Source organism: Methanococcus mangrovi (genome assembly GCF_054506835.1).
Genome location: NZ_CP197114.1, coordinates 690,632 through 805,446 on the forward strand (window position 1 = coordinate 690,632; position 114,815 = coordinate 805,446).

The 114,815-nt window shown below is 32.7% G+C and carries 127 protein-coding genes and 1 pseudogene (1 of these 128 cut by a window edge); 71 read left to right on the plus strand and 57 right to left on the minus strand.

All coding sequences use genetic code 11. The annotated features are described in order from the left end of the window. The first annotated feature begins 117 nt into the window (after nt 1–117). Together ACS5L2_RS03735 and ACS5L2_RS03740 are read left to right on the plus strand one after the other, a co-directional pair. A complete protein-coding gene (locus ACS5L2_RS03735) occupies nt 118–372 on the plus strand; it encodes a PRC-barrel domain-containing protein (RefSeq protein WP_011868608.1) in 255 nt (84 codons plus the stop codon). A 24-nt stretch (nt 373–396) separates the two neighbouring features. Next, nucleotides 397–1,200 carry an aspartate dehydrogenase gene (locus ACS5L2_RS03740; RefSeq protein WP_459202426.1) on the plus strand — a complete coding sequence of 268 codons (804 nt, stop codon included), beginning with the start codon at nt 397–399 and terminating at the stop codon, nt 1,198–1,200. Nucleotides 1,201–1,259: 59 nt separating this feature from the next. On the opposite strand, the gene ACS5L2_RS03745 is transcribed toward ACS5L2_RS03740, so the two are convergent. Further along, complete coding sequence (locus ACS5L2_RS03745; protein WP_459202427.1) at nt 1,260–2,189, minus strand: EF-Tu/IF-2/RF-3 family GTPase; 930 nt, start codon at nt 2,187–2,189, stop codon at nt 1,260–1,262. A 213-nt stretch (nt 2,190–2,402) separates the two neighbouring features. Beyond that, the gene (locus ACS5L2_RS03750; protein ID WP_459202428.1) at nt 2,403–3,020 is read right to left on the minus strand and encodes a DUF4013 domain-containing protein; all 618 of its coding nucleotides are present in this window, start codon (nt 3,018–3,020) and stop codon (nt 2,403–2,405) included. A 4-nt stretch (nt 3,021–3,024) separates the two neighbouring features. Here ACS5L2_RS03750 and ACS5L2_RS03755 point away from each other — a divergent pair, with 4 nt between their 5' ends. After that, nucleotides 3,025–3,282: a hypothetical protein gene (locus ACS5L2_RS03755; protein ID WP_459202429.1), complete on the plus strand. Its 258-nt coding sequence runs from the start codon at nt 3,025–3,027 to the stop codon at nt 3,280–3,282. Between the two features lie 123 nt (nt 3,283–3,405). On the opposite strand, the gene ACS5L2_RS03760 is transcribed toward ACS5L2_RS03755, so the two are convergent. The 7 genes from ACS5L2_RS03760 to ACS5L2_RS03790 all read right to left on the minus strand — a co-directional run bounded on the left by ACS5L2_RS03760 (nt 3,406) and on the right by ACS5L2_RS03790 (nt 9,962). Then, a complete protein-coding gene (locus tag ACS5L2_RS03760; protein ID WP_459202430.1) occupies nt 3,406–4,629 on the minus strand; it encodes an ABC transporter permease in 1,224 nt (407 codons plus the stop codon). Between the two features lie 13 nt (nt 4,630–4,642). After that, nucleotides 4,643–5,902: a COG1361 S-layer family protein gene (locus ACS5L2_RS03765; RefSeq protein WP_459202431.1), complete on the minus strand. Its 1,260-nt coding sequence runs from the start codon at nt 5,900–5,902 to the stop codon at nt 4,643–4,645. A gap of 10 nt (nt 5,903–5,912) precedes the next feature. Continuing rightward, the gene (locus tag ACS5L2_RS03770; RefSeq protein ID WP_459202432.1) at nt 5,913–6,395 is read right to left on the minus strand and encodes a hypothetical protein; all 483 of its coding nucleotides are present in this window, start codon (nt 6,393–6,395) and stop codon (nt 5,913–5,915) included. Between the two features lie 7 nt (nt 6,396–6,402). Further along, nucleotides 6,403–7,107 carry an ABC transporter ATP-binding protein gene (locus ACS5L2_RS03775; RefSeq protein ID WP_459202433.1) on the minus strand — a complete coding sequence of 235 codons (705 nt, stop codon included), beginning with the start codon at nt 7,105–7,107 and terminating at the stop codon, nt 6,403–6,405. A gap of 157 nt (nt 7,108–7,264) precedes the next feature. Then, nucleotides 7,265–7,849, minus strand: a complete 585-nt coding sequence (locus ACS5L2_RS03780) for an HAAS signaling domain-containing protein (protein WP_459202434.1) — start codon at nt 7,847–7,849, stop codon at nt 7,265–7,267. Beyond that, nucleotides 7,842–8,165, minus strand: coding sequence for a PadR family transcriptional regulator (locus tag ACS5L2_RS03785; protein ID WP_459202435.1), 324 nt, complete (start codon nt 8,163–8,165; stop codon nt 7,842–7,844). Before ACS5L2_RS03785 ends, ACS5L2_RS03780 begins: the two co-directional genes overlap by 8 nt. Nucleotides 8,166–8,615: 450 nt before the next feature. After that, nucleotides 8,616–9,962 carry an MAC/perforin domain-containing protein gene (locus tag ACS5L2_RS03790; protein ID WP_459202436.1) on the minus strand — a complete coding sequence of 449 codons (1,347 nt, stop codon included), beginning with the start codon at nt 9,960–9,962 and terminating at the stop codon, nt 8,616–8,618. A gap of 245 nt (nt 9,963–10,207) precedes the next feature. Here ACS5L2_RS03790 and ACS5L2_RS03795 point away from each other — a divergent pair, with 245 nt between their 5' ends. The 4 genes from ACS5L2_RS03795 to ACS5L2_RS03810 all read left to right on the plus strand — a co-directional run bounded on the left by ACS5L2_RS03795 (nt 10,208) and on the right by ACS5L2_RS03810 (nt 15,236). After that, complete coding sequence (locus ACS5L2_RS03795) at nt 10,208–10,471, plus strand: hypothetical protein (RefSeq protein ID WP_459202437.1); 264 nt, start codon at nt 10,208–10,210, stop codon at nt 10,469–10,471. A gap of 336 nt (nt 10,472–10,807) precedes the next feature. After that, complete coding sequence (locus ACS5L2_RS03800) at nt 10,808–11,560, plus strand: ABC transporter substrate-binding protein (RefSeq protein WP_459202438.1); 753 nt, start codon at nt 10,808–10,810, stop codon at nt 11,558–11,560. A gap of 157 nt (nt 11,561–11,717) precedes the next feature. Next, nucleotides 11,718–13,979, plus strand: a complete 2,262-nt coding sequence (locus ACS5L2_RS03805; RefSeq protein ID WP_459202439.1) for an AAA family ATPase — start codon at nt 11,718–11,720, stop codon at nt 13,977–13,979. Between the two features lie 6 nt (nt 13,980–13,985). After that, nucleotides 13,986–15,236 (plus strand): McrC family protein, encoded by a 1,251-nt coding sequence (locus ACS5L2_RS03810; protein ID WP_459202440.1) that lies wholly within the window; start codon nt 13,986–13,988, stop codon nt 15,234–15,236. Between the two features lie 324 nt (nt 15,237–15,560). Here ACS5L2_RS03810 and ACS5L2_RS03815 read toward each other — a convergent pair whose 3' ends face one another. Then, nucleotides 15,561–16,163, minus strand: a complete 603-nt coding sequence (locus ACS5L2_RS03815; RefSeq protein WP_459202441.1) for a hypothetical protein — start codon at nt 16,161–16,163, stop codon at nt 15,561–15,563. Between the two features lie 393 nt (nt 16,164–16,556). On the opposite strand from ACS5L2_RS03815, the gene tes reads away from it, so the two are divergent. From tes to ACS5L2_RS03865, 10 genes and pseudogenes are all read left to right on the plus strand, one after another. Continuing rightward, complete coding sequence (gene tes / locus ACS5L2_RS03820; RefSeq protein WP_459202442.1) at nt 16,557–18,044, plus strand: tetraether lipid synthase Tes; 1,488 nt, start codon at nt 16,557–16,559, stop codon at nt 18,042–18,044. Between the two features lie 105 nt (nt 18,045–18,149). Then, nucleotides 18,150–19,646 (plus strand): PIN domain-containing protein, encoded by a 1,497-nt coding sequence (locus ACS5L2_RS03825; RefSeq protein WP_459202443.1) that lies wholly within the window; start codon nt 18,150–18,152, stop codon nt 19,644–19,646. 161 nt (nt 19,647–19,807) lie between these two features. Next, on the plus strand, nt 19,808–20,173 hold the full coding sequence (locus ACS5L2_RS03830) for a hypothetical protein (protein WP_459202444.1): 366 nt from the start codon (nt 19,808–19,810) through the stop codon (nt 20,171–20,173). An 18-nt stretch (nt 20,174–20,191) separates the two neighbouring features. After that, complete coding sequence (locus tag ACS5L2_RS03835) at nt 20,192–21,424, plus strand: RHS repeat-associated core domain-containing protein (protein WP_459202445.1); 1,233 nt, start codon at nt 20,192–20,194, stop codon at nt 21,422–21,424. Nucleotides 21,425–21,471: 47 nt separating this feature from the next. Continuing rightward, nucleotides 21,472–21,849, plus strand: coding sequence for a hypothetical protein (locus tag ACS5L2_RS03840; RefSeq protein WP_459202446.1), 378 nt, complete (start codon nt 21,472–21,474; stop codon nt 21,847–21,849). 122 nt (nt 21,850–21,971) lie between these two features. Beyond that, nucleotides 21,972–22,799 carry an RHS repeat-associated core domain-containing protein gene (locus ACS5L2_RS03845; RefSeq protein WP_459202447.1) on the plus strand — a complete coding sequence of 276 codons (828 nt, stop codon included), beginning with the start codon at nt 21,972–21,974 and terminating at the stop codon, nt 22,797–22,799. 46 nt (nt 22,800–22,845) lie between these two features. Then, nucleotides 22,846–23,241 (plus strand): hypothetical protein, encoded by a 396-nt coding sequence (locus tag ACS5L2_RS03850; RefSeq protein ID WP_459202448.1) that lies wholly within the window; start codon nt 22,846–22,848, stop codon nt 23,239–23,241. 201 nt (nt 23,242–23,442) lie between these two features. Then, a pseudogene (locus ACS5L2_RS03855) lies at nt 23,443–23,652 on the plus strand (RHS repeat-associated core domain-containing protein); the annotation flags it as partial. Between the two features lie 75 nt (nt 23,653–23,727). Next, nucleotides 23,728–24,300: a hypothetical protein gene (locus ACS5L2_RS03860; RefSeq protein WP_459202449.1), complete on the plus strand. Its 573-nt coding sequence runs from the start codon at nt 23,728–23,730 to the stop codon at nt 24,298–24,300. Beyond that, a complete protein-coding gene (locus tag ACS5L2_RS03865) occupies nt 24,293–24,754 on the plus strand; it encodes a hypothetical protein (RefSeq protein WP_459202450.1) in 462 nt (153 codons plus the stop codon). Before ACS5L2_RS03860 ends, ACS5L2_RS03865 begins: the two co-directional genes overlap by 8 nt. Before the next feature lie 516 nt (nt 24,755–25,270). Here the strand turns inward: ACS5L2_RS03865 and frhB are convergent. The 4 genes from frhB to frhA are packed head-to-tail and all read right to left on the minus strand — an operon-like array spanning nt 25,271 to nt 28,622. Beyond that, nucleotides 25,271–26,119, minus strand: coding sequence for a coenzyme F420 hydrogenase subunit beta (frhB, locus tag ACS5L2_RS03870; protein ID WP_459202451.1), 849 nt, complete (start codon nt 26,117–26,119; stop codon nt 25,271–25,273). A 20-nt stretch (nt 26,120–26,139) separates the two neighbouring features. Continuing rightward, entirely contained in the window at nt 26,140–26,868 is a 729-nt protein-coding gene (frhG, locus tag ACS5L2_RS03875) for a coenzyme F420 hydrogenase subunit gamma (protein ID WP_459202452.1), read from the minus strand. Between the two features lie 10 nt (nt 26,869–26,878). After that, nucleotides 26,879–27,379, minus strand: coding sequence for a coenzyme F420-reducing hydrogenase, FrhD protein (gene frhD, locus ACS5L2_RS03880; protein WP_459202453.1), 501 nt, complete (start codon nt 27,377–27,379; stop codon nt 26,879–26,881). Between the two features lie 10 nt (nt 27,380–27,389). Beyond that, entirely contained in the window at nt 27,390–28,622 is a 1,233-nt protein-coding gene (gene frhA / locus ACS5L2_RS03885; RefSeq protein ID WP_459202454.1) for a coenzyme F420 hydrogenase subunit alpha, read from the minus strand. Between the two features lie 359 nt (nt 28,623–28,981). Between frhA and ACS5L2_RS03890 the strand changes: the two genes are divergently transcribed. The 6 genes from ACS5L2_RS03890 to ACS5L2_RS03915 all read left to right on the plus strand — a co-directional run bounded on the left by ACS5L2_RS03890 (nt 28,982) and on the right by ACS5L2_RS03915 (nt 36,368). Beyond that, nucleotides 28,982–29,404, plus strand: coding sequence for a hydrogenase iron-sulfur subunit (locus ACS5L2_RS03890; protein WP_011170765.1), 423 nt, complete (start codon nt 28,982–28,984; stop codon nt 29,402–29,404). Nucleotides 29,405–29,420: 16 nt separating this feature from the next. Then, complete coding sequence (locus tag ACS5L2_RS03895; RefSeq protein WP_459202455.1) at nt 29,421–30,323, plus strand: NADH-quinone oxidoreductase subunit B family protein; 903 nt, start codon at nt 29,421–29,423, stop codon at nt 30,321–30,323. A 21-nt stretch (nt 30,324–30,344) separates the two neighbouring features. Further along, the gene (locus tag ACS5L2_RS03900; RefSeq protein ID WP_459202456.1) at nt 30,345–31,760 is read left to right on the plus strand and encodes a Ni/Fe hydrogenase subunit alpha; all 1,416 of its coding nucleotides are present in this window, start codon (nt 30,345–30,347) and stop codon (nt 31,758–31,760) included. 9 nt (nt 31,761–31,769) lie between these two features. Beyond that, on the plus strand, nt 31,770–32,963 hold the full coding sequence (locus ACS5L2_RS03905) for a 4Fe-4S binding protein (RefSeq protein ID WP_459202457.1): 1,194 nt from the start codon (nt 31,770–31,772) through the stop codon (nt 32,961–32,963). Nucleotides 32,964–33,052: 89 nt separating this feature from the next. Further along, nucleotides 33,053–35,017 (plus strand): 4Fe-4S binding protein, encoded by a 1,965-nt coding sequence (locus ACS5L2_RS03910; RefSeq protein WP_459202458.1) that lies wholly within the window; start codon nt 33,053–33,055, stop codon nt 35,015–35,017. A 46-nt stretch (nt 35,018–35,063) separates the two neighbouring features. After that, nucleotides 35,064–36,368, plus strand: a complete 1,305-nt coding sequence (locus ACS5L2_RS03915) for a formylmethanofuran dehydrogenase subunit B (RefSeq protein ID WP_459202459.1) — start codon at nt 35,064–35,066, stop codon at nt 36,366–36,368. A 298-nt stretch (nt 36,369–36,666) separates the two neighbouring features. Here the strand turns inward: ACS5L2_RS03915 and ACS5L2_RS03920 are convergent, their stop codons facing one another. Continuing rightward, nucleotides 36,667–36,990, minus strand: a complete 324-nt coding sequence (locus ACS5L2_RS03920) for a hypothetical protein (RefSeq protein WP_459202460.1) — start codon at nt 36,988–36,990, stop codon at nt 36,667–36,669. 321 nt (nt 36,991–37,311) lie between these two features. Between ACS5L2_RS03920 and ACS5L2_RS03925 the strand changes: the two genes are divergently transcribed. Then, on the plus strand, nt 37,312–37,605 hold the full coding sequence (locus ACS5L2_RS03925; RefSeq protein ID WP_459202461.1) for a hypothetical protein: 294 nt from the start codon (nt 37,312–37,314) through the stop codon (nt 37,603–37,605). Between the two features lie 15 nt (nt 37,606–37,620). Here the strand turns inward: ACS5L2_RS03925 and ACS5L2_RS03930 are convergent, their stop codons facing one another. The 4 genes from ACS5L2_RS03930 to ACS5L2_RS03945 form a co-directional block, all read right to left on the minus strand. Then, nucleotides 37,621–37,968, minus strand: a complete 348-nt coding sequence (locus tag ACS5L2_RS03930) for a hypothetical protein (RefSeq protein ID WP_459202462.1) — start codon at nt 37,966–37,968, stop codon at nt 37,621–37,623. Nucleotides 37,969–38,043: 75 nt separating this feature from the next. Continuing rightward, nucleotides 38,044–38,562 carry a hypothetical protein gene (locus ACS5L2_RS03935; RefSeq protein ID WP_459202463.1) on the minus strand — a complete coding sequence of 173 codons (519 nt, stop codon included), beginning with the start codon at nt 38,560–38,562 and terminating at the stop codon, nt 38,044–38,046. Nucleotides 38,563–38,786: 224 nt separating this feature from the next. Next, nucleotides 38,787–39,125 (minus strand): YbjQ family protein, encoded by a 339-nt coding sequence (locus ACS5L2_RS03940; RefSeq protein WP_459202464.1) that lies wholly within the window; start codon nt 39,123–39,125, stop codon nt 38,787–38,789. Between the two features lie 115 nt (nt 39,126–39,240). Continuing rightward, nucleotides 39,241–39,846 carry a ribonuclease H1 domain-containing protein gene (locus ACS5L2_RS03945; RefSeq protein WP_459202465.1) on the minus strand — a complete coding sequence of 202 codons (606 nt, stop codon included), beginning with the start codon at nt 39,844–39,846 and terminating at the stop codon, nt 39,241–39,243. A gap of 134 nt (nt 39,847–39,980) precedes the next feature. Here ACS5L2_RS03945 and ACS5L2_RS03950 point away from each other — a divergent pair, with 134 nt between their 5' ends. Together ACS5L2_RS03950 and ACS5L2_RS03955 are read left to right on the plus strand one after the other, a co-directional pair. After that, nucleotides 39,981–40,172, plus strand: a complete 192-nt coding sequence (locus ACS5L2_RS03950; RefSeq protein ID WP_459202466.1) for a hypothetical protein — start codon at nt 39,981–39,983, stop codon at nt 40,170–40,172. 27 nt (nt 40,173–40,199) lie between these two features. Then, nucleotides 40,200–40,865, plus strand: a complete 666-nt coding sequence (locus ACS5L2_RS03955) for a M48 family metallopeptidase (protein ID WP_459202467.1) — start codon at nt 40,200–40,202, stop codon at nt 40,863–40,865. An 11-nt stretch (nt 40,866–40,876) separates the two neighbouring features. Here the strand turns inward: ACS5L2_RS03955 and ACS5L2_RS03960 are convergent, their stop codons facing one another. Together ACS5L2_RS03960 and ACS5L2_RS03965 are read right to left on the minus strand one after the other, a co-directional pair. After that, complete coding sequence (locus ACS5L2_RS03960) at nt 40,877–41,344, minus strand: hypothetical protein (protein WP_459202468.1); 468 nt, start codon at nt 41,342–41,344, stop codon at nt 40,877–40,879. 68 nt (nt 41,345–41,412) lie between these two features. Next, nucleotides 41,413–42,000, minus strand: a complete 588-nt coding sequence (locus ACS5L2_RS03965) for a TetR/AcrR family transcriptional regulator (protein ID WP_459202469.1) — start codon at nt 41,998–42,000, stop codon at nt 41,413–41,415. Nucleotides 42,001–42,436: 436 nt separating this feature from the next. Here ACS5L2_RS03965 and ACS5L2_RS03970 point away from each other — a divergent pair, with 436 nt between their 5' ends. The 3 genes from ACS5L2_RS03970 to ACS5L2_RS03980 all read left to right on the plus strand — a co-directional run bounded on the left by ACS5L2_RS03970 (nt 42,437) and on the right by ACS5L2_RS03980 (nt 44,742). Then, nucleotides 42,437–43,261, plus strand: a complete 825-nt coding sequence (locus ACS5L2_RS03970) for a DUF4013 domain-containing protein (protein WP_459202470.1) — start codon at nt 42,437–42,439, stop codon at nt 43,259–43,261. Nucleotides 43,262–43,406: 145 nt separating this feature from the next. Beyond that, nucleotides 43,407–43,805 (plus strand): hypothetical protein, encoded by a 399-nt coding sequence (locus tag ACS5L2_RS03975; protein ID WP_459202471.1) that lies wholly within the window; start codon nt 43,407–43,409, stop codon nt 43,803–43,805. 205 nt (nt 43,806–44,010) lie between these two features. Next, nucleotides 44,011–44,742, plus strand: coding sequence for a Bax inhibitor-1/YccA family protein (locus ACS5L2_RS03980; protein ID WP_459202472.1), 732 nt, complete (start codon nt 44,011–44,013; stop codon nt 44,740–44,742). 43 nt (nt 44,743–44,785) lie between these two features. Here the strand turns inward: ACS5L2_RS03980 and ACS5L2_RS03985 are convergent, their stop codons facing one another. Next, the gene (locus ACS5L2_RS03985; RefSeq protein WP_459202473.1) at nt 44,786–45,133 is read right to left on the minus strand and encodes a hypothetical protein; all 348 of its coding nucleotides are present in this window, start codon (nt 45,131–45,133) and stop codon (nt 44,786–44,788) included. A gap of 131 nt (nt 45,134–45,264) precedes the next feature. Between ACS5L2_RS03985 and ACS5L2_RS03990 the strand changes: the two genes are divergently transcribed. Together ACS5L2_RS03990 and ACS5L2_RS03995 are read left to right on the plus strand one after the other, a co-directional pair. Then, nucleotides 45,265–45,708 (plus strand): hypothetical protein, encoded by a 444-nt coding sequence (locus ACS5L2_RS03990; RefSeq protein ID WP_459202474.1) that lies wholly within the window; start codon nt 45,265–45,267, stop codon nt 45,706–45,708. Between the two features lie 208 nt (nt 45,709–45,916). Further along, nucleotides 45,917–46,186: a hypothetical protein gene (locus ACS5L2_RS03995; RefSeq protein ID WP_459202475.1), complete on the plus strand. Its 270-nt coding sequence runs from the start codon at nt 45,917–45,919 to the stop codon at nt 46,184–46,186. Nucleotides 46,187–46,216: 30 nt separating this feature from the next. Here the strand turns inward: ACS5L2_RS03995 and ACS5L2_RS04000 are convergent, their stop codons facing one another. Next, a complete protein-coding gene (locus tag ACS5L2_RS04000; protein ID WP_459202476.1) occupies nt 46,217–46,816 on the minus strand; it encodes a COG3904 family protein in 600 nt (199 codons plus the stop codon). 207 nt (nt 46,817–47,023) lie between these two features. Between ACS5L2_RS04000 and ACS5L2_RS04005 the strand changes: the two genes are divergently transcribed. Beyond that, nucleotides 47,024–47,647: a LysE family translocator gene (locus tag ACS5L2_RS04005; RefSeq protein ID WP_459202477.1), complete on the plus strand. Its 624-nt coding sequence runs from the start codon at nt 47,024–47,026 to the stop codon at nt 47,645–47,647. A 19-nt stretch (nt 47,648–47,666) separates the two neighbouring features. Continuing rightward, entirely contained in the window at nt 47,667–48,950 is a 1,284-nt protein-coding gene (locus tag ACS5L2_RS04010) for an APC family permease (protein ID WP_459202478.1), read from the plus strand. 68 nt (nt 48,951–49,018) lie between these two features. On the opposite strand, the gene ACS5L2_RS04015 is transcribed toward ACS5L2_RS04010, so the two are convergent. Both ACS5L2_RS04015 and ACS5L2_RS04020 read right to left on the minus strand, forming a co-directional pair. Further along, on the minus strand, nt 49,019–49,636 hold the full coding sequence (locus ACS5L2_RS04015) for a DUF1847 domain-containing protein (protein WP_459202479.1): 618 nt from the start codon (nt 49,634–49,636) through the stop codon (nt 49,019–49,021). A 48-nt stretch (nt 49,637–49,684) separates the two neighbouring features. Further along, on the minus strand, nt 49,685–50,164 hold the full coding sequence (locus ACS5L2_RS04020; RefSeq protein ID WP_459202480.1) for a pyridoxamine 5'-phosphate oxidase family protein: 480 nt from the start codon (nt 50,162–50,164) through the stop codon (nt 49,685–49,687). 329 nt (nt 50,165–50,493) lie between these two features. On the opposite strand from ACS5L2_RS04020, the gene nifH reads away from it, so the two are divergent. The 10 genes from nifH to ACS5L2_RS04070 all read left to right on the plus strand — a co-directional run bounded on the left by nifH (nt 50,494) and on the right by ACS5L2_RS04070 (nt 60,037). Continuing rightward, nucleotides 50,494–51,321: a nitrogenase iron protein gene (nifH, locus tag ACS5L2_RS04025; protein WP_459202481.1), complete on the plus strand. Its 828-nt coding sequence runs from the start codon at nt 50,494–50,496 to the stop codon at nt 51,319–51,321. Between the two features lie 41 nt (nt 51,322–51,362). Beyond that, a complete protein-coding gene (locus tag ACS5L2_RS04030; protein WP_459202482.1) occupies nt 51,363–51,680 on the plus strand; it encodes a P-II family nitrogen regulator in 318 nt (105 codons plus the stop codon). A 9-nt stretch (nt 51,681–51,689) separates the two neighbouring features. After that, nucleotides 51,690–52,055 (plus strand): P-II family nitrogen regulator, encoded by a 366-nt coding sequence (locus ACS5L2_RS04035; protein ID WP_459202483.1) that lies wholly within the window; start codon nt 51,690–51,692, stop codon nt 52,053–52,055. A 67-nt stretch (nt 52,056–52,122) separates the two neighbouring features. Then, nucleotides 52,123–53,553, plus strand: a complete 1,431-nt coding sequence (locus ACS5L2_RS04040) for a nitrogenase subunit alpha (protein ID WP_459202484.1) — start codon at nt 52,123–52,125, stop codon at nt 53,551–53,553. Then, entirely contained in the window at nt 53,546–54,934 is a 1,389-nt protein-coding gene (locus tag ACS5L2_RS04045; protein WP_459202485.1) for a nitrogenase component 1, read from the plus strand. Before ACS5L2_RS04040 ends, ACS5L2_RS04045 begins: the two co-directional genes overlap by 8 nt. Nucleotides 54,935–54,955: 21 nt before the next feature. Next, nucleotides 54,956–56,398, plus strand: coding sequence for a nitrogenase iron-molybdenum cofactor biosynthesis protein NifE (gene nifE, locus ACS5L2_RS04050; RefSeq protein WP_459202486.1), 1,443 nt, complete (start codon nt 54,956–54,958; stop codon nt 56,396–56,398). Nucleotides 56,399–56,413: 15 nt separating this feature from the next. Continuing rightward, complete coding sequence (locus ACS5L2_RS04055) at nt 56,414–57,790, plus strand: nitrogenase component 1 (protein WP_459202487.1); 1,377 nt, start codon at nt 56,414–56,416, stop codon at nt 57,788–57,790. Then, nucleotides 57,756–58,076 (plus strand): NifB/NifX family molybdenum-iron cluster-binding protein, encoded by a 321-nt coding sequence (locus tag ACS5L2_RS04060; RefSeq protein WP_459202488.1) that lies wholly within the window; start codon nt 57,756–57,758, stop codon nt 58,074–58,076. The genes ACS5L2_RS04055 and ACS5L2_RS04060 overlap by 35 nt, the downstream gene beginning before the upstream one ends. Nucleotides 58,077–58,373: 297 nt before the next feature. Continuing rightward, nucleotides 58,374–58,850 (plus strand): CBS domain-containing protein, encoded by a 477-nt coding sequence (locus ACS5L2_RS04065; RefSeq protein WP_459202489.1) that lies wholly within the window; start codon nt 58,374–58,376, stop codon nt 58,848–58,850. 8 nt (nt 58,851–58,858) lie between these two features. Continuing rightward, on the plus strand, nt 58,859–60,037 hold the full coding sequence (locus ACS5L2_RS04070; RefSeq protein ID WP_459202490.1) for a cation:proton antiporter: 1,179 nt from the start codon (nt 58,859–58,861) through the stop codon (nt 60,035–60,037). Between the two features lie 37 nt (nt 60,038–60,074). Here ACS5L2_RS04070 and bioA read toward each other — a convergent pair whose 3' ends face one another. Both bioA and ACS5L2_RS04080 read right to left on the minus strand, forming a co-directional pair. Beyond that, the gene (bioA, locus tag ACS5L2_RS04075; protein ID WP_459202491.1) at nt 60,075–61,478 is read right to left on the minus strand and encodes an adenosylmethionine--8-amino-7-oxononanoate transaminase; all 1,404 of its coding nucleotides are present in this window, start codon (nt 61,476–61,478) and stop codon (nt 60,075–60,077) included. A gap of 174 nt (nt 61,479–61,652) precedes the next feature. After that, nucleotides 61,653–61,847 carry a hypothetical protein gene (locus ACS5L2_RS04080; protein WP_459202492.1) on the minus strand — a complete coding sequence of 65 codons (195 nt, stop codon included), beginning with the start codon at nt 61,845–61,847 and terminating at the stop codon, nt 61,653–61,655. 172 nt (nt 61,848–62,019) lie between these two features. Between ACS5L2_RS04080 and ACS5L2_RS04085 the strand changes: the two genes are divergently transcribed. The 5 genes from ACS5L2_RS04085 (at nt 62,020) to ACS5L2_RS04105 (ending at nt 67,482) form a co-directional block, all read left to right on the plus strand. After that, nucleotides 62,020–62,457 carry a nucleoside deaminase gene (locus ACS5L2_RS04085; RefSeq protein WP_459202493.1) on the plus strand — a complete coding sequence of 146 codons (438 nt, stop codon included), beginning with the start codon at nt 62,020–62,022 and terminating at the stop codon, nt 62,455–62,457. Nucleotides 62,458–62,487: 30 nt separating this feature from the next. Then, entirely contained in the window at nt 62,488–63,441 is a 954-nt protein-coding gene (locus ACS5L2_RS04090; RefSeq protein WP_459202494.1) for a D-2-hydroxyacid dehydrogenase, read from the plus strand. Nucleotides 63,442–63,482: 41 nt separating this feature from the next. Continuing rightward, nucleotides 63,483–64,676, plus strand: a complete 1,194-nt coding sequence (locus ACS5L2_RS04095) for an ABC transporter permease (RefSeq protein WP_459202495.1) — start codon at nt 63,483–63,485, stop codon at nt 64,674–64,676. Nucleotides 64,677–64,805: 129 nt separating this feature from the next. Continuing rightward, a complete protein-coding gene (hemC, locus tag ACS5L2_RS04100) occupies nt 64,806–65,720 on the plus strand; it encodes a hydroxymethylbilane synthase (protein ID WP_459202496.1) in 915 nt (304 codons plus the stop codon). 88 nt (nt 65,721–65,808) lie between these two features. Beyond that, nucleotides 65,809–67,482: a tetratricopeptide repeat protein gene (locus ACS5L2_RS04105; protein ID WP_459202497.1), complete on the plus strand. Its 1,674-nt coding sequence runs from the start codon at nt 65,809–65,811 to the stop codon at nt 67,480–67,482. A 28-nt stretch (nt 67,483–67,510) separates the two neighbouring features. Here ACS5L2_RS04105 and ACS5L2_RS04110 read toward each other — a convergent pair whose 3' ends face one another. Continuing rightward, nucleotides 67,511–68,368, minus strand: a complete 858-nt coding sequence (locus ACS5L2_RS04110) for a methyltransferase domain-containing protein (protein WP_459202614.1) — start codon at nt 68,366–68,368, stop codon at nt 67,511–67,513. A 376-nt stretch (nt 68,369–68,744) separates the two neighbouring features. On the opposite strand from ACS5L2_RS04110, the gene ACS5L2_RS04115 reads away from it, so the two are divergent. Next, on the plus strand, nt 68,745–70,394 hold the full coding sequence (locus ACS5L2_RS04115) for an S-layer protein (RefSeq protein ID WP_459202498.1): 1,650 nt from the start codon (nt 68,745–68,747) through the stop codon (nt 70,392–70,394). 9 nt (nt 70,395–70,403) lie between these two features. On the opposite strand, the gene cofG is transcribed toward ACS5L2_RS04115, so the two are convergent. Together cofG and nadC are read right to left on the minus strand one after the other, a co-directional pair. Then, complete coding sequence (gene cofG / locus ACS5L2_RS04120) at nt 70,404–71,462, minus strand: 7,8-didemethyl-8-hydroxy-5-deazariboflavin synthase subunit CofG (protein ID WP_459202499.1); 1,059 nt, start codon at nt 71,460–71,462, stop codon at nt 70,404–70,406. Between the two features lie 23 nt (nt 71,463–71,485). Then, nucleotides 71,486–72,325, minus strand: coding sequence for a carboxylating nicotinate-nucleotide diphosphorylase (gene nadC / locus ACS5L2_RS04125; protein ID WP_459202500.1), 840 nt, complete (start codon nt 72,323–72,325; stop codon nt 71,486–71,488). Between the two features lie 88 nt (nt 72,326–72,413). Between nadC and ACS5L2_RS04130 the strand changes: the two genes are divergently transcribed. Further along, on the plus strand, nt 72,414–72,806 hold the full coding sequence (locus ACS5L2_RS04130; protein WP_459202501.1) for an Rpp14/Pop5 family protein: 393 nt from the start codon (nt 72,414–72,416) through the stop codon (nt 72,804–72,806). 271 nt (nt 72,807–73,077) lie between these two features. Here the strand turns inward: ACS5L2_RS04130 and serS are convergent, their stop codons facing one another. The 3 genes from serS to ACS5L2_RS04145 all read right to left on the minus strand — a co-directional run bounded on the left by serS (nt 73,078) and on the right by ACS5L2_RS04145 (nt 76,220). Beyond that, a complete protein-coding gene (gene serS / locus ACS5L2_RS04135) occupies nt 73,078–74,622 on the minus strand; it encodes a serine--tRNA ligase (protein WP_459202502.1) in 1,545 nt (514 codons plus the stop codon). 63 nt (nt 74,623–74,685) lie between these two features. Then, on the minus strand, nt 74,686–75,705 hold the full coding sequence (gene aksF / locus ACS5L2_RS04140) for a homoisocitrate dehydrogenase (RefSeq protein ID WP_459202503.1): 1,020 nt from the start codon (nt 75,703–75,705) through the stop codon (nt 74,686–74,688). Between the two features lie 146 nt (nt 75,706–75,851). Continuing rightward, on the minus strand, nt 75,852–76,220 hold the full coding sequence (locus ACS5L2_RS04145; RefSeq protein WP_459202504.1) for a hypothetical protein: 369 nt from the start codon (nt 76,218–76,220) through the stop codon (nt 75,852–75,854). 188 nt (nt 76,221–76,408) lie between these two features. Here ACS5L2_RS04145 and ACS5L2_RS04150 point away from each other — a divergent pair, with 188 nt between their 5' ends. Next, a complete protein-coding gene (locus ACS5L2_RS04150; protein ID WP_459202505.1) occupies nt 76,409–77,287 on the plus strand; it encodes an AIR synthase related protein in 879 nt (292 codons plus the stop codon). A 99-nt stretch (nt 77,288–77,386) separates the two neighbouring features. Here the strand turns inward: ACS5L2_RS04150 and ACS5L2_RS04155 are convergent, their stop codons facing one another. The 5 genes from ACS5L2_RS04155 to cbiM all read right to left on the minus strand — a co-directional run bounded on the left by ACS5L2_RS04155 (nt 77,387) and on the right by cbiM (nt 81,020). Then, on the minus strand, nt 77,387–78,541 hold the full coding sequence (locus ACS5L2_RS04155; RefSeq protein ID WP_459202506.1) for a tetratricopeptide repeat protein: 1,155 nt from the start codon (nt 78,539–78,541) through the stop codon (nt 77,387–77,389). A 178-nt stretch (nt 78,542–78,719) separates the two neighbouring features. After that, nucleotides 78,720–79,493: a cobalt ECF transporter T component CbiQ gene (gene cbiQ, locus ACS5L2_RS04160; RefSeq protein WP_459202507.1), complete on the minus strand. Its 774-nt coding sequence runs from the start codon at nt 79,491–79,493 to the stop codon at nt 78,720–78,722. A 150-nt stretch (nt 79,494–79,643) separates the two neighbouring features. Further along, entirely contained in the window at nt 79,644–79,946 is a 303-nt protein-coding gene (locus ACS5L2_RS04165) for a Dabb family protein (RefSeq protein ID WP_459202508.1), read from the minus strand. 116 nt (nt 79,947–80,062) lie between these two features. Next, nucleotides 80,063–80,389, minus strand: a complete 327-nt coding sequence (locus ACS5L2_RS04170; protein WP_459202509.1) for a PDGLE domain-containing protein — start codon at nt 80,387–80,389, stop codon at nt 80,063–80,065. Continuing rightward, nucleotides 80,382–81,020 (minus strand): cobalt transporter CbiM, encoded by a 639-nt coding sequence (gene cbiM / locus ACS5L2_RS04175; protein ID WP_459202510.1) that lies wholly within the window; start codon nt 81,018–81,020, stop codon nt 80,382–80,384. Before cbiM ends, ACS5L2_RS04170 begins: the two co-directional genes overlap by 8 nt. A gap of 215 nt (nt 81,021–81,235) precedes the next feature. On the opposite strand from cbiM, the gene ACS5L2_RS04180 reads away from it, so the two are divergent. Both ACS5L2_RS04180 and ACS5L2_RS04185 read left to right on the plus strand, forming a co-directional pair. After that, nucleotides 81,236–83,476 carry a DEAD/DEAH box helicase gene (locus tag ACS5L2_RS04180; protein WP_459202511.1) on the plus strand — a complete coding sequence of 747 codons (2,241 nt, stop codon included), beginning with the start codon at nt 81,236–81,238 and terminating at the stop codon, nt 83,474–83,476. Nucleotides 83,477–83,700: 224 nt separating this feature from the next. Continuing rightward, the gene (locus ACS5L2_RS04185; RefSeq protein WP_459202512.1) at nt 83,701–84,276 is read left to right on the plus strand and encodes a 3'-5' exonuclease; all 576 of its coding nucleotides are present in this window, start codon (nt 83,701–83,703) and stop codon (nt 84,274–84,276) included. 26 nt (nt 84,277–84,302) lie between these two features. Here the strand turns inward: ACS5L2_RS04185 and ACS5L2_RS04190 are convergent, their stop codons facing one another. Next, nucleotides 84,303–84,851, minus strand: a complete 549-nt coding sequence (locus ACS5L2_RS04190; RefSeq protein ID WP_459202513.1) for a GNAT family N-acetyltransferase — start codon at nt 84,849–84,851, stop codon at nt 84,303–84,305. Between the two features lie 166 nt (nt 84,852–85,017). Between ACS5L2_RS04190 and pyrG the strand changes: the two genes are divergently transcribed. The 4 genes from pyrG (at nt 85,018) to argJ (ending at nt 90,218) form a co-directional block, all read left to right on the plus strand. Then, on the plus strand, nt 85,018–86,619 hold the full coding sequence (gene pyrG, locus ACS5L2_RS04195; RefSeq protein ID WP_459202514.1) for a glutamine hydrolyzing CTP synthase: 1,602 nt from the start codon (nt 85,018–85,020) through the stop codon (nt 86,617–86,619). Between the two features lie 22 nt (nt 86,620–86,641). After that, nucleotides 86,642–87,574 (plus strand): glutamine-hydrolyzing GMP synthase, encoded by a 933-nt coding sequence (guaA, locus tag ACS5L2_RS04200; protein WP_459202515.1) that lies wholly within the window; start codon nt 86,642–86,644, stop codon nt 87,572–87,574. A 42-nt stretch (nt 87,575–87,616) separates the two neighbouring features. Beyond that, entirely contained in the window at nt 87,617–88,888 is a 1,272-nt protein-coding gene (locus ACS5L2_RS04205; RefSeq protein WP_459202516.1) for a flippase, read from the plus strand. 103 nt (nt 88,889–88,991) lie between these two features. Beyond that, nucleotides 88,992–90,218 carry a bifunctional ornithine acetyltransferase/N-acetylglutamate synthase gene (gene argJ / locus ACS5L2_RS04210; RefSeq protein WP_459202517.1) on the plus strand — a complete coding sequence of 409 codons (1,227 nt, stop codon included), beginning with the start codon at nt 88,992–88,994 and terminating at the stop codon, nt 90,216–90,218. An 87-nt stretch (nt 90,219–90,305) separates the two neighbouring features. Here argJ and ACS5L2_RS04215 read toward each other — a convergent pair whose 3' ends face one another. Next, on the minus strand, nt 90,306–93,212 hold the full coding sequence (locus tag ACS5L2_RS04215; protein WP_459202518.1) for a NosD domain-containing protein: 2,907 nt from the start codon (nt 93,210–93,212) through the stop codon (nt 90,306–90,308). A gap of 291 nt (nt 93,213–93,503) precedes the next feature. Between ACS5L2_RS04215 and ACS5L2_RS04220 the strand changes: the two genes are divergently transcribed. Further along, complete coding sequence (locus ACS5L2_RS04220) at nt 93,504–94,163, plus strand: selenouridine synthase SelU-like subunit (protein ID WP_459202519.1); 660 nt, start codon at nt 93,504–93,506, stop codon at nt 94,161–94,163. Between the two features lie 9 nt (nt 94,164–94,172). Next, on the plus strand, nt 94,173–94,826 hold the full coding sequence (locus ACS5L2_RS04225; protein ID WP_459202520.1) for a selenouridine synthase SelU-like subunit: 654 nt from the start codon (nt 94,173–94,175) through the stop codon (nt 94,824–94,826). A gap of 27 nt (nt 94,827–94,853) precedes the next feature. On the opposite strand, the gene ACS5L2_RS04230 is transcribed toward ACS5L2_RS04225, so the two are convergent. From ACS5L2_RS04230 to ACS5L2_RS04240, 3 genes are all read right to left on the minus strand, one after another. Next, nucleotides 94,854–95,891 carry an NOG1 family protein gene (locus tag ACS5L2_RS04230; protein ID WP_459202521.1) on the minus strand — a complete coding sequence of 346 codons (1,038 nt, stop codon included), beginning with the start codon at nt 95,889–95,891 and terminating at the stop codon, nt 94,854–94,856. Nucleotides 95,892–95,957: 66 nt separating this feature from the next. Then, nucleotides 95,958–96,350 carry a DUF126 domain-containing protein gene (locus ACS5L2_RS04235; protein WP_459202522.1) on the minus strand — a complete coding sequence of 131 codons (393 nt, stop codon included), beginning with the start codon at nt 96,348–96,350 and terminating at the stop codon, nt 95,958–95,960. 11 nt (nt 96,351–96,361) lie between these two features. Continuing rightward, nucleotides 96,362–96,589, minus strand: coding sequence for a class III signal peptide-containing protein (locus tag ACS5L2_RS04240; RefSeq protein WP_459202523.1), 228 nt, complete (start codon nt 96,587–96,589; stop codon nt 96,362–96,364). Nucleotides 96,590–96,675: 86 nt separating this feature from the next. Here ACS5L2_RS04240 and ACS5L2_RS04245 point away from each other — a divergent pair, with 86 nt between their 5' ends. Next, nucleotides 96,676–96,840, plus strand: coding sequence for a hypothetical protein (locus ACS5L2_RS04245; protein ID WP_459202524.1), 165 nt, complete (start codon nt 96,676–96,678; stop codon nt 96,838–96,840). A gap of 28 nt (nt 96,841–96,868) precedes the next feature. On the opposite strand, the gene selD is transcribed toward ACS5L2_RS04245, so the two are convergent. The 4 genes from selD to ACS5L2_RS04265 form a co-directional block, all read right to left on the minus strand. Beyond that, nucleotides 96,869–97,876 (minus strand): selenide, water dikinase SelD, encoded by a 1,008-nt coding sequence (gene selD, locus ACS5L2_RS04250; RefSeq protein WP_459202525.1) that lies wholly within the window; start codon nt 97,874–97,876, stop codon nt 96,869–96,871. Nucleotides 97,877–97,957: 81 nt separating this feature from the next. Continuing rightward, complete coding sequence (locus ACS5L2_RS04255; RefSeq protein ID WP_459202526.1) at nt 97,958–98,536, minus strand: pyruvate kinase alpha/beta domain-containing protein; 579 nt, start codon at nt 98,534–98,536, stop codon at nt 97,958–97,960. Between the two features lie 11 nt (nt 98,537–98,547). Continuing rightward, complete coding sequence (rnz, locus tag ACS5L2_RS04260; protein WP_459202527.1) at nt 98,548–99,480, minus strand: ribonuclease Z; 933 nt, start codon at nt 99,478–99,480, stop codon at nt 98,548–98,550. Between the two features lie 47 nt (nt 99,481–99,527). Next, on the minus strand, nt 99,528–99,920 hold the full coding sequence (locus tag ACS5L2_RS04265) for a helix-turn-helix domain-containing protein (RefSeq protein ID WP_459202528.1): 393 nt from the start codon (nt 99,918–99,920) through the stop codon (nt 99,528–99,530). Nucleotides 99,921–100,107: 187 nt separating this feature from the next. Here ACS5L2_RS04265 and ACS5L2_RS04270 point away from each other — a divergent pair, with 187 nt between their 5' ends. After that, nucleotides 100,108–100,488: a CBS domain-containing protein gene (locus tag ACS5L2_RS04270; RefSeq protein WP_459202529.1), complete on the plus strand. Its 381-nt coding sequence runs from the start codon at nt 100,108–100,110 to the stop codon at nt 100,486–100,488. A 14-nt stretch (nt 100,489–100,502) separates the two neighbouring features. Beyond that, a complete protein-coding gene (locus ACS5L2_RS04275; protein ID WP_459202530.1) occupies nt 100,503–100,985 on the plus strand; it encodes a YqaA family protein in 483 nt (160 codons plus the stop codon). A 26-nt stretch (nt 100,986–101,011) separates the two neighbouring features. Here ACS5L2_RS04275 and ACS5L2_RS04280 read toward each other — a convergent pair whose 3' ends face one another. From ACS5L2_RS04280 to ACS5L2_RS04300, 5 genes are all read right to left on the minus strand, one after another. Beyond that, nucleotides 101,012–101,440, minus strand: a complete 429-nt coding sequence (locus tag ACS5L2_RS04280; protein ID WP_459202531.1) for a hypothetical protein — start codon at nt 101,438–101,440, stop codon at nt 101,012–101,014. A gap of 73 nt (nt 101,441–101,513) precedes the next feature. Beyond that, the gene (locus tag ACS5L2_RS04285; RefSeq protein WP_459202532.1) at nt 101,514–102,095 is read right to left on the minus strand and encodes a flavodoxin family protein; all 582 of its coding nucleotides are present in this window, start codon (nt 102,093–102,095) and stop codon (nt 101,514–101,516) included. A 75-nt stretch (nt 102,096–102,170) separates the two neighbouring features. Beyond that, nucleotides 102,171–102,365, minus strand: coding sequence for a 4-oxalocrotonate tautomerase DmpI (gene dmpI, locus ACS5L2_RS04290; RefSeq protein WP_459202533.1), 195 nt, complete (start codon nt 102,363–102,365; stop codon nt 102,171–102,173). 52 nt (nt 102,366–102,417) lie between these two features. Continuing rightward, nucleotides 102,418–102,795 (minus strand): DUF473 family protein, encoded by a 378-nt coding sequence (locus ACS5L2_RS04295; RefSeq protein WP_459202534.1) that lies wholly within the window; start codon nt 102,793–102,795, stop codon nt 102,418–102,420. 18 nt (nt 102,796–102,813) lie between these two features. Further along, nucleotides 102,814–103,521 carry a proteasome assembly chaperone family protein gene (locus tag ACS5L2_RS04300; protein WP_459202535.1) on the minus strand — a complete coding sequence of 236 codons (708 nt, stop codon included), beginning with the start codon at nt 103,519–103,521 and terminating at the stop codon, nt 102,814–102,816. A gap of 83 nt (nt 103,522–103,604) precedes the next feature. Between ACS5L2_RS04300 and cobY the strand changes: the two genes are divergently transcribed. From cobY to dapF, 3 genes are read left to right on the plus strand one after another with little or no spacing between them, the layout of a single operon-like run. Next, nucleotides 103,605–104,213, plus strand: coding sequence for an adenosylcobinamide-phosphate guanylyltransferase (gene cobY / locus ACS5L2_RS04305; RefSeq protein ID WP_459202536.1), 609 nt, complete (start codon nt 103,605–103,607; stop codon nt 104,211–104,213). Beyond that, entirely contained in the window at nt 104,210–104,458 is a 249-nt protein-coding gene (locus ACS5L2_RS04310) for a PRC-barrel domain-containing protein (RefSeq protein ID WP_011170860.1), read from the plus strand. Before cobY ends, ACS5L2_RS04310 begins: the two co-directional genes overlap by 4 nt. Before the next feature lie 51 nt (nt 104,459–104,509). Further along, nucleotides 104,510–105,343, plus strand: a complete 834-nt coding sequence (gene dapF, locus ACS5L2_RS04315) for a diaminopimelate epimerase (RefSeq protein WP_459202537.1) — start codon at nt 104,510–104,512, stop codon at nt 105,341–105,343. Between the two features lie 31 nt (nt 105,344–105,374). Here dapF and asnB read toward each other — a convergent pair whose 3' ends face one another. The 3 genes from asnB to ahcY all read right to left on the minus strand — a co-directional run bounded on the left by asnB (nt 105,375) and on the right by ahcY (nt 109,059). Then, on the minus strand, nt 105,375–106,919 hold the full coding sequence (gene asnB / locus ACS5L2_RS04320) for an asparagine synthase (glutamine-hydrolyzing) (protein WP_459202538.1): 1,545 nt from the start codon (nt 106,917–106,919) through the stop codon (nt 105,375–105,377). A 93-nt stretch (nt 106,920–107,012) separates the two neighbouring features. Beyond that, a complete protein-coding gene (locus tag ACS5L2_RS04325; RefSeq protein WP_459202539.1) occupies nt 107,013–107,780 on the minus strand; it encodes a dihydroorotate dehydrogenase electron transfer subunit in 768 nt (255 codons plus the stop codon). 31 nt (nt 107,781–107,811) lie between these two features. Then, entirely contained in the window at nt 107,812–109,059 is a 1,248-nt protein-coding gene (gene ahcY / locus ACS5L2_RS04330) for an adenosylhomocysteinase (RefSeq protein ID WP_459202540.1), read from the minus strand. Nucleotides 109,060–109,222: 163 nt separating this feature from the next. Between ahcY and ACS5L2_RS04335 the strand changes: the two genes are divergently transcribed. From ACS5L2_RS04335 to ACS5L2_RS04360, 6 genes are all read left to right on the plus strand, one after another. Further along, entirely contained in the window at nt 109,223–109,600 is a 378-nt protein-coding gene (locus ACS5L2_RS04335; protein ID WP_459202541.1) for a ribonuclease P protein component 4, read from the plus strand. A 100-nt stretch (nt 109,601–109,700) separates the two neighbouring features. Beyond that, entirely contained in the window at nt 109,701–110,513 is an 813-nt protein-coding gene (gene dapB / locus ACS5L2_RS04340; protein ID WP_459202542.1) for a 4-hydroxy-tetrahydrodipicolinate reductase, read from the plus strand. Nucleotides 110,514–110,522: 9 nt separating this feature from the next. Continuing rightward, the gene (gene trmY, locus ACS5L2_RS04345; RefSeq protein WP_459202543.1) at nt 110,523–111,119 is read left to right on the plus strand and encodes a tRNA (pseudouridine(54)-N(1))-methyltransferase TrmY; all 597 of its coding nucleotides are present in this window, start codon (nt 110,523–110,525) and stop codon (nt 111,117–111,119) included. A gap of 93 nt (nt 111,120–111,212) precedes the next feature. Then, nucleotides 111,213–111,713 (plus strand): UPF0254 family protein, encoded by a 501-nt coding sequence (locus ACS5L2_RS04350; RefSeq protein ID WP_459202544.1) that lies wholly within the window; start codon nt 111,213–111,215, stop codon nt 111,711–111,713. 2 nt (nt 111,714–111,715) lie between these two features. Beyond that, the gene (gene aroE / locus ACS5L2_RS04355; RefSeq protein WP_459202545.1) at nt 111,716–112,552 is read left to right on the plus strand and encodes a shikimate dehydrogenase; all 837 of its coding nucleotides are present in this window, start codon (nt 111,716–111,718) and stop codon (nt 112,550–112,552) included. A 13-nt stretch (nt 112,553–112,565) separates the two neighbouring features. After that, the gene (locus ACS5L2_RS04360; RefSeq protein WP_459202546.1) at nt 112,566–113,312 is read left to right on the plus strand and encodes a coenzyme F420-0:L-glutamate ligase; all 747 of its coding nucleotides are present in this window, start codon (nt 112,566–112,568) and stop codon (nt 113,310–113,312) included. 75 nt (nt 113,313–113,387) lie between these two features. Here ACS5L2_RS04360 and cobS read toward each other — a convergent pair whose 3' ends face one another. After that, on the minus strand, nt 113,388–114,161 hold the full coding sequence (cobS, locus tag ACS5L2_RS04365) for an adenosylcobinamide-GDP ribazoletransferase (RefSeq protein ID WP_459202547.1): 774 nt from the start codon (nt 114,159–114,161) through the stop codon (nt 113,388–113,390). 17 nt (nt 114,162–114,178) lie between these two features. After that, nucleotides 114,179–114,815, minus strand: partial view of a TIGR02253 family HAD-type hydrolase gene (locus ACS5L2_RS04370; RefSeq protein ID WP_459202548.1) — the 3' portion only. 41 nt of this gene lie beyond the right edge of the window; the window shows 637 of its 678 coding nt (coding positions 42–678); its start codon lies off the right edge, out of view; it ends in the stop codon at nt 114,179–114,181.

Here is a 114,815-nt window from a genome sequence, read left to right on the forward strand (position 1 = left end):
ATCCTTGAGAATAATTAATAAAACATATAAATGAAGTATATTAAAAATATTAACGATTAACAAATATTTTATATTACCTTGTTCATATTATTGAAAGAATTTAACGGGAGGAGTAGTATGGCAATTAAAATTAGTGACTTGTTGAACAAAAAAATATACACTACGGATGCTATATACGTTGGTAAAGTTTACGACGCCATGGTTGATACTGATAAGGCTGCAATAAGCGGTATTGTTATTACAGATGTTTCAAGCGGATGCTTAAGCGAAAATATCGATGATCCTACGAAAAAAGTAGTATTGCCATTTAATTTAATTTCTGCAATAGGAAATATTATTTTAATAAAGCCTCCAATCACGGGCAGATTTTAATTAATTAACCAAGTCGAGATTAAGATGTTGAAAATAGGTTTAGTGGGATGTGGAGCAATTGCTTCACTAATCACCAAGGCTTTGATGTCGGATAGACTTAACAAAGCAACAGTTCTGGCTTTTTACGATGGAAATTTGGAAAAGGCGGAAAAACTCGCGAAGGAAACCGGAGCTGATTTTTGTAAATCTCTCGATGAACTGGTTTCAAAAGACCTTGATTTAATTGTAGAATGTGCTTCAGTAACTGCTGTCGAAGATACGGTTATAAAATCACTTAATAACAATAAAGATGTTATAGTGATGAGTGTAGGTGCATTTGTAGATAAAGATTTATTTATAAAGCTGTATAAACTTGCAGAAAAACTTGGGAAAAAAATATACATACCCTCAGGCGCAGTTGCAGGAATAGATGCTGTAAAATCCGGGTCTCTCGGTAAAATTTCAGAAGTTACCCTGACTACAACAAAACCTGTTCACGGCTTAAAGAGTGCGCTTGAAGAACAGGGGGTAAACACCGATGAAATAAAAGAGCCAAGAGTAGTTTTTGAAGGAACTGTTTTTGAAGCAATTTCAAAATTTCCGCAAAACATCAACGTTTCAGTCGTTTTATCCCTTGCATCGAGGTACCCTGCAAAAGTAAAAATTATTGCAGACCCAAATGCAGTTGTAAACAGGCACGAAATTTTGGTTAAAGGCTCAATTGGAACTATAAAAACGTGTGTAGAAAATAACCCTTGTAGAGACAATCCAAAAACATCTGCACTTGCAGCATATTCGGTTATTCGATTGATAAAGGACCTTTCTGAACCTGTAAGAATCGGAACCTAAAATTATTTTTTTAAAATTTTAAAAAAAGAAATTTTTAATTTTTTTTATTAATTTTAATTTTATTTAATTTTTGAAACACCAATGACTCTAACTTTTGCACTTCCATCCAACATCACGAAAGTGTCTCCCTTTTCAAAAGCAACTGGTTTTAATAATTTTAATTTTAGTTTGTTTCCATCTTTTTCTTCAATTTTACAGCTTATGGTTTGAAGACCGGTAATTATCTGGTAACTTTCGCCAGCTGCAACTTCTTTATTCATGTATGGATTCCATCTCATTTCAAGTTCAATTACATCAGAAACGTTTAATTCACCGTTTGAAAGAATCATACCTCTATCTAAATCTTCGACGCTGACTCCTTTTAATGAAAGGCCAACTCTTGAATTTATCCCAGCTTCTTTTACGTCTCTATCATGTACTTGAATACTTTTTACCATTGCTTTATTGTTTGTCGGGTATATCCTTAAATTATCATGTATTGAAACTGTTCCTTTGTCTACTTTTCCAAGGATTACTGTTCCAACACTTCTTACTGAAAAAAAGTGATCTATTGGCACCTTTACAAATTCCTTGCTTTTTTCAACTTCTGGAAGCAAAACCATTTTTTCTCTAATCTGGATATAGTCTTTTTCTAAAATTTCGAAGTTTTTCATCGAAGTATTTGCAATAATTCCCTTTAACTGTTCAACATCAACGTATTCGCCAACTACAAAAAATCCACGACTTACGCCAAACATGTCGAGAGTTAAAAGTGTTTCCCCGATTTCAGGTTTTATTTCGTCAATAAAGACAAGTGCATAGTCAAGCATATTTATTGTATAAATTAAAGGCTGGATTTTTTCAGGGTACCGTGTAGGCTCGACAAATACTGAAGAATCGTCACCATTTTTGTAATTGTAGAGTGTAATGTCAGTAGACGTTCCTTTTTTTGCGATGTTTTTCCCGGCATCTTCAAAGTCTCCAAATAGCCCTATTGTAACATTTTTCATAAATTTCACCATGTTTCCATTCAAACTGTTTCATAAGTAGGTGCTTTTAGGTATATAATAGATACTATTCTTCAAAAGAGTACTGTATGATTATTTTTTTAATTTTAAAATCGATAGTTTATAAAAAATTTTTAGAAATTGTTATTTTAAAATATTTCGGATAATAATTTATACATATAATTTTGAGTTCAATCCGATTAAATACATTTATTTTTATTTTGTTAATGGGTCGTTTCGACCTGTTGAAATATTATAATATGTCCCAATACCTCTTGAAAGCCATAAAAAAATTGTAAAACATACAAACGAATTTATATAAAGCGCAGGAATCCAAAATATCTGCCAACTCAAAAAATTCGGGTCAGTTATTAAATTTGGATTTGCTACAACTTTATCAATAACTAATTCAATGAGGTAACTTATCAATAATTCAAATACACTGTATATACCTATTAAAAGAAATGAAGCGACTAAATAATTAATATATTCTTTAGAATACCGTTTAAAAGACTTTTTAACGTTAAAAAGCGCTAAAAATTTATTTTTTTCAATGTAATTCAATGTTCCAAGCGGTATATAAACCCACGAGAGAAACGAGCAAACATATGATAAATTCGAAAGAATGCCCAAATCAGGTAAATTTAGAACGATTTGCGCAAGTAATATCATGTAAAAAGGACTTTGAAAAATTATTCCAAGTATAAAAAGTCCAATCGTGTAAATAACGCCGTATTTTAGTAACTCTAAAACACCCGTCCAGTCAGGTATATTTTGACCATTTATCGTATATTTTATGGTTTTAAGCCAGTAGCCGTTAATTAAAAATGTCAATAAAATGCTAAAAATAAAGAAAAATCCAAAAACTGCCCCAGATATAATTAAAAGTACATCAGTTGTTAAATTTAAGTTATTTTTAAAAATATCAATTAAAAAGTTTGATTCTGAGGTTATTGTGCTTCCGAGGATAACAAAAAAAGCAAACAAACTAAGAAAGCTGAATAATATGAAAATAGAACTTAAAAAATGCACCGTACTTCCAAAAATTAAGTTTTTTGGATTTGAAAAAACATCCAGGGCAGGATCTTTTATGTAGTTTGTATAAATTTCGTTTACTCTCATTTTAAAACCAAAAAACGGAAATGAAAGGATTTTAAATATTTTCATGGTACTTTCATCTTTTTGTTTAATTACTTTTTTACGATTTTATTATTAATATTTATTCACTTCTAAGGGCATCAACAGGTTTTAGTTTTGACGCGTTGTATGCAGGAACTGCGCCTGCTAAAATGCCCGCACCTATTGAAACGACCAATGCAACGACAACTGCCCTGATACTCACATACAATTCAAAAGGTGTTCCAAACCTCAGTGCTATTACATAGGTAATAACCTGTGTAATCAAAACTCCTATTAAAAGGCCTAAAAATCCTCCTGCAAGGCCAATAAGTCCAGAATTAAACAGGAACAGTAATAATATATCCTCGTTTTTTGCCCCGATTGCTTTCATGATACCTATCTCTTTTGTTTTTTCTAAAACTGCCGTGAACATGGTATTTGAAATTCCAAATGCTCCAACTATCAGGGAAATTCCTGCAATAAATGATAGAAACAGGGTTATTCCACCAATAATGGATTGGGAACTTTCAATAAATGATTTTGCAGAAGATATGTAGAAATCTTGATTTTTTTCAGTAACGTGTCTTGAAGTTCTCAGTTTCTGTTCAATATCCTGAACTGCTGCATCGGTATCTACGTTTTCTTTTAATTTAATTTGCAAGCTGTCATACGTTCCACGTTCTTTGGGCACGCTGTAGTCTGAATCCTGTTCAATGTCGTAGACAGAGTCTAATGGGGCGTAAATTCCTCCAGAAAATAAACTTGCAAGTCCATTTGAATCGTTATCAAGTATTCCAATGACTCTGAATGATTTATTTCCAATTTTTATAATCTGGTTGATATTTATTTTACGGTTAAATTCTTCATTTGCAAGGTAATTACTGATTACAACAACATTTTTATCGCCGGGCTGTAGCATTCTTCCAATTTCAACTTTTTCTTGTGTTATTTTTGGCCAGACTGCTGGATCAACTCCAGTTATCTGCGAATACGATTCTTTATCCCCATAAGAAATCTTTGAATAAGTAGTTACTCGTTTGTCAACGTATTCAACCGAAGGTATCCCTTTGATTACAAGTACATCCGTTTTTGTTAGTTCTGGTGTTTTGCTGCTTGTTTCAGTCGTTATCGCGTATACGGAAATTACATCTCCACCAAGTTTTTCAAGTTCATGTGTTACTTGCTTTTCCATTAATTCTCCTGCCGAGATTATCGTAATTACCGATGCAACCGCAACCACTACGCCGATAATAGTAATCCAGCTCCTTAATTTACTCCCCTTTACCATATTAAAGGCAAGTTTAAAAATTTTTGAGGGTTTCATAACTCAGTCCCTCTTATTCTTTTTTAGTAGATTTGATTTTTTTGAGAATTTTACGGATTATGAATATACCTAAAATTAATATTGCAATTATAACTATTCCTGCCATTATTAAATATCCTGTAAATCCGCCGTTTCCGGAATCAGACTGGGTAAGGTATGTAAATGCTACATTTGAGTTCGAAACAAGGATTTCTTTTTCTACTATTTTTCTATTTCCTTCATTTGACGTGTAGTATGCTTCAACTTTAATTGGAATTTCAGACTGGTTTGAACTGTCTGGTAAGAGGTTAAAACTTGCATAGGTATAATCTCCAGCATCCAAATTTCCAATTATTGCATTATTTGACCCAATTATAGTCCAGCCGTCTTGTTTTGGGATATACATCGATACAGATTTTGTATCACTGTTTCCAACGTTCATTATTGAAAACGTATAAGAACTGCCTAAATTTTCTGAAAATGCTATTTCAAAATCCGCCTTTTCTAAAATGTGAATACCTGCATCCTGGATAACATTTTTTTCAGAGCTGTTGATTGTATCCTCGTAGTTTAAGTACATATTTATCTTGTATAATCCTGGTTCTATGTCTGAACCTGCCATAACATCGTAATCTAAATTTACAGCCTGGTTTACACCAATATATTTTACAAATCTTGTATTTCCAGAACCAAGTGGCAGTATTTTATTTTCTGGTGTATCCCACGAAAATGTTAAATCTTTTAATGGCGCAGAACCTGCATTTTTTATGGTAAACGTGAGTTTGGAGTTTTCTCCAGGGTTTAATTCTGAGGTGCTGAGCATAACTTCTGCATTTTCTTTATTTCCAACATCTATTGTTAATTCGGTTTTATAACCTGTTTTAGTTAAATCTCCTTTTTTATAAAGTAATACTTTTAAAGGATAGTTTCCAGAGGTTACTTCTTCATTTACACGTAATTTAAATGCTGTAATAATTACTTCTTTATCATCGTCTTGGTATTTATCTAAAAAGCCAATTTCTTTGGATAACTCCTCACCGGCAACTTTTTGGAATGGGTATGAAGGATCAATTTCTAATATGTATTCTCCAGCAGATTTTCCGCCTTCATTTTTAACGCCGATTCTAACTTCAAAAATGTCTCCGCCAACTGCGGGAGTCGGGTCCTGATTTACAAGATTAATAGAAACTAACGAAATGTCTGAAATTGATGTTTCTGCGTAAACTGGTGCTATTGCTACTGAAAGTAACATTAAAAGTGTTATTAGGGATATTATTATTTTTTTAAAGCTCATTTACTCACCATTAGAATTTAAACAGTTTTTTATTTTTTTCAAAGTAAAATATTACGCAAATATTAAAAATCAGAAGAAATACGTATTTTAAGAAGGTTAGTGCATAAAGTATTTCTGCAGAGCTGTTTAAACTATACAATACGTGATAATTATCGATTAAACTATAAATTACTTCATTTAACGGGTATTTCATTTCATAAACCATCTGAATAATTATCGAAAAGTTCAGTAGCCCCTGAAAAAACATCCAGCTTACAACTAATTCAAGTGCGTACAACTTTCTGTCACTAATTCCAAGCAAAATTACTGCCCAAAGAATACATAGCAATCCTCCAACAATTTTTGAAAATATTCCCTGGAGTAGTAATGTTCCAAACAGTAATTTACCATCAAAAATCGAATAAACTGCCAGTAAAATGTTGATGATAAATATTATGTAGATAAATCTCATCAAAAATGGTAGTCTGGTTCGATCAACGATTTTAATATTCATAATTTCCCTAATACTCGATTATTTCTTTATTTTTTTCGATATTTACGATAGTCCCGTCTTTTAATTCTACAACCGTGTTTGCAGCTTTTGCAAGATTCATGTCGTGTGTAATCATGATGATGGTATTTTTGTTTTCTTTCCAGAGCTTTTGAAGGATTGCAATGACTTCTTTTCCAGTTTTACTATCAAGAGCTCCTGTTGGTTCATCGGCCAAAATAATCTCCGGTTTACATGCAAGAGCTCTTGCGATAGAAACCCTTTGCTGCTGACCTCCAGAAAGCTGTGAAGGCCTGTTATTTATCCGGTCTGACAATCCAACAAGTTTTAAAACAGCTTCAGCTCTTTTTTTGGCCTCACTATCATTAACTTCTTGAAATTGTAGTGGCAGCATTACATTTTCGAGTGCAGTCATGCTTGGAATCAGGTTATACTGTTGAAATATAAATCCAATCGATTCACCACGCAGTTTGGATAGTTTAGATTCACTGAGTTTTGAAATATCGTTTGATTTTAATATGACAGTTCCTTTTGTTGGAATATCAAGACAACCGACCATATTCATCATTGTTGACTTTCCAGAACCTGAAGCACCAACGATTGCAACGAAATCACCTTTTTCAATATCCAATGAAACATTTTTCAGCGCCTGAACTTCAAAATCGCCCATTGGATAGATTTTCCAGACATTTTTAAGTGATATTATCGTTTCCATGGTTTTCACAAAAATTATTAATTAGTAAACAGTACTGTGTATTAAACAGTAGTATAAATAATTAACTACCAACAATAGTCAAAAAAATTTTTAAAAAATAGAAAAGTTAAATCACTAAAAAATAATTAAAAAAGTTTTAAGAGGTATTTTGAGTTAATTATCCATTTACAATGTCTAAATTTAATTTTAAATACCAGAGTACCCCATTATGGAATAATTTTGTAATGTATACTGATAATACCATTGTAGCGATTCCAGATACGGCAGTTATCATTCCAACAAGTGCGTAAACAATGCTTGATGCAGGAATTACTTCAAACTGCGGAATTAGTAGTTTTACAAATGGTTCAAAGATGAAATAGTGGGGGACTACCAATTGAAATACAGGTTCAAGAACCATCATGGAACCGGCAACTGTAACTGCAACGCTTCCTGTAAACAGGATTAATAGAAACAGCAATACGCAGGCTAACGGCCCAATAATAAATAATATATTGAACATTACAAGTGCACTACATGCTACGATTTTTTTTAAAAATACATTTTTAGGTTTTTCAAAATCAAAAGATTCTAAAACCTGTTCTGGATTACCTAATGATTTAGATATTTCTTCCTCGCTTCTTCCTTCAAGAGCTCCATTTTCGAAATATTCATTATAATCATAGAGTATGTCTTGTTTTTCCGATTCTGGAATGCTTTTTAATGTTTCAGACAGTTTATATAAATATTCTTCTTTATTCATCTTTAACACCGGAATTAATCAACTTATTTACCTTTTTTGAAAATTCTATCCATTCTTCAGCCTGAATTTCTCTAATTTCCCTGCCCCTTTCAGTAATTTTATAATATTTTCGTGGCGGCCCACTACTTGATTCCATTAAATACGTGGTTAAAAGTCCGTCAGCCTTTAACCTCCTTAATAATGGATATATGGTACCTTCAGATATCGAGATACTTTTTGAAATTTCATTTATCAGCTCGTACCCGTAATAATCCCTTTTATCAAGCAATGTGAGTACACAGAGCTCTAAAACCCCTTTTTTAAATTGGACATCCATCAGTACCACAAAATTGTTTTAAGTACTGTATATTACCAGATACTATATATTATTATTGATAATACGGTAATTTTTTAAAAGTTTTGTTGAATTTACTTTAAAAATTGAGAAATTAATCTAAAAAAGAAAGAATATGTTATTTTACTGGATTTTGTTGAAATATTCAAAGACGTATGCGAACATACCGTAAAATTGATATCCTGACCCCTTCGAACATGATCGAATAAATGAATTAATCAATTATTAAAAACAGATAATACCTATACAATTGTTTTAAGGGAAATTGGACTTGAAAATAGTCTAAGAAGTAAAAATGGCGTGTAAATTTATAAATGGGAATGGTTTAATCAATCAGTGTATTGCAAAAATTTTTGATGAAGCGTATTTTATTATGTCTGGAATTTCAGTAAAAATAAAATAGTTTTGTTAAATAAAAAAGAAAGATATTTTTTAAAAATACCTTGAATAGCATAAATAGAGATAATCTCCGCCAGCTCCTTTATTTAAATCGTAATCAATTTTTTCATACCCGTAAGGTGCGTTTGCGTTTTTACCGTTGATAACTATCACGCTTCTTATCGGGTTTTTATCTTTTCGTCTTGAATATGCAAAATAAATGTATTTTCCACCAGCTTTATGGTTTAAATCCACGTTTATTTTGGTGTATCCATTTGGCGCGTTTGCGTTTTTACCATTAAGTACAATGATATCGGTAATTGGGGTCGTGGTATCAAGACCTTCTTTGTAACAGAGATATATGTATTTTCCACCTGCTCCTTTATTTAAATCCATATCGACTTTTTTAAATCCATATGGTGGTGCAGCACCGCCCCTGTCAGATTCAATTACTGAAAGGTTGGTTATACAGTATTGGCTGTAGTGAACTGTTTTTTTCTCGGCATATGCGGAAAATGCCTGCTTTAATTCATTTTTTCGAGTTACACGACTGCATAATTCCCATATTGGAACGAGGCTGTTATCCGTAAAACCTGAAAATACTGGGTAATCAATTATTGATTCAATCCATTTGTCATAATTTCCAGACTGGTTAATGTAGTGCCCATATTCTGGTTTTCCACCAAGAACTTCTGTTTTGGTCGTAGAATTTGAATCAAACTGCTTTATATGTTGTTCGTACTGTGTTTTTTCACTTGCAGAAATTGAATTTACAAAGCTTTTATAAGACATTTTAGCAGTTATTTCAACGTTAATATCTTGATTAAGCGTTTTTTTATTTACTGATGAGTTATATGCACAGCGAGCCCCTACTACAATTTCTTGTAGGTAGTATGCACCATATTTTTCAAAAAGGGCTTCGGGATTCATTTTTCCATTTAAATCCCTGTTGAATTCGGAATCTAATAATGACTTGGTTTTCAAGTCTGTTTTGGAGGGTAGTGCAATTATCCATTTTTTAACTTCGTCATTTACCGTAGAATATTCATATTCTGACCTTTGAAGTGTTGATTTGTCAAAAGAAGCATCAATTGAGCCTTGGAAAAATCCGTAGTTTCCGCTAACACCAACGCTTGTTTTCAGTCTTTCGGAATATTCTTTAAGTGTTTTTCCAAAAGTGGAATCAAAAATACCCTGCATTACCTCAGTGTAACGGACAACATTTGGAATGAGGAATCTTTTTCCCTCCACAATAATTTCTTTTTGGGTTCCAAGGTCAAAAAGTCTTGATTTTACACTTTTTGGGTTTGCATATTCGCCAAAAATATCGTAACCAGAACCAAGTGCATCAAGACCAGGTAATTCATCAATAGTGTTTGCAAAAGTCATATTTTTTGTCATTTAACCCCTCCACAAGTTTCAGATTTTTAGAGTTTTAGTTTTCAACATAAAAACTTTTTTTTAAGACCTTAATTAAAATTAACTTGTGTTTGGAAGACTAATTCTTTATTTTAAAATTTCAAGAAGTTAAACCAATATTAAAAAAATCCGTACCCTTAATAATATTTAGATTGAATTAACCCCAACTAAACAATAAATATAGGAGGTTACAAATATCCTCTGTTAATTAAAAAAGGGGTTTATCAATGCACCAGAAGAATATTGCACGTTTTAAAAACAAGTCTGATAAAAATAACAATAATTCCGAGATGATTCTGTCTAAAAGTGAAGATTTACTTCCCGCAATCCGATATTTAATAGGCGACGATTCACAATATGCATTTTATAGAAAGTCAAAAATTTCAAGAAAAATGGTTCACAGGATATACACCGATGATAACTATAAAATGAGGTCAGACGTTTTAATAAAAATTATAAATGCGCTTGGAAAAGAATTAATCATTCGATAATATGTACAGGTTACTTTTTTTAGGCAATCTTTACTGAAACAAAGCTTTTTTCAAGTTAAACGCGCTGAAAAAACAATCCGTAGTCATTTTCATATTTTTATCATTTTTAAATTTTAAACACGTAAAATCAACGAAAATTTAAATTTTTAAATATATTGTACATTATTTTCGTTTTTAAAATATAATCTTTTGAATTTTTAAAAAAACTTAAATTTTTATCCTGTAATTTGTTAGCATAGTCATTTTCGGTTTGATTCATTTAGAAAATTAAATTTAATACCCCTTATGTATGTTAATTCGGATTAATTCAAAAAATCAGGCAAAGGGGAAATTAAAATGTTTAATCCAAAAATTCTAATAATCTCAACGATATTTTTGATAATTTTTTCAGGCTGTATTGATAGAAATGCAGGACCTGAGAACCGGGTTTTGACTGTTGGCGTATGTAGCGACCTTGCACCAACTTCATACATTGAAGATGGTAATTTAAAAGGTTTTGAAGTGGAGTTAATATATGAAATATCAAAAAGACTTGATTTAAAACCTGAATTTGTAATATACTCATTTTCAGGAGTGCTTGGTGCGGTTTCTGAAAATAACGTCGACTGCGGGATCGGGTATATTGGTAAAACTCCAAAAAGGCAGCTCGAAATGGATTTTTCAAGGCCTTATGCGTATACCTACTCAACAATACTTGTTAAGTCAGGCAGCACATGTATGGGAATTAAATGCCTCGAAGGTAAGACCATAGGTGTTTTAAAAGATTCAATAGAAGAAGAATGGTTAAAATCGCTTTCAAAATCCATGGATTTTAATATTGTAAGTTATGAAAACCAAAAAGACATACATGATAATTTGTTATCTGATAAAATTGATTCTGAAGTGACTGATGAAATTACTTCAAAGTATTTAATCCAAAAATACAGTTCGGAATTAAAGATTGTAGGGGATAAATTTGATATTATCTATGTTGCAATCGCAATTAATAAAAACAATCCTGAACTAAAAAAATCGATTGATAACGCACTTCTTGAAATGGAACATGACGGTTCGCTTGTTCAATTGAAAGAAAAATGGAATATTGACTGAATACATTAATTTAAATTTTTTTAAATACTATTTTTTTTAGAAATTTTTAAAATATAAAATGTCCATAAATCAATTTTAAAATAAAACCCATATCAAAAACGACATATATTATGAAAAATACCCTTTATATTGGTTTTTAATTTGGATGAGGGAGATTATGGACATTAAAGGAAAATATCAATTATGGGATGAATTTCTTCAAAGATGGCCTGTTGAAAAAGTAAAAAACATGGACTTAGAACATTACGCAAATTTAACTTCTGAATCTACTGACTATTTTTATTACTGGATTGAATCAAAAACTGAGGACCTCGGAAGTGTTTGGGGAGGCTCGGCATTTAAATTTGGAATATTTCGAAGAAGTAATTTAGAACCAAAAAGTAACGATATACAACGCATGTATTCTGAAAAATACGGCTGGTACAAAAAATACGGAAAAACTGAAGAAGAAGCCTTTCAAAAAGTCAAAAGTATAGTTGTAGATATAATCGAAAAATCAAGAGAAGGAAAATTTGATGAAATCGATTCAATTGATTTTGGGGAATCTGTAAAATGGAAAATTGCGTTTTTATACCAAAATCGGAACAATATTAAGATACTTCCAATATGTTCAAGGGAAAAATTAGCAAGTTCAATAGATATAAGCCCTAAAAATAAATCAACTTATGAAATCCACGATTATGCATTAAAAGAAAAGCCTGAAAACATGGACATTTTTGAATATTCTGAAATTTTAGAAAGTAGGTTTAATAAATCGGGTAAAAATGAGAATACTGGCGTGGAAGAACCTGAACAAATTATTAAATCAGAAAATAAAAAATTACCGTTAAACACAATATTTTACGGCCCTCCTGGAACTGGAAAAACGTATTCTATAATTGAAAAAGCGGTTGAAATAATCGATGGAGACATTTCAAATAAGTCAAGAGAAGATTTAGTAAAAAGATACGAAGAATTAAAAGATAAAGGCCAGGTTGAATTTATAACATTTCACCAATCGTATTCTTATGAAGATTTTATCGAAGGGATTAAACCCGTTTTGGAAAATTTAGATAATAACTCTATTGAATACCAAATAGAAGATGGAATTTTTAAAACATTGTGTTTAAAAGCAAAAACAACGAAATCTAACGTGGTTACAGGTTATAACTTTGATGAAACCAAGTCAGATGTATTCAAACTTTCTTTGGGTGATGTATCCATCGATGCAGACCCTATTTTTAGATACTGCCTTGAAAATGAAGTTATTGCATTAGGTTGGGGAGAAGATATTGATTTTAGCAAAAATACCTCATCAGATGCAATAAAGAAATTACACGATGCAAAATATCCGCAATATGCTTCTTTTGGATCAACTGCTGTTGATAGATTTATTAATGCAATGAAAAAAGGAGATATTGTAGTAATTACCCATGGAAACCGTAAATTTAAAGCAATATGTCAAATTATTGGCGATTACGAATACCGTAAGGATCCTGAGATAAGATACTATCAGTTTAGAAAGGTAAAATGGCTTTGGGTAGCTGATGAACCAGTTCCTGTTTCACAAATCCTAAAAGAAAAGAATTTTTCACAAAAATCAATATATAAATTTTCAAAAGAAGATTTAATTCTTGAAAATCTTAAAGACCTCATTTCTAACAATTCAAAACCAAACGAAAATAGATTAAACGAAAGAAATTACGTCCTGATAATAGATGAAATAAACCGTGGAAACATTTCTAAAATATTTGGTGAATTAATTACATTGATTGAAGATGATAAAAGGCTTGGAACCAAAAATCAGATAACAACAACTCTTCCTTATTCCAAAGAGTCTTTTGGAGTTCCAAAAAACCTCTATTTATTAGGTACAATGAATACTGCGGACAGGTCAATTGCTTTGATGGACACTGCACTTAGAAGAAGGTTCCATTTTGAAGAATTAATGCCGGATCCAAAATTACTCGATGGAATTATTGTAAAAGGAATAAATTTAAAACAGATGCTTGAAAAATTGAACGAAAGAGTTGAATTTTTATACGATAGAGATCACGAAATCGGCCATGCATATTTCCTGCCTTTAAAAAATATTGAAAATGAAGAAGAACAGTTTAAAATACTTTGCCAAATCTTTAAAAATAAAATAATTCCGCTTTTACAGGAGTATTTTTACGATAATTACGAAAAAATACAGATTGTATTAGGGGATCACTTCAGACAATTGAATAAAATGGAAGAAACCGAAAATTACGAAGATATTCCAGTTAGATTTATTCAAAGTAAAAAATTCAAAGAAAATTCAGTGATTGGCTTTGATCATGAAGAATATGAAGATTTGGTAACTTACAGAATAAATCCAGATCTTTGTATTGGAAATATAACTCCTGAAACGTTTAAAAAGATTTATGAAAATATTGATTTTCGATTTAAGGACTGATTATCGATGAATAATCAGTTTACCCTCACAGAATTTGGAATTATCGTAAAAGGAAATGAAAATAGACAGTATGATAATTATATTTCATTGAAAGAATCGCTATTTAATGATTTAAAAACCTTTATTTTGCAGAATAAAGATAAAAATACGGATGAATTTTTAACTATTGCTTACAAAAAGAATTACGGGGAAGTTTTACAGGCTAAAAACTACGTTGGAATAATCCAGATGAAAAATGGAATAACTATTGAAATTTTACCAAAAATTTACGGTAAAAGTAAAGATTTGAGCGTTAGCGATACGAGAAAACTCTTTTTAAAAATGCTAAAAACATTGAAAGATTCCCCCTTTAAGAAATTTGATCTTTCAAACTTGAAAACAGACAGAATGCCGATAAATGAAATATTTATAACCATGTTTTTAGACGAACTTTCGGTTTTGATTAAACGGGGTTTAAAATCAGATTACATTGAAACACAAAAGAATTTGACGGTTTTAAAGGGAAAATTGAAATTCAAAAAGCATATTAAACATAATTTAATCCATAAAGAGAGATTTTTTGTTGAATTTGACGAATTTATAAAAGATATGCCTGAAAACAGAATCATAAAATCTACCCTAAAAGAACTTTCGAAAAGATCAAAATCAGGAAAAAATTTAAAAAATATTTCCGAATACAGTTTTGTTTTTGATGAAATTTCCGAATCTAAAAACATTGAAAAAGATTTTAACGCTTGTAAATCTGGAAGATTAATGGTAGATTATGAAAATATACTTCTTTGGTGCAGGGTATTTTTGAAAAATGAAAGTTTTATTAATTTCAAAGGTTCAAATGTCGCATTTGCACTACTTTATCCAATGGAAAAGATATTTGAGAGTTATTTAACATATAAACTTAAAAAATCTGGGAAATTCAGTTATGTAAAAGCACAAGATTCAAGATTTTTCCTTGTAAAAGAAGATCTTAAAAAAATGTTTAAACTAAAACCTGATCTTTATGCAGAAAAAGATGAAACAATCTATTTAATAGATGCAAAATGGAAAATAATTGACATAAATTCGCCAAATTATGGAATTTCTCAAGGGGATATGTATCAGCTGCTTTCGTACGCTAAAATTTATGAAAATAATTGCAAAAAACATGTGAAAATGGCCTTGGTTTATCCGAAAACGGATAAATTTTTAGAAGAAGTAAATTTTGAATATTTCGATGAAAAAAGTGTTTTATTGAAGATTTGGCCGTTTGAACTGGTTTGAAATGATTTTATAGTATATTCTTATAATGTGGTAGGTTATGACTGAAAATAAAATGGATATTATATTCAAAATATAGAAAAATGTGCAAGAATGATATACGCTATTGCTATTTTTTCGTATATTTGAACTGATTTTTTAACAGGGCTTGCATTTTTAATGTTTGCAGCTTGCTCAGTTGTAATATTAGAACGAGCACATAGATTGCAAGGATTGAAAAATAGGATGGGTATTTATATAATATTCGTGTTTGGAGTGTTACTGCTTAAGTACGCATATTCTATGAGGATTATACTATAACTTAAAATTATAAATTAAGTTTTAGTTTTAATTTATTATAAAATGAATTGCAGCGCACTGTCCCGGATAACTCATAAGCTGAATTACTGAGCTGTATGTCACAGTAGAATTTATTGAAACATTTTTTAAGTCTCCCGAAACCAACGTATCGTTAGTAACAGTTACATAGCAGAGACTGTTTTTTCCTTCAACTAAAAATCTTTTATACCCATTTACTTCGCTAATTTCAGTAACTGTTCCAGAAGTTACAAATTCCGGAGGGTAGTAAATTACCGATGATGCAGTTAAGATTGGTGGAATGGACTTTGTCATGATGCCAGAATAGTTAATTTCAACCAACCCTCCGGCAGAGATATTGGTGCTATCACAGAGGTTTGGGAAATTGATATCCACATTTTCAGGCACATTTACAATGTATTCACCATTGTTATTAGTTATTGTCAGCCTGTACTCCCCATTTATAACTTCAACGGAGTTTATGATTCCAAAAATCAGTTCCGATCCATATTTAGAATCGTCTGCTACATTGTTGTTCTGTTCTGAATTTTTCTGGAAAATTACAAAACTTGCAGCAGTTATACATAAAATAATTGCTAAAATTGCAATTATACTACATGTTTTAAATTTCATAGTTCACCTCAAAAGCATATCTGCTTTATAATTAGCTTGAATTTTAAAAATATAAAAACGCGGATTTTGTTCGCACATGGCCGAACGATAATTTAACTGTAATAACTTTTATCACCCATCACAATCAAAAAAATTTAAATTTTTTTAATTATATCTTTTAAATCAACAAATTTTCAAATTTAGCTTTTTTAAAATTTAAATTGGTATTCTCATTATTATTTTACAGATATTGTCTTATTTTTTCAAAATGTATATGACCACTGCATACATAACTAAGCAATATTAACACGCAGGTTTGGACATTTTAATATTAAATTGATAAAAAGCATTTTTTTAAATAGTATCCCCTAAATAACTTATTACCATTATTTTTTCGAATATGGAGGGATATTCTTGAAAACTATATCATTATGTCCAGTATGTCTTGAAAAAATAGACGCAGAAGTATTTGAAGATGAAAACAGGATTTTAATTGAAAAAGAATGTCCTAATCATGGAAAATTTAGGGATATTTACTGGAACGATGTTGAATCGTATAAAAAATATCTTGAATACGACTATCTCGGAAATGGGATGAAAAATACAAATGTCGAGTTTAAAAACGGATGTCCTTTTGATTGCGGTTTATGTGGCAATCACAAATCTACAACAATACTTGCAAACATCGATGTAACAAACAGGTGTAATTTAAACTGCCCTGTATGCTTTGCAAACGCGAACAGGACAAAAATGGTGTACGAGCCATCTCTTGAAGAAATAAGAAAGATGATGGTTAATTTAAGAAATGAAGATATTCCATGCCCCGCAATACAGTTTGCAGGAGGGGAACCGACAGTTCGGGATGATTTACCTGAAATAATAAAAATGGCGAAAGAACTTGGATTTGTACACGTACAGGTAGCTACTAACGGGATAAAACTTAAAAATATTGAATATATTAAAAAATTAAAAGAATCCGGCCTATCAACAATTTACCTGCAGTTTGATGGGGTAACCGAAAAGCCATATTTAGCAGCACGAAATAGAAATCTCCTTCCATTAAAATTAAAAGTTATAGAAAATTGTGAAAAAGCGGATTTTAACAGTGTTTCCCTTGTTCCAACCCTTTTAAAAGGTGTAAATCATGACCAGATTGGTGATATACTTAGATTTGCAGTCGAACACCGGAACGTTGTAAGAAATGTAAATTTTCAGCCTGTATCATTTACGGGAAGAATTGATGAAACTAAAAGGTTAGAACAGAGGATAACTATTCCAGATTTTGTCCATTATGCGGAAGAACAGACTTTTGGAGAAATTTCAAAAGAAGATTTCTACCCGATACCTTTTGTAGTACCGTTTTCAATATCTGCTGAAATCTGGGAAAATCAGCCCGTAATAAAATTAAGTTCCCATCCCCACTGCGGGGTTGCAACGTACTTGTTCATTGAAAATGGCAAAATACTGCCAATTACAAGATTTTTCGATGTAAAAGGATTTAGGGAACTGCTTGATAGTACATTTAATGAATATCTTGGTAAAAACGGTGAATTGAGCCACTTAGAAAAAGGAAAAGTAATTTTAAAAATATCAAAAGAGCTTCCAAGATTAATAGATTCCAAAAAAGTCCCCTCAGACGTGAAATTTAAAGAAACATTGGTAAAAATACTAAAAGGAGACCGGTCAGCTCTTTCAAAATTCCACTTCAACACGATTTTGACAAGCTGCATGCATTTTATGGACCCGTACAATTTTGATAGCAGGCGAGTCCAGCGCTGTTTGATACACTATGCACTACCCGATAATCGAATAATTCCATTCTGTACGTACAATACACTTTACAGAAAAGAACTAGAAGACAAATATTCAATACCTCTTGAAGAATGGAAAAATAAACATTAAATAAACTTTTTTAATTTTTTTAATTTTAACTTAAAATTCATATCAAAAAATTAATATTTTAAAAAGTTTATATTGTACTATGATTTCTTTTTACGGGGGATACTTTTGAGGATACTGTTAGATACAGACATCTTTATTCATGAAAAAGATGATTTTGAGAGTTCAACAATATTAAATGAATTATTCAAGTTGTTTGATAAAAAAGCTGCTGTTTTAATACATCCACTATCTATTGAAGGCACAACAAACGATAAAAGTGAAATACATCAATCTTTTTTAAAATTAATTTCGTACGATATTTTAGAAAATCCGCCATTATACCTGCAGGATTTAACATTTAATTCAATTATTGCGCAAAAAAATCAGAATAATGAACTTAACAGCCATCTTTTATATTCTGTTTATAAAAACGCTGTAAACTACCTTTTAACTGAAGATGCAAACCTTCACAAAAAAGCAGTTCAGTTAAACATCAAAGACCGGGTTTTATCAATCGATGAAGCGTTAGAATTTTTTAAAGAGTTTTATTCAATCAAAAAAAGACATAACGTCCCTCAAATTAAATTTCTCCCAATATATAAACTCGATGTAAATGACCCAATATATGATTCAGCTCGTAAAGACTATCCTGAATTTAACGAATGGTATTCCAAAAGTGCGATAGAGGGAATGAACTGTTGGTGCTACTTAAAAGATGAGCAGATTGGTGCGGTTTTAATATTTTCTGATGATGATTTTGATATTATCGATACTGAGCCGCCGCTACCTAAAAAAAGGCGATTTAAAATACATATTTTACAGTTTGACAACCAAAGCTACAATTTAGATGAAATACTCTTAAAAAAAGCGATAGATTACTGTGTTGATAATTCAATTGATGAAATGTATTTGAACCATTTTGTCTGCGATAAATACGATAATTTGATAAATTTGATAAATGAATATGGCTTTTTTAATATAGGTCAGAATAAACATGGCGAAAATGTATATTTCAAAGATTTAAAGCCTGATAACCGCCAGCTAATGTTTTGTAGCTATGATGAAATTTTTAAAAAATATTATCCCTTGTACTACGATGGAACACGTGTTAAAAAAATTATTGTCCCGATAAAACCTGAACACCACGAAAAACTCTTTACGGATTATAAAAAAAGAAATTCAATGACTCTTGATGAATATTTTGGAGATTCTGTAATTAAGGGGGACACTATCAAAAAAGCATATATCACGAATTCACGCGTGAAAAATCTTAAAAAAGGAGATATTTTACTATTTTATAGATCAGATGATTACAGGGAAATTACTTCGTTAGGTGTGTTAGATGAATTTAAAAAAGATTTAACAAGTCCTGAGGAAATTATAAACACTGTTGGAAATAAAACGGTTTATTCTGAAAAAGAGATTAAAGAGATAGCTAAAAAACCAGCAACTGTGATGATATTTAATATGCACTTTCATTTATCTAATCCTGTATCGTTTGATACTTTAAAAAAGAAAGAAATATTAAAAGGGCCGCCACAGACGATTACCGAGATTACTAATACGAGTTATGAAAAAATAAGATATTTAAGCAAAATTAATGAAAATATTACGATTCATTAATTTAAAATTTTTTTTAAAAAATATAAAAACATTTTTAAATTCTATATCTCTGACATATATATGTAATTTAGTTGGGGTGATTAAAGTTTATAATAACTAAAAATGATTTAAAAAGGATACCCCTTTTTAAATTATATTTCAAAATGGCGCAGAGGTAAATTATGATTAAGTTAATTTCTGACACCGTATTTGTAATTGCAATAATAATACTCTTAAAAACATGTTATAATGTTTATGAAGTTGCTATGGTACGTTATGAAAAATTTGCAGTTCGTTTATTGATTACAGTGATATTATGCACGATAACAAGTTTATCTTTGATACTACCCCTTTATTCGTTATTTTACTTAAAAATTCTACTTCCAGCAGTTCCTGTTGAATATGTAAAACTTCAAAGTGCAGTTATTATACTGGCATCTACCGTGATATGTCGATATACCACAATAAAAGCTAAAAATGCCGTAGTTGATTACGGTTTGAAAAAAGGAATAATTACAAACGGAAATAGATTGAATATACTCAAATAATACTTATCTTTTTTTGGCATGCATCGCAGCTATAAACTTACAACAATATCCGCTTATGGATATTCTGAAACTCCGTTCCACGCACCTACAACATATAATGGAGATAATTTAACGTACGATTCTAATGGAAACTTAATTGAAGACGGAGAGTTTACATATATCTATAACGATGCAAACCAGATACGTGAAGTAAGATACAAAGACAATAATTCACTGGTTGAAAAATACTGGTACGATTCAGAAGGTAGAAGAATCAAAAAAGAAAATTCCGCCGGAGAACTAACGTACTACATTAACAAATACTTCGAAATCGAAAATGGAACTGTAACTACATACTTCTTTAGAGATGACGAACGTGTTGCAAAACAGTCCGTTAACGGTACAGACTGGTATTTACCAGATCACTTGGGAAGTACAAACCTCCTCGTAAATGAAAACGGAAGCGAGGTCGAACGTACTGAATACTTCCCATATGGGCAGGTACAGTCTGGTGGAAATGAAAAGTACGGGTTTACCGGGCAGGAAAATGATGCGAATACTGGGCTCATGTATTATGGTGCAAGGTACTATTCACCAGAATACAGGATATTTATCCAGCCTGACACGATGTTGCCTAGTTTATACAACCCGCAGGCGTTGAACAGGTATTCTTATACATTAAATAATCCTGTGAAGTATACGGATCCTGATGGGCATGTTGTGCAAATAGTTGCCGCCGCATTAACTGCCGGAGCTCTCGCAACCTTAATATCGATTGGTACACAGGTGTATAATGCAGAGGGGGATTTCAGTCAGGTTTCATATTCTGAAGCTTTTGCAGTGGGTGCAGTTACCTCAGTAAGTGTTGCTGTTGGATGTATGGTAGCAGGTGCGGCAGTTGGGGCATTTGCGGTAGAGGGTACTTTAGAAGCCCTTGCAATATCTGAGGGAGTTGGTGCTGTAACTACAAACGTTTGCCAAGAGACTATAGAATATAGTTATGGAGTTGGTGATTCTGAATTCGACCTTACAGAAATAGGGGTGGAAAGTGGAAAAGACGTATTTGTTAGCTTATTCTGCAAGGGCGTGAAAATTGATGCAGGCACTACAAAATACGTAAATACTAAAGATAATGTAAAAACGGATACTTATAATCAGGCGTTAGATATGGGAAAAGAAGTAACTATACAAACAACTGCAAAAGTCATTATCAATGCCATTAGTGATTCTAACGACGATGATTCAGATAAAAAAAACAATGATAATATTTAAAGGGAATAATATTCCCTTCTTATATTATAACTATGGGGCGACATATTATGAATATAATAGCTATTATGGTGTTAGTGATACTACTATTGTCATTTAGAAAAGTATGTAGCAATATGGCTAATGATTTTTCAGGTTATGAAAATTCTCAGAATAATAAATTTATAGATATAACGCAGTCTTTCATACTCATATTTTACGCCATTTTATGGTTTGTATTTGTTGCATTTTTGGGCAAAGGACTTTCAACTTTTGAAGTATTTCAAAGCCAAATTCCTGAAGTTAAGATACTATGTATATTTATTCCTCCAAATATAGCAACGTATTTATTTTCAGTATTTGCAAGTAAGCAGGCTGTAAATTACGGTCTTAAAAAGGGATTAATTAAAAAGACAGATGTAAAAAAGAAAATTCTGCCGGAGAACTAACGTACTACATTAACAAGTACTTCGAAATCGAAAATGGAACTGTAACTACATACTTCTTTAGAGATGACGAACGTGTTGCAAAACAGTCTGTTAACGGTACAGACTGGTATTTACCAGATCACTTGGGAAGTACAAACCTCCTTGTAAATGAAAATGGAAACGAAGTTGAACGTACTGAATATTTCCCATATGGGCAGGTACAGTCTGGTGGAAGTGAAAAGTACGGATTTACTGGAAAAGAAAATGATGCGAATACCGGGCTCATGTACTACGGTGCAAGGTACTACTCACCAGAATACAGGATATTTATCCAGCCTGACACGATGTTGCCCGATCCATACAACCCACAAGCGCTGAACAGGTACGCATACACTTTGAATAATCCTGTGAAGTATACTGATCCTAGTGGTCACGTTGCACAAATCGTTATCCCTGCACTGGTTGCAGGAGCTGCTGCAGCCATTATTTCGACATATGTTCAATATACGGAAACAGGTCAAGTTTCCATAACTGAAGCTTTTGCAGTGGGTGCAGTTACCTCAGTAAGTGTTGCTGTTGGATGTATGGTAGCAGGTGCGGCAGTTGGGGCATTTGCGGTGGAGGGTACGTTAGAAGCCCTTGCAATATCTGAGGGAGTTGGTGCTGTAACTACAAACGTTTGCCAAGAGACTATGGAATATAGTTATGGGGTTGGTGATTCTGAATTTGACTTTGCAGAAATAGGGGTGGAAAGTGGAAAAGACGTTTTTGTTAGCGCCTTATTTCGAGGAGTGAAAATTGATACCAGCACTACAAAGTACGCAAATGATAATGTAAAAACGGATAATTATAATCAGAATTCAAATATCGTATTGAACGCTGTTGGAGAAGAAACTACAAAATCGCTTGTAGATGTCATAATTGCTTCTGAAAGCGGTAATTCGGATAAGAAAAAAGACAATACGGATTAAATGGGAATGATGTTCCCTTTTTATATTTATTATGTGGAGGTTAAGTATGAATTTAATCACTATTTTAGTTATATTATTGTCAGCATATACACTCAGGAAATTACTATATGGGGCATTTGACTTTCTTTCGAATTATGGCGATTCCAAATCTGATAATATTATATTCAGTATTTTGGCAGGCATAATAATTCTATGGGTTATTTCATTTGTATGTGTTTTTTGGGGTATATCAACATTATTCGCAAAAATGGGAATCGTTACTGGTGCACCCACAGATATCCAGTTAATCGTAGTTGGAATACTGGTAACTATTATATGGTATATACTTTCACGATTCATTACACAAATGGTTGTAAAATGCTGTTTTAAATCAGGATTAATCAAAAAACTCGACACAAAAGTAAAACGGTCAATATCTCTAAGATATGGGCCAACTAAATAGAACTGTTATCCTGAAAAGAGAATAACTAAAAAAAGGTAAACTAAATGATTTTGCCCCTACAAACAATTTCAATAAATGTCAGTTCTAACGTTATTACCAGTAACTAACAACGATCCTGCTTGATAATACTTACTAATTCTTTCACCCCCATAACTTAACACTTTCGAAATGATTACAGCAGACTCTAAACGGTAGGCGAAAATATGTCTAAACCGCTTTAGATTAAAATCATGCGAATACGCTAAGGAGCGACAGGTACAGTCCGGTGGAAGTGAAAAGTACGGGTTCACGGGACAGGAAAATGATGCTGACACCGGGCTCATGTATTATGGTGCAAGGTACTACTCACCAGAATACAGGATATTTATCCAGCCTGACACGATATTGCCTGATCCATACAACCCGCAAGCACTTAACAGGTATTCTTATACATTAAATAATCCTGTGAAGTATACGGACCCTAGTGGTCATTATGTCGAGAGTGCGTTGGATATTGCGTTTATTGCAATGGATGTAGCCATACTAATGCATGAAGGCATCACATTTTGGAATGTTGCAGCTCTTGCAGCTGATGGAATATGTCTTGCAGCCCCCATTGCTACAGGTGGCGGGATTGGAGTTCGGGCGGTTGAAGAGGCATTTAAGTTAAAAAAACTGGGTTATTCAAACAACTATATTCGTGCAGTTCTCGGTGGGCAGAATATCCTTAAATCCGTCAATAGGGGGGAAAATACAGTATGGCTTGCCGAAGGAACTTCAAAATGGGGTTGGAATCATATCGTCGAAAAGCATTTGGATACGGCGAAGAATCAATATGCAGATGCATTTGGGGATAAATATTCAGACTTGAATAACTGCAAAGATCTCATAATGGAAACAGTAGAAAAAGGAGACTGTTATGATTTAGGGGATGAGGTCGTATATATTATGAAAGTTAATGATAAAAAATCCCTAAAAGTGGCGGTCACCGATTATGGATCAATCACAACAGCTTACCCAATAAAAAATACAGAAGCAGAACAACTAAAAAACAAGTTAGGGGCGACATTAAATGAATAATGCTAAATTTCCAGCAAAACTAATAGAAATTGAATCATTTAGGGATGACCGTGGGCATCTTTTTGAACAATTCATAATTGTGGAAGCTGAAACCGGGGAACGGTTCGAAATACAGGATATACATCTACTTTGCGATAACGAAATGAAAAGTAAAATATTGGAACTTGATTTTCATATAAGTCAGCATTTTTCGGGAGATAACCTCGTTAAGCAGGATAATAAAGAAAAAAAGATAGTAGTTAAAAAAATGTATTCTGGAAATAAATATTTACTGGATTGCCCCACGTTTTACGGAGAAATTGTTGGAAGAATGGACGATCCAAGTGAACTCATAGTTGATGTTGGATCCGGTACTATAAACGTGTCGATAAATAAAAATGAAGTTGATAACTTTTTAATCGGAGATTACATCAAAATCAGGTCATCCATGGTCCAGTTATCTAAAGTACTATGATAAAAACACGTAGTAATTAAGTGCTATTCATTAACATTTGAATTTTTTCTTTTTTTATGAAATTACGTGAATATGGGTTTAACTTATCAACGCAGCGATAATATTTCGTTATGCATTACCCGACTGTGAAATATATAACAAAATATCGAATAAAATATATACTGGTGAGTGTTGCAGGTTATTTTATAGTATTAGCAAGTATTTTACGATATTTTAATTTATATTTATGGAAATATCCTAATTTTTTTAATTGTCGATGAACTGGCCATATTAAAAACTTGTATCGACTTAAAAAAGCAGTATTTTTTTGGAAATAAAAAAACTTTTGAAAACTTTTGAACTATAAGTCAAATTATTTAACGAATTTTGAGTTTTTTTAGTAAACGAGGGGATAATTAAACTAAGGGGTGACATACCGGTATAACGTAAATTGGTACCCATTTGTAACCAATTTTGTAAAATTTTTTTAAAAATAATCTGAAAACAAAATTAAATATTTAAAAAAGAAAGAAAAAGTTAGTATGGAACCGGAAGTCCCAATTCTTTTCTGTGAACGATTTCTTTATCGTTTTTCTCTTTTTTCTGGAGTGCAAGTTTTTGTACTAATTCAAGTCCTGGTTTTGTGTCTTCAATTGGTTTTGTTTCAATTGCTCCAGCTTCAATCATTTTGTTGATGTATTCTTCTCCTTTTGCAGTTCTAACAAATATTGTGCTCCATCCATCTGGGCTTCCGACTGAACCGGTTGAAATGTCTGCAAGTTCTGCCGTGTAGTCCATACATACGTGGCATGATTTTTGTTCGTACATGTGTGTGTCTTTCAAAGGAACTGCTTTTACATCGCCAGATTTTGAGTAAACCCAGAATTTACCTTTTCCAATATCTGTTTTTAAAACGTCTCCCATTCTAATTCCAGCGTACTGTTCAACAATTGCTTTCATTCCTTCGTAAGAGAAGTTTTCCATACAGAATATTCCCATTACAAGTGCAATTTTTGAGTCAGTGTGTCTAAAACCCATCGGGTATTTCATTAATTTTCGAATTGCTCGAACCTGACATGGAGTTCCAACGATTCCAACTTTTTCAAGTGCGTATTCCCTTACAGCATCTTTTAATACTGATACGTTTGGGGAAACGGTATATTTGGTTCCTGCAGCTTTAAGTACTTCTTCAGGAGTTGTAGCAATTTTAGGGGATGCTTTAAATCCTTTTTCAGTATTTGCAACAATTACTCCATCTAAAAGGCCGTTTTCTAAACCATATATGTAGGAAGCAGAAACTATTCCACCATCCTGTGATTTTTTAAGGATTGCTTTATCCGTGGCTCTTGCAGATATAGCTGTCTTATATGTTCCAAAAGGGTCCATAATTACACCTCTAAACTTAATTATTCGATTTTTTGAACTAATTGTGGGAATCTAACTCTTGGGCACTGGGCTCCACAAAGACCACATTTTATACAAAATTCGCTCATTATGTTTGGTTTTCCTTCGATCATTTCTATTGCTCGAACCTGACATGCTGCAGCGCAAGTTCCGCAACCCATACAAAGTGACATGTCTATAACGTTTTTAATTACATCGCATCCACATGCATCTTTTCCGTATTTTGCGATTTCTGCAAATGGTTCTAAATAGTCCATGTCGCCATTTAATGCAGCCATAATTAAGTTCACGATTGATTCTGTTGAAGGTGGACAGCCTGGAAGTGCTAAATCTACTTTAATTACATCACCAATTGGAACAAAAGAGGAATGTGCAGGCTGTGACATCTGACCTCCTCTTGCAAATCTGGTAACACCACCAGATGCTGCACAGGCACCAAGTGCTACAACAATTTTTGAATTTTTTCTTGTAGTTAAGATGTCGTCTACTGAGTGGTGGTCATCTAAACAGACACTTCCTTCAACGAGTGCAATGTCGATATTTTCTGGAATTTTTCTTTCAATTAATATTTTATCATCGGTTTCAGTAATTTCTGTCTTTTCGTCTGCGAGTGTTAAAGCATAAACTAATTCAACAGCTCCTAATATATCTAATAGCTTTTCATAAGTGTCTGCAAGGGAGATTAAGCATCCTGTACAACCACTCATGTGTATATGGGCAACTCTTACCACTATATCACCGTTATTCTTTTAATTCATCGATTATTAATGAAACAGCGCCATCTACCGCAGCATTTACTTCATCGGAAAGTTCGAGAAGAATGTCTGGTGCAGGCACATTTTTTTGCTGGCATCCAATAACTACAATTTTTACGCCGTAATCGTCTTCAATATCTTTTAACATCCCTGCAAGGGGCATGTCATGGGCATCTATGTGATATTTATCGATATCTGGAAGGTCTTTTGAATATAATTTTTTTAATTCTCCAGGAGGCAATCCATAATCGATAACATCAGCAATTATTATTTTTTTTAATGGGGTTTTTTCATCAATTAAAGAAAGTATAAAGTGAGAAGCTCCAGTTCCTGCATCTATAATCTGTATTTTGTCGGAATTAAGAATTGGATATTTTTCTTTTAATTCATTTAATCTATTTACTACCGTGTATCCAAATCCATCGTCTCCAAACAGAATATTTCCGCATCCAAGGATTAAAACTTCTTTTTCTAAATATTCAGGCATGATTCACCAGTTATTGTATTATTTTTCTGTCAACAATTTTATTATCGTAGTCCATTGCAATTACGTGAGTTGCACATGAAACACATGGGTCGTATGCCCTTACAACGTGTTCTGCAAATTTGTAGTGCGTTCCTTCTACAGCTTTTCCAATTAATGGGATATTCCAAGTTGTAGCAACAATTGCGTTATAGTATGTGATTCTTCCTTTTGCATCAATTGCAGCTTGGTGGGTGTTGTGTCCTCTTGCAGCTTCGTGAACACCAAGTCCTACTTTTTCACCATCCCCAAGGATTGGTTCTGTTGATCTTGTTTTTCCGTTAACATCTAATTCATCGAGAATTTCCATCGCTTTTTTCACGTGCACGATATTTTCATAAGCTCTTGCAATGTGGATTGCCATAGCGCCTTTTTCTTTAAAATCGTGGAATTTTGCAAATCTTGCTCTTGGACCAACTTCCATTAATCTTCCGTTGTATGTTGGAATGGTAGTACATGCTTGTACTGCAACATCTTGTTCATAAACGTCGTATGGAGTATATTCAACAACTTTGCTCTGGTCAATTTTTTCCCTGTTTCCATATGTAGGATCAGTTGCAATATATCCAAAATCGTGGTAGCCTAATTTTTCAGGAATTTCTGTTCCATCTACAAGCATATTACTTTCAAAAATCGGAATTAAATATTCAAGATGTTCTTTTGCTAATTTTTCGTATTCTCTACATTTGTAGTACATTTTTGAAGCTGCATTTTCAGTAATGTTTTTTAACATACCGCCAACTTTGATATTTGGAGCGTGGATTGCTTCTCCACCAACAGTATCTACAATATATTGGCCGGTTTTTCTCATTTCTTGGATTCTTTTGATGTATTCAACCCTATCAGCTTCAGGTATAAAGTCTGGAGCAATTAAAAATTCGTGTAATGGGTGGGAGTGCATTTTATTTCCAAGACCCGTTAATTCTCTTAATAATAATCCGTCTTTTGGAGGTGTAATTCCACATGCATCTTCAATTGCTTCCACTGAAGATGTAGCGTGTGCAATTGGGCAGATTCCACAGAATCTTGAAACTGCAATAGGTGCAAATTCGGCCATTTTGCCAACTAAGAATTTTTCAAAACCTCTAACCGGGGTAACGCTTAAATAGTTACCTTTTTCAACAATTCCATCATCATCCACTTTCAAGACCAGTTTGGTATGCCCTTCGTGTCTTGTTGTAGGATTTATCTCTACCGTCTTACCCATCAGATCACCTATCTTTAATATTAGGTATTTGATAATTCATTACCTACATTATATAAGAAGATAGATATTAAAAAAAATTGTTAATCGTATTAAATAAAAAGGGTTTTATGTTAAAACAAAAAACGACTTTTTAAATAATTATTACTACTTTTTTATAAAATATCCTATATAATATTATTAAATAGTATTTTTATATTATTTAACGGGTATAAATTAGAAATTTTTATTAATATATATAGTTTTTTATTTGCTATCAAATTATCTAATTTATATATTAATAATTGTCATACTCACATCAATTAGATTAACTATTGTAGGTATTAGGTTACCGAATATCTAATAACAATTGAGGTGAAATTTTGTCTGAAGAATGGGAGCCAAAGATTGTCGGCTTTTGTTGCAACTGGTGTACCTATGGTGGTGCAGATACGGCTGGAGTTGGTAGGATGCAGTACCCTCCAAGTATAAGAATTATAAGAGTGATGTGTTCGGGAAGGATTGAACCATCGTTTATATTAAAAGCTTTTAAAGAAGGCGCAGATGGTGTTTTTATTGGTGGATGCCACCTTGGAGACTGCCACTACGATGCTGGAAATTACAAATGGCAAAGAAGAGTCATGATGCTCTACGATATGCTTGACGAACTTGGAATTGGTAGGGAAAGAGTTCTTCACGAATGGATTTCAGCTTCAGAAGGTGAGAAATTCCAGACTAAAATGAACGAAATATACGACAGAATAAAAGCTTTAGGTCCGTGCACCTTGAATGAAAATCTTAAATAACTATTAAGGTGGTTTTATGGTAAAAATAGCTACAACATGGCTTGCATGCTGTTCCGGATGTCACATAAGTCTTGTAGATTTACATGAAGATTTATTGAAAGTTCTCGAACAGGTAGAGTTAGTACACAGCCCTGTTTTAATGGATGTTAAGGAAATTCCAGATGATATTGACGTTGCATTAATTGAAGGTGGTATCAGAAATGAGGAAAACCTTCACACTGCACAGGAAATGAGAAAAAAAGCAAAAATTGTAATTGCATTTGGAACATGCGCAGTTTATGGTGGTGTTCCAGGAATGGGCAATTTACATGCTAATGAAGCTCTTTTAGAAAAAGCTTACAAAACTACATTTTCAACGAAAAACGAAGAAGGAATTATTCCAAGTGAAGAAGTTCCAGAATTAACTTCAAGAGTAATGCCTCTTTCTGCGGTAATTGATGTAGATTATATCCTTCCAGGATGCCCTCCAAAACCAGAATTAATTGCAGGAGTTCTTACGTCACTTTTAGAAGGTAAAACCCCAGAATTAACAACTAAAAACATGTGTGAAGTATGCCCAAGGGAAAAAAGTAAGGAGGGTGTCTCGATAGACTCAATTAAAAGAAATTATCAGGGAACGCCTGACCCTAAAAAATGTCTCCTTGAACAAGGATACCTCTGCATGGGAATTGCTACAAGAGCTTCATGTGGTGCAATATGCCCAACAGCGGGAGTTCCATGTACTGGATGTTATGGACCTACTGATAAAGTAGTAGATCAGGGTGCTAAAATGGTTTCTGCAATTTCATCAGATTATAAAATCGGTGATGACAGAACAATGGACCCACACGAACTTCCTAAACAGATACTTGATAAAGTGGGTAGTTTTTACAAATTTACGCTCCCAAGTGCATTAATTCCGATAAATAACAAAAGGTAAGATACTAAATACGGTGATATAATGACAAAATTGTCGATAGAACCTGTTACCAGAGTCGAAGGACACGGTAAGGTTACACTTTCCTTTGACGATAGCGGAAAACTCGATAAAGTTAATTTCCACGTTGTTGAAGTTAGAGGTTTTGAAAAATTCTTGGAAGGAAGATATATCGAAGATGCTCCTGTATTTACTCCAAGAATTTGTGGAATTTGCCAGGTTTCACACAATTTGGCAAGTGCAAAAGCAGTTGATAATGTATTTGGTGTAAAAATCCCAAAAACTGCAGACATGCTTAGAAATTTAATGCAACAGGCTTCAAATGTTCACAGCCACGCGCTTCACTTTGGAATGCTTGCATCTCCTGATTTAATGTTTCCAATGACTGATGATGCACTCAAAAGAAATGTTTTGGGCGTTGCTGCTGAAAACATGGATGTTGTAAAAGATGCAATATCAATGAGAAAAATTGGTCAAACAATTATTCAAAAAGTTGGTGGAAGAGCAATTCACCCGGTAACTGCAGTTGTTGGGGGTCAATCAAAACCATTAACTGAAGAAGAAAGAGACGAACTTTTAAAAATGTCAGAAAATCTTGTAGAAACTGCAGAAAGAACATTGGGTGTTGGAAAACAACTGATAGATGGATTAAAAGAACAAGACCTCCTTGAACTTGGTTATTTTGAATCCTACCACATGGGAATGGTAAATAATGGTGCACAGGATATTTATGAAGGAAAAATTAGGGTAGTAAACCCAGAAGGAAAAATTGAATATGAATACGACCCTTCAGAATACTTAAACTACATGTCAGAAGGAGTAAGGCCATATTCATACCTTAAATTCCCGTACCTCACTGAAAAAGGTCCAGTTGACGGAGTTTACCGGGTAAATACACTTTCAAGATTAAACGTGTGCGATAGAATGCCTACGCCTATTGCTCAAAAATACTACGAAGAGTTTGTAAAAACTTTTGGAAAACCTGCACACCACCCGATGCTTTTCCACTACGCAAGATTAATCGAACTTGTTTCAAGTGCAGAACTCATAAGAAAATTCTTAGAAGACGATACAATTGTTGGAACTGACATAAGGGTAGAACCAACTGATATCGTTGGAGAAGGTGTTGGATGTCTTGAAGCTCCAAGGGGAACATTGGTACACCACTTCAAAACTGATGATAGGGGAATTATTACAGATGCAAACTTAGTAGTTGCAACCGTTCAAAACAACCCTGCAATGGACATTGGAGTTCAAAAAGTTGCTGAAAAATACATAAAAACACCCGAAGATGCAAAACCACATGTTTTAAACCACATGGAAATGGTAATCAGAGCATACGACCCTTGCCTTTCATGTGCAACGCACACAATTGACGGAAAAGAAAGAATGCTTTCAATGGATGTAATTAAGGGCGGAAAACTAATTAAAACATTATAGGGGGATATCATGATCAAGATAAACACTGAAGACTGTTATATGTGTAAAGCTTGTGAAAATAGCTGCCCTACAGAAGCTTTAAAATTAAATCCCTTTAAAGTATGTCAACTTTGTGGAAATTGTGTCAAAGCATGTCCAAACGATGCTTTAAATTTAAGAGAAATTGAATTAAATGGCAAAACTATTAAGCAGATTGAATATTTCCCTACAAAATGTGATTTATGTGGAGAATGTGTTAAAGTCTGTCCAAATAACCTCAAAATAGAAAATGGTAAATTAAAAGGCTTCTGTGTAGGCTGTATGAAATGTATTGACGCATGTCCTGATGATTACGTTGGAATGGACGGAGTAGTTGAACCTGCTAAGAGAAACATTACTTTACCAAAAGAACCTATTGCAGTAACTGATGACTGTGTCGGCTGTGGAGTATGTATATCCGAATGTCCTGTTGGTGCAATTTCAATAGATGACAAAAAAGCAGTAGTTGACAAAAATTCCTGTATATATTGCAGTATCTGTGCACAAACATGTCCATGGAACGCTATCTTTGTTGCAGGCAAAAAATCACCAAAAAGAGATAAAAATATTGTCAAATTTAGTGTAGACAGCGATTTATGTATTGGATGTGGAGACTGTACAGATAAATGTCCAAGAGATTTAATTGTTCTAAATGATATGATTGCAGTACCTCCAAAAGGATGTCCAGCATGTGGATTATGTAAGGCTGCATGTCCTGTTGACGCAATAGACTTGGTAGTAGAATATGCCCCTCCAAAACCTGTAACTGATGAGGGTATAGTTTGGGATGAAGAAAAATGTGCATACTGCGGACCTTGTGCCATAAAATGTCCAAATAATGCAATAACTGTTGTGAATCCAAAAGGACTTGAAATGCCAAGCAGGAAAAAAACTGAAAAACAGAATGAATTTAAAATGTGTATCCGGTGTGGTGCATGTGTTCAAAGCTGTCCAAATAATGCACTTAGAATTGGTAAAATCACCCACAATGGAAAAGAATACGAAAGAATCGAATTCAGTCCTAATTTATGTAATTCCTGTGGAAAATGTATTGAAACGTGTCCATACGACATGCTCAAATTAACTGGAAAACCAGAAAAACCTCTCGAAGGTTTCTGTGTAATGTGTTTGAAATGTATTGAAGCTTGTGATAAAGCTAAAAAGAACGCACTGTCTTTAAAATAATTTTTAATAGATGTAGCTATTAGAAAAAGTAATAATGATATTAAAATATGTATTTGGACTAACAGTTCAAGCCAGATATTGGTGATATTATGGAAGAACCAAAAATAGGAGTTTATGTCTGCCACTGCGGTGTAAACATTGGCGGTGTAGTTGATTGTGAAAATGTCGCAAGAACTGCAGAAGGACTCGAAAATGTTGTGATTGCAAGAGATTACAAGTACATGTGTGCAGACCCCGGACAAGAACTCATTAAAAAGGACATCAAAGAACTTGGATTAAACAGAGTAATTGTTGCAGCATGCTCTCCAAGACTTCACGAACCTACATTTAGACGATGTGTTGAAGAAGCAGGTTTAAACCCATTTTTGTTTGAATTTGCAAATATTCGTGAACACTGTTCATGGGTGCACATGAAAGAAAAAGAAAAAGCAACTGAAAAAGCAAATGACCTTGTAAGAATGGCTGTTGCAAAAGCAAGACAGCTTGAACCTTTAGATTACTTAAACGTTCCAGTTACAAGAAGAGCACTCGTTATCGGAGCAGGAGTTGCAGGAATTCAGGCAGCACTTGACCTTGGGGATGCAGGATACGAAACAATTATTGTTGAAAAAACACCATCAGTTGGGGGTAGAATGGCCCAGCTTGATAAAGTATTTCCAACAAATGACTGTTCAATTTGTATTTTAGCTCCAAAAATGGTTGATGTTGCAAAACACCCAAATATTAAACTTTACTCCTATTCGGAAGTAAAAGATGTAAAAGGATATATTGGAAACTTCAAGGTAAAAATCGAGAAAAAACCAAGATACTTATCTGAAGAAAAATGTACTGGATGCGGTTCATGTGAGGAAGTATGTCCTATATCCGTTCCAAACGAATTTGATATGGGAATTGGAATGAGAAAGGCAATTTATAAACCGTTCCCACAGGCAGTTCCTGCAAAGTACACAATTGACAAAGAAAGTTGTATCGATTGCGGTTTATGTGCAAAAGTATGTGGACCTCAGGCAATTGATTACGGTCAAAAACCAGAAATTATCGAAGCAGAAGTCGGTACAATCATTTCTGCAATTGGATATGATCCATATGACCCAACTGAAAAAGAAGAATACGGGTATGGAACAATTCCAAATGTTATAACTTCAATGGAACTTGAAAGAATGATCAACGCATCTGGTCCAACGATGGGTAAAGTATTAAGACCAAGTGATGGCCATAAACCAAAAAGAATTGCATTTATCCAGTGCGTTGGTTCAAGAGATGCAAAAATCGGTAAAAAATACTGTTCAAATGTATGCTGTATGTATGCAATGAAAAATTCGCAGTTAATTAAAGAAAAAGCTCCTGAAACAGATATTGACATTTATTACATGGATATCAGGGCATTTGGTAAAGGATACGAAGAATTCTACGAAAGAAGTTCGAAACAATACGGAATTAAATTTATCCGTGGAAGACCTGCACAAGTTTTGGATAATCCGGACGGAGACAATCCAATAATCAGGTCCGAAGATACCCTTTTAGGTGAAATCTTTGAAAACGAATATGATTTAGTTGTTCTTTCAGTAGGTATGGTTCCAACATCAACTGCTGATGAAGTGCAAAAATTGCTCGGTGTTTCAAGGTCTGCTGACAGGTTCTTCATGGAAGCACACCCTAAATTAAAACCTGTTGATACTGCAACAGATGGTATCTATTTAGCAGGTGCATGTCAGGGTCCAAAAGATATTCCTGCATCAGTTGCACAAGGTTCAGCAGCTGCATCAAGAGCTGCAATTCCTTTGGCAAAAGGGGAAGTTCAGGTTGAACCTATCGTTGTAACAATCGATGAAAATGTCTGTGGTGCATGCGGTATCTGTGTACAGCAGTGTCCATACGGTGCTCCAAGATTCGTTGAAAAAGACGGTAAAATTGTAGCAGAAGTTCTTTCAGCTTTATGCAAAGGTTGTGGAACATGTGCGGCAGGATGTCCAAGTGGTGCACTTGAACAGTCTCACTTTAAAACAAGCCAGATATACGGACAAATTGAAGGCGCGTTTAAAGATTCTTACTAATTTCTTTTTTATTTTTTTAAATTGGGTGATTTTTTAGGGTGAAATAATGGATGTTATAAAAAATGTAGTGTGTCCCTTCTGCGGAACTCTTTGTGATGACATTGAATGTTTTGTCGAATCAGGACATATTGTAAAGACAAGAAATGCATGTAGAATTGGCCACAGCAAGTTTACACACCGAAAAGGTGCGGTAAGATATACCGAACCGCTTTACCGGGAAAATAAAAAAGATGATTTTAAAAAAATCGACTTTGATACTGCAATAGAAAAAACTGCTGAAATTTTAATAAATGCCAAAAAACCTCTTATTTATGGATTTTCTGCAACCGAATGTCATGCACATATTGAAGGTATGAAGTTGGCTGAAAAAATAAGGGGGATTGTAAGCAACACTGCCGAAGTATGCCACGGTCCAAGCGTTTGGGCACTTCAGGATGTGGGTTACCCGATATGTACGCTTGGAGAAGTTAAAAACAGGGCAGATGTTGTAATTTACTGGGGTTCAAACCCGATGCACGCGCATCCAAGACACATGAGTAGATACGGAGTTTTCCCAAGAGGCTTTTTCAGGGGTCGCGGGAGAAACGATAGAACTTTAATTGTAGTTGATCCAAGGGATACAGCCACTGCAAAATTAGCAGATATCCATTTAAAAATTGACCCACATAAAGATTATGAACTGATAAGTGCGATAAGGTCTGTTTTAAAAGGTTTTGAACTCCAATCAGAAAGCGTTGCAGGAATTCCTAAAGAAACGATATATGAAACTGTTGAAATACTGAAAAACGCGCAGTTTGGGGAACTTTTCTTTGCAATGGGTGTTACACATACTAAAGGAAAGCATAGAAATATCGATACTGCAATTGAACTTGTAATTGACTTAAATGCACGTACTAAATTTACGCTGATTCCAATGAGGGGCCACTACAACGTAAATGGTTTCAATCAGGTATGTACATGGATCAGTGGATTTCCACTATGCGTGGACTATTCAAGAGGATTTCCAGAATTTAATCCCGGGGACACGAGTGTAACGGATAGTTTACTTAGGGGAGAAGCAGATGCAATGCTAAATATTGCGTCAGACCCCGGAGCACATTTCCCGCAAAATGCAGTTAAACGAATGTCACAAATCCCATTAATCTGCATAGACCCTCACGAAACTCCAACTTCAGTTCTTGCAAATATAATTCTCCCACCAACAATTGCAGGTGTTGAAGATACAGGAACTGCTTACAGGATGGATGGAGTTCCATTAGAACTTAGAAAAGTAATAGACCCGCCTAAAAATGTACTTGCAGACCGTGAAATATTAAAAAGAATATCAAAAAAAGTAGCAGAATTGATTTAATTAATAATTTTATTTTTTAAATTTTTTTATAAAATTCATTTTTAAACTGTTTTTAATTTAAAAATATAAGAAAATAGGTGAGGTCAAAAATGTTAAAAGATTTGTGGCTATAATCTTTTTTTACGATAACTATGATTTATCCAATTTTCCAAATGTTACGGCAATGGATAGGCATTTTAAAACATCCCAGAGTATTCTGAGATATTATTAGATGTGAGCTTTATACTATTTAAGTTTTCTGTATTTGTATTAAAGATTACTTTAAAATATTCGTTTAGATGAACTTTTTAAACTTAATTTATTTGTAAGGGCATCTTAATTTTCTGGATTTTATTTTTGGATATTTTTTGTGGCTATTTTTTTGTTTTAACTCATTTTCTTCTCGTTTATCTAAAATTTCCCGGATAATTTCTTTTCCCTTTTCTGTTATTTTTGTGTAATAACTCATGCCGTAAGATGAACTTTTCACTATCAGGTACCCCTTTATTTCAAGAAAATGAACGAGATATTTCAAATCGTTTTTTTCAAGTCCCGAAATCGCCATCAAATCCTTCCCTTTTACAAAATCTTCTTTTTCATACAGGTATTTTAATATGTCCTGCCTAACTGCAACTTCATCCACAAAAATCCCCTTTTAAAATAAAGTTAAGTAATATTAATTACATTTTTATTAAAAAGTTAATTAATAATTGTTACATAATGTATATATAATTTTTTATTTTGGGGGGTTAAACTCACAAGTGCGGTGGGAATCTTCTCAAAAGCCCTTCTTTTAGCAACATTTGTATTGACATCTTGCAAAAATTTAATTTTTAATGGTAATTAATAATTTAATTGGCAACATATTTATAATTTAAAAAAATTAAGTTTAGTATACCAAAATCATAAAAATTTTTAAGTAATTGTACTTATTAAAAATTTTTTTAGTTAAACGGGGGATACTATGGGAGAGGGTAAGTGCGGTAAGCATGAATATTCAAATATTAATCAACAAAAAGTTGATTTGATGATTGAAGAACTAAAAGAGCATGGAATATCTGTTACGGGAAACAATCCTTGGGTAATTGACCCAAAAAAGTTTAGTATTAAATTACAGGCCACCTGGGATAAGGAAAGTTCAAAGCTTTACGTGATTGTAACAGATAAATCATTTTTAGTGCCATGTTCAAAAATATGGGATACGATTGACCCGTTGATAAACAATATACAGGGCCTTTCAGAAGATGAAATGAAATAACTTTTCTTTTTTATTTTATTCAATAATTATTTTAAATCGAATGTCTTCTTTTTTAGATTTTTCATTCATTATACCATACAGTTCAAATTCATCAATTAATACCGGGCCGGAAATTGATTTTCCAATTTTTTTGTAAAGTTCTTCAAAATCTTCATTATTTGCAATTCCTAATGCAACAATATAGAAGCACTTCAGCGGGTACTTTTCAACAGAATATTTATCTAAAATAAAATATTTTGAACTTTTTACCCTGTTGCCCCCACACATGTTTTCATTTTTACCTAATTCCACAACAGCCTTTTCAAAATCCATGTATCCAGGTTTTTCAAATTTTTCAAAAAGTTCTTCAAATCTGCTGCTCAAGATAACACCTTAATTATATCTCTTAAAACTGCATTTAGTTGGAGTAGATATACTTATGCACGTTTTTTATTTAAATTATTCAATTTCATAAGAGATCATGCTTTTTGGAAGCCATACATTTTTATTTAATTCTTTTGAATATAAACACATGCCTTTTTCGGTTTCATTAACATATTCAAATTTTATATATAAAAATTTTCCAATTTTTTCTCCAAAATATAGTTTATTTTCGTTTGCAAGCCACAGGGGTATTTTAACAAGCAAACTTTTTTGATTTAACATATTTTCATTATTATTTATACTCTTTTTAGGTTTTTGAGTTTCAAAAGTTACATATTTTAGCACATCGTATCCGTCAGTTACAAATCCGTCAGCTTTTCTAAATATAAATTCAAATTTTTCACTTAATTTATCCGTGTAAATTTTAAATTCTTGAAAATCGTCAGTTTTCACAAAAAAGTATGTTTTTCCGGATTGGGAAGTTCTAACATTCGAAACCCTGATTTTTCTTTTGAACGGCATTTCAAAAAGAATATTTTCATCAAAACTATCGAATTCATCTACCTTAATTTTTGAAATAGCTATTTTAATCATATTTCATGCTCCAATTTAAATTAAATTTAATTATTATCTATGGAATAACAGGATATATTCTTTTTTAGAATTTGTAGTTATTCCAAAAAATTCTAATTTTGAAATTAAATCTGCTGATAAAACCATTTTTCCAATTTTTTGGTAAAATTCGTCGTTTTTTTAATAAAAATGGAAAATAAAATGATTTATCGTGATTAATAATCATTTGGGACCTTTTTATAATTTTATTTAAAATTCATTTGAATATTATTTTTAAGTTTTACGGCGGTTCCATAGCATAAAAATTCCGCTGAACCTGCAAGTATCGACGATGTTTCAAACCGGACTCCAACGACTGCATCGGCACCAAGCCTTTGTGCTTCTCGATACATTCTTTTTAGCGCCTCTTCACGAGATTCATCCATCATTTTAGTATATTCGGGAATTTCGCCACCGACAATAGTTCTTAACGAGGCTATTAGATCATAACCAATATTTTTAGTTCGTATCGTGCTTCCCCGAACTAAACCAAGAGTTTTTTCAATCTCCATGTCTTCAAATTTATTTTGTGTTGTTACGTTCATTGAGTTACCACCTTTTAAAACAATATTATATTTTCTACCTGGTTAATATATTCTTTTTTGAATTTTGACAATGAGCTATTTTTTTAAATCGCAATACTACTCAATAATTAATTTTTTAACGTAACGACTCTTTTGCCAATTTATCTGCAATTTCGTTATTTTTATCTCCCGAATGGGCCTTAACTTTTACAAATTCAATATTTAATTTTTTTAAATAATTTTCACATTTTTTTCGATATTCGATAGTTCCGGACTTGTTTGTTTTCCATTCTCCATTACACCACTTTTCAATTCCAAGGTAATCGTGATATATTACTAAATTTTTAACATTTTTAGAAATTGCGTATTCCATTGCAAGTTCTGATGCTAAAATTTCGCCTGCAACGTTTCTCATTTCTGATAATTCTTTATCATTTCCCTTAGCATTAATTTCTTTTTCAATTCCGTTGAAGATTATTAAAGCGCCTGCTCCATATTCGTGATTTCTTAAATTAAAACTTCCATCAACCCATGCATACATTACATCTTTTTTAAATTCGTTCGAATCCAAAATATTTTGATTTTGTCCTGTTTTTTGATTTAAATATATTTTTGCATCTTTTTCAGATGTAAAACTTTTAAATTCAGCTCCAGAAAATCCTTTAACCTGATTCTCACATTCGGCCCATGTTTTAAATAGTCCAGTTTTTCGCCCTTTTCTAACGGCATAGATTTTAGACATTTTTTTCACGCAAATTTATTTTTAAAACAAATCATAAATCTAAATTAAAAATAATTCCTATATTAAATTATAATTTCAAAAGATTTTTATAAACTCCCAAATGAAATATATTATTCGTAAAATGAGGCGATATTTTGAAATTCACTCCATTTAAATCATATTTAACGGCATTTATATTCTTTTTATCTGCAATAATCTTAGGAATATTTTTAAAATCACAAATGGGAGAATTAGGTATACTTTATACAATTTTAAAAGATTTAGGAATTGTATTTTTGGCAATTGGAATTATACTTCAGATAAAACTTAGAAAATCTAAAAAATAAGTTATTTTAAATTAAATGGCCAGCATTATGATAGAAAATGTTAAAATAATCCGTAAAAAAATCAAAAATATGTACTTGGTTGTAAATCCTGACTGTTCAATTGTTTTAAAGGTACCGCCACATGTTTCTGACGAATATATCAATTCATTTATCAAAAAAAAGGAAAACTGGATAAGAAAACATTTGGAAAGTTTCGAGTCTCTAAATTTAAAAATCGCTGAAAAAAGTTACGTTGACGGCGAAATATTCAGGTATCTTGGAGACGAATACGTTTTAAAAGTTAATTATTCAAAAAAAGAATGGGTATGCGTATCTGAAACTGAATTAAAATTGTATGTTTCAGAAATGAATGATTTTGAAAAAAAGAAACGTATGATTGAAAAATTTTACAGAAAACGTGCAGAAATTGAACTTTTTGAAATTTTTAAAAATAGTTACAAGGTAGTTACTGAAAACATGCCTGAATTTGCAGTTAGACGGATGAAAAAAAGATGGGGTTCTTGTAGTTTTCACAAAAATAAAATTATCTTAAACGAAAGATTAATCGAAAAGCCAAAAGAATGTATTGAATATGTTGTGTTTCATGAACTTGCCCATTTAAAATATCCAAATCACAGCAAGGATTTTTACAATTATTTGACTGAATTAATGCCTGATTGGAAAAATAGGAAACTTAAATTAAATGAAATTTGAAAATAACGGTTTTAAAATAATTTATTATTATCTGCAATTTTTAAAAATATATTTTTTAAATATGGAAGAACGCTAACTGATGGAACCATATAACAGTCTGCTTTTTCAAAACCTTCTTCAAACTCTATGGGTTGATTTTTGATTTCTTCAAGGGCGTATCTTAAGAAACCAGCCTCGTTTCTCCAGATTGTAAACATCATGTAGTTTTGTTCAATCGGCTCAACAAGTTTCCTGTGTTTGTAGTTTAATACAATATCTAATGCAAGTTTTTCAGGACCCTCAAGTTCCATTTTCGAAAGCTCTTTTCCAAAAACCTGTGCTATGAACATCGTTTCAAATCCAATTTCCATTGCATCCCGTGGAGTGATGTTTTCAAAACCTCTTTTCTCAGCTTTTTCGTATTTTGAGAGGTATCTAAGTAATGAAGTATTTGCGTTGTCAGTAAATACGGAAAACCCGAATTCAAAAATGTTGTCCATAACTTTTCACCGAGGAATTACATCAATATTACCGGTTACCTGGCCGGTTGTAGTTTATAAAAAATAAATCATGCTTTTATGAGGTCCCAAAATGAGCTAAATAATATTTTCGTTATTTCTTCAAACTTTTTATCCATATAATACGATAATAAAGGCAATCCTTCAAATATCGAACAGAAATGAATTGCAATCGAGTAAGGGTCCAGATTTTGCCTGATTTCTCCCATTTTTTGTGCCAAAATGATTCTATTCACTAATTGTTCTATAATGTTATTATATATATTATTATTGACGTTTTGAAGTTCAGGAAATCTTCGTATGGCATCGGAAAGCGGTCCTGAATATGCCATGTTTGTGGTTACTTCACTGTAATTAAAACACCTGCTCCTCAACATAACCATCTGTTCAACGAATTTGAAAAGTGATTCTTCAAAACTTGCATCTTCTTCAATGCATAACAAAACTATTTTTTCATTTTCTTTAAGTATCGATATTATGACTTCTTTATACAGGTCTTCTTTTTTTTCAAAATGGTGGTAAAGGCCCCCTTTTGAAATCTTGCATTCTTTTGCAATTTCTGAAAGGGTGGTTTCATTATAACCCCGTTTAAAAAATATATCTCTTGATTTTTCAATTATTAAATCTCTTGTATCCATATTTTTCCAGTTTTTTGTTTTTTTATTAATAATTATAAAAATTTTAAACATAAAAATTGTTTTGAAAATTAAAATCTTAGTTTATATTTTAAATTTTATATATTTTTAATTTGAACATGAGTATTCATGACTTATAGTTTACCCTGAAAAAAATGGCTGCAGCCACAAAATGTATTTCTTAACCATATTATTTTGATATTAATTAAATAATCTTTTTTTATTTTCGTTGCCGATGTAAACTTTATTTTACATTTTCCGAACATTTTACCTAATAATTATATAAGAAAAATTTTAAACTAATAGACTGTCTTGATTTATCAAGAATTCTTCATTATGTGCTTAAGTTAGACAACTCTCAAAGAAATAGTGCCTTGAATACTTATTTTTTTATATTTTTTTAAATGAATATTATCTATTAAACAAATGGTGGGATTTTATGTTTTTTGAAAATTATATTTCAGAACCGTTAAAATATGGTTTTTCGGATTTTTCAAAGCTGTTAAAAGGAGGGATATTTTACGGAATAAGTATTTTTTTACTTATTTTTGGAATATATTTAGCGCTGTATCCATTTATCGGCATGAATGCACCGTTTTTTAGTCCGGCAAATTCGCTGTTATTCGGGTTAATTGCCCTTTTAACATCATTAACAGGAACAGTTTTACTTATAACCCTGAATGGTTACATTGTAAGAATGATTAAATTATCACTTGAAAAATCAGTAGAACTTCCAGAATGGAATAGTTATTGGACCATGTTTAAAAGCGGATTTGTATTCACCTTAGGAATTTCCGTAATTGCAGTTTTTGAATCAATTTTACAAAACGTTATACAGTACATTGGAAATGGTGAAACGGCAGTAATTATAATTTTGATGTTAATTCAGTTAATTATTTCACTGTATATTCCTCTTTCTGCGGTAAATTACATAAAAATGGGGAATTTTGGAGCATTTTTTGACGTTCCAAAAATTTTTAAAATAATGTCTCTTGAATATGTAGGAGCATTCTTAGTGATTTCGATAGTTTCGGTATTATTAGTTATAATCCCAACGATTTTAGTAGTGCTTGCATTAGTATTAATTTTTAATATTGGTGGTTTTGCAGGTCCAAGAATGCTTTTTACAACAACACCAGTACTTTTAATTATATTTATACTTGCATTCGCCATATTTTCGATAGTTGCATTTTATGTGTCCATTTATTCGTACAGGGCGTACACTAATTACTTTATTTCAAAACTAAAAACAGATGAGTATTAGTTATGCAGAAAATAAAAATAAAATAAGACGAAATAAAAGCAAGTGAAAATTAAACTTAAAATAAACTTAATAATAAGAAATTTTTAAATTCTTTTTTTAACATATCTTAACATATCTTAAGTGATAATTTTAAAAGTGGTTTAAAATGGATTACAAACAGGGATTTACAAAAATTAGTGTTTATGAAACTTTATTTCGGGTAAAAACCTTTTTTCAAGATATTTCTGCAAAAATCGACGATGTATCTGCTATTGAAATAGATACTCGTGCAAACTATCTCGTGCTTTTAATCGGATTTTTGTGGTATATCTCTTCGAGTCTGCTTTTAATGGTTTCAAAAGAGATAAGTTATTCACTATATTACACGATTCTTGATTTAAGGGCTTATCATGCCATAATGACAGTTTTGATATTTATTGCGGCATTATTTTCAACCCAAATAAAAATATATGTAACAGGCTATAAACCAATTATAATTATTGGAAGTTACTTTTCAATGCAGAAACTCTATAAAACTCTGAAAAACGAGTTAAAGCTTGGTTAAAAACATAAAAACACTAATTTTAAAGTTGTTAACAAAAGTTTAAACGTGAATTATTTATTAAATTATTTAGATGGAAGAAAAAAATAATTTTAAAAAGTTTTAATTGAAATTAATCTTTTTAAGAAAAGTATTGAAAATTATATAAATTTTAAGAAACTAAAATATAAAAAAATATATAGATAATAACCATATTTTGGCGGTAAATATGAGAACAAGTAACCCTACTCTTTCAAACGATACCTTTACGGGATTTGACTACTACGGGCAAAACCAGATGACCGTAAATGGAACCGTAAATAAAACAATAATTTCACTTGGGATAGTTTCCATCTGTGCCTATTTTTCATGGGACGTGTTGTTTTTTGGCCCTTATTCAGGTATTTTAATGATAGTAGCCCCGATTCTTGGTTTTATAGTGGCGCTTGTAACGATATTTAAAAAAGAGTGGTCGCCAGTAACAGTTCCTGTGTACTGTGTACTTGAAGGACTGTTTTTGGGTTTTATTTCTGGATTTTTTGAAACTATGTATCCAGGAATTGTTTTTCAAGCTGTTATAGCCACATTTGGTGTTTTATTAAGCCTTTTATTTGCATACAAGTCAAAATTAATCCAAGCAACTGAAAACTTTAAATTGGGAGTAGTTGCTGCAACAGGCGGAATTGCGCTTGTATATATCATTTCCATGATTATTGGGTTTTTTGGAATATCTATCCCACTAATTTTTGGAAGTGGGCCTGTCGGGATATTATTCAGCGTATTTGTGGTAATAATCGCTGCATTGAACCTTGTTTTGGATTTTGATTTTATCGAACAGGGCGAAAAATACGGTGCTCCAAAATACATGGAATGGTACGGCGCGTTTGGACTGATGGTAACTTTAATATGGCTTTACATTGAAATTTTAAAGTTGTTATCAAAGCTAAGAAGCAGGGATTGATTAACTTAAATATTATTCTTTTTTAATTTTTTATCCAAAATTTCTATTTTGACAACCTGTTCCATTTTTCAAGCAGCCCACCTTTAATATTTCCAAATAGCAGTGCTAAAATTGGAATAACTGCATTTAAAAAGAATTTTAAGTTAAAATTTGTTAAACCCTCAAAGTTCAGATTGTGTAATATCTCAAAATATACAAAGAAAAATGTTATCAAAAACGAGCTTAAAAACCATATTAACCATAAATAGTTTTCTATTTTCTCTATTTTGTACTTATCTTTAATTATTATTGTATATATCTTGAAAATAATGTATGAAACTACAATAAACACTGCATTATTTGTATAAATTAAAAATCTGGAAATATCCTGTATATTTTGTTTAAAATTCATAAAATCCCTTTTTGAAACTATCTAAAACTATTTTGATTGCATGGAATATTAATTTTTTGATTTAAATATTTATTAAAAATTAAAAAAAACTTATATACCTTTTTTAATAAATTGTTGTTTAGGTGAGGTTTATGGATCAGGAGTCTAAGATAAATGTTTTAGGGATTTATCTCGGTTTTATGTTGATTTTACTTGGGTTATTACCATTATACGTATATGTTGTTGGATTTGGGGATGAATTGATAAGATACATTATATATACGGGCTGTTCTGGCGGACTTGGCGGTACCATATATTCTATAAGGGGATTTTATCAGGCAATAATTCAGAACAAATTTTCGCTTGATTTTACATGGTGGTATTTATTCAGGCCTTTGATAAGTTTTGTAACCGGTAGTTTTGTTTATTTTTTTATAATCGGAGGTTTACTTGTAATTTCGTCTTCAAACAATAATAGCTCTGAAAGTATCATGTTCTACTGTTCACTGTCGTTTTTAGCGGGTTTTTCATTCTCTCGGTTTACTGATAAATTAGAAGAAATCGCAACAGCAATTTTTTCAAAAAAAGATAAATAATAAAAACGATAACTCCAGCCAAGATTAATTTGTTAAATGAGACTGTTTTTTAAAAAACTAAAATACAATTAAGCCAATTAAAAATTACCTTTTAAGCACCATTTTTTTAAACATTTCAAATGATAAAGTCAAATTTCGGGCCTAAAAATGGGCAAATTATATATATTGTTATAATTAGATATTAAAACATACAGCTAAAGGTGGTTTTATGAACTACGCGGGCCCCAAAATCAGGGAGTGTGTTGCGTTGATTGTAACTGCTCCAATAATGATTGTTGCAATGTTTTACTTTATTTTTAAGATACTCAATCCCGATATTTTCACGGAATACAACATTTTGATTGCTGGTGCCCTTTCGACATATTTTGGGAGTGACTTAATAATTGAAATTTCCAAATTCGGGGCTATCGGGGCAATAACATTAATTGGTTTTTTAAAAATTGTAAAAATAAAAACTTCAGGACTTAAAAATTTTTAAAATGTATTTCTTTTTTTTATTTTGATTCATTTAACCTGTGACAAGGCCGTATTTTTTTAATTCATAGTCATTTAGATAGTATATTCCAAAAGATGGTGCTGAACTGATCATGAACCAGTAAAATTCATCTGAAATTCCCATTTCGTTAAAATAATCGATATAGGGTTTATGAAGTGGGCTGTTTTTCGGTAGTTTTGAAGCATCTGTTACAGATTCACTTTTCCACGAATGAACGCCAACCTTTGCACCTTCTTCGATTGTCCTATTTACTCCTGCACAGAAGAAAACAGTACCGCCTGACGCAATATATCCGTTTTTTGGAACGATGGTGCTGATATTATTTGCCCGAACGATTCTCGCAGCCTTTAAATTCGCGTAGCTGTTTACGGAACCTGGAACATTTAACATCACGATAGTTTTGACATCCGGGTGATTATTTACAAGATTTTCTACTTCGTAAACTATGTTTTCGTTTATTATTCCAACCATTACGGCACTATTTCCCTGAATTTCAAAGAGTACAGGTTTTGATGGTGAAATTTCTTCTGAAATTTTTTTTGAAGTATACACTGAAAATCCAGTAAATATCATTAATATAACTAAAACTGCCCCGATTTTTTTAAAAACCATGCTATCTTCCGCGCTAAATTTAATAGTAGCCATTTTTTTTATTTAAAAAGATTTTATATATTAAATTATATATTCGGTCTTATAAATGTTTATTTGGACGGTAAATCTATTTTAAAAGATTGATTAATCGAAATACGTTAAAATTTGGCCGTAGGGGTTAAATATTATGAATACATAATTAGATACCTAAAAAATTTTGGTGTTTTCATGATCGAATCTACACAAGTTTTTTATTTTGTAATTGCATCGGCAGCACTGACGATTCTTCCAGGGCCAGACATAATATTTGTAACAATCCAGAGCATTTCTCAAGGCAAGTGGGCAGGAATTTCAACTGCGCTTGGACTTTGTACTGGACTTATAGTTCACACAACTGCCGCAGCACTTGGAATTTCAGCAATAATTTATAATTCCGCGTTAGCATTTACTATTGTAAAATATCTCGGAGCTTTGTATTTATTGTACCTTGCAGTTACAGCATTGTTTGATAAAAACGTATTATTAACTGAATCGATAGTTAAATCTGAAAACAGGGCGCTTTATAAAAAAGGAATATTTATGAATTTGTTAAACCCGAAAGTTTCTTTATTTTTCCTTGCATTCCTTCCTCAGTTTGTAAATCCAGATTCTGGAAGTGTCTCGATTCAGATGGTAATTTTGGGAGTTATATTCATATTGCAGGCAATTTTAATTTTTTCGGCAGTTGCTGTTTTTTCAAGCATTTTTGGAGAAAAAATATTAAACAGCCAGAAATTTGGAAAATATATCAATTTGGCTAAAGCAGGTATATTTGGTGCAATTGGGATTCAATTAGCACTTTCGAGTAAATAATTAAAATAAATGAATTCAAATGAAAAACGTAATGATTAAAGGAATATTTATGAGTTCTAAAAAATTAGGGCCTTATACATTAAGCGGACTTATTGTTGGGCCGATACTTGGATCAGGGATTGTTATCATACCCCCTATAGTTTACGACATTTTAAAAGACTACTCCATATTTGCATGGATAATCATGATGGTGATAGGCGGGATTTTTGCGTATTTTGCAAGTAAATTATGTGTAAAGTTTCCAGGAGATTCTGGTTTAACAGAAGTTGTTGGTCATTCTTTTGGAAAATTGTATAAAGACTTAAATGCTTATTATTTGCTTATTGCATTAGCGATGGGCCCATTAGTTGTGATAATGGTTGCAGGAGAGTACCTTTCAGTATTATTTTCAAATTACGCGGTTAGTGCAGAATTTTATTCGGCAGTGTTAATGCTTATTGGCGGAATAATTCTTTCAAGAAATATTTCATCCGTTGGTAAGATTTCGATGATAATTTCAACTGTAATTTCTACAATACTTGTAATTGGCGGGCTTTTTACAATTTTATTCTATCGAAAAGATGCGCTGTTTACTGAAACGGGAATAACTACTATTGATATAGGTTACTCGTTTTTGATAATGTTTTGGTCAATTATCGGGTGGGAAATCCTTGGAAATTACAGTCTCGAAGTTGAAAACCCAGAAAAAACAATTCCAAAGGCAGCGCTCTTAAGTGTAATTGCAATGTCGGTAGTTTACCTGATAGTTTCGGGAGCACTGCAAGTTTTAGATGTTGAAAAACTTGGAAATTTAAACCCAATTTCAGGACTTTCATTAATATTATACCCGTTATTTGGACACTATTCAAGTATAATTTTGTCAATTACAATAACAGGACTCTGTTTGTGCAGTTTTTTAATGTTAATTGGTGGAGCGTCAAGATTAGTATATGCTCAGGCTAAAGCAGGAGTATTTCCAGAAATATTTAAATATCGGTCAAACACAAACGCTCCGCTTTCAGGGATATTATTAATGGTTTTTACAAACTTTTTAACGCTTTTTGCAGTATATTTCAATTTAATCTCGCTTACTGAAATAATTGCAGCGGTAAACGCATTTTTAATTATGAATATAATAATGGCGGCAGTTGCATCGATAAAAGTTTTCGAAAAGGTAATGGAAAAGGGATTTGCAGTATTTTTATCGGTTTCGTTCCTTTTAATGTTTTTATTTTCCTCAAAAGTAGTAATACTGATTATTCTATCAATGTTTTTTACAACTGTAATATATAATCTAAAAAATAGCAGTTTTAAAATAAAATAATGGACGAATTAAGTAATCATAAATTTTTAAAAAAGTTTATTTTTTATTTTTATTCTTTATTATTTATTTTAAAACAGTTTTTCTCGATAGTAACTATCTGCAGTATATATTGCAGCAAGAGGATTGTGGCCTAAAACCCTATCTTTAACACCAATCACCGTTACCGGCGCTTTTGAATATTTTATGAACAAGGAATCATGCCCCACACACAAACCTAATATTATATTAAAATCCGTTTTTTCTTCATTTAAAAATAATGCCTGGCCGATAGGGTTACACATGGCTTCGAATTTACATTTGTGAACTTTTTCATTTTCGGTTATTTTTATGAATTCTTTTGGGATACTTCCTGCTTTACAAACAACCGATTCAACCTCAAAATCATGGTTGAGAAATATGTTCTGTAAAATACCTGCTTCTTTTGAAAGTCCGGTACAAAATGCAATGCCCAATTTTTTATAGTTCATTTTTTTCGCAAAGAGTATGGTTTCTTCAATTCTTGTAAGCTTACAGTAACCTTCAGATTCAACAAGCGCGGAATTATATGCAATTTTTTTATTTTCTTCATCAAGATATAATTTTTTACTTTTTTCGATGATTTCAGCAGAATTTGGACATTTTTTTGGCATTTCTTCAAATATGCCTGATTTGCATGCTTTTATTTTACATAATGCACAGTAATACATTAAATTCACCATGGTAGTTACATCACATATCTCATACGTGAGTATATTTCACTCATTACTATTTTTTAGTGCAACTATATCGTCTACATCAGTTAATTTCCAAACATACGTGTTGTCAGCAGTAATCAGACTTTCTAACGGGTCATCCGGGTTTTGACCGAGTGCTTCTAAAACAACATTTGATAGATTTTTTGAGATAATCAAATTTACAAAAAGTTTTCTGATTTTTTCTTTTTTGCTGATGTTATATTCTGGAACGATTTTTCCTTGAAGTGTTATAAATTTATAGCAGGACATGTCATCTGAAAATTTTTCAATTTCAATAGATACATGCGGGTTATTTTTCAAAAGTTCAATTTTGCGACCATATTTTGTTGAAAGAAAGTAAATTGTATTTTCATCGAAAACGTACAGGAACGGTGCGATGTATGGGTATTTTACACCTAAAAATGCAATTCTTGAAATATGGTTATTTTTGATTAGTAAATCGTATTCTTCGCGTTTCATCTCTGGAATTTTGAAAACCATTTTTAAATCCCCCAATTAAAATTTCAATAATATATTGTTTGATTTTTAAAATTGATATATTTTACTTAATGTATATTATATGTATTTAGCCCTGAATTTTTGATTATTAATTAGTATTAATTACTTTTTTTCTTAAAAGTTAATTTAAAATGATTACAGGGCTTTTTTTTAATTTTTATCGTATGAGTAGCGGTATTTTTCTTGATGGGACCGAAAACTATATATATTGAATCACAGTATAGGATAGTTCACCGGAAAGAAGCTTCCGTATAATAACTAAAATAAGGAATTAATTTTCCGAAGTAAAACAATATAGTGAGGCCTAAAACATGGTAAGAAAAATCGCAATTTACGGAAAAGGTGGAATTGGAAAATCAACCACCACACAAAACACAGTAGCTGCAATGGCTTACTTCCACGACAAAAAAGTATTTATTCACGGCTGTGACCCAAAAGCAGACAGTACAAGGTTAATCTTGCACGGTAAACAGCAAGTAACAATGATGGATACATTAAGAGAAAGAGGAGAAGAAGAATGTACTCCTGACAAAGTTATCGAAACAGGATTCTGTGGCGTAAGATGTGTAGAATCAGGAGGACCTGAGCCAGGAGTAGGCTGTGCAGGTAGAGGTGTTATCACTGCAATTACACTCATGGAACAACAAGGCGTTTACGAAGACAACCTTGACTTCGTATTCTTCGATGTTTTAGGGGACGTTGTGTGCGGTGGATTCGCAATGCCTGTAAGAGATGGTAAAGCAGACGAAATATACGTTGTAGCATCAGGAGAAATGATGGCTCTTTACGCTGCAAACAACATCTGTAAAGGAATGGTTAAATATGCACAACAAAGCGGTGTAAGACTTGGAGGAATCATCTGTAACAGTAGAAACGTAGATGGTGAACTTGAATTATTACAAGAATTTTGTGACAAAATTGGAACACAATTAATCCACTTCGTTCCAAGAGACAACATCGTTCAAAAAGCAGAATTCCAGAAAAAAGCTGTTGTTGACTTCGACCCAGAATGCAACCAAGCAATGGAATACAAAGAACTTGCAAGAAAAATCATTGAAAACAAAAACCTTGTAATTCCAACCCCAATGACAATGGACGAATTAGAAGAATTAACTTCAAAATACGGTTTCTTAGATTAATTACATTAAATTAATTACTTTAAATTTTAAGAGGGCAAAAAATGAAAATGATTAGAGCAGTAGTCAGACCAAGTAAAGCTGAAGCAGTTGTAGATGCACTCGCTGAATCCGGATGCGTAGCTTTAACAAAAATGGATGTTATCGGAAGAGGAAAACAGAAAGGAATTAAAATTGACCAGATTTACTACGACGAACTTCCAAAAACAATGCTCATGATTGTAGTTGAAGACGACGCAGCAGAAAATGTTGTTGAAATAGTTACAAAGACTGCATACACTGGAAATTTCGGTGACGGTAAGATATTCGTTTCCCCTGTAGAAGAAGCTTACACAGTTAGAACAAGAACATGCGGATTATAAGGTGATTATATGAAAGAGATAATCGCAATAATTCGGCCAAGCAAAATGGCTCAAACAAAAACTGTCCTTGAAGGCCTTGGATTTCCAGCAATGACTGCAAACAGGGTTCTTGGAAGAGGAAAACAAAAAGCAATTGTTGGAGAACTTGGCTTTGAAGTTGACAATAAAGAATTGTTACACCAGCCAGGGGACATGAGATACATCCCAAAAACAATGATGACATTAATTGTTCCTGATGAAGATGCAAGCCTCGTAGTTGAAGCAATTATGAAAGTTAATAAATCCGGTCAATTTGGTGACGGAAAAATTTTCGTTTGCCCAATTGATGATATAATCACAGTTAGAACCTCTGAACGAGGAGAATCTGCATTATAATTAACTTTAGACCCCAAATAAATACCCCTCTATATACTACCCTTAAAAATTTTTTAGGAGAGCGAACATGCCATTCTGTTTATTGGATGTAGATAAAGATATCCCTGAAAGAGAACAACACGTTTACATCAAAGATTCAAAAGAAAAAACGCACTGCCAAAAATGTAACACAACCACAATCCCTGGAAGTATGACTGAAAGAGGATGTGCTTTTGCAGGAGTAAAAGGTGTGATTACTGGTGCATTGAAGGATGTACTTCACGTAGTACACTCGCCAATAGGATGTACCGCATACGGAAATGGTACAACAAAAAGATACCCAACAAGACCAGAAATGCCTGATGGAAGCGTATTTCCCGTAGAAAACTTCAACCTCAAACACGTTGTCGGAACTGACTTAACTGAATCCGATGTTGTGTTTGGTGGAATGAACAAACTTAAAAAAGTAATTAGGGAAGCTTCAAAAGAGTACCCATTCGTAAATGCAATCTACGTTTACGCAACATGTACAACAGGTCTTATTGGAGACGACTTAGATGCAGTATGTAAAGAAATGCAAGCAGAACTTGGAAAAGATGTTGTAGCATTCAACGCTCCAGGATTTGCAGGACCAACACAATCAAAAGGACACCACGTAGGAAACTACACGATATTTGAAAAATTGGTTGGAACAAAAGAACCACCATTTGAATTAACCGACTACGACATCAACTTGATTGGTGAGTACAACATTGATGGTGACTACTGGGTTCTTGAAAAATACTTCGATGCTATGGGCATTAGAGTTCTCAGTAAATTTACTGGGGATGCAACCCACGGTGAGCTCTGCTGGATGCACAAAGCAAAATTAAGCCTTGTAAGATGTCAAAGGTCTGCAACATATGTAGCAAAATTGATTGAAGAAAAATATGGTGTTCCATACCTTAAAGTGGATTTCTTCGGTCCAGAATACTGTGCTGAAAACTTAAGAACAGTAGGTAAATTCTTTGGAAAAGAAGCCGAAGCCGAAGCTGTTATTAAATCAGAAATGGAAAAAATTCAGCCTGAACTTGATTTTTATAAATCAAAATTACAGGGTAAAAAAATCTGGATTTCAGCAGGAGGTCCAAAAAGCTGGCACTTATCCAAACCAATAGAACAATTCTTAGGAATGGATGTAGTAGCACTTTCAGGTCTTTTCGAACACGAAGATGGATACGAAAAAATGCAAGAAAGGGCAAAAGATGGTACAATTATCATTGACGACCCGAACACCCTTGAAATGGAAGAAATTGTGGAAAAATTCCAACCAGAAATAGTTCTTGGGGGTATCAAAGAGAAATACTTCTTCCACAAATTAGGAGTACCTTCAGTAATGATACACTCTTACGAAAACGGTCCATACATCGGATTTGAAGGATTCGTAAATCTTGCAAAAGATATGTACACAGCAATATACAACCCAGCTTGGAGACTAATGGAATTTGAAGACGAAGAGCCAGGTGATTCAAATGAGTGAGTTAAACGTAATCAAAAAAGAAAGAACTGCGGTAATCAACCCGCTCGTAACATGCCAGCCTTTAGGTGCAATGTACGCAGTATCTGGAATCTATAAGGGAATGCCTTTAGTTCACGGATCACAGGGATGTTCAACATTCGTAAGATACGGATTTGCAAGACACTTTAGAGAACCTGCAGATATTGCAGTAACTTCACTTCACGAGGATGCAGCAGTATTCGGAGGAAGAAAAAACCTGATTTCAGGTCTCGGAAACTTAGCTGCAAGATTTAAACCAGAAGTAATGGGTGTTGTAACAACCTGTTCAAGTGAAATCATCGGAGATGACGTTGCTGGTTTCATTAAAATAGCTAAAGCAGAAATTGCTAAAAAAATGGGTGAAGAAGCTGCTAACAAAATCAAAATTGTTCAGATTAACACCCCAAGTTTCGTTGAGCACCACTACAAAGGATACGACAATGCAATAAGATCAATTGTTGATACCTTAGCTGAACCAAAAGATGAAGAAAATGGAAAATTAAACATCATTCCAGGAATTGTAAACCCTGGAGACATCAGGGAAGTAAAACACATGCTTTCACTTATGGGAGTTGAAGGTATTTTACTTACCGATACATCTGATCCATTTGATTCACCACTCAGACCTTCAGCTGCAGATAAAAACCCATACTACCAAAAAGGTGGGACACATCTTGCAGAGATTCAAGACTGTGCAAATTCACTTGGTACAATTTCACTTGCAAGCTATGCAGATACTGCAGCTAAATCACTGGAGAAAAAATACAATATGCCTTCAAAAGTGAGTGCAGCACCAATTGGTGTTCAAAACACTGACAGCTTTATAAGAACAGTTAAAAAATTCACTGGAAACGATGTTACTGAAGAAATACTTGACGAAAGAGGTATCGTGATTGACGCAATAGCTGACGTTGCATCAAGATACTTATTCGGAAGAAAAGTAGCAATATATGGTGACCCGTCATTAACTGCAGGACTTGCAAGATTTGTAACAGAACTTGGAATGATTCCTTCAATGGTATGTACCGGTGTTAAAAACGAGTACTTCCTTGACGACATGAAAAAAGTAGCTAAAGAATCAGATGGAGACATCGATGCACTCTTTGGACAAGATTTAAGAGCAGTAGATGTTTACTTAAAAGAAAATCCAGTAGATTTAATTATTGGTAACTCAGATGGTAGATTGATGGCAAAAGACCTCGGTATACCACTCTACAGAGTAGGATACCCAGTATATGATAGAGTAGGAACTCAAAGAAGACCAATCATTGGATACAATGGTGCTTTGAACCTTGTCGATGGAATTACAAACACAATCCTCGATAAATACTACGAAACTCAAGACTGGAAACTCCAACAGTAAGCCCCATTAAAGAGGAATACTATGGTTTTGAACCTTGATACAGAAAACCGGAAAATGCAAAATGGAAATAACGGTGACGATTTTGACATAGAAGTCAAAATCCCAAACTCCATTTTCGAAAAATTAAAATCAATTGAAGCATTAAAAGCCCGAGAATCACAATCGTGTGTTTCGGGAAAAGATAATTCAATTCCTACGTGTGACAAGAACTCGACCCCTGGAATGATTACCCAGAGATCCTGCGTATACGGGGGAGCAAGAGTTGTTCTAATGCCTATAACTGATGCAGTACACCTCGTACACGGTCCAATAGGCTGCGCAGCATGCACTTGGGATATTCGTGGAAGTAAATCTACAGGAGATAAACTTTACAAAAACGGATTCTCAACTGATTTGCAGGAATCAGATATTGTCTTTGGTGGAGAAAAAAAGCTCTATGAATCCATTTTGGAAATAAATAAGCTTTACCATCCTGGTGCAATATTTGTTTATTCCACATGCGTAGTGGGCTTGATTGGAGATGATATTAAAGCAGTTTGTAGACAAGCACAAGAAGCAACTGGTTGCAGAGTTATTCCGGTACAGTCAGAAGGGTTCAAAAGCTTTAATAAAACTGCAGGCCATAAACTTGCATGTGACGCAATGATTGACTACTTAATTGGCACAGAAGAGCCAGAAGAAGAGCACCCGTACAGTATTAATATAATTGGAGAATTCAATGTTGCAGGAGACCTCTGGGGAATTATTCCATTATATGAAAAAATGGGTGTAAAAGTACACACTGCAATTACTGGAGACGCAACAGTCAAAAAGGTTGCAAGTGCACACAGGTCTAAATTAAATATAGTTCAGTGCCAAAAATCATCTAACTACTTAGCAAGCAGAATGGAAGAGAAATACGGAATACCAAACATTAAAGTGAATTTCTTTGGAATCGAAGAAACTACGAAGTCCTTAAGGGCGGTTGCAGAATTTTTCGGTGACGAAGAAATGATTAAAAGAACCGAAGAACTTATAAAATCAGAAGTTAAAAATCTTCGAGATGAAATTTCTGAATATAAAAAAGATCTGGCTGGAAGTACCGTTGCGATATATTCTGGAGCCCACAAATCTTGGGCACTGGTAAGCGCATTTGGTGAACTCGATATGGAAATTATCATGAGTGGTACCCAAAACGGAAAACCAGAAGATTACCAAAAAATCAGGGAGCACGTCTGTGAAGGTACATTAATTGTAGACGATGCGAGCTCAATGGAACTTGCAGAGCTTCTCAAACAATATAAACCTGATATATTAATTTCTGGAGCCAAAGAGAAATATATTTCCCTGAAATGTGGAGTTCCACACTGTGATTTCAATCACGACAGGATAACTGCATTCTCAGGTTTTCAGGGCTTCATAAATTTTGCAAGAGTTGTGCATACCGCAATTATGACACCGGTTTGGAAACTTTCAAGAAAATGAGTATAGAGGAATATTATGACTGAAAAAAAATTTGCTGTAATAAATCCATGTAAAATATGCCAACCAATGGGTGCAATATTTGCATTAATGGGTGTAAAGAATTCAATGCCTTTAATACACGGTTCGCACGGATGCAGCACGTACATGAGATTCCAACTTGGACGTCATTTCAAAGAACCTGTAAGTGTGTCATCTACATCAATGAGTGAAGCAAATGCTGTACTCGGTGGTGGAGAAAATTTAAAACATGCGATTAGAAACGCGAGCAAAATTTACAACCCTGAAATAATTGGTGTAACTACAAGCTGTCTTAGTGAAACTATTGGTGACGATGTTGAAGGGATCATCCGGTTATTCAAGGCACAAAATGATGATTTGCCTGAAATAGTCCCGATATCAACCCCAAGCTATAAACATACGCACGTAGAAGGATACGATTCAACAGTCAAAGCATTGGTTGAACATTTAGCAACTCCCACAAAGCCTAATTTCAAGTTAAACGTAATTACTGGAATGGTTTCCCCTGGAGACATTGCAGAAATCAAAAAGTTGTTACGTGAAATGGATATAGAATCAATAATTCTAACCGATACTTCGGAATCTATGGACGCCCCTTTCGAAGGAGATGTTTCATTCACACCAAATGCGGGAACTACTGTGGATGAGATTAGAGATACTGCAAATTCATTTGCAACGATTTCACTCTGTAAGCATGCAAATTCCGCCGCCAAATTCCTCCATGAAGCTTATGGAATAGAATCAGTCTCACCTTATCTTCCAGTAGGTCTTCAAAGTACTGATGAATTCATTAATGAACTTTGTAAACTTACCAATAAAGAGATACCTGAACATATAACACGAGAACGTGGAAAATTAATAGATGCCATGATAGACGCCCACCAACATAATTTTGGAAGAAAAGTTGCAATCTACGGCGACCCCGATGTCGTAGTTGGATTTACGAGATTTGTCTTGGAACTTGGAATGATTCCTTCAATAGTCTGTACTGGAAGCGAAAGTAAAACTTTCGTTGAAGACATCGAAGCAGTAACTAAAGATAGCAAACATAAACCAGTAATCTTAGCTCCAGGAGACCTCTACGATCTCCACCAAGAAATTAAAAAATCAAAAGTGGATCTCCTCATTGGAAATTCATACGGTTCAAGAATTGCAGGTGCCGAAAATATTCCATTAATTCGAATGGGTTTCCCAATCTATGATAGAGTTGGAGCTCAAAGAATAACTTCTTTAGGATATACTGCAGGAATTAGACTTGTAGATACCATAACCAACACCATACTCGACAGGTACTTTGACGAGTTTGGATGGGCATTAACTGAAGATACAGAGGTAGACCATGGAGACTTTGAGAGTAGCCATTGCATCAACTGATGGCGTAAACGTCAACATGCACTTTGGTGCTGCCACACATTTTCTTATTTTTGAAATAAAAGACAATGTAGCAGAATTCATGGAATTTAGGGAAAACCCAACCAAACATATAAAAGACCACACCGACAGGTGGAACTATGCACTTGAACTCTTAAAAGACTGTGGTGCAATCTTTTGTAGCAGAATGGGGGATCACCCTAAATCCGTACTTGAAGGAAAAGGCATGAAAGTTGTTATGACAGAAAATACATTAAAAGAAGCTTTAAAGGAATTTTTAACCGCCTAAATTACCCATTACCTATCAAATTTTAGTTATTATGCGATTTTTCAAAAACAATTCTAATCTTAGATATACAATAATCCTTACTAAATAGTGGTTCTATATTGTTTTACCATTTATTGGTAAACTCGTTTATTTTTTTAAAACTTGAAATTCTTTTTTTAGGCCAAAAAGAGTTTAAAAAGTTAATTTTACATTTTTTAAAGCAGAACACCCATTTTAAAAAAATTTAAAAAACAGAAATGAAAAGTTTAATTATTTTCAAAAATATAATTATACCAAACTTATTTTTCGGGGGTTTTTATGAACGAACTTGAAAAGGCAATTGCAAAGTACCATTCAATGAAATTGAAAGATATTATTCCAACAATGGATACTCTACCCGTATTATGCAATAATTCTTCAATTAAGGATGTTTTAGAGATACTTAGAACCCGTCACCACGTCTGGGTTATAAACTGTAAAGAAGATGGAAAACTTATTGGAGTAATCCGGTATTTAGACGTTATTAACTTTATAATGCCTCCTGAAAAACATTCTACATTTATAGGAACTACTCGAACGGTTTTAATGTCGATACAGGGCGGAGCTGAAATTGCAAGCGAAGTAATGGAGAGAAGTGCAATTACAATAAATTCCAATGAAACGGTTTTAAAAGCACTTGAAAAGATGAAAAACTACAATTTACAGCTTTTAGCGGTAGTTGATGATAAAAATAAACTTATTGGAGAAGTAAGCCTTAGAATATTAATAAATAAATTTCTTGACCTCTGCTTTTAGGTGTTTTCGTGGATATTTCGTGGGTACTGTTTACTGTTGGGGCATGCCTCATATTTGGAAAAATTGGAAACGAAATAATGTGGCGGTTTGGTTTTCCAAGCGTGTTTGGGGAAATACTTGTTGGAATACTATTTGGAAATCTTTTATTTTTTGGAATAGTTGATCCAAACCACCTGACACTTCACGAAAACGATATTTTTGACTTTTTGTCCACTGTTGGAATCATGTTTTTATTATTTTTAAGCGGGCTTGAAATAGATGTAAACAGGATTAAAAAAACAGAAAACATCGCGATATTTTCAGCAGTTCTTGGTGCGCTCTTTCCACTAATTTTTGGGTATCTATCTTTGTCGTATTTTGGGTACCCTGCTAAAGAATCTTTTGTCGGGGGAGTAATTCTTACAGCAACGAGTATTGGAATTACTGCAAGGCTTTTAATGGATTTAAAAGTTTTAAAAACTGATGTAGGGGCTGCTGCAATTAGTGCGAGTATTTTAGATGACTTTTTAGGGCTTATTCTTTTAATACTTGCAGTCGGGTCAGGAGGCCTTCTCGGACTCATCTCTGAAATCACGGTCTTTTTTATAATTACGGGGTACCTTGGGTGGAAATTAATTAAAAAATATCTAAAATTTGCAGAAAAATTTCATATCGAAAAAACAGTTCTTTCGTTTACAATTGCACTGATGTTTTTGTTTTCGTTTTTATCGGAGCGCTGGTTTGAAGTTGCAATTGAAGGCGCATTTATGGCTGGATTAATTCTTTCAAAAACATCTGAAGGAAAAACGCTTGCAAAAGAAATAAAATCAATTGGAAATTCATTTTTAATTCCATTATTCTTTATATACACGGGCGCAAGGCTAAATTTAACGGCGTTCTTAAATCACGAGGCACTGATCCTTGCGGTAGTTTTTATAATCGTCGGGGTTTTGAGTAAGTTTATTGCATGGGGGCTTGGAGCAAGATTAATGGGCAGGTGGAACTTCAAAAAATCGATACAGATGGCTTCTGCATCAGTTCCGAGAGCAGAAATAGCGCTGATAAATTTAATGATCGCGGTTTCTGCAGGAGTAATTTTAAAAGAAGATGTTTCAAAATTCATCGCTGCAACGCTTATATTTGTTACATTTTCGATAGTCATAACTCCACCGCTCTTGAAAAAAGTTTTTAAAGAAACTGTAAATTAAAATTTTAAAAATAAATAAAGATAAAAAAATTTATTTTTTAGAGTATTTTTTCGTTTAAAAGTTCAGAAATGGATTCATTAACTTTTTTTACGAGTATTTCAATTTCTTCTGGTTTAATTATTAACGGAAGTACGAATATCAATGTATTTCCAATTGGACGGATATACACTCCTTTTTCGAGAAGTCTATCGGCGACTTTGTATCCTGCTTTGTACCCGTAATCATATGGTTCTTTCGTTTCTTTGTCTTTTACAATTTCAATTCCAATCATGTACCCTGATTTTCGAATATCTCCAACACAGGGGAACTCTTTTAATTCATCAAGCTTTTCATGTAATAATTTGATATTCGGCCTTATTTCTTCGCAAATATTTGTTTCTTCCAAAATATTGGTAGTTTCAATTGCTGCTGCACATATTATCTGGTTTCCCGCATACGTGTGGCCGTGAAAGAGCTGTTTACATTCTTCAAAACTTCCTAAAAATGCATTATATATTTCATCGGTTGCAAGGGTCAGCGCAAGTGGTAAATATCCACCGGTAATTCCTTTTCCAAGGCAAATAATGTCGGGTTTTTCTAATTCTTTCAATTCATACATATCTGAATAAAATGCTCTTCCAAGCCTTCCAAACGTCGCGATTTCATCGAGTATTAATATAATATCAAGTTCTTTACAGATTTTTGCAACACCTTCGATGTATCCTTTCGGGTATGGAATCATTCCAGCTGAGCCCATGACTCCGGCTTCTAAAATTACGCAAAATATCTCGTCTTTTTTGGATTTAATTAAATTTTCCATTTCTTTCAGGCATTTCATTTCGCATCCTAATCTATTTCTTTCATCAGTGTCTTTGAAATTGCAGTATTTGCACCTGTAGCAGTACGGAGTACTTGCGTGATACCCATTAAACAAAAGCGGTTTAAAACAACCATGGAAAAGTTCACTGCCTCCGACACTCATTGCACCAACTGTGTCCCCGTGGTATCCTTCTTTAACTGATACAAATTTTGTTTTATTTGTAAATCCTTTTAATTTGCAGTATTCAAATGCCATTTTTACGGCAATCTCAACAGCTTCTGCACCATCTTCTGAAAAAAATACTTTTGTAAATTGTTTTGGTGAAAACTCAACGTATCTTTTTGCTAAAACTGCTGACGGAACGTTTCCGCAACCAAGTTGTGTAGAATGTCCAATTTTTAGTGCTTGTTTTGAAATTGCATCAGCTATTCGTTTTTCAGAGTGTCCAAAGAAGTTACACCATACTGATGAAACTGCATCCATGTATTTTTTGCCATTTACATCAATTAGATATATTCCTTCCCCATTTTCAATTAAAATTGGTTTTCCTTCCCGGTACTCTTTCATCTGGGTAAAAGGGTGCCAAACGTATTCTTTATCCCATTTTTCAATGTCATTTTTTGAATAGTTTTCTGATTTCATTTTAAACACCAGAGATTTTTTAAATTTTAAGTGAATTAAAGTGGTTATTCAAACATTGTCTCAAAACTATGAATTTAGTAAATATAAGGTTTTTTGAAAAAAATTTAAAAAAATAATTTTCTTTAAAATTTAGAAAAAAATAACGAATTTTTTGGGAAATTAAAAGAATTTTTTTTATTTTCGCCGTTTTAATTCAGTACCAAAATGCAGTAAAATCATGCAAACTACTAAACCTAAAATGCCTATGATTACGTGTCCAAATACAAGGGCCAGTCCAGATATTGGAAGTACTAAGAAAAACATTACCGCGATAATTATTTCCCCAAGCGTTTTTCGGCCCATATCTTCAATAAATCCAATAATAACCACCGAGTAAACGTAATTTTATTGTCGGAGTAATATTATAAATTTAATAACTATTTAACATTATTGAAAATTGAAAAGAACCCGAAAAATAATTTTTAAAGTTATTTTTTCAGAAATTATAAATATTGTTTTTAAAAGAATTTTTTTTAGATAATTTTGGAGTGATGGTGGAAAATTGACTGATTTTATGGATGAAGCAATAAAAGAAGCGAAATTGGGACTTAAGGAAGGCGGAATTCCAATTGGTGCGGTTTTGGTTTATAAAAATAAGATTATTGGTCGAGGACATAACAAACGGGTTCAAAATAACAGCGCGATTTTACATGCCGAGATGAATGCGCTTGAAAATGCAGGAAGGCTAACTTCCGATATTTATAAAAATTGCGAACTTTACACGACACTTTCTCCATGCATTATGTGCAGTGGCGCAGTTTTGCTTTATAAAATTAAAAAAGTAATCATCGGGGAAAACAGAACTTTTTTAGGTGCAGAAGACCTTTTAATAAAAAATGGGGTTTCTGTTGAAGTTTTAAATGACGAAAGATGCGTAAAGATGATGGAAGAATTTATAAAAAATAATCTTAAATTATGGAATGAAGATATCGGAGAATAATTTAAAATAACGCTAAAAAAGTGATTTTTCATGAAAATAGTTGTACTTGATGGATACACCATGAATTCAGGGGATTTATCGTGGGAAGATTTAAAAAAACTCGGTGAACTCACCATTTATGATAGAACACCTGAATCAGAAGTAATTGAAAGAATTTCAGACTCCGAAATCGTCATTACAAACAAAGTAATCATTGGAAAAGAGGTCTTTGAAAAATGTAAAAACATAAAATATGTTGGAGTTACTGCAACTGGCTACAATGTTGTAGATACCAATTTAGCACAGGAACTTGGTGTAATTGTAACAAATGTTCCAGCATATTCAACCGATTCAGTAGCACAACTTGTGTTTTCATTTATTCTTGAACACTGCCAAAATGTTTCTAAATATTCTGACAGCGTAAAATCTGGTACTTGGGTAAATTCGAAAGACTTTTCATACAGGAAATTTCCTTTAATTGAACTTGCAGATAAAACTCTTGGAATAATTGGATTTGGAGCAATTGGAAAAAAAGTTGCAGAAATTGGAAATGCTTTTGGAATGAATGTACTTGTAAACACGAGGACTGTTTCAAACACACCTTTGAATGTTAAATTTGTATCAAAAGAAGAAATTTTTAAAAATTCCGATTTTTTAACACTACACTGCCCATTAAATGAAGAAACAACAGAAATTATCAATGAAAAAACACTTAATTTAATGAAAAAATCTGTATTTTTAATAAATACTGGAAGGGGCGGACTTGTTAATGAAAAAGCACTTTCTAATGCATTAAATGTTGGAAAAATTGCTGGAGCAGGTCTTGATGTACTTTCAACCGAACCTCCAAAAGAAGATAATCCTTTAATTAACGCTAAAAATACAATTATAACACCACACGTTGCTTGGGCATCTATTGGCGCGAGAGAAAGATTAATGAATGTAACCGTAAACAATGTAAAGTCATTTATCGAAGGAAATCCTATAAATGTTGTAAACAAATAATATATTTTCTTAAGCTTGATTTTAAGTCAGGGGATATCTTCATGAAGCTAACCGATGTCGTAAGTTTTGCAGGGCGAAACATAACCCAAAAAAAGACGCAAAGTTTTTTAACAATAATTGGCGTTGTTATCGGTATTTTAGCAATAGTCAGTTTGATTTCTCTCGGGTATGGTGTTCAAAATTACATAACCGGCGAAATTACGACTATTGGCGCAAATATTATTTCGGTTATTCCTTCACAAAATTTTGGAGGTCCGGCAGTTTCCAAAACGTTCAATGATAACGATGTTGATGCCGTAAAAAGTGTCAGGGGAGTTGATGAAGTTGTTGCTGTGTGGCTTGGCAGTTACGAACTTGAATATCGGGATCAATCTATTTATGGAAACATTCTCGTAGTTGAACCTTCAAAATTTACTTACGTATACTCAACAACGTGGGGTTATGAGCCATACAAAGGACGCTGGATTGAAGATACTGATAAATATTCCTGCATGATTGGATATGGACTTGCAACTAATTCTTTTGACAATGAAATAGATATTGGGGATAAAATAACGATAAATGGTACAAAATACAAAGTTATTGGAATACTCGAAGAAACAGGAAATCCTGCAACCGAAAATTCAGCTATTTTATCAAAAGATGTAGGCCAGGCACTTTTCGATATTGGTGACGAATATAACAGGATGATTGTGGCCGTAAAGTCTGGTGAGGATGTAATTCGAGTTTCAGAAGATATTCAAAAAGAAGTGGAAGATTCAAGAGGGGATGAAAACTTTTCAGTTTTAACTGCAGAACAGCTTGCAGAATCGATTAACAGTATTTTTAGTGTTTTAACAGTATTTTTAGTCGGTGTTGCAGGAATTTCATTACTCGTTGGAGCTGTAGGGATCTCAAACACGATGCACATGAGTATACTTGAAAGAAGAAAAGATATTGGAATATTAAAAGCACTTGGTGCAGAAAACACGACAATTCTTTCAATATTTGTTGTTGAAGCCGGATTTTTAGGCCTTTTTGGCGGACTTATTGGGACCATTATCGGAATACTAATTGCGAAAGCTGTTGAATACATTGCAGCAGCTGCAGGTTACGGCATTATAAAAGCGTGGATTTCATGGGAATTAATTATGGGAGTTTTAATATTCTCATTTGTAGTTGGAATTTTAAGCGGCTACTTCCCTGCAAGAAGCGGTGCAAAATTAAACCCTGTTGATACTTTGAGAGGGGAATAACTTTAAAAAATTAGGTAGAACAAAAGTAATAAGAATAAAATGCTCGAAAATAATAATAAACTTAAAAACTTAAAATTCAATTTTGATTTTAACATTTTTATTATATTTTAGTTATTTAGCGGTGAAATTTTGAAGGTAAGAATCGGAACAAGAGGGAGCAAGCTTGCAATGGTCCAAACTGAATATATTGCAGGTCTTTTAAATGAATTAGGTGTTGAAACAGAAATAATTATTGTTAAAACTACTGGAGATAAAGACCAGAACAAAAAACTTGCAGACTTAGGAATTGGCGTTTTTACAAAAGAACTCGACAACAAAATGCTCGAAAACGAAATTGATATTGCGGTGCACAGCTTAAAAGACGTTCCAACACTCTGGAGTGAAGAATTACAGATTACTGCAACTCCAAAACGGGAAAGTCCTGATGATATTATAATCTGGAGAAAAGATAGTAATTTTGATATCGAACATGATGAATTAAATGTCGGAACTTCGAGCATTAGAAGAACTTCCTTTTTACAGTTTACACATCCAAACCTAACGCCTAAGCTTTTAAGGGGAAATGTTGCAACAAGAATTGATAAATTAAGAAATGGAGAATACGATACAATCATAATGGCAAAAGCAGGGCTTATACGGCAAGGTATTGATTTATCCGAATTTAATTACAAAAAACTTGAAATATTGCCAGCACCTGCTCAAGGCGTGATTGGTGTTGCTTCAAGAAAAACTGATGCGAAAATAAACCAGATTTTAGAAAAAATTTGTGATAAAAAGACATATATAGAAGCTACTGCTGAGAGATGGGCTTTAAAAGAATATGGTGGCGGATGTCAGGCACCTTTTGGAGCTTTTGCAGTTTATGACACGGAAGAAGGAATTTTAAACTTAAGATGTGAACTTGTAGAAGAACAAGGCACAATAAAACGGGTAAAATCAAATGAAGGATTTATATTCTGTACTACCGATGATGTTGAACTTTCAAAGGAACTCGGTGCAAGAGTCGGCGCATTATTTAAAGAAGTCGAAACTTTTACTTATTAATTCTTTTTTCTTTTTTTTAAAAATTCAGAGAAAGTTTTAAATTATTTAAAGTTTAATTTATTTTAATTGTAATTATCGAGGGATTTTTATGGCAGATTATAACAATGCAGTAGTTTTCTACGATACTGACGGGATTGAATATTCAAAACAGATTAAAAAAACGCTTGAAAGGGGTTTTGAAAGAGAGTGTTTTTTAATAAACTTGGATACTCGTGAAAATACGCTTTCAAAAATCAATACGGCACTGAAAACAAGTAAATATATTATATTTTTGTTTAGTTCGATGTATCCTAACGAGCAGATGTTAAGCGAAGCAAAAACTGCATTTAATTCCGATAAACAGATAATTTCTTTGAAATTAATTGATAAAAGTATAAAAAATCAGATTTCGATTCACCAGTCTGACTTTGAAGATAATTATACGCTTTCAAAAAAAGTGAACGAGGACCTTGAAAAACTTAAAAAAATGGAAAATAAAGGCACTGATTTTTTAGAATCTTTGATTTCATTTAACATGGGAAATATTTATTTTAATTTTGGAAAATATGACGAAGCCATGAGATGCTACAAAAAAGCCGTGAAAATAATACCTGATTTTGTAGATGCATTAAATAACTTTAATTCGCTTTCAAACATGAAATTGTCAGACATGGAACCTAAATCGGTTTCATATAAAGATACCCGAATTGATGAATTAGTACCAGACATATTTTCAAATTCTGTTTCGGAAGAATCAAAAGAACCAGAAGACTCCCAAAAATACGTAAGTCTCGAACCTGAAGAGCTTGAAGACCTTATTTTAGAAGGAGAAATTGGATCAGGAATTGAAGAAGAGTCTGTTGAAGAAATAGATGTTGAAATGCCAGTAGAAGAAATAATTAGTACTGAGAAAGATTTAGACGAAAATATTGAATCTAATGAAATAGAACCCGATATTATAAAAGAACCGGTTTTAGAAGATAGTTTTGAAAATATTGAGGAAAATATCGAAATTAACAAGGAAGAAAATTTAGAATCTTTTTTAGAAAAAAATATCGAAGAAGATAATTTAAAAGAACTTGAAAGTGAGATCGAAGAACCAGAAATTGAAGAAAGCTTTGAAATAATTCCCGAAATTGAAGAAGTAATTGAAGATTTTGAAAATAATTTAGAAGAGTCTGTTGAAGAAATCGAAGATAAAAATGAAGAAGACTTAGAAACTCTTGAAGAATTATTGGATGGAGCTGATGAAAACGAAATAATTGAAAAACAGGACAATAAAATAACCGATACCGGATTTACTGAAGTTTTAAATTTTGCAAACACGCTTTATGAATCAGGCGATTTTACAGCTGCTGAAGCAGAATACAAAAAAGCAATAGCTTTGAACCCAAATCATTCCGAAACACATAACAATTACGGGTGCCTTTTAGAATATCTTGAAAAATATGCTGAAGCAGAATTTGAATTTAGAAAAGCGGTTGAATTGGATGTTTCAAATTCAAAAGCTCACAACAATCTTGCAACGCTTTTGGCAAAATCTGAAAAATATCTCGAAGCAGAAGAACACTACAAAAAAGCAATTGAAATTGATCCAAATTACTGGGGTGCAATTTATAATTTAGGAGCAATGTATGCAACATTAAAACGATACGACGACGCAATTTTCCAGGTTAAAACAATGATTAAAATATTCCGCTCTGAAGGAAATATTAAAGAAGTTTTAGAATTGAAAAAACTCATAAAACATTTAAAAAAATTAAAACTCCAAAATTGTAATTAATTTAGATTTTTAACACTTTTGAATAATGTTAAATATCATGTTCCTTTTTCCACAAAACCATCGCTTCTTTTGAATTTTTTTCAAATCTCCAAGAATCTTCTGTTTTAGTTAATTCTTGAGATAATATCTCTTTTATTTTTAAATAATCATCATCAATTAGTTTAAGTTCTCCACGGGCCTTAAATCTATCTAAATAATGATTGACAGCTTCATCAAGTGTTTCAAAAGTCTGTAAAAATGGTTTTTCGGTTATTTTAACATCTGCGTATATTCCAAGCTGGTAAAGAATATTGTATATTAAAATGTATGTTAAGCCGTATTCTTTTCTTTCGGGGTCATTTTTCAAAATGACCTGACCAATCTTTTGGTAAATTTCCCTCCAGGCCTGGCGGGTCCCAAATGTCAAAATACAGCAGTATTTTTCTGCATAGTTATTCATTTTTTTAAGGGCACTTTCCATATCATCTACCCCGAGGGAATATGATGAAAAGACGATATCGGGTTTAAAACTACAATCTAATTTAAAATCATCCCATCTTTTGTTTATAATATTTATATTGTCAATTTCTTCTTCTTTCATCCTATTTTTTAAAATATCAATCATTCCAGTAGACTGTTCTACAACCGTGATTTCTCCAACCTCTTTTGAAAGGGGTATCGTGTAAGTTCCAGGTCCTGGCCCAATTTCTAAAATAGACGTATTTTTATTAATATCAAAAGCATTTTTAAAATATTCAACATTTTTTTCAATTCTTTCATTTTTATTTAAAACATTTTTAGCGTAATTTTTTGAAAAAGAATCCCAAAAGTTTTTTGATTCCTTTTCAGACTTAAATTGCGTTTTTGCATGGTTTTTCCGGTAGTATTCTGCCCAGTCTATTTCGATAGTATCAACCCCCGTTTACAATAAGTATGATTATTTACTCAATATATATTACGATATGCCGTATAAATATGTTACACCATAATCATTTTCCAAAATATTGGCAACCCTAAAAAACTATATAATATGTTAAAGTATATTAATTACTATTTTATTAAAAAAGTAACATAATATAATTACCATATGCTAAAGGTGAAAACTGATGAAAGAATTTAACTCTATTTCATGAAGTATTTATGACCAAAAAATATGATTTATTTTTAAAAATTTATTAAATAAATCATAAAATTTAAATATTATTCATAAGTATTACATTTAATCAGAATAGACATATTAATTATGACTATTTTTAAAAAACTATTAAAAAACAGGTGAATAAATGGCAATTAGTATTAAAAAAATAATTAGCATCGGTTTGGGTGGCTTGATGCTCGGTTCAACATTTTGTTCAAGTGCTTTTGCAGTAGAAAAAGTTGGGGATGTAGATTCTTTTGTTTCAGATATTGTTTCGACCGATAATTCAAATGTTGATATTATTGTTGGTTCAAATTCAGTAGCTTCAGACGTTGTATCTGCTGCAAATATTGCAGCAAAAATTGGATCATTATCTTTTTTAGAAAACGAGGGAACTTCTTCTGCAACGTTATCCGTCAGTGCATCCGCAAGTTCTGATGATTTCGACCTTTTAAATGATGATGCAGGTGACGATTCCATTAACTTTACTTCAAATGGAAATGGACTTTTCATTGCCTGTGCAGACGGTGATTGTGCTGACGCTTTAGCAGATAATTCATATTATGACGATTCAACAGGTCTTGATGCAGATAATGGGGCAAAGTCACTTGGTAAACTATCAACATTATCCTCAGTTGATGATACTGACCCCTCAGACTGGTTTAACAGTGATGACGATGCTTATGAATTTTTATTTGCAAGATTGACAAATGACAGTAATGAATGGAATATAAATAAAGAGGGGTTAACTTACGCAGTTCTTTCCTTTGCTGATGATGCTTCTTCCTTTGACAACATAACAACACTTTGCCCCGGAAAAAGAATTCCATTTATGGGTGAAGAATGGGTTATTATCGGCATGAGTGCTGATAAAGATTCATTTGCTCTCGGAAAAGAAGTTTACGATGGAGTAATTAAAGAAGGTGAATCATATACACTTGGCAACGGATATGAAGTTAAAATTTTAAGTATTATTCAAAGTTTGGCAGACGAAGATGATACATGTAAGGTGCAAGCTCAGCTATTAAAAGATGGTAAAGTTATAACTGAAGTATTTGACAGCCCAAAATTAAACATGTGTTCAAATGGAATTGGAGTAAGAATTAACAGCGCATGGCAAAATGTGGGTTCTGATTATGGTTACGCAGAACTTGTAATTGTTGATAACATGAAGTGTTTATATCTCGGGGAAGAATATATTCCAGACTGGGAAACTTACGGAATTTTAAAAGTTGGAAATACATTGGAGTACACCGATGATTTTAAAAGCTTTGAATACGGGCAGAAAAAAGTCGGACTTGCTTTAAAATATGTCGGAGATGATTTAGAAGATATCAGTTCTGGCGATGAAATAAGTATTGCAAATTATGGAACATTTACCTTCGATGATGAGGATGAAGACGATAAATTGAGTGTATTCTTTGAAATGAACGAAGAAAAAGAAGTTAGTATAATTGAAAACCAGAAAGTAAATGTCTTAAATGCGGAAATTATCGCAAACGAAATATCTACTGAAAATGAAAAATCTGTAACTGTAAATGCTCCAGTAGTTAAATTGGACACTGAAACTTCAATGGAATCTTCAGAAAATCCATTAATATTGATTGGAGGACCAGTTGTAAATTCAGTAACTAAAGAATTAACAAGTGCAGGTTTAATTACAATTGATGGTGAATCCCTTGCAACTTTAGCAGTAGTTTCTGATGCAGCAAACGGATACGATGTATTAGTTGTTGCTGGTGGTGACAGAAGCGCTACAACGGAAGCTGCAAATGCTTTAATTGCAATGATTTAAAAAAATAAATTATTTTTTAATTTTTTCTAAAATTTTTTTATTTAACCATTCTTCTGTAATATATTTTTCATAAACTGGAAGCCTTTCTTTTAACTTAAATCCAAGCTCTTTTGAAAAACTGTTCAATTCTTCAATATCAGGCCATGGAGCTTCGGGGTTTACAAAGTCTTTTGTTAATGGGGAAACTCCTCCCCAGTCATCAATTCCCGCCATTAAAAATAGCTGTCCGGTTTCCCGATTTAAATTTGGTGGAACCTGAATTGAAATATCGGTTAAAATTAATTTTGAAAGAATTATCATTTTAAACATTTCGATAGGGCTTGGTTCTTTGCAATTTTCCATCGGAATTCCGGGTTTTAATCTAAAATTTTGAACAATTACTTCCTGAATGTGTCCATACTTTTCATGAATTCGTTTAATCTCAAATATGGAGTTAACCCGTTCTTCAAGTGTTTCTCCAATTCCAATTAATATTCCGGTAGTAAATGGAATTTTTAATTTTCCAGCATTTTCGATCATTTCAATTCTTAATTTAGGGTCTTTTCCAGGACTCTTTTCATGTGCAATAGTCCCGCATAATCGTTCACTCGAATTTTCAAGCATCAAACCCATTGAAGCGTTTACTTCCCTTAAGTATTTGAGTTCATCGTAAGATAAAATACCACAGTTAGTGTGTGGTAAAAGGTTCGTGTTTTCAAGGCACCACGCACTTATTTCATAAAGATATTCTAAAATTCCAGAATATCCCATTTTTTTCAATTCTTCTTTTACTTTCTCGTTTTCATCAACATTTTCTCCAAAAGTAAAAAGTGCTTCCCTGCATCCAAAAGCATCTGCTTTAATTAAAATTTCCTTCATTTCGTCCATTTTTAGTAATTTAAAGTTTTCAGCCCTAAATGTACAGTATCCACAGACGTTTCTACACCAGTTACAAACAGGAATAAATGCATTTTTTGAAAAAGTAATAGTTTTAGAAGAATTTTGTGTATTAATTTGTTCTAATTTTTCCAAAATGGAGTTTATTGAATTTGATTTTAAAAAATCCAATGCTTCATTTCTTGTTATCATTTAAATCCCCAAATTAAAGTAGTTTAAAGTAAATCAAGTCCGATATCAACAGAAGTGGCCGAATGAATTAATGAACCCATTGAAATAACGTCTACATTATATTTCGCATAGTTTTTAACGTTATTTTCATTTATTCCGCCGCTGAGTTCAATTTTAGGCTTAAATCCAGTTTTCTGTTCAAATTCTGAAACGATATTTAGTGCAGTTTCTATATTTTTAAATTCAAAATTATCAAGAAGTATTATATCAGGCTTATATTCAATTACTTTTTTCAACTGGTCGAGAGTGTCCACTTCTACTTCAATTTTTTTAGAAAAGCTTAATTTTTCTACTCTTTTAAAGCATTCTTCAATTCCAACTGCTTGAATGTGGTTATCTTTAATCATTACCATGTCATCAAGCCTGAATCTGTGAGTATCTCCACCACCAACAAATATGGCATACTTTTCAATCATCGAAAGAAGGGGGTGTGTTTTTCTCGTTGCTGCAATTTTTACAGTTTTATTAATTTCTCTTACTTCGTTAATTATTCTGTTAGTTTTAGTTGAAATTCCAGATAAATGCATTAAAAAGTTTAAAGCAGTCCGTTCAATTGTTATTATTGTTTTTGTGTTTCCCCTAACTTTTAAAAAAGGTCCAATAACTTTGTCCCCTTCATTTACCAATTGGGTACAGGTTAATCCGTTTTTTTCCATAAATTCAATTACAAAATCAATTCCGCAGATTATAGATTCTTCCTTGGCAACAAAAACTGCTTCTGATTCCTGATTTTTTGGAATCATTAATTCTGTTGTTAAGTCCCCAAAACCAACATCATAATCGAGTGATTCTTCTAATATTCTTAAAGCATGATTTTTCAACACGGTAATCACCAAGTTTTTATAACTGGCCTAATTATTATAAATATTGCGTTTATTATTTTTATTTTAGTATATATAGGAGAAATACACGATGTTAAAAACACTGCCTCCAACATTAAGGGAGAAAAAACGGTACGTTGCACTTGAAATTATTTTTGAAGATGAACTACTTCAAAAAGAAGTAATTGCAATTGTTAGAAATGCTTTAATGAATTATTCTGGGGTTTTGGGCTGTTCAAAGACGAACCCGTGGTTAATTGATTATAACCACCCATACGGAATCCTTAGAATTTCAAGAGAAGAAGTTGATAATTTAAGAAGTTCGCTTAGTTTAACCAATGAACACAAAAAAAAGCCAATAAATATACACATAATCGGAATTTCAAACTCTGTAAAACATATTCGTGAGAAGTTCTTACACGTGCCCCACGAACCGTACTATAAAGTTATACAAAAACTTAAAAAAAGGGCCCAAAAAAAGTAATTTAAGTTATGCCTCAGATGTAGCGGCCCAAAACCAAAAAGTACTCCATACAGAGATTCCAACGACTGCCAATGATATAAATATCGTGTCGTAGCAGCCAAGAGCTGTATTTATCACGTAGTTTAAATCCACAATATTCACCCCCCAGTGACATATTGTACTGTGTATATTATTGTATAAAATATTACTCCTTAAAAAAACTATTTTTTGTACGTTAATAGTCTAAAAAGTCGATAATATCGAGTAAAAAAAGATTTAATGGATATTTGGATTATGGCCAAGTTATTAGTTTAGGGATTTCAGGCATTTTTCCAACTTTTTTCTGAATCATTTCAGGCCAGTCTTCACAGTTGTAGCCATACTGTGCTAAAAATCCAACTACCCATCTTGTTAACCCGTAACCTGTACATCCTGTCCATACTTTTCTATCTTTGTAATCTTTAATTCCAAATCCTTCTACAAAGTGTGTTCCGTGGATATTTGCTGAAGTTACTGCAACACCCTTTCTTTCTTCTTTAACATGTGGTAACCAGAGTCTCATTTCGTATTTTGGAACATCTGGGAATTCAATTCCCCTATCTTCTGATTTTCTGCCTTCAAGATAGAATGGGTCATCTCCAACTTCGGTCCAGTATTCTAAATCTAATTTTTCTGCTAAATTTTCAGCGTATTTTAAGGTATCGTCCCTTGTTTTTTCTACAAATTCGGGGGTACCCATCCATACACATTCTCCCCTTAAAAACTCGTTTACCCTGTCAAGACCTTTAGCTCCACCGCCTTCCCACCTGTAAGTCCAGCCGCTTTTATCAAAGAATTTTGAAGGATTATCTACATCAACTAATTCGTGGTCAAAGAATGTGTAGAATGGTTCGCACTGTGCAGGTGCTAAAACGTATGCAGGGTCCCTTAACAAAGTTTTCAATTTTTCAATTGGAATCTCTTTTTTAATCATCATTTCATTTACAAAATCCTGAAACATTTCAGGTTCCCTTTTTGGAGGACATACATAGTACATTCCTTCTGGAAGCCCTTCTAAATATCTCATTTTATACATTATGTCTAATGGAATTAATTTTGGGAATAAGCATTCATCAAATCCTATTTTTTCAATACATTCTTCAACAATCAAACTTTCAAATGCCCTGAATAATTTTGCCATTGGGGCTGTGTAAAACCACTGACCTCTTCCAGGGAATTTTTTTACCCATCCGTAGGGTTCTGCTAAGTCTGTTGGGTCTGTATCAAATGCAATTTCTCTTTTTGCTTTGTAGTCTGAAACAATTGTTCCAGGTGCAATTTTACATACTTCAAAAGTCAAATCCCGTTCTTGTTTATCGAGTTCATTTTTAACGAATTTAATAGCTCTATCAATTATATTTCGTTTTAATTCTCCATCGCCTAAATTTTCAAAGACGATGTTGATTTTTTCGCCTTCTAATTCAACTTCACATTCTGGAACTTTTAATCCTTTCAATTCGCTAACTTTTGAAGGCTCTGCAGTAATTGTTACAACGTATTTATCGATTGCAACATCCCTGATACCAATCTGGTGTTTCCTTCCAACTTTTTCCATGATTGGTTTTTTTAATCTCACGATGCCTTCGTGTGCTCTCGTGTATGTTCCTGAAGTCATCTTAAGCTTTAAATCTTTTCCATCAAAGCAATACCCTTCAATTCTTGAAGCTTCATTTTCTTTACCTTCCGGAACACCTTTTAAGAAAATATCCCTGTTTTCTAAAACTTCGATAATATCCTTTTGTGTCTCTTCTTCGACATCTTTGCTGAATATTATTCTCCCGTCAAGTTCAAATCTCATGAAAATCACCGAATCAATTTACAGATAATGTGTTTACTTAATAGTTTTTAAATTTTAGTATGCTCACTGAACCATTTGAGATTTTATTGATTCAATGATTTTGTCTGTAACTTCAAAAGTTTTCAGGTTTCCCCCAAGGTCTGGAGTTAAATAATTACATTCAACCGTTTTTTTAACTGCATTTCTTATGTACTGTGCTTCTTCATTCATTTTCAAATAGTCGAGCATCATTGCAGAACTTAATATTGTTGCAATAGGATTTGAAATTCCTTTTCCAGCAATATCTGGTGCAGAACCATGAACTGGCTCGAATAATCCGTTTTTATCGCCAATATTTGCCGAAGGAGACATTCCAAGTCCGCCAATAAGTCCCGCAGCTTCATCAGATAAAATATCTCCAAATAAATTAGTTGTAACCATAACATCAAACATCTGCGGATTTCTAATCAAATACATCGCTGTTGCATCAATTAAATAATCATCAGATTTTATCCCTAATTTTTCGTAATGTTTAGATATCTCTTCAAAAACTTCTAAGAATAATCCATCGGTAATTCTTAAAACGTTTGCTTTGTGAATACACGACACTTTTTTCCTGTTATTCTGAACCGCATAATCAAAAGCGAATTTTACAATTCTTGAACTTCCAAATTTAGAAATAATTCTCTCAGCAATTGCAACTTCGTTTTTTTCGTCGTAATATTCTTTTTTTACATAGAGTCCTTCGGTATTTTCTCGAATTATAACAAAATCAAGATTATCAAAGTTATATGTTGGCCTAATATTTGCATAAAGGTCAAGTTCTTTTCTTAAAGTTAATATTGGACTTCTATATGGTTTATTTTTTAATTCTGTTGGTTTTGGGGTAGTAACTGACCCAAAAAGAATAGAATCAGATTCTTTTGCAATATTGATTGTGTTTTCAGGTATTGCATCTCCGCATCTTTTAAAACATTCGTAGCCTGCGTGTGTTTGAATGAATTCAAAGTCAGAAATTTCATTTAAAACTCGCACTGTTTCTGGAACTACTTCGTTTCCAATACCGTCCCCATTAATTACACAAATTTTGGGAGTGTTTCTCATAAAACCACCAAAAAATTCGCACCTTATTATCTAATTTATGTAGAGATACAATATGCCTTAAATATATAAAAATACTGTGCAAAACTAAATAAATTTTAAAAATACTTTGAAAATATTTTAAAATACATATGTTAAATTTTTTTTATTTATTCATCATAAGGCCTTATCTTTTTAATTAATTTTTTAACTTCCGCAATTTTTTCGTTAATTTCGTTTTGTTCAAATTTTAATGATTCATCAGCTTTAGATAAGAGCTCATTGTGTTCAGTGAATAAATAATCTTCATATAACCTTAATTCATCCCAGATTATTTCTTCAAGCTCTTCTTCTCCAAAATCTTCTAAAAATTCTTCATTTTCAAGAGCATAAAGTGCGGTTCTGCACGAATCGTTTCTTCCAATATACATATCTTCAGAATAAATAAAAAGTTCAGGATCAACGTCTTTTGAAATTGATTCCGCTCTTTTCAAAACCAATTTTACAAGTTCAAGTTCATTTTTATTAAATTTTACCATGATGCACCTTTTTCCGATTTTACAATCAAACTTGAAATAATATTATTAACTTAACTAAACATTGACTTGATATTTTAAAAGGAATGTTTATATAAAAACAACCCATATTTTGAAACTATATTTACTGATAAGTAGAAATTCTTTTTAATTTATTAATTTGCATGATTTATATAATTTTAAGTGAGAACATGGAAAATATCGAGTATGAAATTAACTATGCAATAGAACACATGATGGAAAACAATTATCCAAGAAAAGAACTTTGGAACATGGATTTAAAAGTCCCTGGTTTATTAAGCGGAATTAGGGCAGGAGATGATGGGGTAGTTGTTGAAAAATCAGTCTACAACATGGAAGGCCCATATCCTTTAATATTAGGCTCAAAAACCGCACTTATCCACACTACCTGTGATATCGTTGCAATGGGTGCAAAACCGCTTTATGCGATGGATGCAATTCAGGCTGCAAATGAAGAAGAAATTGAAATTGCAATAGATGGATTAAAAAAACAGTCACTTGGCCTTGATATTCCAATAATTGGCGGAAACACGCAAACAATCGAGTCATTGAAATCCTGTATGAGTGTTGTTGTTTTTGGAGAACTTGTTTCAGATAATTTTGTTCGAGATTCTGGTTCAAAAGATGGGGATGTAATGTTAATGCTTGGACACGCCGTAGAAGGAGAAATCGGAGAGAGAATTCAAAAAGCGAAGAATAAATTCGATACCTTTTTAAAAATTTTAGAAAGTGATATTGAAGTTCACGCCTGTAAAGATGCTTCAAGAGGGGGCTGGCTCTGTAACATTTTAGAAATGCTTTTGAAAGCTCAACATGGTGTTGAAATAACCGGACTTCCATATCCAAGAGCTACAAGATACCTTGGAACGTATTTAGTAAGTGTTCCTGAAGAAGAAGTCCCAAATATTTTAGAAATTGCAATTAAAAACCGGTGTCCGGTAACTCCTTTTGGACGGGTAACTTCAGAAAAAGTTCTTAAAATGGGAAATAAAGAATATATCAACAAAGAAGAAATGAATGAACTTATAAAAAATTTCCCCTACAAATAATACAAATAATATTATATTTTTAACATTTTTTAATTAAAAATTACTTTTAAAAAAAGAAAATTATTGTTCTGTTAAAAACTTGAATTTTCAGCCCTATTTTTAAGATAGTTTTGAATGCTCGAGTTTTACTGCGTTTTCGTATGCTTCTTTTGAATATTCTTCTTTTCCAATGGTCTTGTAAACTTTAGAAAGCTGCATCCAAAAGTCTGAAACATTTTTATTTATTGTTATTGCTTTTTTGTAGCAGTCTATTGCTTCATAGTGCCTTTCCAAAATATCTAAAATATATCCCTTGTAACACCAAGCTTTTGCATACCCGTTATCCTTATCTAATGCTTTTTCCATAAATTCGAGTCCTTTATTATAATTTTTCAATTTAACGTAAGTTTTACCAAGTTTTACGAGTATTGATGGATTCAGTGGATTTCTTTCATTTGCAAGTTCGAAATAATAAAGAGCTGTTTCATATTCTTTATTATCGTAATATAAAAGCCCGACTCTACACCAAGGTTCGTGGCTATTTATATGTTTTTCAAGGATTTCTGTATATAAGCCAAGTGCTTCGTTAGTTTTTCCAAGTTTTCTTAAAGCATCCCCTTTCGAAAGGGTTACTTCAAAATCGTTTTTGTGTTCGGATAAGTACATATCGTAAAATTGCATTGCTTTTTCGTATCTTTTAACAGTATAAAATGCATTTCCGATATTTTTCCACACTTCTGTGTCATAGGGACTTATTTTTAAGACTTTTTCATAAATTTCAAGGGCTTCATCAAATTTTCTAAGTCCCACAAGTGCAGTTCCTTTTTTTGCAAGGACTTCTTTGTGTTTTGGATTTTTTTCTAAAATTTTATTGTATTCTAAAAGTGCTTCCTCAAATTTACCTGTTTTAAGGTATGCATCACCTAAAAGTTCAACAAGCTTATCATCAGATTTAGAAACGTTTTTTAAAATCTCAAACGATTCATTAAATAGTTCTAATGAGTTTAAAAGCATGGTGTAACTTTTTATTATTTCTACATCATCTGGACGCAGTGATAGTGCTTTTTCATATGAATCCTGAGCAAGTTTTGATTTGTGGAGCATTTGGTATGCATTTCCTTTAAAATACCATGCATCAGGATTTTCTGAAGCTACACCAATGGTTTTATTAAAATATTCTATGGCTTTTTGATATTTACCTTTATTATAAAGGTCGATACCCTTTTCAAGCAGCTTTTTTGGTTCCTTAGATTCGAAAATTGACAACAGTCCCATATTACGCCTTTTTAAATTTCTATAGTAATACTTTTGAAGGTTTATATTTATTTAACTTTTTATTTATTAATAAATACATTCTTAATTATTAAAATATGCCCTTAAATTGAGTATTATGTTCTCAGGGTAGAGGCATAATACAAATTTTAAAAATGGTTAAAAATTAGTATAATTATCCCTAAAATTTAAAAGAAACAATCCCGATGGATAAAACTAACGTAGTTGTAGATAAAAACAAAACGTCGTTAAATCCAATTTTTTGGCTGAGTGTTTTAATACAAGAGTCTTTTGAATATCCTCTTGAAAGCATTCCTAAATAGGTTCTTTCGCCCTGTTCATACGATTTTAAGAAAACAAGGCCAATTAAAGACCCAAATGCATTTAAAAGCTGTTTATAACTTAAATTTTTCCGGTTAATTGCTCTTGATTTTTGGGCCTTTAGAGTAGATTCTAAGACATCAAACATCACGAACAAGTATCTAATCATCATTCCAAGAAGCGTAGACATAATACTCGGAAGTCCTAGTCTTTTTCCAGCATTTATTACCTCATACATGGGCGTTGTTGAGGACAATAACACCACGGAAGTTACAGATACTAAGAACTTTAAAAATAATGAAATTCCAAAGTCTAAACCTTCACAATATACTGGAAGCATTCCTAAATAAAATATTATTGATTCTCCCCGTATAAATGGTTGAAATAATGCGATGAATCCACCAAATGGCAGTATCATTACGATTCTTTTCAGTAAATTTGAAATAGGAATTTTTGAAAAGAGCATTACAAATAACATGTAAATTTCCATTAAAATCATTAAATAAACATTGTTAAAAATTGTTGCAGTCAAAACTACGGAGAAAACAAATATTAATTTAACCCTCGCATCTATTTTATGAAGCGGACTTTCAACAAATGCATCTCGTTCCAAACTGTGAATTGACCCGTGCAAAGATTTAACCTGCCGTAAATTTTTTGAATTTTAATTATTACATTATTCGTTAAATGATTATGTAGTATTATTAATTTAAAATAGTTCTTAATGTATAAAAACTCTTTCATATGCTTTGGAAATACTAAATAATATTAATAAAATAGAAAATTAAAATTCAAAATCAACTGCAGTTCTAAGTTTTGCAACGGATTTTACAAATTCTGCGACTTTTACGTGTTCTGGATTCTTTTGATAGATATCCAAATCTTCAAAACTGTCAAATTCAGCTATTAAAACTACATCGTAGTTATTTTCAAATTTTTCTGAATTTATCCCGACTTCAATACGTTTTATTTCAGGAACAAGTTTTCTTAAACTTTCTAAATCGTCTTTAATAATTTTTGCATTTTCAAATTTTTCTTCTTTGCCTAAATTATCTTTTAATTTCCACATTACAACATGCTTTATCATAAATTACACCTTTCAATTTAAAAGAACTCATTTAGTGTAAATTATATAAAAAATTAGCGTTAGATGCAATTCAAACACATTAAAATCAAAAAAAGTAAAAAAAAATAGAAAATATTTTAGTTTTCTGAAGTTGATTTTTTAAGAAGTGAACCAACACCAAATGAAAGTAATGTAACTACTAAAATACCGATGATTAATGCTGCAATTTCCCCAATTTTGTCCATTCCTGGAATTGCATAATCGGGCATTGGTGATGGAGCCACTGTTCCTTCTTCTTCAAGTCCTGCTTCTTCCAAATTTGCATTTAAAACATCTGCATTAACAATTTTTTCTGCTGCACTTTCCAATCCATCGGGGTTTCCCGAAGCCAAAAATGGAGCTGCGATTCCAATTAATAACGCAACAATTAATCCTGCAACTAATATCGAGTTGTTTTTATTCATTTGAAACCACCTTTTTTACGCTCTTTACAAGGTCTGGTCGAGCTGATGCAAGGTAGCCTACTACTATTGCAGTAATTAAACCTTCAATAATTCCAATAACTGCATGGTAAATACCCATAAATTGAAGTCCAAGGTCAATTGGGAAAGTTCCTGCAATTGCAAGTTCTGCAGCACAAACTAATGAGGCTAAAAATGTTGCTGCCCATCCTGCAGTAAATACTGCCACGTAGAAGTTTGTCTTTTTCAATGCTTTGAAGATGTAGTATCCTGCAAATCCTCCAACAATCCCCATGTTGAAGATATTTGTACCCATGACGATTAAACCGCCATCTGCAAAGAATAATCCTTGAACAATTAAAACAAGAGCTAACATTAATACAGCAGCCCAAGGGCTATCAAATACTATCGCAGTTAATGCTGCACCAACCATGTGTCCACTGGTTCCCCAAGGTATTGGCATGTTCATTGCCTGAATTGCAAAAATACCTGCTGCAAGTGCAGTAAATAGCGGAACTGTCTTTTCGTTCATTTCTTTTGATGCCCATCTTAAGGACATGCTCAGGAATATCAAGGAAATTACCCAGAATATCCCGCTTTCCCATAATGGGATAAATCCATCTGGAATGTGCATGACTTCACCTATTTCCAAGTAATAATTTTTTAATATATTTATTACAGATAAATAGTTGATATTTAGAGTATATATATCTTGTGATATTTTATTAACATGTAATAATATTATTTGCTTATTATTACGTATATAGGCAATACGAATACAATAACTAATTATAATTAAGAAAAGAATGAAATTTAAAAAGATTAATAAGTTTAAGAAATGTTGGAAAAATGCACGTGTTAGACATACTTAAAGAAAACAAAATTACAAAATTAAGACCGCCACAAAAAAAAGTTATTGATGAAGGGCTTTTTGATAAATCAAAGAATTTTTTAATATGTATTCCAACTGCAAGTGGAAAAACGCTTATTGGAGAAATGGCTTTATTAAATCATATTTTAGATGAAAATAAAAATTTAACGGGGAAAAAAGGATTATTTATTGTTCCATTAAAAGCGCTTGCAAATGAAAAATTTGATGAATTTAGGGAAAAATACGAAAAATACGGGATAAAAGTAGGATTATCAATTGGTGACTTTGATACAAAAGAAAACCTTTCAAAGTTTCATATAATTATAACTACTTCAGAAAAGCTCGATTCGCTGATGAGACATGAAGTTGAATGGATAAGTGAAGTATCCTTAGCAGTAATCGATGAAATCCATTTAATCGGCGACAACGAAAGGGGCGGAACCCTTGAAGTAATATTAACAAAATTAAAGAATTTAAATGCCCAGATTGTCGGTCTTTCTGCAACCATTGGGAATCCTGAAGAACTTTCAAACTGGTTAAATGCAGAATTGATTGTCGATGAATGGAGGCCAGTTGAATTAAAAAAAGGAATTTACTTTGAAAATGAACTTGAGTTTGTAAAAAGTCCTGCAGAAAAGATTAAACAGGTTTCTAAAAATAATATAACTGATTTAATAGTTGATAGTGTTGAAAAAAAAGGTTCTTGCCTGATATTTTGTAATTCTAAAAGAAATGCAGTTGGCGAAGCAAAAAAACATAACTTAATTAAATATTTAACAAGAAATGAACAGTACGAATTGAATAAATTAAGTGATGAAATTTTATCAATTTTAGACACCCCAACTGAAACATGTAAAACACTTGCAGAATGCATTAAAAAAGGGGTAGCATTTCACCATGCAGGGCTTACCTACCAGCACAGAAAAATCGTTGAAGATGGATTTAGAAACCGGCTTATAAAGGTAATTTGCTGTACCCCAACACTTTCGGCAGGGCTTAATTTACCATGCAGAAGAGCAATTGTTCGGGATACTAAAAGATATTCTCAAAACGGCCTTGTAGATATTCCAAGAATGGAAATTCAACAGTGTATTGGTAGAGCTGGAAGACCGGGTTTAGACCCTTACGGTGAAGGAATAATTTACATTAAAAATGAAAATGATGCTGAAAAAGCTTATGAAATACTCACGGGAAGCGTTGAAAATATCTACTCAAAGCTAGCAAACCAGAAAGTTTTGAGAATTCATATCCTTGGTTTAATTTCTACCGGTGAAATTAAAAACGGTCAAAACCTCGTTAATTTCATGAAAAACACATTTTACGCGTACCAATTTGGAAACATTGGCGCGGTTTTATTAAACGTATCTGAAGTTGTGGAATTTTTAGAAAAAAATAAATTTTTAGAAGTAAATTCAGAAAAAAAATCAGAAAACAAGGTAGTTGAACTTTCCCTTGATTCTTCAAACAATTTAGTGTTAGATTCGAAAGAAACTTCAATTAATCTTGCAAATCAGGATTTAAAAGTAGAATTTAAATCAACTAAGCTTGGAAAAAGAATTTCTGAACTCTACATTGACCCTATGAGTTCTGAAATTATAATTGAAGAATTAAAAGACTTGAAGAAAAAATGCACGTTATTGGATAAATCAAATATCGACCAGTATCTTTTCTATTTAATTTCAAAAACTAACGAAATGAGACCACTTTTAAGAATCAGGCCAAATGAAGAACTTGATTTGATAATTGAAATGGATAAACTTGGAATAAAAGATTATTCAATAGAAAATATCGAAGCTTTTAAAAATTCAAAGATGTTCTGTGACTGGGTAAGTGAAATACCCGAAGAGAGAATTTTAGAAAAGTATGGTGTTGAACCTGGAATTTTAAGATACAAAGTTGAACAGGCCAAATGGATGATTTATTCAACAAAAGAGATTGCAAAACTGATTAGTTTAGATAGCAACGAAATATATAAAGCACTTTTTGAAATGGAATTAAGAATTGAATACGGTGCAAAAGAAGAATTGATCGAACTTTTAAAAGTAAGAAATATCGGTCGTGCAAGGTCAAGAAAGCTTTACAATGCAGGAATCAAATCTAAAATCGAAATAAACAACAACCCTGAAAAAGTTATTGAAATTTTTGGCGAAAAAATCGGTAAGAAAATACTTGGAGACCTTGGGATGAAATACGGCCAGCAAACTCTCCTTAATTATTAATTTAAAAGTCAATAAACATATATTACAAATTTTAAAAAAAGTTATGCTCAGCTGTCCCCGTTGTCTTCATCGGACACGTCCTCAGTGAAGTCGGCACTCATCATTGCATAATTATTAAAAACATTTCAGTTCATTAGTTAGATTAAAGCTTAAATAATCTCTGGTATATATAGTTGAGTTATCCTGAAATATTATTAAAAATTTAAAATTAAAACGTGTTAAAGATGTATGTTTTTTTAGATACTGAAACAACAGGCCTTCACCCAGGGCAAATTGCACAGCTCTCTTATTTGGTAACTGACGAAGATTTAAACTTAAAAAAAGTTTTTAATCAATATTACTCAGTAGACCACATGTCAAGAAGTGCTGCAAAAGTTCATGGATTAACTATGGATATACTTGACGAATTATCAAATGGAATGACTTTTGAAGACACTGTCGATGAAGTTAGAGAAGACCTTGAAGATTCAGTAATAATCGGACACAATATCTCATTTGATATTCGATTTTTAAAAGCAGAGTTTGAAAGACTCGGTCCAGAATATATTCCAAAAGATAAGTTCTGCACGATGTTTCATTTTACTCCAATCTGTAAACTTCCGGGTCAGAAAAGGTATAAAAGACCAAAATTAGTTGAATTAATGGAATTTTTAGAACAGTGCCCAAATGAAGGACTTGATTTTACAAAAAAAGTGTATGGTTGTAGCGACGTTGGATTTCACGATGCAAGGTACGATACAGGGATTTTATACCTCTGCTACAAAAAAGGCGTTCTGATGAACCACATAAAAAAAGATTAAAATTTTTGATTATTTCTTTTTCTTTTTTAATTTTTAAAAGTCCATTCATCTTTTAAAATGCTGTAAACTTCTGCATCGATAAATTTTCCATTCAATAGTTCTGCACTTCTTTCGATTCCTTCAAATTTAAAATTTAGCTTTTTTGGAATTTTTGAACTTTTTTCATTTCCGATTCCACATTTTATCTGTATCCTGTTTAATTCTAATGTATTAAATGCATAATCTATCATTTTTACTACCGATTTAGTTACGATTCCTTTGTTTTCAAATTCTTTTGAAATCCAGTATCCAAGTTCTGTTTTTTTATTTACAAAATCAGTTAGCTTAAACCCGATTAATCCAATTTTTTGGCCTTTATAAATAATAACTGCAACAAAATCTCGAATTTCTTCTGGAAGAAAGAGTATTGAATGTATAAAATCTTTTGTATCGGATACTTCTTTTGTTGAATCTATAAATGAAAGCCATGTTCGAAGATTTTCTCGATCTGAATCAATTAATTTAAAAATATCTTCTGCATCGAACAATTCTATTTCTTTTAAAACAATTTCTGAATCTATTTTAAGTTCTATCATGTATGACCCCATAATATCTGATAAACTACATATACCCTTAAAACATACATGAATTTATTAGTTATTCTAAAACTCTGGTTTTTTAAAATCGGGAAACATTTATATTTGATTGAATAATAGTTCTAAAATTATTATTTTGATTTTTACTATTTATCGAGGGATTCTGATGAAATATATATTTGTTACAGGCGGTGTGGTGTCTTCGTTAGGAAAGGGAATAACCTCATCATCTCTTGGAAGACTTCTAAAAGCAAGGGGTTTAAATGTAAATATGATTAAAATCGACCCCTATTTACAAATTGATGCAGGTACGATGTCTCCATTTGAACATGGTGAAGTTTTCGTGACCGATGATGGTGGAGAAACCGATCTTGACCTTGGAAATTACGAAAGATTTGTAGATATTGGATTAAAAGCTGACAACAATATTACAACGGGCAAAATTTACTGGAGCGTTCTTTCAAAGGAAAGAAGAGGAGACTACCTTGGAAAAACGGTTCAAGTAATCCCGCACATTACAAACGAGATAAAAGATAGAATCAAAGCACTCGGAAAAGACTCTGATATCACAATTATCGAAATTGGTGGAACTGTCGGAGATATCGAAAGCTTACCTTTTTTAGAAGCAATTCGACAATTTAAAAAAGACGTTGGAAAGGAAAATGTGCTTTATGTTCACGTTTCACTTCTTCCATATATTAGAAGTGCAGGTGAATTAAAAACAAAACCAACACAGCACTCAGTAAAAGAATTAAAAGGAATTGGAATTCAACCAGATATTTTGGTATGCAGATCAGAAATTCCAGTAAGTGAAAAAATAAGGGAAAAACTGGCACTCTTTTGCGATGTCGAAAAAGAAGCGGTAATCGAATGTAAAGATGCACGAACAATTTATGAAGTTCCGCTAAATCTTGAAAAAGAAGGGCTTGGAAAATTAGTTACTGAAAAACTTAATTTAAAAGATTCAACACCCGATCTTTCAGAATGGCGAGCTATTGTTGACAGAATCATTAATCCAATGAATGAAGTTACAATTGGAGTCGTTGGAAAGTACGTTGAATTAAAAGATGCTTATATGAGTATTATGGAAGCTTTGGGCCACGCTGGTGCTAAAAACGATACCAAAGTAAACATTAACTGGGTTAATGCAGAAGAACTCGAAAATAAAAATTACAAAGAAGTCCTCGATAAACTTGTTGAAGATGAAAAACTCGACGGTATTTTAGTTCCAGGTGGATTTGGTGACCGTGGAATTGATGGAAAAATAAATGCAGTAAGATACGCGAGAGAAAATAACGTTCCATTTTTAGGAATATGTCTTGGAATGCAGTGTGCAGTTATTGAATTTGCAAGAAATGTATGCGGATTAAAAGCAAATTCAACTGAATTTGACGAAGAAACCGAAAATCCAGTGATTGATTACATTCCTGAACAGCGTGAAATAACTGAAAAAGGGGGAACCATGAGACTTGGTGCATACCCTGCAATTTTAACAGAAAACTCGCTTGCAAGTAAATTATACGGTTCAATAAATGTATCTGAAAGACACAGACACCGATACGAAGTAAATCCGGAATATCACGAAATTTTAACGAAAAACGGATTAATAATTTCAGGAATGTCACCTGATGGAAAACTTGCAGAATTTATAGAACTTGAAAATCACAAGTATTTTATTGCAACACAAGCGCATCCCGAATTTAAATCAAGACCAAACAAACCTCACCCATTATTCTATGGATTGGTAAAAGCTTCGATTGAAAAATAAATAATTAACTGGAGGAAAATCAATGTTTAAGACAGAACCATTTATAGAAGAATCTATCGAAGAAATAAGAAGACAGATTAATAATAGAAAAACAATCATTGCATTGAGCGGTGGGGTTGACAGCGCAGTTGCTGCAGTTCTTGCAGATAAGGCTATTGGAGATAGATTACTTGCAGTTTACGTAGATACGGGATTGATGAGAAAAAACGAGTCTGAAGAAATCTGGAAAATTTTTAAAGAACAGATGGGGCTCAATTTAAAAATTGTTGAAGCAAGCGACATATTTTTAAAGGAACTTAAAGGAGTAACTGACCCTGAAGAAAAAAGAAAGATTATTGGAAGACTTTTTATCGAAGTATTTGAAAAAGTTGCAGAAGAACAGGGTGAAGAAGTACTCGTTCAAGGAACAATTGCACCAGACTGGATTGAAAGTGAAGGACAGATTAAAACACACCACAACATTGCGTTACCTGGTGGAATGGTTTTAGATGTTGTTGAACCTTTAAGAGAACTCTACAAAGATGAAGTTAGACTTTTAGCAGAAGCACTTGGACTTCCTGACCAGATTGCACACAGACAGCCTTTCCCAGGACCTGGACTTGCAGTTAGAATTTTGGGCGAAATTACAGATGAAAAATTAGCAATCTGTAAAGAAGCAAACTTCATTGTTTCAGAAGAAATTGAAAAAACTGAACTTAAAAACGAACTCTGGCAGTACTTTGCAGCAGTGCTTGACACAAAAGCAACTGGTGTTAAAGGAGACATTAGGGACTACAACTGGGTTGTTGCACTTAGATTTGTAAAATCACTTGATGCAATGACTGCACACACACCAGAAATTCCATACGATTTGATTAAAAAAATAAGCAAGAGAATTACTTCTGAAATTCCAAACGTTACAAGAGTGGTTCTTGATATAACTGATAAACCACCAGCAACCATTGAATTTGAATAATTCTTAAATATATCTCTTTTAGTTTATTTTGTTTGTGATTTCATGATTAAAAACTTAAAAAAAGATGGAATTGTAAAAGACAGCGCATACATGATATTTTCAAACATGTATTCCAAATTTGCAGCATATCTTTTTTATTTTTTAATACCGTTTATTCTTGGAACTGAGGGTTTTGGCATAATTAAAGGGTTAATGCCGATTTTAGATACGTTGGTTATTATTTTTTGTTCAGGAATCCCTCCTGCAATGGCAAAATTTATTTCTGGTGATGACTTTAAAGAAAACACCTGGATATACGATATTTTAAAAGCAATGTTTATTTTTTCAATATTTGGCGGAATTTTTACAGTATTTTTAAAATATTTGCTTGGTGGAAACTATTCTAATTTACCAAATGTTTATTTTTACGCTGTCGCACTTGCATTACCATTTTCAGTAGTTATTTCGTGGAGCAGGGGCGTATTACAGGGAAATTTAAAAATAAAGAATTTATCAAAAACATGGATTTTAGAAAATACTTCAAAAGTTGTTTTTTTAGTAATTTTGAGCTATTTATTTGGCGTAGTTGGTGGAATTCTATCGATTTCAGTTTCATTTTTAATCGGCGGAATTTTTGGAATTTATCTATTATCAAAATCAAATCTTGAATATTCCTTTTCAAATATTTTAAAAAATATATTTTCACCGATAAAAGAGAAAGAATCTGTTAAAAAAGTAATATATTATTCAATTCCAATCGCACTTACGACTGCATCCTATAGGCTTATAAATGATCTCGATGGTATTTTCATACTTTCGATGCTCGGAGCTTATGATAATGGTGTTTACGGATACGCATCGTTACTTTCAAGGCTTCTTTTCTTGTTCGCATCTGCAATAGCAATTGTACTGATTCCAAGAATTTCAAAATCAAAAGATATTTCATATTTTAAAAAAGCAACAATTTTAAACATTTCAATAGTTTTACCTGCATTATTGATAATATTTTTATTCTCAGAAGAACTTTTGAACCTTTTTTTTGGAATAACAGTGCCTGAAGCAGTTAATTCTTTAAAGATACTTTCTGTGTCCGCAGTATTCATGAGTACATATACAATATGTGCATCATCCCTTCAGGGTCTTGGATACGCAAAAATTCCAGTATATGTTTTATTTTTAGGCATTTTGTTAAATGCAGTATTAAATTACAGGTTAATTCCCGATATGGGCATAATTGGCGGTGCAATTGCAACTCTTTCATCGTCATTTGCGGTATTTGTATTAATTTGGATAATTACATTTAGTAAGCTTAAAAAAATTAAAAATAATAGTTAAAATTTAATAATTTTAGTTTTAAATATTATTTTGAATAAATCTTTTTATACTTAAAATAAAATAATTTCCAGAGTTAAATTAAATTCGCAAGAGATGATGAAACATGGCCGAAAATTTCGTGGTTGTGGATGGGGGGGTCGTAGCTCCAAAGGGTTTTAAAGCAAACGGGCACAAGGATAGAAAATACGGTGCTGCGTTAATATATTCAGAAACAGATGCAGTTGCAGCAGGAGTATTTACAACAAATAAAGTTTTTGCACATCCTGTTGCTCTTTCAAAGGATACTTTAGTAAATAATAATGTATTCAGGGCAATCGTTGCAAACAGTGGAAATGCAAACTGCTTTACAAAAGGCGGAATGGACGATGCTAAGGCACTTGTAAAAAAAGCAGCTGATTTATTAAAAATTCCAGAAAATCAAGTACTTTCAGCTTCAACGGGAGTAATCGGTAGAAGAATGCCAATGGATATTATAACAGTCGAAGTCGAAAGAGCATTTGAAAATATGAATTTAGAAAACAGCAACGAAAACGCATCAAAAGCGATAATGACTACTGATGCATTCCCAAAAACCGTTGCAGTAGAATTTGATGTAAATGGAAAAAAAGTTAGAATTGGCGGAATTGCAAAAGGTGCAGGGATGATTGCACCAAACATGCTTCACGCAACAATGCTTGGATTTATTACAACAGATATTGAAATATCAAAAGAAGATTTAACTGATTCCCTTCAAAAAGCGACTGATGAAAGCTTTAACAATTCAGTTGTCGATGGAGACATGAGTACAAACGATACAGTATATGTTTTAGCAAATGCTCAAAGTGGTGTAAAATATACTGACTGCAAAACTGAATTTGATGGCGCATTAGCTTATGTTTCAAAAGAACTTGCAAAAATGATTGTTTCAGACGGAGAAGGTGCTAAAAAATTAATTGAAGCAACAGTCTATAGTGCAGAAACAAAAGAGGATGCAAAAAAAGCTTCAATGTCTATTGTTAGATCACTCCTTTTAAAAACTGCTGTTTTTGGTGCCGATCCAAACTGGGGAAGAATTGCAGCAGCGGTTGGATACAGCGGTGCTGAAATGGACATGGCTAACTTTGATATTATTATAAGTGATATTTCTTCAGAAAAACAGGCATTTTTAGTTAAAGCAGGGGAACAGATTGCAGACTGCGGAACTCCTGAATTAAAGCTTGCAGAAGAAATAATGAAAGAAGATAAAATCAAAATAATCGTGGATTTAAAAAAGGGAAGCTTTGAAAACACGGCATTTGGATGCGATTTAGGATATGAATATGTTAGAATAAATTCAGAATACACAACCTAAATTTTTTAAATTTTTTTAAAATAATCTTACTATTTTTTTAAATCTTCAAAAAATCAAAAGAAAAAAGAAAATATTATTTTTAAATAGTTATTCAACTAAAACTGGACCATTTTCAGTCCATTCTACAGTTATTTGGTTAGTTGGAAGTTCGTCCAAAGTTTTAAAGTATTCTAATGCAGCTTGTGTTCCAAGTCTATCAGAACCTGCAATGTAAACTACAGTGTAACTGTGAATTACACTTCCCTCGTCGGCTCGAACTTTTAATATTTGAATAACCCCTTTGTTTTCCCCAGGATTATCGTTTGAAATTGGAATTTCAAACTGGTCGTTGTATTCTTTAGCAAATGAATTTGCTTCAGGTCCACCAATAATAATTACGTTTCCGTAAATGGTGAATCCGGTTGCATTTGTGGTTCTTTCCCTTAATTTTGAAGCGTATCCACTGTCAATTTCGTTTCCGTAGAGCACTGATGCACTTGAAACGAAAGCTTTAATTACTTTTGATTCGATGTCGTCAGCAATATCTGAATCATAGCTGCTTCCACCGCCACCACTTCTTGATGATGTGGTTGTAGTCGTGGTTGGTGCAGTGTAAGCTGTAATGTTAACTCCCCACATGCCCATTAATGGTGCAGTATCGTTTTCTAAATACTCATACTCATAATTACAACCAAATAAGTAAGGAGTATCCCCAATTCCGTTTCCATCCGCATCAATTCCATCGTAATCAGACCAGTAATTTCCAAGATAATTACTGTAACTATTTCCGTTGTATTTATATCCGATTTTAAAAGGACTTACAAAACTATTATTTTCGGTACCTTCGAAATTTAACTCTGAAATGTCTTCTGGTTCATTAGTATAAATAAAGTTATTTAGGTAAATATTACACCCGGTAACGTCTTTTGAGATATATATTGGATATATTGATGCGTATACTGTGTTATATGAAATATTTGAATAGCTTTCATCACCATTATCTAAACCAATACCGTAATACCCTGTGATTGTGTTATTGAATACCGTTGCATAAGCCGCATCTTCCCCACCATCAAAATCAATTCCACCGTAATCGTCTGTTGAATCTGTTACCGTGTTTGAGGAGATTGTATTATACAAACCACTGGAATAAATATTTTCTACAACAATGTTTGAAGAAATTGTGTTATAATCCCCATAAGACGATATTGAATCACCATCAGTATCAGTTCCCGTTACATTGTTGTAAGATATTAAGTTGTAGTCCCCTTCAACATCTATATCATAGTCTACTGTGTTTTCGGAGATTGTGTTGTTGTTTCCGTCTAAATATATATCATATACCGTGTTTGAGGAAATTTCAGAATTGTTTCCATAAACTTCTATGGACTCTCCTACTATGTTTTCGGAAATTGTGTTATAATCATAAGACACGGTGTCTTCAGACTCCCCGCCCTCGGCACCTATGCAAATATACGTTCCAACATTGTTGTCAAATACTGTCGTACGGTTTCCGTAAACTTCAATATAATCCCCAACTATGTTTTCGGAAATTGTATCATTGTTTCCTTCAACATATATGGTATATACATTGTTTGAAGAAATTTCAGAATTATTTCCATAAACTTCCATGTACGCATCAGTCATATTATTTGAAGAAATTTCGTTATTATCTCCATAAACTTCTATAAAATCATTTACTGTGTTTTCGGAGATTGTGTTGTAAATTCCATCATCAACTAATATCCCATATCCTACTGTGTTATTGGATATGGTAGTGTAGTTCCCTAAAACATATATCTCATAGTCTACAGTATTTGAGGAGATTGTGTTATTCACACCATAAACAGATATATAATCTTCACTTGAAACTGATTCCAGGTCTACATTGTTTGAAGAAATTGTGTTGAAGTCCCCCTCAACATATAATTCGGTCTCTACATTATTTGAGGAAATTTCGTTATTATCATAGTAAATATCTATGTATTCTGCCGTGTTATTGTATATGGTATTGTAGTATCCATAAACATCTAGGCAAACCGTTACATTATTTGAAGAAATTTCGTTATGGTCCCCGTGAGCTTCTAGATCAGTTACATTATTTGAAGAAATTTCTAAATTATTTCCATCAACTGCTATGTAATCCCCTACAGTATTTGAGGAAATTTCGCAATTAAGCCCATAAACTTCCAGGTATTCGATTACATTATTTGAGGAGATTGTGTTATCATCTCCGTTGAGGTAGAGGCTACATATGCTATTGTTAAATATTGTTGAATTGAAAAAATTGTTTGCATCGATACAAGCATAATCCTCACCTGCATCAACGTCGAAAGTGTTGTCTTCGATTATTGTATTTGTAATACTTGATGTAGAAATATCGTAAGCTGCCGAATATCCCTCTGCCGTAATGTTATTCCTCAATAAATTACAATCTATAAATCTGTAGTCACACCAGATACCGTAAGCACCTGAATTAATAGAATAAAGATCGAATACGTTATCTTCGAGAGTAGTATTTATCATCTCATAAGTCCCGATACCAAAAGTATTATAAGCCCCTGCTGATGTAATATCATTTCCTGATATGACACTATCCACGAATGTGGGGGCAATGATACCTTTAGCAACGAAATTATTAGAATAAAGATCGATTACGTTATCTTCGATAGTGGTATTTATAACTGCCAACTCACCAAAACTGATACCGTAAATTTCCCCGGATCCGTTTATAGTTATGTTAAAATTTTTAATCGTAATGTTTACATTTGTTAAAGATGCTATTGCACAATCCCCTGTAACATTTAATGAATAACCTTGACCATCCAACGTTACATTATCAGAATTAATCACTATTCCAGCTGTACTCGTAATTGATTCATCCAGATAATAGTATCCCGAATGACTAATAGTAAACTCTGGAGTAAAATTACTCTGAGTTATATAATAATCTGCCGCATTAACGCTCCCTACTGCAACTAGCAGTAGCAAACATAAGAAACATTTTTTTATCATTATTCACCCCGAAATTTGAAGATTAATGTAAATATAATCGTTAAACTTATGATTTTTATAATTTATATTTTTAACGACGATTTTTGAGACTAATTTTTGAAAAATAACGTTTTAAAAATATTTTCCGGATAATTTGGCTTTAAAATTGAAAAAAAAGAAAATATTTGTTTTTAAATTTATTAACCTTTTTAAAACGTCGTTATAATAAATTTTAGTTAAATCTGAATGAATATCCATTAAGTTTTTTAATATGTTTTCACTACTGTATCTGTGTATATTTTTGGTGTAATAATGATTATTTTTGGACTTTTTGGAAAAACCGGTTGTGGAAAAACCGAAATTTTAAACGAATTAAAGAAAAAGTACTCAGTCGTGGATATTGAGAGTTGTGCAAACAACAAGGGAAGTATCTTAGGCGATTTATACGAGTTATCCCCGAGTACCCAGGAACAGTTTGATGCATGCCTTGAAAAGCAGAAAAAAATTGCAGAAAGTACGGGGTACTGTATTGTCGAATTTGAAGGAAAAAAAATTGGCGGAAAAAACAAAGTAGTAATTCCAGAGCCATTTTCTGATTTAAAATGTTATAATTACAATATCGTTGTAAACTGCCCTTATGAATGCCAGATTAAAAGACTTTTAAACTGGTACCTTCCAAAAAACGAGGCTGAAAAAGAAATTTTAATTGATAAATTTGTTGATTTGAAAACCATATTTTTAAAAGCTGAAAAACTTCAATCGATAGATAAAATAATTGATTTACTAAAAAAAGAAGATTATTATAACGCTGCAATGTTAATTGAAGAAGGATTATACAGCGAACACTATTTACGACATATTGGAAAGGTAAACCACGATTTAGTGATAAATAATGAGGATATTTTAAACTCCACGGAAAAAATATCAAAATATATAGACGAAATTTTGGAAAACCACGGAATTAAAATTTAACGTGAAAATATGGATGAAAACGTTCTTTCAAGACTCATTACATTTAAAAACGATGTTATTTTAGTAATACGGTTAAAAACCGGAGAAAAAGTAATTTTAAAGAATGGAAAAATTGTTTCTGGGAAATTAACTGGAAATATCGCATCATTTGTTTCTGAAAGTTCTAAAAATATCTTAAAACCAACTGTTTTGGAATTTTCTGGCGAAATGTTTTATTTTGAACCAGTAAATATTAAAAAGTACCTCGAATCACTTGGAAATGAGCTTTCAGATGATGTTATCACAATTGACCAGTTTTTTAAATTAAATCTCGAAGACGTGATACTTATTGATGCAAGATCGCCAAGGGAATTTTTTGAAAAGACTATTCCCACTGCAATAAATATTCCACTTTTCTTAACAGAAGAATACGAAACTATCGGAAAACTCTATAAAAACGAGGGAAAAGACGTTGCAATTTCTAAAGCAGGGCTTATAATTCAAGAAGGAATAAAAAGAATAGTTTTAGAATCTTTAAAATTAAATTCTGATAAAATTTTAGTTGTATTTTGTGCAAGAGGCGGAATGAGAAGCCAATCAATTGCAACAATATTAAAACTGCTTGGATTTAAAGTAAAAAGACTGGTAGGTGGATTTAAAAGCTACAACCTATCAAAAATGTGAAAAAATAAAAAAGAATAGATGAAAAGTTTATTCTTCTAAAAGTTCCATTAAACCTAATTCATCAAGCATATCTAAAATTCTTTCTCTTAAATCGACAATACCTTCTTTTTTAAGAGATGACACTTTCATTACTTCGTATTCTCCAAGGTTTTCTTCAAGGGCTTCTAAACCTTCTATTTCATCAACATCCATTTTGGTTAGCGCAACTAAAATTGGAGCGTTGAATGTTTTTCTAACTTCTTCAAGTAAATTGAACTGTTCTTCTATCGTAAATCCACAGAATTCGGTTGGATCAATTACAAATAATATCATATCTGAAAGATAATTTATTGCAACTACCGCGTGAAGTTCGATATCGTTTCTTTCGTAAATTGGCCTATCTAAAACACCAGGAGTATCGATTATCTGGATTCCTTCTTCGGTATATCCAATATTCAATCCTTTTGTTGTAAATGGGTAAGAATTTACTTCTGGTTCTGCATCAGTTAGTGTTCTAAGAAGGGTTGATTTTCCAACATTTGGGTACCCTGCAATAACAACCGAAGGCAAATTTTTCACTGTTGGAATGTTTTTAAGTTTGTTTCTTGCAACGCCTAAAAACGCCATATTTGGATAAATCTGTTTTAAAACTGATGAAACCCTTCCGATAAACTCTTTTCTAATAATTGATGTAGCTTGCGGGCTCTGTGCTTTTTTAACTTTTCTTGAATACTGGGTTCCCAATTTTTTCACGATTTCAGAAGCCCACTGAACTGCTGCAAGCGATTTTTTAAATTCATCGCTTCCAACCATGATTTCGAGAATTTCCCTGTAAAATGGATCCAAATTGTCTATTGAAGGAGTTTTTTCTACAATTTTTAAAAGATTGTCTGAAATAACCGATGTAGTGGTCCTGATTTTGTTATCTTCGATTATTCTTGATTTTGGGACACTTAATCCTCTCGTAGTTGTCCTAAGTTCTCCTGCAATTTTTTCCGATCTATTGTATGCCTTGTCCATCAATTCATCAGGATATAAAATGCTAGGCATTTCTTTAAATGGGTTCGCGTCTCTCGATTTTCTCATAGTCTCATCTCACAACGTTTAAAATATGAATAATAATTCAAAATAGTAGAAAAGTGTAATTTTATTTTACTGTTCTTTTATTTTAACAGTTCCCGTGTTTCCATCAACTACTACTATATCGCCATCTTTAATTTCATCTATATTAACTTTATCCACGAGTGGGATTTTTCCAAGAATTGCACCAGTTGCGACAATAGGTTCAGATTCCAAATTTACCATTCCTTTTAAAAGCCCTCTTTTAGCAAGCCCGTAAATTACGTAAGAACCAACAGTACTTCCTTTTCCAGTTGGAAATACAAATATCTTATTTGCAATGCTTTTTCCAAAAAGTTCATTTTCCTTATCCGTTACAATTCCTTCCTCATTTACGCCACCAAGAAATGAAATAGATGATTTTGAAACAATTGCTTCCCCTTCAACGACGCCTTTTGAAATAATTCTTCCATTTAGCTCTTTCAAAGTTTCACCATTTAGTTATTACTTAAATTTCCAACTGATTCAGTCATTTTATCTACTGCACTGTTATATATTCCAACAGTACCATTTGCAGTCTCGTTTATTTTAATTGCAGATTCTACAGTACTTTTTATGTAAATATAACTTGCAAATACCGCAACCATTGCAATTGCCATTACAAGAACGCTCAGTTCAAGTGACAACTGACCCCGATTTTTAAATGCTAAAGATTTTAAACCCATTTTTTCCCTGTAACTTTTAAACTAACATAAAGCTTATATAAATCATTATAATTTTAGATATAAATATTATTGCTTAGGGGATGACCATGGACTTTAAAAATGAACTCAGCAAGTACACGATAATAAATCTCGATACGTTAAAAACAGATAAAACAAAATGTCCAAAATGCGAAAAAGAATTTAATTCTGTGGGGAAAAAGGTAATTTGCCCAAAATGCAAACATATTTTTAAAACAGATGTTAATGAATAATCCTCCTGAATTCAGGTTCGGATTATCATTATATTTCTAAAATCTTAACATTTTCGGATAATTTAGATATTCCAACACCATTATTTATTATTTTTCCAACTTCAAAGGCGTAAACATTGTTTTCTTTAAATTTCTGAATTAATTTATCCCTATATTCTGGTTTTGTGGAGATCAAAAGACCACCTGCAGTTTCAGCACCCTTTCCACTGCAAAGAGCGTGTCCAAACAGTGAAGCTAGTTCTGGAGTTCCCCTTATTACTGGAAGGCAGGTTATTTCAATTTCGACATTACTCTGCTCAGCCATTTCTTGACTGTGACCTAAAATACCAAATCCGGTAACATCAGTCATAGCATTCGCGATTTTTTCGCCTAATTCATTTTCAAGTTCTCTTAAATGTAAAAGTGCTGTTCTATTGGACGTTGTCATCAGTTCAATAGTTTTTTCAAGGATATACTTTTGCTCTTCTTTTGGAATGTCTATTAAATCTTCAAATTCCTCGGTAACTCTTGATAGTGCCATTGCACTCTGGCTTCCAAGAGGTTTTGTAAGAATTAATACATCGCCATTTTTACATCCTGCTTTTGTAAGAATATCCTCTTCTTTTCCAACTCCAGTAATTGCGCCACCAATCAAAGGCCATGGATTTAAAATTGTGTGTCCGCCAATAATCGTTGTATCATTTTCCCGGCAAAAATCCTGAAAACCTTGAAGCATTTTTTTCGCAACGCTTACTGGAAGTTCTGGCGGAATTCCAAGGAATACAAGCCCACCAATAACTTCAGAAATCCCCATTGCGTATACATCACTTGTAGAATTACATGCCGCAATCCTTCCCTGAATGTACGGGTCATCCACAATCGGTGTGAAAACGTCAATAGTTTTTACAATCGCCATGCCATTTTTGATAACAACTGCAGCATCGTCTCCAAGGCCCACTTTTGCATGCTTTAAATCATCTTCAGAAATTATTCCTTTAACTAAAGTTTCAAGTTCGGTGTCTGGAAGTTTACAAGCTCATCCGTGTAATGTTACCATGCTTGTTAATTTTATTTCCTTTTCGATTTTATCACCTTTTGGGGAATTTCAATATTCATTACATATAACATGTATTTTCAACTATTCATGCTTTTTCTTATTTCTTGGCATGCATATTAATTCTCTTAATTCAATGTCAAAAAACGTGTTCATGTTTGATGGCAGAATTACTACTGCAGAATCAGCACCCCTGCTGCTTCCACCAATTGCAATAATTTCTTTTTTTGTTGAAACAAGCCCTGCATCAGCTGCCATTACTGTTATTTCATAGCATACTTTAACACCCTGTCCGAATGTTTTCAAAGTCTGTGCAATGACCTCTACTGGACCGTACCCACCAAATCTTTTGGAAATTCCTCTTTCAACACCGCTTAAAGCGTGAGTTCCATTAAATACTTTCGCACCCCGTTTTTCAAGGTCTTCTTTCACATTTTCAGGCATCGATACACTATCAGGTCCAGAAAATCCCTGGTGATAGGTTACGACAACTATATTTACATTTAAATTTTCTTTTTCAATCAAATCGAGAAGCATTTTTGCGGTTTCACCATAAGACGACGCAACAACAATATCGGAAATTCCGAGTTTTGCCCGTTCTATTGCACATTTTAAGGTATTTTCTGTATTTTCAACTCCCGCATAATCAAAATATTCAGTCATTTTTTTCTCACCTATTTTCCCTTTAATGAATATTCCATCAAATCTTCCGCAATTAAAACATGCAACCCAGGATTTTCTGCTTTAAATTCCACTATTTCATTTTCAAACGCCGTTAAATCATCGTACCTTGCAGATATGTGTGTCAATATCACAGTATTTACTCCTGAAAGTTTTGCAATAGTTAGTGCATCGGTTGCTGTTGAATGGAGCGTTTCTCTTGCATTTTTTTCCATTGTTTTATCAAATGTAGCTTCATGGATTAACGTGTCGCACTTTAATTCCTTTAGAAATTGTGCAAATTCAGGTAACGGAACAGTGTCCCCACTGTATCCAACACAAATTCCTTTTTTCGGGGGAAGTGTCACATCTTCAAGAGTAATTATTTTCCCGTTCATTTCAACGTTAAATCCATCTTTTAATCTTTTTAAATCTGGGCCTATCTCAAGTCCTAAGTTATTCACTTTTTCTAAATCAAGTCTTGGTTTTTTGACCTGTTTAAATACGTATGCAAGTGTAGGAACTGAATGGACCACAGGATAACTGAATACTTCATAATTATCCGTTGAAACGATTTTTTCAGGTGTTTTAGAAGATATTTCATAAATATTTATCGGGTAGTCAATTGAATGATAGCCCACATTCAATATGTTTTCAACCATTTTTGCGGTTTCAGCCGGTCCAAATATATTTAATGGTTTTTTTCTTCCCTGAAATGCGATTGATTGCAAAAGTCCAGGAATTCCTAAGATATGGTCGCCGTGCAAGTGCGAAATAAATATATTATTAATTTTCATAGGAGATACATCGGTAAAAATAATTTGTCTTTGTGTATTTTCACCACAATCAAACAAAAATATTTCTCCATCAAATTTGAGAGCAATTGAAGGATGTGCACGGTATTTCGTGGGTATTGCAGCCCCGGTTCCAAAAAATGTTATCTTCATGTTTTCACGTAACTACTCTAAAAACACTTAAAATTAGTTTAAATCAGTTAAATAATATTATTTATCAATTCGTCTGCATCTTTTTCTTCTATTTCATCTACCCATTTGCAGACTTCGCGGCTCCAATCATTCATGCTTTTTTTAATCTTTTCTTTAACATCTGGAAAAGGAACGGCCTCATAATTATAGTAATAACCACCTTCTTTGATATTAATCTGTTTTCTAAGAATAAGACCCGCATTCATTAAATTTTGAGCAGACCTCTGGATTGTACTCCTTTCCCGATTTAGGGCATCTGCAATTTCATTTATTTTTGCAGGCCTGCACTTTAAAATTTCGAAATAGACTGCAACATCAAATGCTTTTAATCCAAACACGCAGCACATTATGTTTTCAAGTGTAAACGTGTTGCAGGGCATTGTTAGTACTAATTTACTCATTGCACCACCAAAGAATATAATCTATGAGTTCCATTATATAGTGTGAATTCAAAATAATTCACTGAATTTAAAATAATAAAAAATATGACTTTTCACGCTTGTTCATAATTAAAGCGGATGTGTCACAATTATACATTTCTTTATTTTAATTGATATATTAATCTATCGAAAAAGTGAGGGGACGTTTATGAAAGTAAAAGAGTTAATGAATCCGACGATTTTTACTATTGACAGTGAAAAAAGTCTTTTTGAAGCATTCAAAGTAATGAACCATAAGGGTGTTAAAAGGGTTTTTGTAAGAATAGATGAAAATATCGACGGTGTCATAACCTACAGGGACTTGGCACATTTATTCTTTGAAAAAGGGGTTTTTGAATTAATAGACATAACTTTAAAGGACGTTTCAACAAAAGAAATACTAACCATAAATGAAAATGCAGATGTAACACATGCCGCACAGATGATGCTTCATGCAGACGTATCCGGTCTTTTAGTAATTGATGAACAAAAAAATGCAGTTGGAGTTATTTCTCAGACCGACATACTGCGAGCACTCGTTAAAGGATAAACTAAAGGTGTATTATGGATATTTACCAATTTGCAGAATATATTGTACTTAACTATGGATATCTTGGAATATTTTTAATTGCATTTACAGAAGCAGTTATCCAGCCTGTTCTTCCAGACATATTTATTATCGGCGCAGCAGCTTTCGGATTAGATTCAGTAACATGTGCCCTCGTAGCTTCTTTTGGCTCGCTTACTGGCGGATATGCAGGTTATTTTCTTGGGGAAAAACTTGGAACAAATGCATTTTTGAAAATATTTAAAGAAAAAAATTTTACAAGGGGAAAAGCGTTTTTCGAAAAATTTGGAGTTTGGGGCGTTGCAATTGCAGGATTTACCCCAATTCCGTACAAGGTATTTGCATGGCTTGCAGGAATATTTAAAATGAATCTCGTTTCATTTGGTGCAGGAACACTTCTTGGAAGAATTCCGAGGTTTTTACTTGTAGCATACTGTGGCTACAGTTTAGGACTGTTATTTGGTCTGCATGCACCGTAATTTAAATAAAAAAATAATTTTAATGATTACATTCCTAAAACTTCCCTATCTTCCGTATTTTCAAGAAGTACTGAAACGCTCAAGAAATCTTCAGCCCATTTTGAGCTCTGCGTAAACGAATACATTACGTCATCTTTTATCCAGTACATTGTAAATATTGCAAGTTTTCCAATATATTTTTCGAAAGACCTTATTTTATTGTTAAATTCAACGATTCTTTCATCAGAATCCGTTGTTGGAATTATATTTGAAGTTATATGCGCGTCTTTAAAAATTTCTTCTTTTAAAAAAATCATCGATGCTTTTTCAAAAATTGCAATCTTTAAAAATTCTTTCCAATCATTTCCTTCCCAGACGATATTTGGAAAATCTTCAGGAACATCCTGAGTTGGGTAAATTTGAAGTTCATTTTCGAGTAAATACTTTTTTATTTCCAGGGTTTCTGCTATATCCATAAAATCCCCCTAAAATCAGTTGAAAAATAAATTATGAATTAATTATAACGTTAAAGTCATTGTATCAAATTTATTATAATTTCATTTTTTTCAAAACTTCAGCTACTCTTTTTCCAGTATTTTTTGAAGTTTCGAGTCCATGTTTATCTTCTTTTGTATCTTCGGGAGATTTTCCTTGACCCGTTCCACCGTAGTGTGCGCTAGGTTCGCTATCCCCAACTACAATCATCGAATGTATCAAAAAAAAGTCGTGAATCTGTCTTATTGTAGTTTCCTGGCCCCCATTTCTTGAAGCACCAACGGAAATTGCAGCACCAACTTTATATTTTAATTTAAAGCCTGATCTAAGTGGCCTTGACCTATCAATTAACATTTTAGTCTGTGCAGAAACTCCTCCAAAGTAGACTGGAGATCCGACAATTATTCCATCGGCTTCTTCGATTTTTTCTAAAATTTCTTCCATATCATCTACAATGATGCATCCTTCGTCTTTTTTGCACATATCACAGGCAATACATGGGTTTAACTCAAGACCAGAAAGTGAAATAAATTCCGTTTCAAAACCTTCCATTTCGGCAGCTTTTAACGCTTCTTTTACGAGATTGGTGGTATTCCCGTTTTTCCTTGGTGAACCGCTTATTCCAAGTATCTTCAAAAAAATCGCCTCTTCAATAACAACTTGTTAAAAATCAAAGAAGTTTAATGTAAAAATAGAATAAATGCTTATCGGTTATTTTTTAGATTTAAGTTCAGAAAGGGAAATTCCCCCAACACCGATATTTTCGTCAGAATTTTCTTTTATAAGTACTACAAATTTTTCCTTGGGCAGTCCAATTATTTCGCTTGCAGATTTTGTAAATTCTTTAATTAACTTTTCTTTCTGTTCTTTATTTGTAAATCCCGCTTCTATTGTGATTACAGGCATTTTTTTCACCGCATTTTTATTTTTATTCTATGCATATTTAGATTATTCTTTATTACATTTCATATACTGACCTTGCCTTTATAACTACGACTGATGGGTCCATCAATCCTGTTTCAACCACATTTGAACAAGATGCATAACCTAAAAGTTCTACCTGAACTTTACCGACCACACCCTCTATTTCATCACAGCTCTTTGAATATCCGCTTTGGTTAAAAATGGATATTTTCTTTACCTGAACAATTAACCCGTCAGTTCCAGAAATTACGTCTTCTTTTGAAACATTTGTAATAAATAAAAAATCTCCCACATTTGAAGACTCAAGTACCAACAAATTACATATATTTTTCAGGTTCAATGTTTTTACGTGGTTTTTTACAATTTCAGAAATTGCATAAGGTCCCACACCCGTCAAAGCTAATGCTTTCATGATATCACTTTTTTAATTTTACATATACATTGGATTTTCAGTTTTTGGCTTTGACATTAATTTTGCATGTTCTTTTGCGAGGCTTTTCATTTTTTCTTCGATACTTTCAGCTTCTTTTATCAGTTCTTCGGTGTCTACATCTAAATTGTATTTTCTATTTATGTTTTCAATTATTTTAGATGCTCCTCGTGGGTCAGGCCTTAATCCGACCGTTTCAGTAATTAAACATGCAGATGGAATATCTCTATCATTACAGCATTTCATAAGTGCTCCCGGAATTCCCCCAACCATCCCAAGCTGCAATGCAGGAATTTCTTCATCTAAAACAGAATTTAAGATTTCTTCAGACGATGAAACCCAGAATGACTTTTCAGGTGCCATCGATGCAAATCCTTCCAATGTTATAACCATTTTTGGATTTATTTTTTTTAAATGGTCTGAAATCATGTTTGACATGGAATATACTAATTCAGGAGGAATCATTACATCTGAAAAAAATACTACCAAATCATCGCGAGCATATACTCGAACTGGAGGGTATGCGATTCCCTCTTCAACAATCATTATTTCTGGAAGCTTTGAATCTTCAATATATCCCACATATTCCAATTTTAAGTTTTTTAAAAGATGATACGAAGCAATGCTTCCAACGAGGCCAATGCCTGGAAAACCAGTAATTACGAGAGGTTCTTTATACTTTATTTCTTTTTTAGAAACATATTCCATAATTATCCCCCGAATTGATAATGACACATTTAAATATGTTTTTGGAGTTATATAAATCATACTAATCATGTTAGCGTGAAAAAATGGATGCACTAATTATGGCTGGCGGAAAAGGAACGCGGCTAAAAGAAAATGTGGAAAAACCAATTTTAGACATCTGTGGAAAACCCATGATCGATTATGTTATTGACTCACTTTTAAATTCCAAAATAGAAAAAATATATGTCGCAGTATCAAATCATACCCCTGAAACAAAAGAATATTTGGAAAAAAAATATTGTCCAGACCAAAATTATAATCAAAAGATAAATATAATTTGTACATCTGGAACAGATTATGTCGATGACCTAAATGAATGTATGGAATTTTTTAAAGAACCATTTTTAATTTTATCGAGTGATATCCCCACAATTAAGTCGAAAGTTATTAATAGTATAATAAAGGAGTATCTAATTGTTAACAATTCTTGTAATCGCATAGAGTCCTTTTGCGTAGTCACAAAACTGGATGACTATGTTGGAACGCCCTCAATTGATATGGGTGGATACATACCGTTAGGTATCAACATATTAACTCCAAAGTATGGGGAACAGACCGAAATTCTCCATGTTATTAAAGATACTATTGTAAATGTAAATACCCTTTCCGATAAAAAACTGGTCGAAACTCTCATTAATAAGGTGGTTGAATGAAATTATCTTTCAAATCATTAAATGGCAGATCTATTGTAGGCAGCTTGGGCAGCATCATTGGTACAGTTGATGATATTGTAATTGATGAAAAAACAGGCAGAATAATTTCATTAAATATTGAACCTTCAGAACAAAGCCCAATTTCCCCTTCATCAGAAAATTATACTTTCGTTCCATACAGGACAGTAACTGCAATCAGGGATGTTGTTGTTATTGATGAATCAAAGATAAATGCTAAAGCTTAATTACTTCTTTTACTATTTTTAAATAATTACCCATATTGTATGGTGGTTTTAATGAAATTTACAAAAATGCATGGTTTAGGCAACGATTATATCTACGTCGATGCAATCTCACAAAAAATCGAAAATCCAAACGAAATCTCAAGATTTGTAAGCGACAGACACTTTGGAATCGGGTCAGACGGTCTTGTATTAATTCTCCCGTCAGATAAAGCAGATTTTAAAATGAGAATGTTTAATTCCGATGGTTCAGAAGCTGAAATGTGCGGTAATGCAATTAGGTGTGTTGGAAAGTTCGTTTATGATAAAAAAATGACTGATAAATCAACAATAACTATCGAAACGCTTGCGGGAATAAAAGTTCTTGAAATGACAATTGAAAATGACAAAGTGGTTTTGGTAAAAGTTGATATGGGTGAACCAATCTTAAAAGCGGAAACCATTCCTGTTTTAAGTGAAAAACATCCTGTAATTGATGAAGAAATCACTGCAAAAGATTACTGCTACAATTTCACATGTGTTTCAATGGGAAACCCTCACGCAATAACATATATTGAAAATGTAAATGAATTTCCGCTTGAAAAAATCGGCCCACTATTTGAGATCCACGAAAAATTCCCACGAAAAACAAACGTCGAATTTGTTGAATTAATTGATAAAAATACTGTTAAAATGAGAGTTTGGGAAAGAGGTGCTGGTGAAACACTTGCATGTGGAACAGGCGCTTGTGCAGTTTTAGTTGCATCTGTTTTAAAAGGATACGTTGGTAGAAAAGCAACAATCAAACTTCTCGGTGGAGATTTAATAATTGAATGGAATGAAAAAGATAATCACATATACATGACTGGTCCTGCAACAACCGTCTTTGAAGGAGAAATTGACATTTAATTATCAATTAAAAATTAAATAAAAAAAAAGCTTAAAATTTTATTTTTTCGAACAAATACTCTTCAAAAAATTTGTTTATTTCTTTTTTGGAGTACCCGTGTTTTCTTGCAACTGCATAAACCATTTTCTCGCTTCCACTACCATACTGCGCAGCTTTTTTTGGCCGTTGTGCAATATAATCTGGAACATATTTTGAAGCGATATCTCGTAATATCTTTTTTCTCGGTTCTTCAATTTTATATTCAACTGGAATTGATAAGCCAACATCAATTACAAACTTGTCTAAGAATGGAACCCTTAATTCAACACCGTTTGCCATCGTGCAGTGGTCATCCCGTTCAAGATTGATTTTATAGATATCAAAAACATCTGAAATTATCGAGTTTTTTAGGCCTTCTTCTCCTTTTTCATTTAGGATTCTCTGGTATCTATTGTATCCCGCAAATAATTCATCTGCACCTTGGCCTGAAAGTACCACTTTTATCCCGTCTTCTTTTGCCATTTCAGAAGCAGCATATATAGGGATTCCAACACTCAACTTCATTACATCGAGTTCATCTATTGCTTTTGCAACTTTTACAACATATTCTTCAAATTCATCTTCTGAAATTATTTTTTTTCTAAAGTTAAGCCCCATATCTTTTGCAGCCCGTTCTGCATAAATTAAATCTTCAGAATTTTCAGAGCCCACTGAATAAAGTGTAACGTCACAGTTTTCAGATGCAAGTTTTGAAACAAGCGTGCTGTCAACACCACCGGAGTATATAATTCCAACCTTTTCAAGCCCTTTCACTCGTTTTAAAACTGAATCAAGAATTGTAGTTTCAAGTTCATTTTTGCATAATTCATAATCATTTTCTTCGAAATAATTTGAATTTACTTTTTCAAGGTCTTCTTCAATATACCATGAATTTTCATCTAATTCATAAATAAGCCTTGAATTAGGATTAAGTCTTAATATATCATCATAATTAAAAGCACTCTTGTAGTCCATACCATTAATTTCCATTAATAAATAATAAAGAGCCTTTTTTTCAGATGCGAATGCAAAATATTCATCCGTGTCTATGAAATAGAGTGGTTTTACACCAATTAAATCTCTTCTTAATTCAATGATATTTTTTTCTTTATCGTAAATTGCGTAAGCGTAATCTCCATCTAAAACATCGATAAGTTCGTCTTCGTAAGCGTGAATAATTGCTTCTGAATCTGTATCTGTTTTAAATTCGTGTTCTACTGACAATTCATCCCTTAATTCAATGTGATTATAAATTTCACCATTACAGATAATCCATATGGATTCATCATCATTTGGTATTGGTTGAACTGCGGTACCAACGATAGCAAGCCTGTTGTGGCCCATTGCCATTCGCGAAATTGTTTCGGTGTTAGGAACAACATCGTCAAAATTTTCAAAATAGAGAACTTCATCATCAAACATCATTCCAGAATAATCCGGACCCCGATGTTTTAGTATTTTCATCATGTTTATAACATGTTTTTGGATATTATCCAACAGACTACGACTCCCCGAGCCCTCTTCGTCCTTTGCAACTATTCCACTTATTGAACACATAATTTACTCACATTTATTCTTCTTTAAAAAAAGTAATTTTTAATTATATCAGTATTTCTTAATATATATAGTTTAAATAAATAATTTATTTAGTTATAAAATAGCGCCGCTTGCATCTCTTTTGTATTTTCCAAATTCACTTACAAACTTAAGTTTATCATTCCAAAATACTGGCCCATCCTTACAGATGCAGAGTCCTTCATCGTCAACAGCACACTGGCCGCAAATCCCAATCCCGCATTTCATATATCTTTCAAGTGAAACCTGAATCGGAATATCGTTGTTTTCTGCAATTTCTACAACTTTTTTCATCATTATTTCTGGGCCACAAGCAATTATCATGTCAAATTTTTCTTTTGAAAGTAATTTTAACATTTTTTCAGTTGTAAATCCACCGAACCCAAAGCTACAGTCATCGGTGCACGCAAAAGTTCTTCCGCACTTTTCAAATCTATCTAAAAATAAAAGTTCGTCTTTAGTTCTTCCACCAATAATAGATGTAACTTCAACATTCATTTTAGAAAACTCTTCAACTGCTGAAATAACGGGGGCACTTCCAATTCCGCCTGCAACTGCAAGAATTTTACTTCCTATGCACTCAAAATTATTTCCATAAGGGCCCCTTATTCCCAAAAGGTCTCCTTTTTTTAAAGAATGAATTTTTTCAGTGAATCTACCTACCTTTGCAACGCTTATTGAATTTTTACTTGAAAACCCGAAAGGTTTTTCATCAATTTCTGGAATCCACACCATTGCAAACTGTCCTGGTTTAAAATCAAACTCTTTATCGAGTAAAAAAGTTTTCACTGTTGGACTTTCATCCAATACATCAATTATTTTACACATAACTGGTTTTTCCATAACAATCACTAAAAAAGTTAAATTAAAAAATTTAAGTTCCTTCTTTCCAGTCGCTTAAGTACTTTCTCTGTTCAGGGGAGAGTTCATCGATATCTGCACCCATTGAATGTAATTTTAAAAGTGCAATTTTTAAATCTTGTTCATATGGAATATTATATACTTCATTTTCAAGTTTTCCGTTATTATCTTTAATGAATTTCGCACTCAATGCTTGATTTGCAAAACTCATATCCATTACCTCACAGGGGTGTCCGTCAGCGCATGCAAGGTTTACGAGTCTTCCTTCACCAAGTAAATATATTTTTTTGTTTCCAAGATCGTATTCTTCAATGTTAAATCTAACTTCTCTTACAGATTTTGAGAGTTCTTTTAAATCGTTTTTATTGATTTCATTGTCAAAATGTCCTGCATTTGATAAAACAGCACCATCTTTCATCAATAAAAAGTGTTCCATTCTTAAGATGTCTTTACAACCAGTAGTAGTTACAAAAATATCTCCAATTTTTGCAGCTTCTTCCATTTTTAATACTGTATATCCATCCATTTTAGCTTCTAATGCGCGAATTGGATTTACTTCTGCAATGATTACGTTTGCACCGTGGCCTGCAGCTCTTGAAGCTACACCTCTACCGCACCAGCCGTATCCACCGATTACAATGTTTTTTCCAGCAATAAGTAAATTTGTAGTTCTAATAATTCCATCCATTGCACTTTGGCCGGTCCCGTATCTGTTGTCAAACATGTGTTTTGTGTAAGCATCGTTTACATTTACAACCGGGAATTTTAATGCACCTTCTTCAGCCATTGCTTTTAATCTAATAATTCCGGTCGTAGTTTCTTCACAACCGCCCATTATTTTTCCGATTAATTCAGTTCTTTTGGTGTGTATTAAAAAAATTAAATCTGCACCATCGTCAATTATGATATCGGGGTTTGAATCGAGAACTTTGTTTAAATTTTCGTAGTATTCCTCGTTGGTTTCTCCACGCCATGCGTAAACTTCCATTCCTTTTTCTACGCATGCTGCTGCAACATCGTCCTGTGTTGAGAGGGGATTACATCCGGTAATTACAATTTTTGCGCCGCCTTCCATGAGTGTTTCTGCTAAAATCGCGGTTTTAGCTTCTAAGTGAAGTGCCATTCCAATTGTAATTCCGTTAAATGGTTTATCTTTTTTAAAATCTTCCCTTATTCGACAAAGAACGGGCATGTGTTTTTTTGCCCATTCCATTTTTAGGTGCCCACTTGGAGCAAGACTCATGTCTTTAACTTTACTCACTGTTTCACCATAGTTAAAAAAATCTTTAGCAAATTCTTTAGCAAATCATATTCTGTATTATACAATATAAATTTTAGTAAGAATTCTATTCTCTACAATTCTTTTTATATAATTTTATCAGATTTCTATTTGATTTTGTTGTTATAAACTTAAAGGGAAAAACATGAAACTAAAAAAGAAATTTTTGGAAAAGTCAAAGAGAATTGCAGAAGAACGAATTGATGTACTGATGAACTTAGCTGAAGAAGAATCAAATGCTGGAAAAACAGATCGTTCAAAAAATTATGTACTTTTAAGCAAAAAAATTGCAATGAGAATGAGAATGCCTTACCCAAAAGAATGGAAAAGGAGAATTTGTAAAAATTGCGGTTCTTTTTTAATTTACGGCAAAAATGCAAGGGTCAGGACAAAAGCAAAAAATTACCCCCACGTTGTAATTACCTGTCTTGAATGCAATTCCGTTACAAGAATTCCAATAAAAACGAGAGCGGAAAAAAATAAAAAAACAGTAACAACAGTAAAAAAAGAACAATTACTCTAAATCAATAAATAATAAAATGGATATATTACCAAATTCAAATAGTAAACCGATAAATCAAATAAATTCCTCATTAAGAAAAAACGAACTTTCAGGTGGAAATATGGTTAAAGTAGCAGTTACGGGAGCACTCGGTAGAATGGGAAGCGGAATTATAAAAACAATTACTGAAACCGATGGATTAGAAGTAGTTGCAGCAATTGATATTCCAAACCACCCTAAAAAAGGTCAAGACATCGGGGAATTAACGGGCCTTGGAAAAATTGGTGTAGTATTAAGCACTTCAGACGAACTTGAAGCTGTATTAAAAGAATCTGGTGCAGAGGTATTGGTTGATTTTACTGCAGCAGCACCTTGCGTTCAAACCGCAAAAACAGCAAGCAAACTTGGAGTAAATTTAGTTATTGGAACTACTGGATTTACCCCTGAACAAAGAGCTGAAATGGAAAAAGCAATTTCTGAAAATAAAGTTGCTGCAACCATCTCACAAAACTACGCTGTCGGTGTAAATATATTCTTTAAAACACTCGAACTCCTCGCACAAAAACTCGGAAGTTACGATATTGAAATTGTTGAAATGCACCACAAATTCAAAAAAGATGCACCAAGTGGAACCGCATTAAGAGCTGCTGAAATTATTCAGAACAACTTAAACAGAGATTCCAACTTAATCTACGGAAGAGAAGGAATTACTGGCGAAAGAACAAAAGAAGAAATCTGCATCCACGCATTAAGGGGCGGCGATGTTGTCGGGGACCATACTGTAATATTTGCAGCAGATGGGGAAAGACTTGAATTAGCCCACAAAGCAAGCAGCAGACAGTCATTTATCTCCGGAGTAATCCTTGCAATTAAATTTGTTGCTGAAAAGAATGAAGGTATTTACAATACTTTCGATGTTTTAGACCTTAATTAAGGTGAAATTTTGAAAGAATTTATAATTAAAGCTAACAAAGCCGTAACAAATGGTGAAATTAACTTAAAAGACCTTCCTGGAAGTTCTGGAAGATTGGATTTATTATGTCGCTGTGTAAACAGCGCATTTTTCCTTTCGCATGATATCAGACGAGACACTGAATTTTACAGCGTTAATTATGGCTCTCCAAACCCCCCTGTTGCACTGAAATTCGTTGGAAGTGAATTAAAACGAGTAAGTCCCGATGAGAGAAGTATTGCACTTTTTATCCAAAAAGCACTTGAAAAAGATGCGACTGAGTTATGGAAAGAAAGTACTTCTGGGATATATTCTTCTAAACGTGAATTTAGAGATATTATTTTAGAAAAGAAAAATGAAGGAAAAAGAATTTTCTACCTCCATTTAAACGGAAAACCGCTTGAAAATTTTGAATTTAAGGACGATGAAGATGTATTATTCGTGCTTGGTGACCACATCGGAATTGGTGACGAAGATGAAAATTTCTTAGAAGAAATTGGCGCAGAAAGAATATCGCTATCACCCCTAGAATTACATGCGGACCACTGCATAATTCTTGTTCATAATATATTGGATAGGTTAAAATAAGATGTTTTTTCGAAATTATCGTTTCAATAAACGAATTATTATTTTTTAAATTTTTTAAAGTTTAACAGTTATAAAAATAACAGAATGATTATTATGATTTCGGTTGCTACTGCAGAATGCTTTACCCATGGAAAAATTGGAATTAAAATACATAAAATGGCCTGTGGATATAAAGAATTCGAAAAAGATTCAAATTACGATATAATTCACGGGAACGTTTTTGTAATGGCTTCGATGTTTTTACCATCAAAAACAGGAATTGAATCAATTTTAGATGTTAAACTTCCAGAACCCGACTATGTTTTTAAATATTCAAAAGCATACAATCAGGAAAATGACATTTTGGTAGCTAAAATGGTCGCAAAAGCACTTAAAAATAAATTAAACTGTAATATCGCAATTTCGAGTACTGCAGGTGTTGGAAATGGTGCAGTATGTATTTTAACAGATTACAATACTTATGTTTTTTCGTCTGATATTTATGGAGACCTGATAAAAGGGGAAAACATAACAAAAAGACAGGAAAGTGGAATAGAAAAGGCATTTGATACATTTGTTAATATTTTAAAAAAAGAATACGATTTAAAGGGATAATCGTGATAGATTCCAAAACAAAACTACTCGGACTTATTGGACACCCGGTAGAACATTCATTTTCACCAATAATGCACAATGCGGCAATTAATGACCTCAAAATAAATTATGAATATCTCGCATTTGACGTTTTAGAAGAAAACCTAAAAGATGTAGTTGCAGGTGCAAAAGCACTTCAAATTGCAGGTTTTAACGTTACAATTCCCCATAAATTAAATATCATGAGGTACCTCGATGAAATTGACCCTGATGCAGAAGCTATCGGTGCAGTTAATACCGTAAAAATTGAAAACGGAATAGCAATTGGATATAACACTGACGGAATTGGTGCAAAGAAAGCACTCGAAGAAAAAACCGGTATTTTAATCAATAAAAACATTTTAATCATAGGCTCAGGAGGTGCCTCAAGAGCTGTTTCTTTTGAACTTGCGAAAGAAAATAATTTAACAATTGTAAACAGGCACGTTGAAAAAGCAGAAGTTCTCGCAAAAGAACTTTCCCAAAAATTAGAAAAGGAAAATTCAATAAACTACGGGAACCTTGATGTTGATATAAAAAATTTTGACATAATTATAAATACAACCCCTGTTGGAATGTATCCAAATATTGATGTAAAACCCATTATTTCCTTAAAAAATATCAAAAAAGATGCTGTTGTAATGGATTTGATATATAATCCCATTGAACCGATATTTTTAAAAGAAGCAGAAAAGTACGGTGCAGAAACTATAAATGGCCTTGGAATGCTCATATATCAGGGAGCAGTTTCATTTGAGATATGGACTGGAATAAAACCAGATGTAGAATTAATGAAAAAAAGCATTATTTCAAAAATTTAAATTGTGTGAAAACATGATAAAAGAAAGAGTAAAAATGGAAGTAATTGGCCTTGAAATTCCATTAATCAATGGAAACGAAGATTATACTTTAGCAGAACTTATTTCAAAATACCCTCTTGAAAACAATGATGTAGTAGTTCTTGCAGAAACCGTTGTTTCAAAAAGTGAAAAAAATGTCATTTCAAAAGATACGGTAAAGCCGTCAGACAAAGCTGTTGAACTATCTAAAAAACTTGGAAAAGAACCAGAGGTCGTACAGGTAATTTTGGATGAATCAAACGAAATTGTCAAAGTAGGGCCAAACTTTATAGTAACCGAAACTAAACACGGATTTGTCTGTGCAAACAGTGGAGTTGATGAAAGTAATACTTCAAAAGGAATAAAACCGCTTCCAAAAAATCCAGATAAGAGTGCAGAAGAAATTAGAAATGGAATTGAAAAAATTACTGGAAAAAAAGTTGGAGTAATTATTAATGACAGCATGGGTAGACCATTTAGAAAAGGTTCTTGCGGTGTTGCAATTGGAGTTAGCGGAGTTTGTGGGCTTTGGGATAGAAAAGGAGAAAAAGATTTATTTGGAAGGGAATTAAAAACAACCGAAGTTGGAATTGCAGATGAACTTGCAGCTGCTGCATCTGCCGTAATGGGCCAGTCTAACGAAGGAATTCCATTAGTAATTATTAGAAATGCGCCTGTCCCATTTAGTGGGGGAACTGGAAAAGAATTAATCAGGAAAAAAGAAGAAGATGTATTTAGATAATTTAGACGAGTTTAATTTTTAAATAATTACTTAATTTTAATTTCTATTTTGCTTTTAATTTTAACTTTTTTTAATTTACAAAATATGTGAAATATACGGGGTAACTGCAATAATTACGATTAAAAATACCATTCTCGATATTTCAGCAGTTGCTCCAAAAATATCACCTGTTACACAGCCTAATTTATTGTTGCATTTCCACGCGATAAACATTCCCAAAAATACCGCTAAAATTGAACATAAAACTCCTATTTTTGGGATTTGAAGAACTATTGAAACTCCAAGCGCAAATATTAAACCCGTTAAAAGGTGCGATTCGTTTGATGTTTTAGCAAAATACCTGCCAGTTCCCTCGTTCGCAGGAATTCCACAGCAAGCACATGACAAAAGCCCGAGTCTTGAACAGGTCTCAATTATTATAATGTATTTTAAAAATACTGTAAATTCGCTTGTTTCAAAGAGATACGCGTATGAAAATAAAGAAAGCAGCTCAACAAAAAATACAAAGACAAAACCGCCGATTCCCATGTAAACATCTTTCATGACTTCAAGTTTTTTTCTCGCATTTCCAGTTACCATCCACGCATCCCCGTAGTCTGCAAGACCGTCAAGGTGGTGAAATCCCTGTATATATAAAAGCGTAAATAAAACAGCGGTTCCAATTATATTTCCAGAAGTAATTCCCACATAATTCAATAAACATGCAGTAAAAACTCCAAAAAGTGAAATCAACGTTCCAACAAGCGGCATGAACATGAAATACCTTGCAATATCCTCAAAACCGCTTTTTGACATACCAATAGGAATTCGGGTCATAAAAAGTACTAATCCTTTTAATTCGTCAATCATGTTATCCCGTAAAAAAATTAAATAAGTGGTTTAATTATTTTTGAAAGTTCAGAAATGTTTTTTATAGTGTAATCGCTTATATCATCGGAAATATCAGAATATTTTCCCTGTAATATCCTAACTGTAGTCATTCCCACATTTTTTGCAGGAACCATGTCTTTATCGGCCCTGTCCCCAACATAAACTACTTCTTCAGGTTTTAAATTAATTTTTTTAAGTCCGTAATTAAAAAATTCGATATTTGGTTTTCCAAGCCCGTATTCTTCAGAGGTTATAACTTCATCAAAAAACGGGTGAATTCCAAGCCTTATTAATTTTTCCCACTGTTTTATGGTAATTCCATCTGTTAATATTCCTAAACTTAAACCCATGCTCCGTAAATCCATTAATGTCTTTATTGTATCAGAATAAGGTCTAAGTAAGGCAAATTTAACGTTATGGTAGGTGATAATTCCCATTGTAATTATTTTCGGGTCATAAGTTCCAGTAACTGCTTTTACAAGGTCGTTAAAGTGCCCCCCGTAATTTGAGCCCCTTTGTTCGATAATCTTATTTAGTATTTTTAAAGCATCTTCTTCCGTAGAATTCAAACCTGCATCAATCATGGCCCTTAAAGCTTCTTTTCGTGCACGGCTTGCAAAACTCGAAGAATTG

Excerpts from the sequence above, each read along its gene's own strand:
- ACS5L2_RS04155 (WP_459202506.1), bottom strand. The coding sequence starts at position 78,541 with ATGGGACTGTTGTCAATTTTCGAATCTAAGGAACCAAAAAAGCTGCTT.
- ACS5L2_RS03815 (WP_459202441.1), bottom strand. The coding sequence starts at position 16,163 with ATGAAATTTAAAACATGTAGTATAATTGCAATTTTAGCAATTATTTTA.
- dmpI (WP_459202533.1), bottom strand. The coding sequence starts at position 102,365 with ATGCCTGTAATCACAATAGAAGCGGGATTTACAAATAAAGAACAGAAA.
- ACS5L2_RS04300 (WP_459202535.1), bottom strand. The coding sequence starts at position 103,521 with ATGGAATATGTTTCTAAAAAAGAAATAAAGTATAAAGAACCTCTCGTA.
- ACS5L2_RS03770 (WP_459202432.1), bottom strand. The coding sequence starts at position 6,395 with ATGAATATTAAAATCGTTGATCGAACCAGACTACCATTTTTGATGAGA.
- ACS5L2_RS04240 (WP_459202523.1), bottom strand. The coding sequence starts at position 96,589 with ATGGGTTTAAAATCTTTAGCATTTAAAAATCGGGGTCAGTTGTCACTT.
- ACS5L2_RS04215 (WP_459202518.1), bottom strand. The coding sequence starts at position 93,212 with ATGATAAAAAAATGTTTCTTATGTTTGCTACTGCTAGTTGCAGTAGGG.
- ACS5L2_RS04130 (WP_459202501.1), top strand. The coding sequence starts at position 72,414 with ATGTTAAAAACACTGCCTCCAACATTAAGGGAGAAAAAACGGTACGTT.
- ACS5L2_RS04000 (WP_459202476.1), bottom strand. The coding sequence starts at position 46,816 with ATGGTTTTTAAAAAAATCGGGGCAGTTTTAGTTATATTAATGATATTT.
- ACS5L2_RS03740 (WP_459202426.1), top strand. The coding sequence starts at position 397 with ATGTTGAAAATAGGTTTAGTGGGATGTGGAGCAATTGCTTCACTAATC.
- aksF (WP_459202503.1), bottom strand. The coding sequence starts at position 75,705 with ATGAGAAACACTCCCAAAATTTGTGTAATTAATGGGGACGGTATTGGA.
- ACS5L2_RS03900 (WP_459202456.1), top strand. The coding sequence starts at position 30,345 with ATGACAAAATTGTCGATAGAACCTGTTACCAGAGTCGAAGGACACGGT.
- rnz (WP_459202527.1), bottom strand. The coding sequence starts at position 99,480 with ATGAAGATAACATTTTTTGGAACCGGGGCTGCAATACCCACGAAATAC.
- ACS5L2_RS04335 (WP_459202541.1), top strand. The coding sequence starts at position 109,223 with ATGAAACTAAAAAAGAAATTTTTGGAAAAGTCAAAGAGAATTGCAGAA.
- ACS5L2_RS04115 (WP_459202498.1), top strand. The coding sequence starts at position 68,745 with ATGGCAATTAGTATTAAAAAAATAATTAGCATCGGTTTGGGTGGCTTG.
- ACS5L2_RS03780 (WP_459202434.1), bottom strand. The coding sequence starts at position 7,849 with ATGAATAAAGAAGAATATTTATATAAACTGTCTGAAACATTAAAAAGC.
- cobS (WP_459202547.1), bottom strand. The coding sequence starts at position 114,161 with ATGATTGACGAATTAAAAGGATTAGTACTTTTTATGACCCGAATTCCT.
- ACS5L2_RS03960 (WP_459202468.1), bottom strand. The coding sequence starts at position 41,344 with ATGGACAACATTTTTGAATTCGGGTTTTCCGTATTTACTGACAACGCA.
- ACS5L2_RS03985 (WP_459202473.1), bottom strand. The coding sequence starts at position 45,133 with ATGAATTTTAAACAAAATATACAGGATATTTCCAGATTTTTAATTTAT.
- ACS5L2_RS03935 (WP_459202463.1), bottom strand. The coding sequence starts at position 38,562 with ATGATTAAAATAGCTATTTCAAAAATTAAGGTAGATGAATTCGATAGT.
- dapF (WP_459202537.1), top strand. The coding sequence starts at position 104,510 with ATGAAATTTACAAAAATGCATGGTTTAGGCAACGATTATATCTACGTC.
- asnB (WP_459202538.1), bottom strand. The coding sequence starts at position 106,919 with ATGTGTTCAATAAGTGGAATAGTTGCAAAGGACGAAGAGGGCTCGGGG.
- ACS5L2_RS04090 (WP_459202494.1), top strand. The coding sequence starts at position 62,488 with ATGAAAATAGTTGTACTTGATGGATACACCATGAATTCAGGGGATTTA.
- ACS5L2_RS04190 (WP_459202513.1), bottom strand. The coding sequence starts at position 84,851 with ATGATAGAACTTAAAATAGATTCAGAAATTGTTTTAAAAGAAATAGAA.
- ACS5L2_RS03790 (WP_459202436.1), bottom strand. The coding sequence starts at position 9,962 with ATGACAAAAAATATGACTTTTGCAAACACTATTGATGAATTACCTGGT.
- frhD (WP_459202453.1), bottom strand. The coding sequence starts at position 27,379 with ATGCCTGAATATTTAGAAAAAGAAGTTTTAATCCTTGGATGCGGAAAT.
- ACS5L2_RS03865 (WP_459202450.1), top strand. The coding sequence starts at position 24,293 with ATGAATAATGCTAAATTTCCAGCAAAACTAATAGAAATTGAATCATTT.
- ACS5L2_RS03995 (WP_459202475.1), top strand. The coding sequence starts at position 45,917 with ATGAACTACGCGGGCCCCAAAATCAGGGAGTGTGTTGCGTTGATTGTA.
- ACS5L2_RS04030 (WP_459202482.1), top strand. The coding sequence starts at position 51,363 with ATGAAAATGATTAGAGCAGTAGTCAGACCAAGTAAAGCTGAAGCAGTT.
- ACS5L2_RS04325 (WP_459202539.1), bottom strand. The coding sequence starts at position 107,780 with ATGGAAAAACCAGTTATGTGTAAAATAATTGATGTATTGGATGAAAGT.
- ACS5L2_RS04185 (WP_459202512.1), top strand. The coding sequence starts at position 83,701 with ATGTATGTTTTTTTAGATACTGAAACAACAGGCCTTCACCCAGGGCAA.
- ACS5L2_RS04095 (WP_459202495.1), top strand. The coding sequence starts at position 63,483 with ATGAAGCTAACCGATGTCGTAAGTTTTGCAGGGCGAAACATAACCCAA.
- ACS5L2_RS03800 (WP_459202438.1), top strand. The coding sequence starts at position 10,808 with ATGTTTAATCCAAAAATTCTAATAATCTCAACGATATTTTTGATAATT.
- ACS5L2_RS04170 (WP_459202509.1), bottom strand. The coding sequence starts at position 80,389 with ATGAATAAAAACAACTCGATATTAGTTGCAGGATTAATTGTTGCGTTA.
- pyrG (WP_459202514.1), top strand. The coding sequence starts at position 85,018 with ATGAAATATATATTTGTTACAGGCGGTGTGGTGTCTTCGTTAGGAAAG.
- ACS5L2_RS04065 (WP_459202489.1), top strand. The coding sequence starts at position 58,374 with ATGAACGAACTTGAAAAGGCAATTGCAAAGTACCATTCAATGAAATTG.
- ACS5L2_RS03840 (WP_459202446.1), top strand. The coding sequence starts at position 21,472 with ATGAATATAATAGCTATTATGGTGTTAGTGATACTACTATTGTCATTT.
- cbiM (WP_459202510.1), bottom strand. The coding sequence starts at position 81,020 with ATGCACATTCCAGATGGATTTATCCCATTATGGGAAAGCGGGATATTC.
- ACS5L2_RS03850 (WP_459202448.1), top strand. The coding sequence starts at position 22,846 with ATGAATTTAATCACTATTTTAGTTATATTATTGTCAGCATATACACTC.
- ACS5L2_RS04230 (WP_459202521.1), bottom strand. The coding sequence starts at position 95,891 with ATGAGAAAATCGAGAGACGCGAACCCATTTAAAGAAATGCCTAGCATT.
- ACS5L2_RS04270 (WP_459202529.1), top strand. The coding sequence starts at position 100,108 with ATGAAAGTAAAAGAGTTAATGAATCCGACGATTTTTACTATTGACAGT.
- ACS5L2_RS03975 (WP_459202471.1), top strand. The coding sequence starts at position 43,407 with ATGGATTACAAACAGGGATTTACAAAAATTAGTGTTTATGAAACTTTA.
- serS (WP_459202502.1), bottom strand. The coding sequence starts at position 74,622 with ATGAGATTTGAACTTGACGGGAGAATAATATTCAGCAAAGATGTCGAA.
- ACS5L2_RS03905 (WP_459202457.1), top strand. The coding sequence starts at position 31,770 with ATGATCAAGATAAACACTGAAGACTGTTATATGTGTAAAGCTTGTGAA.
- ACS5L2_RS04150 (WP_459202505.1), top strand. The coding sequence starts at position 76,409 with ATGGAAAATATCGAGTATGAAATTAACTATGCAATAGAACACATGATG.
- ACS5L2_RS04145 (WP_459202504.1), bottom strand. The coding sequence starts at position 76,220 with ATGGTAAAATTTAATAAAAATGAACTTGAACTTGTAAAATTGGTTTTG.
- ACS5L2_RS03735 (WP_011868608.1), top strand. The coding sequence starts at position 118 with ATGGCAATTAAAATTAGTGACTTGTTGAACAAAAAAATATACACTACG.
- bioA (WP_459202491.1), bottom strand. The coding sequence starts at position 61,478 with ATGAAATCAGAAAACTATTCAAAAAATGACATTGAAAAATGGGATAAA.
- nifE (WP_459202486.1), top strand. The coding sequence starts at position 54,956 with ATGGTTTTGAACCTTGATACAGAAAACCGGAAAATGCAAAATGGAAAT.
- ACS5L2_RS03970 (WP_459202470.1), top strand. The coding sequence starts at position 42,437 with ATGTTTTTTGAAAATTATATTTCAGAACCGTTAAAATATGGTTTTTCG.
- ACS5L2_RS03755 (WP_459202429.1), top strand. The coding sequence starts at position 3,025 with ATGCTAAAAATAAAGAAAAATCCAAAAACTGCCCCAGATATAATTAAA.
- ACS5L2_RS04265 (WP_459202528.1), bottom strand. The coding sequence starts at position 99,920 with ATGAGTAAATTAGTACTAACAATGCCCTGCAACACGTTTACACTTGAA.
- ACS5L2_RS03910 (WP_459202458.1), top strand. The coding sequence starts at position 33,053 with ATGGAAGAACCAAAAATAGGAGTTTATGTCTGCCACTGCGGTGTAAAC.
- ACS5L2_RS04275 (WP_459202530.1), top strand. The coding sequence starts at position 100,503 with ATGGATATTTACCAATTTGCAGAATATATTGTACTTAACTATGGATAT.
- ACS5L2_RS03795 (WP_459202437.1), top strand. The coding sequence starts at position 10,208 with ATGCACCAGAAGAATATTGCACGTTTTAAAAACAAGTCTGATAAAAAT.
- dapB (WP_459202542.1), top strand. The coding sequence starts at position 109,701 with ATGGTTAAAGTAGCAGTTACGGGAGCACTCGGTAGAATGGGAAGCGGA.
- frhB (WP_459202451.1), bottom strand. The coding sequence starts at position 26,119 with ATGGACCCTTTTGGAACATATAAGACAGCTATATCTGCAAGAGCCACG.
- ACS5L2_RS03915 (WP_459202459.1), top strand. The coding sequence starts at position 35,064 with ATGGATGTTATAAAAAATGTAGTGTGTCCCTTCTGCGGAACTCTTTGT.
- ACS5L2_RS04360 (WP_459202546.1), top strand. The coding sequence starts at position 112,566 with ATGATAAAAGAAAGAGTAAAAATGGAAGTAATTGGCCTTGAAATTCCA.
- ACS5L2_RS03745 (WP_459202427.1), bottom strand. The coding sequence starts at position 2,189 with ATGAAAAATGTTACAATAGGGCTATTTGGAGACTTTGAAGATGCCGGG.
- argJ (WP_459202517.1), top strand. The coding sequence starts at position 88,992 with ATGGCCGAAAATTTCGTGGTTGTGGATGGGGGGGTCGTAGCTCCAAAG.
- ACS5L2_RS03830 (WP_459202444.1), top strand. The coding sequence starts at position 19,808 with ATGATTAAGTTAATTTCTGACACCGTATTTGTAATTGCAATAATAATA.
- ACS5L2_RS04350 (WP_459202544.1), top strand. The coding sequence starts at position 111,213 with ATGATTTCGGTTGCTACTGCAGAATGCTTTACCCATGGAAAAATTGGA.
- ACS5L2_RS04060 (WP_459202488.1), top strand. The coding sequence starts at position 57,756 with ATGGAGACTTTGAGAGTAGCCATTGCATCAACTGATGGCGTAAACGTC.
- ACS5L2_RS04055 (WP_459202487.1), top strand. The coding sequence starts at position 56,414 with ATGACTGAAAAAAAATTTGCTGTAATAAATCCATGTAAAATATGCCAA.
- ACS5L2_RS04255 (WP_459202526.1), bottom strand. The coding sequence starts at position 98,536 with ATGACTGAATATTTTGATTATGCGGGAGTTGAAAATACAGAAAATACC.
- ACS5L2_RS04015 (WP_459202479.1), bottom strand. The coding sequence starts at position 49,636 with ATGTATTACTGTGCATTATGTAAAATAAAAGCATGCAAATCAGGCATA.
- ACS5L2_RS03835 (WP_459202445.1), top strand. The coding sequence starts at position 20,192 with ATGCATCGCAGCTATAAACTTACAACAATATCCGCTTATGGATATTCT.
- cobY (WP_459202536.1), top strand. The coding sequence starts at position 103,605 with ATGGATGCACTAATTATGGCTGGCGGAAAAGGAACGCGGCTAAAAGAA.
- guaA (WP_459202515.1), top strand. The coding sequence starts at position 86,642 with ATGTTTAAGACAGAACCATTTATAGAAGAATCTATCGAAGAAATAAGA.
- ACS5L2_RS03955 (WP_459202467.1), top strand. The coding sequence starts at position 40,200 with ATGATAGAAAATGTTAAAATAATCCGTAAAAAAATCAAAAATATGTAC.
- ACS5L2_RS04105 (WP_459202497.1), top strand. The coding sequence starts at position 65,809 with ATGGCAGATTATAACAATGCAGTAGTTTTCTACGATACTGACGGGATT.
- ACS5L2_RS04205 (WP_459202516.1), top strand. The coding sequence starts at position 87,617 with ATGATTAAAAACTTAAAAAAAGATGGAATTGTAAAAGACAGCGCATAC.
- ACS5L2_RS03810 (WP_459202440.1), top strand. The coding sequence starts at position 13,986 with ATGAATAATCAGTTTACCCTCACAGAATTTGGAATTATCGTAAAAGGA.
- ACS5L2_RS04040 (WP_459202484.1), top strand. The coding sequence starts at position 52,123 with ATGCCATTCTGTTTATTGGATGTAGATAAAGATATCCCTGAAAGAGAA.
- ACS5L2_RS03925 (WP_459202461.1), top strand. The coding sequence starts at position 37,312 with ATGGGAGAGGGTAAGTGCGGTAAGCATGAATATTCAAATATTAATCAA.
- ACS5L2_RS03965 (WP_459202469.1), bottom strand. The coding sequence starts at position 42,000 with ATGGATACAAGAGATTTAATAATTGAAAAATCAAGAGATATATTTTTT.
- ACS5L2_RS03760 (WP_459202430.1), bottom strand. The coding sequence starts at position 4,629 with ATGAAACCCTCAAAAATTTTTAAACTTGCCTTTAATATGGTAAAGGGG.
- ACS5L2_RS04165 (WP_459202508.1), bottom strand. The coding sequence starts at position 79,946 with ATGATAAAGCATGTTGTAATGTGGAAATTAAAAGATAATTTAGGCAAA.
- frhA (WP_459202454.1), bottom strand. The coding sequence starts at position 28,622 with ATGGGTAAGACGGTAGAGATAAATCCTACAACAAGACACGAAGGGCAT.
- ACS5L2_RS03895 (WP_459202455.1), top strand. The coding sequence starts at position 29,421 with ATGGTAAAAATAGCTACAACATGGCTTGCATGCTGTTCCGGATGTCAC.
- ACS5L2_RS04245 (WP_459202524.1), top strand. The coding sequence starts at position 96,676 with ATGGACTTTAAAAATGAACTCAGCAAGTACACGATAATAAATCTCGAT.
- nifH (WP_459202481.1), top strand. The coding sequence starts at position 50,494 with ATGGTAAGAAAAATCGCAATTTACGGAAAAGGTGGAATTGGAAAATCA.
- ACS5L2_RS04310 (WP_011170860.1), top strand. The coding sequence starts at position 104,210 with ATGAAATTATCTTTCAAATCATTAAATGGCAGATCTATTGTAGGCAGC.
- ACS5L2_RS03765 (WP_459202431.1), bottom strand. The coding sequence starts at position 5,902 with ATGAGCTTTAAAAAAATAATAATATCCCTAATAACACTTTTAATGTTA.
- ACS5L2_RS03980 (WP_459202472.1), top strand. The coding sequence starts at position 44,011 with ATGAGAACAAGTAACCCTACTCTTTCAAACGATACCTTTACGGGATTT.
- ACS5L2_RS04005 (WP_459202477.1), top strand. The coding sequence starts at position 47,024 with ATGATCGAATCTACACAAGTTTTTTATTTTGTAATTGCATCGGCAGCA.
- ACS5L2_RS04295 (WP_459202534.1), bottom strand. The coding sequence starts at position 102,795 with ATGAAAGCATTAGCTTTGACGGGTGTGGGACCTTATGCAATTTCTGAA.
- ACS5L2_RS03940 (WP_459202464.1), bottom strand. The coding sequence starts at position 39,125 with ATGAACGTAACAACACAAAATAAATTTGAAGACATGGAGATTGAAAAA.
- ACS5L2_RS03945 (WP_459202465.1), bottom strand. The coding sequence starts at position 39,846 with ATGTCTAAAATCTATGCCGTTAGAAAAGGGCGAAAAACTGGACTATTT.
- ACS5L2_RS03775 (WP_459202433.1), bottom strand. The coding sequence starts at position 7,107 with ATGGAAACGATAATATCACTTAAAAATGTCTGGAAAATCTATCCAATG.
- ACS5L2_RS04010 (WP_459202478.1), top strand. The coding sequence starts at position 47,667 with ATGAAAAACGTAATGATTAAAGGAATATTTATGAGTTCTAAAAAATTA.
- ACS5L2_RS03805 (WP_459202439.1), top strand. The coding sequence starts at position 11,718 with ATGGACATTAAAGGAAAATATCAATTATGGGATGAATTTCTTCAAAGA.
- ACS5L2_RS04225 (WP_459202520.1), top strand. The coding sequence starts at position 94,173 with ATGGATGAAAACGTTCTTTCAAGACTCATTACATTTAAAAACGATGTT.
- ACS5L2_RS04280 (WP_459202531.1), bottom strand. The coding sequence starts at position 101,440 with ATGGATATAGCAGAAACCCTGGAAATAAAAAAGTATTTACTCGAAAAT.
- ACS5L2_RS04180 (WP_459202511.1), top strand. The coding sequence starts at position 81,236 with ATGCACGTGTTAGACATACTTAAAGAAAACAAAATTACAAAATTAAGA.
- ACS5L2_RS04220 (WP_459202519.1), top strand. The coding sequence starts at position 93,504 with ATGATTATTTTTGGACTTTTTGGAAAAACCGGTTGTGGAAAAACCGAA.
- ACS5L2_RS04020 (WP_459202480.1), bottom strand. The coding sequence starts at position 50,164 with ATGGTTTTCAAAATTCCAGAGATGAAACGCGAAGAATACGATTTACTA.
- ACS5L2_RS03990 (WP_459202474.1), top strand. The coding sequence starts at position 45,265 with ATGGATCAGGAGTCTAAGATAAATGTTTTAGGGATTTATCTCGGTTTT.
- cofG (WP_459202499.1), bottom strand. The coding sequence starts at position 71,462 with ATGATAACAAGAAATGAAGCATTGGATTTTTTAAAATCAAATTCAATA.
- ACS5L2_RS04035 (WP_459202483.1), top strand. The coding sequence starts at position 51,690 with ATGAAAGAGATAATCGCAATAATTCGGCCAAGCAAAATGGCTCAAACA.
- ACS5L2_RS04045 (WP_459202485.1), top strand. The coding sequence starts at position 53,546 with ATGAGTGAGTTAAACGTAATCAAAAAAGAAAGAACTGCGGTAATCAAC.
- ACS5L2_RS03785 (WP_459202435.1), bottom strand. The coding sequence starts at position 8,165 with ATGGATGTCCAATTTAAAAAAGGGGTTTTAGAGCTCTGTGTACTCACA.